93 protein-coding genes, 1 tRNA gene and 2 pseudogenes (2 of these 96 running past the window's edge) are annotated in these 115,343 nt (G+C 59.7%); 50 read left to right on the top strand and 46 right to left on the bottom strand.

Translation table 11 applies throughout. The annotated features are described in order from the left end of the window. A protein-coding gene (locus AB4N53_RS06225; RefSeq protein ID WP_460119056.1) for a dermonecrotic toxin domain-containing protein crosses the window boundary here: on the top strand, positions 1-2,268 show its 3' end. The gene continues 2,613 nt to the left of window position 1, outside the view; the window shows 2,268 of its 4,881 coding nt (coding positions 2,614-4,881); the start codon falls outside the window, past its left edge; the stop codon is at positions 2,266-2,268. 71 nt (positions 2,269-2,339) lie between these two features. On the opposite strand, the gene AB4N53_RS06220 is transcribed toward AB4N53_RS06225, so the two are convergent. After that, on the bottom strand, positions 2,340-2,609 hold the full coding sequence (locus AB4N53_RS06220; protein ID WP_426159407.1) for a PepSY domain-containing protein: 270 nt from the start codon (positions 2,607-2,609) through the stop codon (positions 2,340-2,342). A 153-nt stretch (positions 2,610-2,762) separates the two neighbouring features. Here AB4N53_RS06220 and AB4N53_RS06215 point away from each other — a divergent pair, with 153 nt between their 5' ends. After that, positions 2,763-3,764, top strand: a complete 1,002-nt coding sequence (locus AB4N53_RS06215; RefSeq protein WP_460119053.1) for a FecR family protein — start codon at positions 2,763-2,765, stop codon at positions 3,762-3,764. A 53-nt stretch (positions 3,765-3,817) separates the two neighbouring features. Here AB4N53_RS06215 and pvdQ read toward each other — a convergent pair whose 3' ends face one another. After that, positions 3,818-6,163, bottom strand: coding sequence for a bifunctional acylase PvdQ (gene pvdQ / locus AB4N53_RS06210; RefSeq protein ID WP_460119051.1), 2,346 nt, complete (start codon positions 6,161-6,163; stop codon positions 3,818-3,820). A 243-nt stretch (positions 6,164-6,406) separates the two neighbouring features. Here pvdQ and AB4N53_RS06205 point away from each other — a divergent pair, with 243 nt between their 5' ends. Continuing rightward, positions 6,407-6,784, top strand: a complete 378-nt coding sequence (locus AB4N53_RS06205) for a fe2+ zn2+ uptake regulation protein (protein ID WP_415762529.1) — start codon at positions 6,407-6,409, stop codon at positions 6,782-6,784. A gap of 18 nt (positions 6,785-6,802) precedes the next feature. Here AB4N53_RS06205 and AB4N53_RS06200 read toward each other — a convergent pair whose 3' ends face one another. Continuing rightward, on the bottom strand, positions 6,803-6,991 hold the full coding sequence (locus tag AB4N53_RS06200) for a hypothetical protein (protein WP_016770563.1): 189 nt from the start codon (positions 6,989-6,991) through the stop codon (positions 6,803-6,805). Between the two features lie 340 nt (positions 6,992-7,331). Between AB4N53_RS06200 and AB4N53_RS06195 the strand changes: the two genes are divergently transcribed. Genes AB4N53_RS06195 through AB4N53_RS06175 form a run of 5 tightly spaced genes read left to right on the top strand, consistent with a single transcriptional unit; the run spans position 7,332 to position 14,376 of the window. Further along, positions 7,332-8,579, top strand: coding sequence for an MFS transporter (locus tag AB4N53_RS06195; RefSeq protein ID WP_460119047.1), 1,248 nt, complete (start codon positions 7,332-7,334; stop codon positions 8,577-8,579). Positions 8,580-8,587: 8 nt separating this feature from the next. After that, positions 8,588-9,718, top strand: coding sequence for a LuxE/PaaK family acyltransferase (locus AB4N53_RS06190; protein ID WP_460119045.1), 1,131 nt, complete (start codon positions 8,588-8,590; stop codon positions 9,716-9,718). A gap of 1 nt (position 9,719) precedes the next feature. Continuing rightward, positions 9,720-12,122: an aldehyde dehydrogenase family protein gene (locus AB4N53_RS06185; protein ID WP_460119043.1), complete on the top strand. Its 2,403-nt coding sequence runs from the start codon at positions 9,720-9,722 to the stop codon at positions 12,120-12,122. A gap of 39 nt (positions 12,123-12,161) precedes the next feature. Then, positions 12,162-13,472 carry a phenylacetate--CoA ligase family protein gene (locus AB4N53_RS06180; RefSeq protein WP_460119040.1) on the top strand — a complete coding sequence of 437 codons (1,311 nt, stop codon included), beginning with the start codon at positions 12,162-12,164 and terminating at the stop codon, positions 13,470-13,472. After that, entirely contained in the window at positions 13,441-14,376 is a 936-nt protein-coding gene (locus tag AB4N53_RS06175) for a GNAT family N-acetyltransferase (RefSeq protein ID WP_460119038.1), read from the top strand. Before AB4N53_RS06180 ends, AB4N53_RS06175 begins: the two co-directional genes overlap by 32 nt. A 46-nt stretch (positions 14,377-14,422) precedes the next feature. Here the strand turns inward: AB4N53_RS06175 and AB4N53_RS06170 are convergent, their stop codons facing one another. Then, a complete protein-coding gene (locus AB4N53_RS06170) occupies positions 14,423-14,950 on the bottom strand; it encodes a hypothetical protein (RefSeq protein ID WP_460119036.1) in 528 nt (175 codons plus the stop codon). A gap of 365 nt (positions 14,951-15,315) precedes the next feature. Between AB4N53_RS06170 and AB4N53_RS06165 the strand changes: the two genes are divergently transcribed. The 18 genes from AB4N53_RS06165 to AB4N53_RS06080 all read left to right on the top strand — a co-directional run bounded on the left by AB4N53_RS06165 (position 15,316) and on the right by AB4N53_RS06080 (position 38,550). Next, on the top strand, positions 15,316-17,307 hold the full coding sequence (locus AB4N53_RS06165) for a methyl-accepting chemotaxis protein (protein ID WP_460119034.1): 1,992 nt from the start codon (positions 15,316-15,318) through the stop codon (positions 17,305-17,307). A 303-nt stretch (positions 17,308-17,610) separates the two neighbouring features. Further along, positions 17,611-18,057, top strand: a complete 447-nt coding sequence (locus tag AB4N53_RS06160; RefSeq protein WP_460119032.1) for a DUF411 domain-containing protein — start codon at positions 17,611-17,613, stop codon at positions 18,055-18,057. Beyond that, entirely contained in the window at positions 18,057-18,491 is a 435-nt protein-coding gene (locus AB4N53_RS06155; RefSeq protein WP_460119030.1) for a YqaA family protein, read from the top strand. Before AB4N53_RS06160 ends, AB4N53_RS06155 begins: the two co-directional genes overlap by 1 nt. Before the next feature lie 86 nt (positions 18,492-18,577). Further along, a complete protein-coding gene (locus AB4N53_RS06150; RefSeq protein WP_460119028.1) occupies positions 18,578-19,624 on the top strand; it encodes an alpha/beta fold hydrolase in 1,047 nt (348 codons plus the stop codon). A 12-nt stretch (positions 19,625-19,636) separates the two neighbouring features. Then, positions 19,637-20,590 (top strand): D-2-hydroxyacid dehydrogenase family protein, encoded by a 954-nt coding sequence (locus AB4N53_RS06145; protein ID WP_460119026.1) that lies wholly within the window; start codon positions 19,637-19,639, stop codon positions 20,588-20,590. A 590-nt stretch (positions 20,591-21,180) separates the two neighbouring features. Then, entirely contained in the window at positions 21,181-22,767 is a 1,587-nt protein-coding gene (gene glgA / locus AB4N53_RS06140; RefSeq protein ID WP_460119024.1) for a glycogen synthase GlgA, read from the top strand. 17 nt (positions 22,768-22,784) lie between these two features. Further along, a complete protein-coding gene (gene treZ, locus AB4N53_RS06135) occupies positions 22,785-24,587 on the top strand; it encodes a malto-oligosyltrehalose trehalohydrolase (RefSeq protein ID WP_460119022.1) in 1,803 nt (600 codons plus the stop codon). Further along, the gene (gene malQ, locus AB4N53_RS06130) at positions 24,584-26,662 is read left to right on the top strand and encodes a 4-alpha-glucanotransferase (protein WP_460119020.1); all 2,079 of its coding nucleotides are present in this window, start codon (positions 24,584-24,586) and stop codon (positions 26,660-26,662) included. Before treZ ends, malQ begins: the two co-directional genes overlap by 4 nt. After that, positions 26,659-29,433 (top strand): malto-oligosyltrehalose synthase, encoded by a 2,775-nt coding sequence (locus AB4N53_RS06125; protein WP_460119018.1) that lies wholly within the window; start codon positions 26,659-26,661, stop codon positions 29,431-29,433. Before malQ ends, AB4N53_RS06125 begins: the two co-directional genes overlap by 4 nt. A gap of 21 nt (positions 29,434-29,454) precedes the next feature. After that, entirely contained in the window at positions 29,455-29,793 is a 339-nt protein-coding gene (locus AB4N53_RS06120; protein WP_460119016.1) for a DUF2934 domain-containing protein, read from the top strand. 240 nt (positions 29,794-30,033) lie between these two features. After that, positions 30,034-32,193, top strand: a complete 2,160-nt coding sequence (glgX, locus tag AB4N53_RS06115; RefSeq protein WP_460119014.1) for a glycogen debranching protein GlgX — start codon at positions 30,034-30,036, stop codon at positions 32,191-32,193. Position 32,194: 1 nt separating this feature from the next. Continuing rightward, positions 32,195-33,193 (top strand): acyl-CoA dehydrogenase family protein, encoded by a 999-nt coding sequence (locus AB4N53_RS06110; protein WP_460119012.1) that lies wholly within the window; start codon positions 32,195-32,197, stop codon positions 33,191-33,193. Continuing rightward, complete coding sequence (locus AB4N53_RS06105; protein ID WP_460119010.1) at positions 33,190-33,948, top strand: PIG-L deacetylase family protein; 759 nt, start codon at positions 33,190-33,192, stop codon at positions 33,946-33,948. Before AB4N53_RS06110 ends, AB4N53_RS06105 begins: the two co-directional genes overlap by 4 nt. After that, entirely contained in the window at positions 33,945-34,544 is a 600-nt protein-coding gene (locus tag AB4N53_RS06100; RefSeq protein WP_460119008.1) for an SAM-dependent methyltransferase, read from the top strand. Before AB4N53_RS06105 ends, AB4N53_RS06100 begins: the two co-directional genes overlap by 4 nt. Next, the gene (locus AB4N53_RS06095) at positions 34,541-35,200 is read left to right on the top strand and encodes a glycosyltransferase family 2 protein (protein ID WP_460119006.1); all 660 of its coding nucleotides are present in this window, start codon (positions 34,541-34,543) and stop codon (positions 35,198-35,200) included. Before AB4N53_RS06100 ends, AB4N53_RS06095 begins: the two co-directional genes overlap by 4 nt. A 178-nt stretch (positions 35,201-35,378) precedes the next feature. Beyond that, on the top strand, positions 35,379-36,137 hold the full coding sequence (locus AB4N53_RS06090; protein ID WP_460119004.1) for a PIG-L deacetylase family protein: 759 nt from the start codon (positions 35,379-35,381) through the stop codon (positions 36,135-36,137). A gap of 198 nt (positions 36,138-36,335) precedes the next feature. Then, positions 36,336-37,118: an endonuclease/exonuclease/phosphatase family protein gene (locus tag AB4N53_RS06085; RefSeq protein ID WP_016774637.1), complete on the top strand. Its 783-nt coding sequence runs from the start codon at positions 36,336-36,338 to the stop codon at positions 37,116-37,118. A gap of 379 nt (positions 37,119-37,497) precedes the next feature. Next, a complete protein-coding gene (locus AB4N53_RS06080; RefSeq protein ID WP_460119002.1) occupies positions 37,498-38,550 on the top strand; it encodes an autotransporter domain-containing protein in 1,053 nt (350 codons plus the stop codon). Between the two features lie 245 nt (positions 38,551-38,795). Here AB4N53_RS06080 and glgB read toward each other — a convergent pair whose 3' ends face one another. The 3 genes from glgB to AB4N53_RS06065 form a co-directional block, all read right to left on the bottom strand. Then, entirely contained in the window at positions 38,796-41,027 is a 2,232-nt protein-coding gene (gene glgB / locus AB4N53_RS06075) for a 1,4-alpha-glucan branching protein GlgB (protein WP_460119001.1), read from the bottom strand. Positions 41,028-41,029: 2 nt separating this feature from the next. Next, a complete protein-coding gene (treS, locus tag AB4N53_RS06070; RefSeq protein ID WP_460118999.1) occupies positions 41,030-44,371 on the bottom strand; it encodes a maltose alpha-D-glucosyltransferase in 3,342 nt (1,113 codons plus the stop codon). Positions 44,372-44,540: 169 nt separating this feature from the next. Beyond that, a complete protein-coding gene (locus tag AB4N53_RS06065; RefSeq protein ID WP_460118997.1) occupies positions 44,541-46,538 on the bottom strand; it encodes an alpha-1,4-glucan--maltose-1-phosphate maltosyltransferase in 1,998 nt (665 codons plus the stop codon). Between the two features lie 215 nt (positions 46,539-46,753). Between AB4N53_RS06065 and AB4N53_RS06060 the strand changes: the two genes are divergently transcribed. Next, entirely contained in the window at positions 46,754-46,912 is a 159-nt protein-coding gene (locus AB4N53_RS06060) for a hypothetical protein (protein ID WP_016774632.1), read from the top strand. A 123-nt stretch (positions 46,913-47,035) separates the two neighbouring features. On the opposite strand, the gene AB4N53_RS06055 is transcribed toward AB4N53_RS06060, so the two are convergent. Next, positions 47,036-47,548: an MgtC/SapB family protein gene (locus AB4N53_RS06055; protein WP_460118994.1), complete on the bottom strand. Its 513-nt coding sequence runs from the start codon at positions 47,546-47,548 to the stop codon at positions 47,036-47,038. Positions 47,549-47,671: 123 nt separating this feature from the next. Here AB4N53_RS06055 and AB4N53_RS06050 point away from each other — a divergent pair, with 123 nt between their 5' ends. The 3 genes from AB4N53_RS06050 to mapR all read left to right on the top strand — a co-directional run bounded on the left by AB4N53_RS06050 (position 47,672) and on the right by mapR (position 51,086). Continuing rightward, positions 47,672-47,920 (top strand): DUF3203 family protein, encoded by a 249-nt coding sequence (locus tag AB4N53_RS06050; protein ID WP_460118992.1) that lies wholly within the window; start codon positions 47,672-47,674, stop codon positions 47,918-47,920. Positions 47,921-48,115: 195 nt separating this feature from the next. Beyond that, positions 48,116-49,546 (top strand): cytochrome c oxidase accessory protein CcoG, encoded by a 1,431-nt coding sequence (gene ccoG, locus AB4N53_RS06045; protein WP_460118990.1) that lies wholly within the window; start codon positions 48,116-48,118, stop codon positions 49,544-49,546. Between the two features lie 130 nt (positions 49,547-49,676). Continuing rightward, positions 49,677-51,086: a GntR family transcriptional regulator MpaR gene (gene mapR / locus AB4N53_RS06040; RefSeq protein WP_460118988.1), complete on the top strand. Its 1,410-nt coding sequence runs from the start codon at positions 49,677-49,679 to the stop codon at positions 51,084-51,086. 131 nt (positions 51,087-51,217) lie between these two features. Here the strand turns inward: mapR and AB4N53_RS06035 are convergent, their stop codons facing one another. The 10 genes from AB4N53_RS06035 to AB4N53_RS05990 all read right to left on the bottom strand — a co-directional run bounded on the left by AB4N53_RS06035 (position 51,218) and on the right by AB4N53_RS05990 (position 69,536). Beyond that, positions 51,218-51,964 (bottom strand): SDR family oxidoreductase, encoded by a 747-nt coding sequence (locus AB4N53_RS06035; protein WP_415762551.1) that lies wholly within the window; start codon positions 51,962-51,964, stop codon positions 51,218-51,220. Between the two features lie 138 nt (positions 51,965-52,102). Beyond that, complete coding sequence (locus AB4N53_RS06030) at positions 52,103-54,184, bottom strand: putative bifunctional diguanylate cyclase/phosphodiesterase (protein ID WP_460118986.1); 2,082 nt, start codon at positions 54,182-54,184, stop codon at positions 52,103-52,105. Positions 54,185-55,893: 1,709 nt separating this feature from the next. After that, positions 55,894-57,363, bottom strand: a complete 1,470-nt coding sequence (locus AB4N53_RS06025) for an efflux transporter outer membrane subunit (RefSeq protein WP_460118984.1) — start codon at positions 57,361-57,363, stop codon at positions 55,894-55,896. After that, positions 57,360-60,467, bottom strand: a complete 3,108-nt coding sequence (locus AB4N53_RS06020) for an efflux RND transporter permease subunit (RefSeq protein WP_460118982.1) — start codon at positions 60,465-60,467, stop codon at positions 57,360-57,362. The genes AB4N53_RS06025 and AB4N53_RS06020 overlap by 4 nt, the downstream gene beginning before the upstream one ends. Positions 60,468-60,606: 139 nt before the next feature. After that, positions 60,607-63,705 (bottom strand): MdtB/MuxB family multidrug efflux RND transporter permease subunit, encoded by a 3,099-nt coding sequence (locus tag AB4N53_RS06015; RefSeq protein WP_460118980.1) that lies wholly within the window; start codon positions 63,703-63,705, stop codon positions 60,607-60,609. After that, complete coding sequence (locus AB4N53_RS06010) at positions 63,702-65,006, bottom strand: MdtA/MuxA family multidrug efflux RND transporter periplasmic adaptor subunit (RefSeq protein ID WP_460118978.1); 1,305 nt, start codon at positions 65,004-65,006, stop codon at positions 63,702-63,704. The genes AB4N53_RS06015 and AB4N53_RS06010 overlap by 4 nt, the downstream gene beginning before the upstream one ends. Positions 65,007-65,180: 174 nt before the next feature. Then, positions 65,181-65,681, bottom strand: a complete 501-nt coding sequence (tpx, locus tag AB4N53_RS06005; RefSeq protein WP_460118976.1) for a thiol peroxidase — start codon at positions 65,679-65,681, stop codon at positions 65,181-65,183. 1,270 nt (positions 65,682-66,951) lie between these two features. After that, positions 66,952-67,629, bottom strand: a complete 678-nt coding sequence (locus AB4N53_RS06000) for a DUF3313 domain-containing protein (RefSeq protein WP_460118974.1) — start codon at positions 67,627-67,629, stop codon at positions 66,952-66,954. Positions 67,630-67,809: 180 nt separating this feature from the next. Further along, entirely contained in the window at positions 67,810-68,784 is a 975-nt protein-coding gene (locus tag AB4N53_RS05995; RefSeq protein WP_460118972.1) for a hypothetical protein, read from the bottom strand. A gap of 260 nt (positions 68,785-69,044) precedes the next feature. Continuing rightward, positions 69,045-69,536, bottom strand: a complete 492-nt coding sequence (locus AB4N53_RS05990) for a hypothetical protein (RefSeq protein WP_460118970.1) — start codon at positions 69,534-69,536, stop codon at positions 69,045-69,047. Positions 69,537-69,672: 136 nt separating this feature from the next. On the opposite strand from AB4N53_RS05990, the gene AB4N53_RS05985 reads away from it, so the two are divergent. Next, positions 69,673-70,365 carry an aspartate/glutamate racemase family protein gene (locus tag AB4N53_RS05985; protein ID WP_460118968.1) on the top strand — a complete coding sequence of 231 codons (693 nt, stop codon included), beginning with the start codon at positions 69,673-69,675 and terminating at the stop codon, positions 70,363-70,365. A 1-nt stretch (position 70,366) separates the two neighbouring features. Here AB4N53_RS05985 and AB4N53_RS05980 read toward each other — a convergent pair whose 3' ends face one another. After that, entirely contained in the window at positions 70,367-70,885 is a 519-nt protein-coding gene (locus AB4N53_RS05980; RefSeq protein ID WP_460118965.1) for a GNAT family N-acetyltransferase, read from the bottom strand. A 475-nt stretch (positions 70,886-71,360) separates the two neighbouring features. Between AB4N53_RS05980 and AB4N53_RS05975 the strand changes: the two are divergent. From AB4N53_RS05975 to AB4N53_RS05960, 4 genes and pseudogenes are all read left to right on the top strand, one after another. Beyond that, positions 71,361-71,576 (top strand): annotated as a pseudogene (locus AB4N53_RS05975) (DUF6124 family protein); the annotation flags it as partial. A gap of 246 nt (positions 71,577-71,822) precedes the next feature. Next, complete coding sequence (locus AB4N53_RS05970) at positions 71,823-75,434, top strand: Ig-like domain-containing protein (RefSeq protein ID WP_460118963.1); 3,612 nt, start codon at positions 71,823-71,825, stop codon at positions 75,432-75,434. 576 nt (positions 75,435-76,010) lie between these two features. Continuing rightward, positions 76,011-76,366 (top strand): annotated as a pseudogene (locus AB4N53_RS05965) (DUF6124 family protein). 703 nt (positions 76,367-77,069) lie between these two features. Further along, the gene (locus AB4N53_RS05960) at positions 77,070-77,477 is read left to right on the top strand and encodes a hypothetical protein (RefSeq protein WP_460118961.1); all 408 of its coding nucleotides are present in this window, start codon (positions 77,070-77,072) and stop codon (positions 77,475-77,477) included. Between the two features lie 239 nt (positions 77,478-77,716). Here the strand turns inward: AB4N53_RS05960 and AB4N53_RS05955 are convergent, their stop codons facing one another. The 10 genes from AB4N53_RS05955 to AB4N53_RS05910 all read right to left on the bottom strand — a co-directional run bounded on the left by AB4N53_RS05955 (position 77,717) and on the right by AB4N53_RS05910 (position 87,878). Further along, positions 77,717-78,691, bottom strand: coding sequence for a LysR family transcriptional regulator (locus AB4N53_RS05955; RefSeq protein ID WP_460118959.1), 975 nt, complete (start codon positions 78,689-78,691; stop codon positions 77,717-77,719). A gap of 151 nt (positions 78,692-78,842) precedes the next feature. Further along, complete coding sequence (locus tag AB4N53_RS05950) at positions 78,843-79,790, bottom strand: peptidylprolyl isomerase (protein WP_460118957.1); 948 nt, start codon at positions 79,788-79,790, stop codon at positions 78,843-78,845. Further along, positions 79,787-80,257, bottom strand: coding sequence for a YbjN domain-containing protein (locus AB4N53_RS05945; protein ID WP_460118955.1), 471 nt, complete (start codon positions 80,255-80,257; stop codon positions 79,787-79,789). Before AB4N53_RS05945 ends, AB4N53_RS05950 begins: the two co-directional genes overlap by 4 nt. Before the next feature lie 18 nt (positions 80,258-80,275). Beyond that, complete coding sequence (locus tag AB4N53_RS05940; protein WP_460118953.1) at positions 80,276-80,905, bottom strand: DNA repair protein; 630 nt, start codon at positions 80,903-80,905, stop codon at positions 80,276-80,278. A gap of 17 nt (positions 80,906-80,922) precedes the next feature. Then, positions 80,923-82,620, bottom strand: a complete 1,698-nt coding sequence (locus AB4N53_RS05935; protein ID WP_460118951.1) for a putative porin — start codon at positions 82,618-82,620, stop codon at positions 80,923-80,925. A gap of 39 nt (positions 82,621-82,659) precedes the next feature. Next, positions 82,660-83,364: an energy transducer TonB family protein gene (locus AB4N53_RS05930; RefSeq protein ID WP_460118949.1), complete on the bottom strand. Its 705-nt coding sequence runs from the start codon at positions 83,362-83,364 to the stop codon at positions 82,660-82,662. A 3-nt stretch (positions 83,365-83,367) separates the two neighbouring features. Beyond that, complete coding sequence (locus tag AB4N53_RS05925; RefSeq protein ID WP_003201710.1) at positions 83,368-83,793, bottom strand: ExbD/TolR family protein; 426 nt, start codon at positions 83,791-83,793, stop codon at positions 83,368-83,370. A gap of 11 nt (positions 83,794-83,804) precedes the next feature. Further along, positions 83,805-85,601 carry a DUF2341 domain-containing protein gene (locus AB4N53_RS05920; RefSeq protein ID WP_460118947.1) on the bottom strand — a complete coding sequence of 599 codons (1,797 nt, stop codon included), beginning with the start codon at positions 85,599-85,601 and terminating at the stop codon, positions 83,805-83,807. A 12-nt stretch (positions 85,602-85,613) separates the two neighbouring features. Next, entirely contained in the window at positions 85,614-87,212 is a 1,599-nt protein-coding gene (locus AB4N53_RS05915) for a ShlB/FhaC/HecB family hemolysin secretion/activation protein (RefSeq protein ID WP_122704462.1), read from the bottom strand. A gap of 54 nt (positions 87,213-87,266) precedes the next feature. Then, positions 87,267-87,878: a transposase gene (locus AB4N53_RS05910; RefSeq protein ID WP_434768851.1), complete on the bottom strand. Its 612-nt coding sequence runs from the start codon at positions 87,876-87,878 to the stop codon at positions 87,267-87,269. A gap of 375 nt (positions 87,879-88,253) precedes the next feature. Here AB4N53_RS05910 and AB4N53_RS05905 point away from each other — a divergent pair, with 375 nt between their 5' ends. The 4 genes from AB4N53_RS05905 to AB4N53_RS05890 all read left to right on the top strand — a co-directional run bounded on the left by AB4N53_RS05905 (position 88,254) and on the right by AB4N53_RS05890 (position 92,398). Continuing rightward, on the top strand, positions 88,254-89,879 hold the full coding sequence (locus AB4N53_RS05905) for an NADP-dependent glyceraldehyde-3-phosphate dehydrogenase (protein ID WP_460118944.1): 1,626 nt from the start codon (positions 88,254-88,256) through the stop codon (positions 89,877-89,879). A gap of 102 nt (positions 89,880-89,981) precedes the next feature. After that, on the top strand, positions 89,982-90,338 hold the full coding sequence (locus AB4N53_RS05900) for a DUF3302 domain-containing protein (RefSeq protein ID WP_460118942.1): 357 nt from the start codon (positions 89,982-89,984) through the stop codon (positions 90,336-90,338). A gap of 2 nt (positions 90,339-90,340) precedes the next feature. Next, a complete protein-coding gene (locus AB4N53_RS05895) occupies positions 90,341-91,300 on the top strand; it encodes an HlyD family secretion protein (RefSeq protein ID WP_016774598.1) in 960 nt (319 codons plus the stop codon). A 57-nt stretch (positions 91,301-91,357) separates the two neighbouring features. Continuing rightward, entirely contained in the window at positions 91,358-92,398 is a 1,041-nt protein-coding gene (locus AB4N53_RS05890; RefSeq protein WP_460125358.1) for an FUSC family protein, read from the top strand. Between the two features lie 3 nt (positions 92,399-92,401). Here AB4N53_RS05890 and AB4N53_RS05885 read toward each other — a convergent pair whose 3' ends face one another. Continuing rightward, the gene (locus tag AB4N53_RS05885) at positions 92,402-93,295 is read right to left on the bottom strand and encodes a DMT family transporter (protein WP_460118940.1); all 894 of its coding nucleotides are present in this window, start codon (positions 93,293-93,295) and stop codon (positions 92,402-92,404) included. Positions 93,296-93,443: 148 nt separating this feature from the next. Between AB4N53_RS05885 and AB4N53_RS05880 the strand changes: the two genes are divergently transcribed. Both AB4N53_RS05880 and AB4N53_RS05875 read left to right on the top strand, forming a co-directional pair. Further along, a complete protein-coding gene (locus AB4N53_RS05880) occupies positions 93,444-93,881 on the top strand; it encodes an Lrp/AsnC family transcriptional regulator (RefSeq protein ID WP_038368669.1) in 438 nt (145 codons plus the stop codon). Between the two features lie 58 nt (positions 93,882-93,939). Beyond that, positions 93,940-94,269 (top strand): YceK/YidQ family lipoprotein, encoded by a 330-nt coding sequence (locus tag AB4N53_RS05875; protein WP_460118937.1) that lies wholly within the window; start codon positions 93,940-93,942, stop codon positions 94,267-94,269. A gap of 65 nt (positions 94,270-94,334) precedes the next feature. Here AB4N53_RS05875 and AB4N53_RS05870 read toward each other — a convergent pair whose 3' ends face one another. Beyond that, positions 94,335-95,006: a Bax inhibitor-1/YccA family protein gene (locus AB4N53_RS05870; protein WP_008006561.1), complete on the bottom strand. Its 672-nt coding sequence runs from the start codon at positions 95,004-95,006 to the stop codon at positions 94,335-94,337. 123 nt (positions 95,007-95,129) lie between these two features. Here AB4N53_RS05870 and AB4N53_RS05865 point away from each other — a divergent pair. Beyond that, positions 95,130-95,217 (top strand) — tRNA-Ser (locus AB4N53_RS05865). Between the two features lie 348 nt (positions 95,218-95,565). Here the strand turns inward: AB4N53_RS05865 and AB4N53_RS05860 are convergent. The 3 genes from AB4N53_RS05860 to AB4N53_RS05850 form a co-directional block, all read right to left on the bottom strand. After that, positions 95,566-95,787 carry a putative quinol monooxygenase gene (locus AB4N53_RS05860; protein WP_460125355.1) on the bottom strand — a complete coding sequence of 74 codons (222 nt, stop codon included), beginning with the start codon at positions 95,785-95,787 and terminating at the stop codon, positions 95,566-95,568. Between the two features lie 182 nt (positions 95,788-95,969). Further along, the gene (locus AB4N53_RS05855) at positions 95,970-96,659 is read right to left on the bottom strand and encodes a carboxymuconolactone decarboxylase family protein (protein ID WP_460118935.1); all 690 of its coding nucleotides are present in this window, start codon (positions 96,657-96,659) and stop codon (positions 95,970-95,972) included. A gap of 86 nt (positions 96,660-96,745) precedes the next feature. Continuing rightward, positions 96,746-97,726 carry an aldo/keto reductase gene (locus AB4N53_RS05850; protein WP_460118933.1) on the bottom strand — a complete coding sequence of 327 codons (981 nt, stop codon included), beginning with the start codon at positions 97,724-97,726 and terminating at the stop codon, positions 96,746-96,748. A gap of 132 nt (positions 97,727-97,858) precedes the next feature. Between AB4N53_RS05850 and AB4N53_RS05845 the strand changes: the two genes are divergently transcribed. Further along, complete coding sequence (locus tag AB4N53_RS05845) at positions 97,859-98,752, top strand: LysR family transcriptional regulator (RefSeq protein WP_460118931.1); 894 nt, start codon at positions 97,859-97,861, stop codon at positions 98,750-98,752. 865 nt (positions 98,753-99,617) lie between these two features. Here the strand turns inward: AB4N53_RS05845 and AB4N53_RS05840 are convergent. From AB4N53_RS05840 to AB4N53_RS05830, 3 genes are all read right to left on the bottom strand, one after another. After that, positions 99,618-100,388 (bottom strand): molybdopterin-dependent oxidoreductase, encoded by a 771-nt coding sequence (locus tag AB4N53_RS05840; protein ID WP_460118929.1) that lies wholly within the window; start codon positions 100,386-100,388, stop codon positions 99,618-99,620. Then, a complete protein-coding gene (locus tag AB4N53_RS05835; RefSeq protein ID WP_460145132.1) occupies positions 100,385-100,942 on the bottom strand; it encodes a cytochrome b/b6 domain-containing protein in 558 nt (185 codons plus the stop codon). Before AB4N53_RS05835 ends, AB4N53_RS05840 begins: the two co-directional genes overlap by 4 nt. Positions 100,943-101,076: 134 nt before the next feature. Beyond that, positions 101,077-101,685: a hypothetical protein gene (locus tag AB4N53_RS05830; RefSeq protein ID WP_042609816.1), complete on the bottom strand. Its 609-nt coding sequence runs from the start codon at positions 101,683-101,685 to the stop codon at positions 101,077-101,079. A 215-nt stretch (positions 101,686-101,900) separates the two neighbouring features. On the opposite strand from AB4N53_RS05830, the gene AB4N53_RS05825 reads away from it, so the two are divergent. Together AB4N53_RS05825 and AB4N53_RS05820 are read left to right on the top strand one after the other, a co-directional pair. Next, complete coding sequence (locus tag AB4N53_RS05825; RefSeq protein WP_039760267.1) at positions 101,901-102,596, top strand: heavy metal response regulator transcription factor; 696 nt, start codon at positions 101,901-101,903, stop codon at positions 102,594-102,596. Then, positions 102,569-103,957, top strand: a complete 1,389-nt coding sequence (locus tag AB4N53_RS05820; RefSeq protein WP_460118928.1) for a heavy metal sensor histidine kinase — start codon at positions 102,569-102,571, stop codon at positions 103,955-103,957. The genes AB4N53_RS05825 and AB4N53_RS05820 overlap by 28 nt, the downstream gene beginning before the upstream one ends. Here the strand turns inward: AB4N53_RS05820 and AB4N53_RS05815 are convergent. Next, the gene (locus AB4N53_RS05815; RefSeq protein WP_116254814.1) at positions 103,929-104,435 is read right to left on the bottom strand and encodes a nuclear transport factor 2 family protein; all 507 of its coding nucleotides are present in this window, start codon (positions 104,433-104,435) and stop codon (positions 103,929-103,931) included. The two genes, AB4N53_RS05820 and AB4N53_RS05815, sit on opposite strands and share 29 nt — an antisense overlap. A gap of 79 nt (positions 104,436-104,514) precedes the next feature. Beyond that, the gene (locus AB4N53_RS05810) at positions 104,515-105,273 is read right to left on the bottom strand and encodes an SDR family oxidoreductase (protein ID WP_064361704.1); all 759 of its coding nucleotides are present in this window, start codon (positions 105,271-105,273) and stop codon (positions 104,515-104,517) included. 168 nt (positions 105,274-105,441) lie between these two features. Between AB4N53_RS05810 and AB4N53_RS05805 the strand changes: the two genes are divergently transcribed. Further along, a complete protein-coding gene (locus AB4N53_RS05805) occupies positions 105,442-106,953 on the top strand; it encodes an MFS transporter (protein WP_460118925.1) in 1,512 nt (503 codons plus the stop codon). A gap of 1 nt (position 106,954) precedes the next feature. Here the strand turns inward: AB4N53_RS05805 and AB4N53_RS05800 are convergent, their stop codons facing one another. Beyond that, the gene (locus AB4N53_RS05800; RefSeq protein WP_122704478.1) at positions 106,955-107,815 is read right to left on the bottom strand and encodes a LysR family transcriptional regulator; all 861 of its coding nucleotides are present in this window, start codon (positions 107,813-107,815) and stop codon (positions 106,955-106,957) included. 148 nt (positions 107,816-107,963) lie between these two features. Here AB4N53_RS05800 and AB4N53_RS05795 point away from each other — a divergent pair, with 148 nt between their 5' ends. From AB4N53_RS05795 to AB4N53_RS05780, 4 genes are all read left to right on the top strand, one after another. Continuing rightward, entirely contained in the window at positions 107,964-108,785 is an 822-nt protein-coding gene (locus tag AB4N53_RS05795) for an NAD(P)-dependent oxidoreductase (RefSeq protein WP_460118923.1), read from the top strand. Between the two features lie 34 nt (positions 108,786-108,819). After that, positions 108,820-109,131, top strand: a complete 312-nt coding sequence (locus tag AB4N53_RS05790) for a chorismate mutase (RefSeq protein ID WP_460118921.1) — start codon at positions 108,820-108,822, stop codon at positions 109,129-109,131. A 65-nt stretch (positions 109,132-109,196) separates the two neighbouring features. Then, the gene (locus AB4N53_RS05785) at positions 109,197-109,850 is read left to right on the top strand and encodes a hypothetical protein (RefSeq protein WP_460118919.1); all 654 of its coding nucleotides are present in this window, start codon (positions 109,197-109,199) and stop codon (positions 109,848-109,850) included. Positions 109,851-110,081: 231 nt separating this feature from the next. Beyond that, complete coding sequence (locus tag AB4N53_RS05780) at positions 110,082-110,474, top strand: RidA family protein (RefSeq protein ID WP_460118917.1); 393 nt, start codon at positions 110,082-110,084, stop codon at positions 110,472-110,474. A gap of 36 nt (positions 110,475-110,510) precedes the next feature. Here AB4N53_RS05780 and AB4N53_RS05775 read toward each other — a convergent pair whose 3' ends face one another. The 6 genes from AB4N53_RS05775 to pstS all read right to left on the bottom strand — a co-directional run. Continuing rightward, positions 110,511-111,152: a hypothetical protein gene (locus AB4N53_RS05775; protein WP_460118915.1), complete on the bottom strand. Its 642-nt coding sequence runs from the start codon at positions 111,150-111,152 to the stop codon at positions 110,511-110,513. After that, positions 111,149-111,850 (bottom strand): hypothetical protein, encoded by a 702-nt coding sequence (locus AB4N53_RS05770; RefSeq protein WP_460118913.1) that lies wholly within the window; start codon positions 111,848-111,850, stop codon positions 111,149-111,151. The genes AB4N53_RS05775 and AB4N53_RS05770 overlap by 4 nt, the downstream gene beginning before the upstream one ends. Before the next feature lie 93 nt (positions 111,851-111,943). Continuing rightward, positions 111,944-112,705: a phosphate ABC transporter ATP-binding protein PstB gene (gene pstB, locus AB4N53_RS05765; RefSeq protein ID WP_016774591.1), complete on the bottom strand. Its 762-nt coding sequence runs from the start codon at positions 112,703-112,705 to the stop codon at positions 111,944-111,946. 75 nt (positions 112,706-112,780) lie between these two features. Continuing rightward, complete coding sequence (gene pstA, locus AB4N53_RS05760; protein WP_016774590.1) at positions 112,781-113,692, bottom strand: phosphate ABC transporter permease PstA; 912 nt, start codon at positions 113,690-113,692, stop codon at positions 112,781-112,783. Beyond that, positions 113,692-114,657, bottom strand: coding sequence for a phosphate ABC transporter permease subunit PstC (pstC, locus tag AB4N53_RS05755; RefSeq protein ID WP_024012838.1), 966 nt, complete (start codon positions 114,655-114,657; stop codon positions 113,692-113,694). The genes pstA and pstC overlap by 1 nt, the downstream gene beginning before the upstream one ends. A gap of 74 nt (positions 114,658-114,731) precedes the next feature. Then, positions 114,732-115,343, bottom strand: partial view of a phosphate ABC transporter substrate-binding protein PstS gene (gene pstS / locus AB4N53_RS05750; protein ID WP_051600442.1) — the 3' portion only. 420 nt of this gene lie beyond the right edge of the window; the window shows 612 of its 1,032 coding nt (coding positions 421-1,032); its start codon lies off the right edge, out of view — the gene reads right to left on this strand; it ends in the stop codon at positions 114,732-114,734.

Raw genomic sequence — 115,343 nt, 5'->3', positions numbered from 1 at the left:
TTACCGGAAAAATTTGACCCGTCCGCCGTGCGCCAACTGCTGCAGTCGCTGGAGGTAGCCACGACCTACACGCGCAAAGTGACCGAAGCGCTGACGGCGGACAATGACGCTGCGCGCGCCCGTAAACAAAGGTTCTTCCGTCAGTTGCCCTGGCAGTTGATCCAGCACGCACATGCGTTGAAGTTGCAACAACAACTGTCAGATACCGGGTACGACTATGTGTGCCAGGTGCTCGATATGCCGGACGGGATTGCGCGTGCAATGGTCGAGGGTGCCGATGCGATTGTCAGTCCCCTGGCGTTGATCAAAACCGCGCACGCCGATCCCGTTGAGGCGCCAGGCATCTATGTCTTCGGCCCTGGCGCGGGAACAAGCGGCCCACGGGTGCTCTATGCGCCCTACTCCAGGTTCGTATTTCGCGAGTTCGAGAATCAGAGCCAATTGATCGATGCGCTGAACACGCCCGGGCATTTTCAGGATCTGGTTATCCGGCGTCTGCCGGTCTCCCAACAAAGTGTCTTCAAGAATCTGCTGAAAACCACCATCGGCCAAACCAGCGAAATTACCCTTCAGGACAACGCCATCCAGGGCAATGCACTGGAACAATTTCACAAAGACACCCTCAGCCTCTTGCCGCGACTGCTCAGTAGCCAGCCGCAGATCAATGCCCAATCCGATTGGGAGGCGGCCAAAGTTCTGTTCAGCCATGGGGTCCGTCTGGTTCCGCACTTGCTGCCTGGAAAACTGGCGTCGCTGTTTTTCCTCTGGAAAAGCTACCAGGACTTCAAGGAGTCGGCCGATGACCTTCAGGATCATCACTGGGCCAACGCTCTCAAGACTTTCATTGCCGGTGCGATTTCCATGCTGAGCCTGGGTCGCCTGGCCTGGGATTCGGAACCGGAACCGGAACCCGCAGTGTCCGGGTTTGCTGCTGAGCCAGAGCCAACCTCGTCGACGCCAGCCGAAACCCGCACAGATACGCCGGTGCAGGCTGTCTCGCGCTGGTCCAAGGTCCCGCCAGCGACGTCCTCTCGAGCCAACCTGCAGCGCTTCGAAACCGCCACGGCGCTGAAAGACCTGAAGCTTGAGAACAATAAGCTGGTGTATGCGGACGCCTCGAAATCGCACAAATACGCGGCAATTGCCGGCAAGGTCTATCCGGTGGTGCAATCGGACAACGTCTGGTTTCTGCGCGAACCGAATGGCGGCGAAGGGCCGGCGCTTGAACAGAAAAATTCCAGACTGGTTGTTGCACGCCCCGGCCATTCCATTCAGCGCTGCCGATCAAAACGCAGCAAGATGCAGCAAGAAGAAGTCGAGCGCAGTCGCTCAATCCTGATGTACGTTCAGGCACAGGGCATGACACAGATCCATCGGCTATATCCGGCCAGGGCCTTCGTCATACAGCAGGCAGTCGGCCGGGCGCGAACCTATGCCCTGAACTGCCTGCATAACTTCGTGGTGCATCGCGACAATCTGGGTGGCACTCGGGTAGAAACCGTGCTCAGGCAGTTCTTCGAAGTGCCGCAAGTGACTCCCTTCCTGCTGCGCAAGATCGAAAAGGTAATTCTGCCGATTTGTCGCGAGCTGACCGACCCCAAAGATGATCTGCTCTATACCGAGCGTTTTTTTGCCGGGCTCAATGCCTACTACGACGACGACACCGTGGCCTTTGTGTTCAAAGAGGACAAGCGACGGATTGTCCACCTGACCGAACATTTCTTTAATCCGGGAATGGATGCCTATACACCTGTGTTGCCTCCCAGGTTCAACGTTGACTCCCACGCACGTGCGGTCACGTTGATCCACGAGCTGTCGCATCTGATTTGCGACAGTGAAGACTTGGCCTCCGTCGAAGCGATTGCGCCTCACACGAATCTCATTGACACAACTTCATCGGACGGGAGGCTGCTCAAAGCCGATCTTGAAAGCCTGCGCAAATCCCTTTCGCGATCTACGGCGCCTTCGCGCCTGTTCAGTGAGAAAAAACCGAACGGCACACGCGTGGGGCTGGACCAGTTGCCGATGCGTATCAACGAATACAGGAAGATTCTCAAACTGACCAAAACCACGACGCTCGCCGATGCACGCAAAGCATTTCGCAATCCGCTAGAGACTGAGCCGCGCATCGAAGTGATTCTGGCCAACGCCGACTCGATCGCGTTGCTGATCAGCGAACTGGGGCAAGTCCTCGATCCGCTGCCGGCGCCAATCCCCTTACCGGCACCTGTAACCAGCGGAACGTCGTCTCCGCCGTCATCTTCATAAACGCTGTTACAAAAAATGCGCTGGCTCGACGCCAGCGCATTTCGTACATACAACAAAGGTGTAACGGTGCATTAGTCCTTCTGATCACGCAACACGTTACCCGACGCCCCATCGATGCGGAATTCATAAACGATGCCATCGGCCTTGCGCCCTTCGCCTTCCCAGTAACCGTCATTGTCGGCACCGATCTCATAGACCTCGACATAACCGGCCTTGGTCTTGGCGACTTCGATAGCTTTTTCGATGGTGATCCAGCCCGCGCCTGGCTTGTCCGCGAGGGCGGCACCGGCGCTGAGCAAACCGGCGGTGGCAATCAGGGCTGCGAATGTCTGTTTGATCATTTTTTCACTCCATTTATGGATAGTAGGCAGTTGCTTCCTGTTTTTTTGGGCGCCACAGGGAAAAATAAGTTCCACGTTGATGGGTAAATGCCATGACGGATGTTCTCGGCAGCCTGCCGGCGAGGTTAGAATGAGCGAAATCAGGACGAGTCAATGACCCAAGACACTCTCTCGGAAGCCGAATACGATGCGATCACCGATGCCGCCGCGCACTGGTGTATGCGTCTGCACGCCGCTGACTGCACGGACGAGGAGCGTCGCGCATTCCAGGAATGGCACGATGCACATCCCCTGCACGCCTTCGAATACGAAGCGATGCAGGAAATCTGGGAAGTCGCCGGGGACCTGCCTCGAACCGAGCCGGGGGAGCTGGCCGCACAACGCAAACCGTCACGCCCGTGGCGCAAGTTCGCGGTCATCGCTGGCGCCTGTGCCCTGGCCTTGCCACTGGCGGCCTATAGCGGCTGGAGTCTGGGCTGGTTGCCCGACAGTTATCAGCATTACGCCGCGACCGACAGTGTGCGTCAGATCACCCTGAGTGACGGCAGCCAGCTGGAACTCAACCTGAACACCGACCTGACCTTCAGCAATTACAAACATGAACGTCGCGTGATCCTGAACAACGGCGAGGCGTTTTTCCATGTCAGTCACGACACGGCGCATCCGTTCGTGGTGCGCGCCGGGGAAGGCAGGATTCGCGTCACCGGCACCCGATTCAACGTGTGGATGTATGAAGATCAGGTTCGCGTGAATCTGGTCGAAGGTTCGGTGCTGGTCAGCAGCAATCGTGACCTGCCGGGTGACGGTTTGCGCCTGACGCCTTCGATGCAGGCACGCTACCGGCATGGCGATTACGCACCGCAAATCAGCCAGACCTACCCTGGCGACACCTCGCTGGCATGGCGTAGCGGCCGATTGATACTCGATAACCTTGCCCTGCACGACGCCCTGCCGCTGATCAACCGATACCTCGACAAACCGTTGATGCTGGCCGACACCGCTACTGGCGCGATTCGGGTGGGCGGCGTCTACAACATCAAAGAGATGAACAACCTCGCCAACAGCCTGCCGAAAGTACTGCCGGTCTACCTGACCCGCAACAAGGAAGGCAACCCGGTGATCAATTCGATGCCGCAGCGCCCAACCAAAAGCTGAAGGCCGCATCCCTTGCGGGAGGCGGCCTTCGTTTGTTTCGGGCTATGCCTGGTTTACTGCGCGGCCACCTTCCCTGCCTGATTCTGTACCTGTTGGATGATCTGCACCTGATAGTGCGGGTCTGCCTGAATCTGCTGCTCGGTAAATGGCAGCACACTCCACTGTTTCTTCGAAAACGCTGCAGTCTGGTCCCGTGAATATATCGACATCGGGTCGCTGGACAGCGAGAACGCCAGCAGCCCTTGGGCATGTGGGCCTTTTTCGTCGAAGCTCACCACTTGCAGATAGCTGGTGCCGCTGACCACCTCAAGTTTGCCGTCATCACGGGGCACGCTCTGCATCGCGTTGTAGATGCCCAGTGTACCCGGCCCGCCATGAATAGGCGTTTGCTGCCCGCCGCTGCTGACCACCTGGATATCGCCCCAGCGCATGTCCGGCTTCAGGCCCATTTTTCCAACCTGCTCGACCGACGCCAGCATCGCCTCGCGCAGCGCTTTGGCAACCGCCGGTTGCTCGACCGCCAGACCACGCGGAGTGTTTTGCGCATCGGCGGGATTGAATGCCACGCGCCAGATATCCGGCGATTCGAGCAGCGCCTGCATGATGTTCTGGAAGTGCACCAGACCGAGCCCGGCATCCAGATTGGCGCGGCCGTCCCAGGCTTTGAGGCTGACGCAGGCAGATTTGAGCGTCTCGGCATCGCTGCCCAGATCGGCTGCGCAGAACCTCAGCAGATCCGGCATGACCTGCGAGGCCAGATAAACCTGATCGTCCATGACCATGTGCTGCAGATCCTTGATCGCCAGCGGGCCTTTTTTGTTCAGGTCAGCCAAACGATCAAGGGCGAATCGCGAGCGCAGGCCAAGCGGTTGGCCGTCCTGACTGATGAGCGGCGAATAACCGGTGAGCGGACGCGCGGGATTGGCCAGCCATGCGGAATCGTTGGAGTGCTGGACGAAATCCTTGCGCAGCAATTGCGGTAACTGGCTGGAAGCGAATATGCCCTTCTGCGCCGCTTGCGGATCGATATCCCAGGCGCAGCCGCTGTTGGAGCCGTCCAGGACAATCATGCGCAGACCGAGGCGTGGGTCGCTGCACTTGGCCAGTTTCTCCGCGCTGACGTTCGGCACCACCGACAGGTTCATGTACAGCGTCTGCCCCTTGTCATCCACTGCAAGGGTAGTGACCCACGGAATGCCCTGAATCTGCTGCACCGCGCCTTGCAGATCCTTGAGACTGCTGGCCTGGTTCATCGCATACCACTGTTTCAGCACACGATCATTTTCCAGGTTGGCATCGCGCAGGCTGTAGGCGTATTGCTTGTCCCAATCGAGCTTGCCCGGCCATTGCACGATCGGCCCGAATTGCGAACTGTAAATATCGCGGGCCACCGCCACGACCTGGCCGTCAGCCTGCTTGACCTGCACGGTGACCGTCTGTTTGCTCAGGGGCAGCGACTTGCCGTCGAGCAGGTAACGGGTCGGATCTTGCGGGTCGAGTTGCAGACGATACAACGTGAAGTGTTTCGACGAATCGACGGTGTGGGTCCAGGCCAGATGCTGGTTGAAACCGATGTTGATCATCGGCAACCCCGGCAAAGCGGCGCCCATGACATCAAGCTTGCCAGGAATGGTCAGGTGCATCTGATAGAAGCGCATGCCACCGACCCAAGGGAAATGCGGGTTGGCCAGCAACATGCCGCGGCCATTGAACGAGCGCTCGCTGCCAACTGCCACGGCGTTGCTGCCGCGATCCAGAGCGAAACGTCGCTGACGCGCGTCGGCCAACTGGAACGCCTCGGCGTCGTGCTTGACCTGCGCGGTCGCTTGCGGCGGCGTCGCGCCAGCAAGGGCTTCAGCGAACTGGCCCACACCGCCTTCAACCAGTAGGCGCCGCGTCAGCTTGACCAGATCCTCGGCGTGGATATCACGCACCCATTCACCCTGGCATTGCTGCGGCAACCCTTGCGGACGACGTTCAGCCAGATAACGGTTGTAACCGGCGGCGTAACCCTCGACCAGATCGCGCACCTGAGCCGGTTGCGCTTGCCAGAATGCTTTGACCGCCTCAGGTGTATTGAGCCAAGTGAAGAACACATCACTGACGCGGTTTTCCCGTTGCTCGACTGTGAACTGCTCGGGACCGAAATACCGCGAGCGCTGACCATTGACGGTCACGATCTCGTTAGCCAGCAGACACAGATTGTCCTGGGCGTAGGCGTAGCCGATGCCGAAACCCAGACCGCGTTCGTTCTCGGCGCGAATGTGCGGCACGCCAAACGTGGTGCGGCGAATGTCCGCGCGGGTGTCCGCAGCCGGACTCAGCGCGTGGGCCGACAGGCTCAGCCCGAATAAGGTGCCGGCAAGGGCCAGCCCGGTGAGTTGCCTGGAAATAATCACGCTCGCTCCTGATCGATAGGTCGATTGCCCCTGCGTCCACGCGCAATGAGCCTGTCGAAGAAACGAAGCTGAGGAAAAAAATTTAGCAGGCAATCCAATCAAGCAAGGCCGGCATCACAAGGCCGAGACGATTTTACGACGAAATTTCTACATCTTTTCTTTCATGATTTGTCGAGCTGAAACGTCTTGTTTAGAGAGCGCAACAAAACCTTTCCCGATCTGGCTCTGAAAAGGAGTAATCGCATGTACAACTCGCAACTACCATCGGACGGTAGCCAGACGCCACAGAGCGTTTCCATGAGTTCGCACACCGGCAATTTCACCCAGCGCGGCGAGCGTCCGGGCAATGAGCGTATCCGGGTTCTGCTGAAGAGTTTCGGCCTGCGCACCAGCCTGATTCGCTTGAAGGTCATCGACGCCCTGCTGGTGGCGGCGCAGAGCGATCGTCGCCTGGGCGTGCGAGGCGTGCATAGCCAGTTGCTCGACCTGGACGTGCCGTTGTCGTTTCTCAGCGTGCGCGAAGTACTTAAACGCTTGTGCGCCGAAGGCGTGATCACCTTCAACGCCGACAAGAGCTACAGCCTGCACCCGCAGGCTGCGGCGGTCCTCAATCACGATTGAGGACCCGGGTGCTCGCCGTCAGGGTTTGACCTTGCGGCGCATCACTCCGTTGATTACCACCACCACGACCGCCACGCCGATTGCCACGTACTGGAAAGTCTTCTCGGTGATCATGCCGGCGTTTTGCAGCCAGGACAGGCCCAGCATGATCGCCAATACGGACAGAGCGATCAGAATCGAGTAAATCAAGCGTTGCTTCTGGGTCATTGCGGTTTCCTGAAACGTTGGAATGTATACGCTTGCCGGATTTCGGTCTTGCCGGGATAAGCGGGGCCTCATGTTACCGCCACTGAAGGTTTTTCGCTGCATGGCCGGCCAACCCTGAGTTTCGGGCCGCTCTGCCGATTTGCTGCCGACAATGCCCGCACCGTCGCGGGCATTGTTGTTTCTGCGTGAGTGGCAGCCAGGTAAACATGTTTGCCACTGCGCCAAACGTTTAAACATTCCGTAAGTTTTTGAAATCTGCTGACGCAGCAAACGCCTAGGTGCTCCGTGCGTCTGCGCCTAGGCTCTGCGAACTTCCTACAACTCATAAACAGGGATGTTCATGCAGAGAACACTGATAAACATCGGCCCCAGACAGGTAGCAGGTTTCTGCCTGGCGTTGACCGCTTTCGAACTCCTCACCTACATGGCCAGCGACGTGATCATGCCAGCGATGCTCGACGTCACGAGCGAGCTCGAGGCGCACGCACGGCATGTTCCCAATGCCTTCAATCTCTATCTATTGGGTGGCGTCTGCCTGCAATGGCTACTGGGCCCCTTGTCCGATCAATTCGGGCGAAGGCCACTGTTATTGATCGGCAGCGCGCTCTTCGGCGTGTCGTGTGCGGCAGCCTTTTTCATTGGCAATATCGAAGTTTTCAACCTGTTGCGTCTGGTGCAGGGCATGGGGCTGGGGTTCGTTGTCGCGGTCAGCTATCCGGCATTGCAGGAGGTCTTCTGCGAAGCCGACGCGGTCAGACTTATGGCACTGCTCGGCAATGTTGCGTTGTTATCGCCTCTGCTCGGGCCGCTACTGGGAATCCTCTTGCTGGAATGGCTGAGCTGGCGGGAAATCTTTCTACTGCTTGGTCTTGCATCGGCGCTGGTCTGGCTCGGCCTGTTGTTGTGGATGCCGGAAACCGTCGGGGTCGAGCGCCGTGATGGTCAATGCACTCGCGCAGTGTCCTTCTCCTGGCGCCTGACTTCTCGGCGCTACGCAACGCTGTTCAGCAATCCACGTTTCCTCTGCGCCAGTCTGGCGCTAGGCCTGATGAGTCTGCCGTTGATCGCCTGGATCGGCCTGGCGCCGTTGTTGCTGGTGCGGGTTCTGCAGCTGCCGCCGCTGGAATATGGCCTGTGGCAGATTCCGGTGTTCACGGCGGTGATCGCCGGCAATCTGGTTCTCGACCGCTTGCTCAAGACCCGCTCGTTGCCGCAATTGATTCAACTGGCGCTTTGGCCCTTCTGTCTGGGCCTGCTGCTGCTGATCGTATGCGCATTGTTCGGGGCCGGACCTGGACCCGTGGTGGCTAGCCTTGCGTTGTACGCCATAGGGTTGGGCATGAGCAATGCGGCGGTGTATCGCCTAGCGCTGTTTTCCAGTGATGACAGCAAAGGTCTGGTATCGGCGCTGACCGGCATGCTCTCGATTGCCGTCATGGGGCTCGGCGGTTCGCTGATTGCTGCCATCGGTGGCGGCAGCCGTCTCGAGTATTTCGCTCTCTGGGCCGGACTCGGCGGACTGATGTGCCTGCCTTTGATCTACCGGCTCCTGCAAACCCCCACGCCGGATGTGGCCTCGCCTCAATAAGGAACAAGATGACTCATTTACCCTATGCCGACGCGTTGTGCGCGTTGCCGCAACCCTATTGCCTGAATTCCGCCCCGGCCGATCTGTTCGATCGGGCGATGGCTGAGATCAGCCGCTTTCACTGCGATCACACGCCGGGTTACCGCCATTGGCTCAACGCCCATGGATTGTCGCCGCAAGACCTCGACAGTCTCGATGACTGGTCACGACTGCCGCCGATTTTTGCCAGTTTCTTCAAGCAGCACCTGCTCCTCAGCAGCACTGGCACGGACGCCCTCGAACTGACTTCATCAGGCACCAGCGGACAGAAAAGCCGGATGCGTTACGACGAGCGCAGCCTGGCGCGGGCGCAATTCATGGTCGCGCAGATCTTCCGCCATTACGCTTGGGACACTCCGGATACGCCATGCAACTACCTGCTGCTGAGCTACGAACCCGAAGGCCGCATTACGCTCGGCACTTCGTTCACCGACCAGTTTCTGTGTCGGTTCGCCCCGACCAGCCGGGTGGTCTATGCCTTGCGCAACACCGGTAGCGGCCATCAGTTCGACGTGTTCGGGGTGATCGCCGCGTTGCAGTCATTCGCTGCAGAGGGATTGCCGGTGCGGATCTTCGGTTTCCCGGCGTTTTTGTGGCAGACCCTGCAACGCATGCAGGACACCGGTGTGCAAGATCTGCAAATGCCGGCCGGTTCGCTGGCCTTTTTTGGCGGAGGCTGGAAAACCCAGGCCGCGCAGGAAATCCCCAAACAGCAGCTCTACACCCACATCCACCGCCAGCTGGGCATCGAACCCGGCCGCTGCCGCGATGGTTACGGCGCCGTCGAGCACGCCGTGCCTTACATCGAATGCGCCCATCACCGCTTTCACGTGCCGGTGTATGCGCGGGTATTGATCCGCAACCCGGCGGAATTTTCCCTGCTCCCCTACGGCCAACAAGGCCTGCTCGGCTTCGTTTCGCCCTATATCACCTCCAGCCCCGCCCATGCCGTGGTCATGAGCGACCTGGCCACGCTGCACCCGGGCGCAAGCTGCGGCTGCGGATTGACCACCGACTGGTTTGAGCTGCAAGGCCGCGCCGGGACCACGGCGGGCAGAAGCTGTGCCATGGCCGCCGCCGAATTACTGGGAAATCACTGACATGTATCTGATCAATGGACAATTGCACGACATTTACAGCCTCGACCAAGCGCTGCAAGACCTGCAACAGGCGCTGCCGCACCGGTTGTCGACGGCACTCGAAAGCGGCACGGTCATCCAGGCCGCGAGGTGTTTTGTCCAGCAGCTGCGTAGCGCCCACACCGATTTGCCACTCGACAACGAACAACGGCAAGCCTTGATCGATTTCTGCCAACCCCAAGCGCTGAGGCACAAACGCCAGCGTGAACTTGGTACCGATGCCGATTCTCTGCGCCGAATCGACTATCGCCAGCCCCGCTTCGAAGCCTGGCGCCCGCTCGGGCTGGTGGTGCACATCACCCCCGCCAATGCGCCGCTGCTGGCGTTCTGTGCGGTGGTCGAAAGTCTGCTGGCCGGCAACGTCAACTGGTTGCGCCCCAGCCGCAGCGATCGAGGCCTGACGGCGCGACTGCTGAGCGCATTGGTGGCGTGCGATGCCAACGGGCAACTGGCTGGTTATGTAGCGGTGATTCCAGCCGACACCAGCCAGATTGGCCAACTGTGCAAGCACGCCAACGGTGTCGCGGCGTGGGGTGGCGAAGCGGCTCTGCAAGCCATCCGGCAGCAACTGGCGCCGGGTTGTCGCTGGATCGACTGGGGACATCGCATCAGCTTTGTGTATCTCTGTGCGGAAACTGCCACGCCCGAGGCGCTCGACGCTGTCGCCGACGAAGTCTGCAAACTGGATCAGCAAGCCTGCTCCAGCCCGCAATGGCTGCTGGTGGACAGCGATGATCCGCAGGTTTTACACGATATCGGTGAACGCTTGGCGCAAGCGCTGAAGCGCCGCGCCGCACAATGGCCGGCACTGGTGCCGACGCTCCAGGAAGCTTCACAAATTACCACGCATACGCAGATGGCCCGCCTCGGCCAGAGTTTTGCCGGAGACACCGGCCAAGTCTGGAACGGCTCAGGCTGGCGAGTGATCTGGCGCCATGATCGGCAACTCACACCTTCGCCGCTGTTTCGCAGCGTACTGCTGCACCCGGTGCCACAGGCCCTGCTCACCGCCACCCTGCTGCCATGGCGTAACGTGCTGCAAAGCTGTGCTTTGGTGTGCGCAGAATCGCGCATTGTCGAGCTGACCCATGCACTGATCGGCGCCGGGCTCACACGTATCGCACCGATCGGCAGCCTTCACGACGGTTACGAAGGCGAACCCCATGACGGCGTCTACGCGCTGCAACGTTTGAGTCGCCGGGTATCGGCGAGTCTGGCGGCGACGCAACTGCCGAATCAAGCCTCTCTCGATACAGCGTCATCACCAGCGAAGCCGTGCGCTGCGATCATGGACAAAGCGGCTTTCGTCGCCCAGCCCGTCAACGATCAGGCGCAGTTGTTTTTTCGTTCCGGAGGCAGCAGCGGCATCCCGGCGCTGGCCGGCTACAGCTATCGCGACTTTGATCGGCAGATGCGTGCAACCGCAGACGGCCTGTTCGCCGCCGGCCTTGATCCGGCGCGGGATCGGGTCATGAACCTGTTTTTCTGCGGCGGGCTGTACGGTGGTTTTCTCAGCTTCGGCAAAGCGCTGGAATTGCTCGAAGTGACGCACCTGCCCATGGCCGCGCCTGCTGATAACGACTATAGGGAAATTGCCCGATTGATCATCGATCAGCGGGTCAACGTGCTGGTCGGCATGCCCGCCACGCTGCATCGCCTGTTCCTCAACGAGCAGGAGCATTTGCGTGCTTATGGAGGGGTGGAAAAAGTCTTCCTTGGTGGCGAGCACCTGAGCGAACAGAACCGTGAATTGCTGCGCAGTTGTGGCGTCTCGACGATCCGCTCGGCGATTTACGGCAGCGTCGATGCCGGCCCGCTTGGCCATGCCTGCCAGGTTTCAGCGGACGGAGTTTTCCATTTGATGAGCGATATCCAGCAACTGGAAATCGTTGCGCTGGATGAAGATGTCACGGTTGTAGACGACCAGGTGGGTCGGCTGCTGGTGACTTCGCTTGCCCGTGAAGGTGGCCAGCGCGTGCAGCGTTACGAGATCGGCGACACCGGGCGCTGGTTGCCGGGTGCCTGCGCCTGCGGACTGCAGTCGCCACGCTTTGAACTGCTGCAACGCCACGGCACGCTGCTGCGTATCGGCACCGACTTCATCTCGGCAAGCGAGCTTTCGACAAGGCTGCAGGTGCCATTTCAGTTGCACCTGGACCACACCGCCGAGGGCATCGAGCACCTGCAGGTGCACTGCGAACTTGCAACTGACGTGGTTCAAGCCCGGCTCGCCGATTATCCGACCCTGATGACCGTCATCGACAGCGGATTGCTGGTCATGCAGGCCCAACAATGCTCGCCCGCAGATTTCATTCAAAACAAACACAGCGGCAAGACGCCACTGGTCATTGACTCGCGCCGCTGACGTTTGAGCGCAAGTCAGATCATTCAGGAAGAACACCTTGTGAAAATAACTCAACCGATTCGCGAACTGATGAGTTTTGCCCGTCAGCATTCACGCTACTACAAGAACTGTCTCGCTGATGTTCCCGAGGCAATGAACTCACTGACCGAACTGCCTCTGCTTGATCCAGCGAGTTTCTGGATTGGCAGCGAGCGCCTCGAGCAATGGCCGGTACTGACCGCGCCGATCGGCTCGGCGGTGGTTTTCAAGACCGGCGGAACCACCGGCGGCGGCAGGCTCTCGGTCTACACCCGTGCCGAATGGCAAGCCACTGTAGCGAATTTCGGTCGCAGTCTGAATCGACAATTCAGCCCGGGCGACCGGGTCGCCAATCTGTTCTTCGCCGGCGACCTCTATGCCAGTTTTTTGTTTATCCACGATTCACTGGCCCATGTTGATACGCCAATCACCGAGTTCCCGTTCAGTGGTGAAGTCGACCCGCCGAAGCTGGCCGATGCCATCGCGCAACACCGGATCAACGTGCTGGCTGGCGTGCCCGCGCAATTATTGACCTTCGCCAGTTGGCTGAGGCAACGCAACCTCGCATTGCCTTTGGTTGATACCGTGCTTTACGGCGGGGAAAGCCTGTTCGCCTCGCAGCGCCAACTCCTTGCGCAAGCGCTGCCCAACGCACGCATCGCCTCCATCGGCTACGCCAGCGTCGACGCTGGATTTATCGGCGCCAGTCATCATGACTGCATGGAAGGTGAACATCGCACGCCTGACGGCCACGTCCTGCTGGAGATCATCGACCAGCACACGGGCAAGCCGATCGAGGCCTGCGATCAAAAAGGCGTGCTCGTATTGACCAACCTTCATCGGCGCTTGATGCCCCTGCTCCGCTATCCCGTGGGAGATCTGGCGTGCTGGCGCGAACCGGTCGGTACGCCGCAACGCAAATTCGCCCTCAAGGGCCGCAGCGGCAACAGCCAGCGCGTGCGCGTCGGCATCCTGTCGCTGATGACGGATGAAATCAGCGAAACCGTAAGGAGCACTGCTGGCAGCGACGACTGGCAATTGTTGATTGAACAGGCCGATGGCACCGATGTATTGACGTTGAAATATGCAGTCGATGAGCGATCAACACACATCGATAAGAACCTTGAGGCCCGCTTGATCGAACGCTACCCGCAGATCACCCAACTGCGAGGCGCTGGATTACTGCAGGTACGCATCCAGAGCTGCCGCTTCGAGGATCTCGCGCGCCATCCTCGCGCCGGCAAAAGCCTGCGGATCGTCGATTTACGCTGCTATGACCAACATGACAGGGAGGTGCGTGATGGAAGCGTTGATCCTGCGCAATTACCGTGAGAGCGACGCCGCCGCCGTCAGCGAACTGTTTCGCCAGGTTTACGGCGACCATTACGTACAAAGTGACGTGTACCTGCCGTGCCTGATCAGTCAGAACCATGCAGAAAAACGCTGGCACTCATTGGTAGCGGTCGAGGGAGAACGGATTCGTGGTCATGCCACCTTGTACAGGCAAAGCAAGGCATCGCACGACGCTGAACTGGCTTTGAGTGCCGTTCATCCTGACACCCGTGGGCAGAACATCGCCACGCGCCTGGGCGAGCAATTGCTGACTCACGCACAGGCATTGGGTTGTCGCAGCGTTTCGATCAAGCAGGTCACCCACCACCCTTACACCCAACGCATGGCGATCAGCCTCGGGTTCCATAACACCGGACTGCTACCGGACTATGTCCGCTCGCCTTTTGGCTGCAAAAAGCCGGAGTCGATCGTTTTGGGCGTTCGCGCGATCGATGGCTATCGGCGGCCGTTGCCCGAGCAGGACTGGCCAGCCAGTTGTCGGCCCTTGATGGAGCGTCTGACAAGCGTGTTCGGCATTGGAACCAGTGCGGGACGCTGGCGTGGGGCCTCGGTTCAGGTTGAACAACACGGCGATCGCCATGAAATGCTTCTGGAGAAACTCGATCCGGAACTGCTGAACCAATTGCGCACGCTGCCCGGGCATTGGCTGATTTCGATTCGCCTGCAACTGTCGGGACAATTTGCAGTGGATCTGCACAGTCTCGACGCCATTGGTTTTGTCTTCACCGGTCTAGCGCCGGCGCCAGACAATCAGGGCGGCTGGCTGGCGTTGTTCCATCGCGGTTTCCGCCCGCGCAGACTGGCCTTGCATTGCCCGTACATGCAAGACCTGCAGGCTCGGACGCAACGGCAAATCGCGCGCCGTGATCTGCAGACGCTTTGATCGGCTACCCGTAATAAAGCATAAGCCCGCTCGCTGAGGCGCGGACTTATGCCTTGGCTTTGAGGCCCTGGTCTGACGGCACAGCGGCATTGCCTTCGCCGTAAGTCTTGAGGTTTTGCAGGACGTAAATGGCTTTCTTGAATTCGGGAATCAGGCTTTTGCCGTAGTAGTTGCCATTGAGACTGTTGGTCTGGATGGCATCGAGCTGCGTGGCAAAATATTCCAGCGCGTTGAACTTCGCCTCCGGGTCTTTCTGCACACCGAAGCGGTCGAACTTGTCGCCGGCATTGAGCAAGGTGATCGAGGTGATTTCAGAAATCAGCCCACGCCCGCGCAGAAACTCGCTGAGGTTGCCCAATTGCTTGACGGAAACGTTGGCCGGGTCGAAGCCCTTGATCTGCTTGCGCAGCCCCTGCTTATCCATCTCGGCGACGTTCAGCGCGTTCGGATCGTTGCCGACCAGCGTGAGCATCTGCTGCACCTTGACGCTCTGCGAAACCTGTTTCTTCGCGCCGGTATCACGGACCATTACGCCCGCCTTGCTTTCCCAGGCGCCGGTATAACCGATCGTCATGCGAGGATTCCTTGTGCCATGAGCATGAAATGTCCTTGTTCCAACAAACTGAATGGGCGCAAGTATCGGCCGCCTCGTTTGATCGCACCAACCTTTTTGTGCGCTTTTTTACAACTTTCGTACATTCACGATACAAAGCGCATCCCCTGCAAACATTGCGCTAGAGCCGTCATCACCATGTAACGAAGGCGCCTGTCGCGCAGTAACGGTCGCGAACGTATCAATTGCGATACCAACCGGTCATCGCCAGCCGTTTCTTTCGGCACGCCAGTACCTAAAGCTTCGGCCCGAAACGACGATACGCTGTGATACCCGCCCTGTTTTATTCCCGCCCTCAAACAAAAACGCCGCTCAAGGATCAGTTCATGCCCGCACTGCGCACTATTCAGGCTCGCTACACGCTGTTTCTGGTTCTGTTTATCCTGCTGTTGTCAGTGCTGACCGTGGTCGGCATCAGCCAGTTGGTCGCGCCAACCCTGCGCGATACCGAAGAGAAGGTCGTGCTCAACCGCATCGCCGAAGTGGCCGTGCAGATTCAGGGCGAACTGAACAAGGTGCAGGCGCAGCAACGCAGCATCACCCAGACCATTCCACTGCTCGACAGCGCCGCCATCGACGTGGTGCTGCCAGGGCTGGTGGATCAGTACGGCGAACTGAAAGTCTTCGGCGGCGGCATCTGGCCGTTGCCGGGCCAGCGTGAAGCCGGGCGCAACAAGTTCAGCACGTTCTGGCATCGCGACGCCTCGGGTCAGCTCAAGGTCAACACCTTCTGGAACAGCGACGCCGCACCGAACTACTACGACCAGAGCTGGCACAAGGGCGGCATGGCCACTCCGCGCGGCCAGTGCGCGTGGGCCGCTGCCTATAAGGACGACGCCAGTGCCGAGCCGCGCACCAACTGCGCCATGGCGATCTACAAGAACGGTAGCGCCTGGGGCGTGTCGACCATCGACGTGACCCTGGGCTTCTTCAATGACCTGGTGGCCCGCAAGGAAAAAGACCTCAACGCCGAAATGCTCATCGTCGAGGCTGACGGCAAGATCATCAGCAACAGCTCGCGCATCAGCGGCCCGATCGTGCTGAAGAACATCAGCGAACTGGCGGCCAGCTCGACCTTCATCAATCAGATCAAGACAGGCCTGCAGAACCGCGATAAAGCGCAACGTGTCGAGTTCGACAACAACGGTGAAGACGCCACCTTCTTCATGCGCCCTATCGAGGGTACACCGTGGTTCCTCGCCACCGCCCTGCCGACCAAAATGCTCACCGCACAGCGCGACGACGTGCTCAACAGCCTGAGTCTGATCCAGATTCCGCTGGTGATCCTGTTGGTGCTGTTGCAGGTCTACGCGATTCGTAAACTGGTGCTGCGCATGAAAGCGCTGAAGGCCAACATTGATTCGCTGTCCAGCGGTGACGCCGACCTGACCCGCCGCATCACCATTCGCGCCGAAGACGAACTGGGCGCCATCGGTCACTCGGTCAACACCTTCATCGCCTATCTGCAGAACATGATCGGCGAAGTCACCCATGCCACCGGCGCCATGGCTTCGAGCCTCGATAATCTGCAACGCACCTCGGCGCATACCAGCCAGATTCTGCTGCGTCATGCCTCGGAAACCGACCAGACTGTCACCGCGATTACTGAAATGAGCTCCACCGCCGAAAGCGTTGCGCAGAATGCGGCTGAGACCGCAGCGTTCACCCAGCGCGCCAATGAAAACGCCGATCGCTCGCGCGTCGTGGTCGGGGAAGCGACCAACAGCGTGGTCGCGCTGATCGACGAAGTGGCGAGCGCTACACACAAAGTTGAAAACATGCAGCAGGACGCCCAGCGCATCACCGAAATCCTCGGCGTCATCGGCGCGATTGCCGGGCAGACCAACCTGCTCGCCCTTAACGCCGCGATTGAAGCGGCGCGTGCCGGGGAACAGGGGCGCGGCTTTGCGGTGGTGGCGGATGAAGTCCGCGCCCTCGCCGCACGAACCCAGGCCAGCACCTCGGAAATCAACGAGATGTTGACCCGTCTGACCCAAGGCGTGAGTTCGTCGGTCAGCGCCATGGAAAATACCCAGGCCAGTTGCCAGTCCGCAGCTGACGCCACCGCCCGAGTCAACTCGGGGCTCGACGAAATGGCCGGTTCAGTCAGCCACATCAACAGCCTCAGCACCCAGATCGCCACTGCCGCCGAACAGCAAAGCGCGGTGACCGAAGAGATCAACCGCAGCATGGTGCAGATCCGTCACATGGTCGATGAACTGGTGCAAAGCGGCCAGGCCAGCGAGCTGAATACCCGCCAGCTGCTCGAAGCTAACAGCCGCGTGAGCGCGATCATGGGACGCTTCAAGGTCAGTTGACTCTTCACTCCCACACTGGATTGCCTGATGGCAGACAATCCAGTGGGGGAGCGGGCTTGCTCGCGAAGCCGTTGTGTCTGGCAATTGAGTCTTTACTGACGCGCCGCGTTCGCGAACAAGCCCGCTCCCACAGGGATTACTTCGCATGGCATACCTTACTGACAACCTTGTTACCTCTCCCTCATCTCTCAGCCCTCTGCCCGCCCGTCTTGTAGCAACTGGAAACACTCAGTTGATGCCGGGACGGAAAAACCGGTCAAAATGCGCTCTTTCTGACCTTCACCGAGTCGAGAGCCCATTCCCATGCGAACCCCATTGCGTCTGCTCGCCCTGAGCGCCCTGTTCATCTCCTCCCTGGCGCAAGCCGCCGAACTGATCCCGATCGAAGTGCACCGCGATGCCAATTGCGGTTGCTGCAAAAAGTGGATCAGTCATCTCGAGGCCAATGGCTTCAAAGTCGAAGACCACGTCGAAAGCGACATGAGCAGCTTTAAACAGCAGCACGGCGTGCCACCGCGTCTGGCGTCCTGCCACACGGCGATCATCAATGGCAAATTCGTCGAAGGCCATGTGCCGGCCGATCAGGTGCTCGCGTTGAGCAAGCGCGACGATCTGCTTGGCGTGGCCGCACCGGGCATGCCGATGGGTTCGCCGGGCATGGAAATGGACGGCATGAGCGACGCGTATCAGGTCATCGGCCTGAAAAAGGACGGCGCTGACGTAGTGGTGGCGGACTACCCGGCCCGTTGATGGGGGCGGCTTATTTCGGTCTGTTCTTTGCTGCGTTTGGCGCGGCGACGTTGTTGCCGCTGCAATCCGAGGCGCTGCTGGTCGGTCTGATCGTCAGCGAGCATTACTGGTTGTGGGGGCTGCTCGCGGTGGCGACGCTTGGCAACGTACTCGGCTCGCTGGTCAACTGGTGGCTGGGCCGTGGCATCGATAGGTTTCAGGATCGACGCTGGTTCCCGGTCAGCCCTCGGCATATGGCCACGGCGCGCAAGCACTACGAGCGTTATGGGCATTGGTCGCTGCTGCTCAGTTGGCTGCCGGTGATCGGAGATCCGCTGACCTTGATAGCAGGCGTCATGCGCGAACCGCTCGGGCGCTTTCTGTTGATCGTGACGCTGGCCAAAGGCGCGCGCTATGGCGTGCTGGCCTTGCTGACCCTCGGCTGGCTCGGTTGAACCAACCTTCGCTGCGATTGCCTTTGTTTAACGTCGGCGTAATCCCGGCCTTCCAGAGTCGGCCAATTTTCAAGGAGTTTGTGCTTATGTCTGTCACGCTTTCCCGCTGGCTGCCCGGCCTCGTCCTCAGCGCTGCCCTGCCATTAATGGCGCACGCGGCCACTGAAACCGCTCCCGCCGAAGGGCCTGCCTACGGCCCGGAGCTGCAAGGCTTCCAATATCCCTACACGCTTAAACACTTCGCCTTCGAATCTCAAGGCCAGAAACTGCAAATGGGCTACATGGACGTCGCCGCCAATGGCAAGGCCAACGGCCGCACCGTGGTGCTGATGCACGGCAAGAATTTCTGCGCGGCGACCTGGGACAGTTCGATCAAGGCCTTGAGCGATGCCGGCTACCGCGTGATTGCGCCGGACCAGATCGGCTTCTGTACGTCCAGCAAACCTGCGCACTATCAATACAGCTTCCAGCAACTGGCGACCAACACCCAGCAATTGCTCAAGGCGCTGGGCATTCAGAAAGCCACTGTGCTCGGGCACTCCACCGGCGGCATGCTCGCCACCCGCTATGCGTTGCTGTTCCCTGAACAGGTCGATCAACTGGCGATGGTCAACCCGATCGGTCTGGAAGACTGGAAAGCCCTCGGTGTTCCGTATCGCACCGTCGATCAGTGGTATCAGCGTGAATTGAAGGTCACGGCCAAGGGCATCCGCGACTATGAGCGCACCACCTATTACGATGGCCGCTGGAAGCCGGAATTCGATCGTTGGGTCGACATGCTCGCCGGCCTGAGCAAAGGTCCGGGCAAGACCCAGGTCGCGTGGAACTCGGCGCTGATCTACGACATGATCTTCACCCAGCCGGTCTACTACGAATTCAAAGACCTGAAGATGCCGACCCTGCTGTTGATCGGCACCTCCGACACCACCGCCATCGGCAAGGACCTTGCACCACCTGAAGTGAAAGCGAAAATCGGTCATTACGAGGTGCTCGGCAAGCAAGTCGCCAAGCTGATTCCGCAGTCGACGCTGATTGAATTCCCGGGCATGGGCCATGCGCCGCAAATGGAAGAACCGGAGAAATTCCACCAGGCACTGCTCGGCTGGCTGGGCAAGACTCCTTCCGTTCCTTGATGAGGTAAGGCGATGACAGTGCAGATTGCAGTGATCGACGACTGGCAGGACGTGGCCCGCGACGTGGTCGACTGGTCCGTGCTCGAGGGCATCGGTGAAGTAACCTTTGTGCATGATTACCCGGCCGACAACGCGACACTGGCCGAGCGCCTCGGCAAGTATGAGGTGATCTGCGTCATGCGCGAACGCACGCGTTTCGACGCCGATTTGCTCGGGCGCCTGCCCAATCTGAAGTTGCTGGCCACCGGCGGCATGCGCAATGCCGCGCTGGACATGCCGGCCGCTGCAGCCCTGGGCATCAAGGTCTGCGGCACCGACAGCTACAAACACGCCGCGCCAGAGCTGACCTGGGCGCTGATCATGGCGGCGACCCGGAATCTGGTTAACGAGGCCAATGCTCTGCGCGCCGGCCACTGGCAGCAGGGGTTGGGCGGTGATCTGCACGGCAAGACGCTGGGGATTCTCGGTTTGGGCAGTATCGGCCAGCGGGTCGCGCAGTTCGGTCAGGTGTTCGGCATGCGGGTGATCGCCTGGAGCGAAAATCTCACGGCCGAACGCGCTGAACAGGCCGGCGTGACGTATGTCAGCAAGCAGCAATTGTTCGAGCAGGCCGACGTACTGTCGGTGCATCTGGTGCTCAGCGAGCGCAGTCGCGGTCTGGTCGATGCCCAGGCGCTGGAGTGGATGAAACCGACTGCGCTGCTGGTCAACACCGCACGCGGGCCGATCGTCGATGAAGCGGCGTTGATCAAGGCACTACAGAAACGGCGAATTGCCGGGGCGGCGCTGGACGTGTTCGAGCAAGAGCCTTTGCCGGCCCTGCACCCGTTTCGCACGCTGGACAATGTCCTCGCCACGCCGCATTTGGGGTATGTCAGTCGGCAGAACTATGAGCAGTTCTTCCGGCAGATGATCGAGGATATTCAGGGATGGGCAGCTGGGCAGCCGGTGCGTCTGTTGAATTGAATCCATCACTTTAAAGTTGTGTTGCTTCAACCGCCCTCTTCGCGAGCAGGCTCGCTCCCACAGGTTGTACGCGCTCCAATGTGGGAGCGAGCCTGCTCGCGAATAGTCCATCACTGACACCACGCCCAAATGCCTTTGCACCAAATCGGTGCCCTGACCCCATCCCCTAGCACAAAATCGTGACTACCCAGTCACCGTTTTGGCCCACTCCAGACGAAAAACATGCCCTTCGTCGGAGCGTTCCCCCTCCTGAACCCTAGATTACACCCCGACACAACCGATTGTCGAACAATTTACCCATTTGCCCTGACCCGCTCTAGGATCTGGCCTAGACTCATTTTTCAGTGGCCAAACCACTCGGTCATACCGACGAAAAAAAGTCGAAACTTTTGCTTCACGCCACAGGTCATCAGAACAACTGGGCGAAAGCGACTGGTGTAATCCTTGCAACGGCCTCACCACCCATTCTGCTTGCGCGTGTTGGGTCAGCGTTTGCTCACCGATGCGTGGCGCCTTTGCGCCCGGCCACAGGACTTGGCCATGAAACAGCTTGTTCGAGACAAGAATCAGATCAAACACGGGAGATACATATGATCAGTGCGGCATTGGATATTCAGGGAGAGCGTGCTCACCAGTCGCTTGGAGAATCGAGCACCATCAGTGTTCCCGGCAGCCGACAGATCAACGTACCCGGCACCAAGACGCTTGCTCCGGTAGCAAGCCAGAATCCCAACAAGAAAAAAGTGTTGTTCGTGACTTCGGAAATCGCCGATCTGGTCAAGACCGGTGGTCTGGGTGACGTCTCCGCCGCCCTGCCCCGGGCCATGGCCCATCTGCATGACGTGCGGGTGTTGATTCCCGGTTACCCGCAAGTGGTGCACAGCGAAAACCCGATTCACATCATCGGTGAGCTGGGTGGCCACGCCGCGCTGCCACCTTGCAAGATTGGGCGCATGGACATGCCCGATGGCCTGGTGATCTACGTGTTGATCTGCCCTGAACTCTACGAGCGTGAGGGCGGCCCGTACGGCGCCAACAACGGTCGCGACTGGCCGGACAACCATATCCGCTTCGCCCGTCTCGGCCTGGCTGCTGCCGACATCGCCGCCAACCTCGCGCAAATCCATTGGCGCCCGGATCTGGTGCACGCCCATGACTGGCCGGCTGGCCTCGCGCCCGCTTACATGCACTGGCGCGGGCAGCGCACGCCAACGCTGTTCACCATTCACAACCTTGCCTACCAAGGCGTGACCAGCCTCGCTTCCTGCCCCGAGCTTGGGATTCCCACCCATGCCCTGCAACAGGAAGGCATGGAGTTCTACGGCAAGATGTCGTTCCTCAAGGCCGGCATGGCCTATTCGAGCCACATCACCACCGTCAGCGCCACTTACGCGCAGGAAATCACCACGCCCGACTTTGGCTGTGGCCTCGACGGCTTCCTTGCCGCCAAAACCCAGCAAGGCCTGCTCAGCGGCATCCCCAACGGCATCGATGAAAGCTGGGATTCCGCAACCGATCCGCACCTGTTCGCCCCTTTCGCCATTGGCGACTGGGAAGGCAAAGCGGTGAATGCCGCCCACGTCCGTGAGCTGTTCGGCCTGAATGATTCCACCGGCCCGCTGTTCGCCGTGGTTTCGCGACTGGTCTATCAGAAAGGTCTCGACCTGACCGAAGCGGTGTCCGAGTTCATCGTGCAGAACGGTGGTCAGATCGCGATCATCGGTCGCGGCGAGCCGGAAGAAGAGCAAGCCATGCGCGAGCTGGCCCTGCGCTTCCCTGGGCAGATCGGCGTGCGCATCGGCTTCAACGAGACCGATGCACGGCGCATGTTCGCTGGCAGCGATTTCCTGCTGATGCCGTCGCGTTACGAGCCATGCGGCCTGAGCCAGATGTACGCCCAGCGTTTCGGCTCCTTGCCGGTCGCGCGCAACACCGGGGGTCTGGCCGACACCATCGAAAACGGCGTCACCGGTTTCCTCTTCGATGAATCCACTGTCGAGAGCTACAAGGAAGCCCTGAGCCGCGCGTTCAAGGTCTTCGCCTTTCCGGAACTGCTCAATGCCATGCGTTGCCGGGCCATGGCCGCACCGTTCAACTGGAGCAAAGCGGTTGAACCCTATGCCGAACTTTACGAACAACTGGTCGCCAAGGCGTTGGGTAAAGCCAGCCACAAATAACCAGGGAGTTACAGAAAATGCCGTCAAGGACCCAAGAAACCTGGCCCCACGGCGCGATCATGCTGGATGCCGAGCACACGCAATTTGCGTTGTGGGCGCCTGACGCGTTCTACGTCAGTGTGGAACTGGATGATGGAAAATCGTTGCCCATGCTGCCCCAGGGCGACGGTTGGTTTGTGATCAAGGCCAACTGCCCGGCGGGCAGCCGCTACCGTTACTGCATCGATGGCGAACTGGAGGTGCCGGACCCGGCCTCCAGGGCGCAGGATGGTGACCTCGACCGCCACAGTGTGGTGGTCGATCCGCATGCCTACCAATGGCGGCACACCACATGGAATGGTCGGCCGTGGAGCGAAGCAGTGATCTACGAGTTGCACGTTGGTGCGCTCGGTGGATTTGCCGAAGTCGAACAACATCTGGCGCGGCTGGTGGCGCTGGGCATCACCGCCATCGAACTGATGCCGCTGGCGCAATTCCCCGGTGATCGCAACTGGGGCTACGACGGGGTCCTGCCCTACGCACCTCAGGCTTCCTACGGCACACCGGAACAACTCAAACACCTGATCGACACTGCCCACGGCCATGGCCTGGCGGTGATTCTCGACGTCGTCTACAACCACTTCGGCCCTGACGGCAACTATCTGCATCGTTACGCCAAAGGCTTTTTCCGCGAGGACAAGCACACGCCCTGGGGCGCGGCGATCGACTTCCGCCGTCCGGAAGTGCGCGAGTTCTTCATTGAAAACGCGCTGATGTGGCTGCTCGAATACCGTTTCGACGGCTTGCGTCTGGATGCGGTGCATGCGATTGAAGACCCGGATTTCCTCAGCGATCTGGCCCGGCGCATTCGCCAGCAGATCGACCCGACGCGGCACGTCTGGCTGACCGTCGAAAACGAGCTGAACCAGTCGAGTCTGCTGGAGAATGATTACGACGCGCAGTGGAACGACGACGGTCATAACGCATTGCACGTGCTGCTGACCGGCGAAACCGACGCCTATTACGCTGACTATGCTGCGCAGCCCACCGAGCAACTGGTGCGCTGCCTGAGTCAGGGCTTCGTTTTCCAGGGCCACATCACTCGCCATGGCGAACCTCGCGGCGAGCCGAGCGAGCATCTGCCCTCCACCGCTTTCGTACTGTTCCTGCAGAACCATGACCAAATCGGCAACCGCGCCTTTGGCGAGCGTCTGCATCAGCTCGCCGACCCGCGCGCGGTGCAAGCGGCGACGGTGCTATTGCTGCTGTCGCCGATGATTCCGCTGATGTTCATGGGCGATGAGTTTGCCGCCGAGCAACCATTCCTGTTTTTCACCAGCCACCACGGTGAACTGGCGGAACTGGTGCGTGAAGGTCGGCGTAATGAGTTTGCCGCATTCAGCGCGTTTGCCGATCCGCACAAGCGCGAGCAGATTCCCGATCCAAATGCCGCAAGCACCTTTCACGCTTCGCAGCCGAGACTGGTAGGCAGCGGCACGCCATTGCAACAGCAGACCCAGGAGCTTTACCGGCAACTGCTGAAATTGCGTCACCAGTACATCATTCCCAACCTCTCCGGAACCCAGGCTCTGGGCGCGCAGATGCTCGGCTATGGCGCGGTCAGCGCACGCTGGCGGCTGGGCAATGGCAGTGAGCTGCGAATTGACCTGAACCTCAGTGATACGGCAGTGGTCAACCCTGCACAGACCAATACCGAGTGGCTGTTTCAACAGCCGCCGGCCCTTGATCTGTCGGACCCGGATCAACTGCCGGCGTACACCGCGCTCGTCAGCCTCACGGCCGCACCCCTTTTGCACCCCCTGGATGGAGAGCGCCTATGAGCGATGCGCAACTGGAAATACTCGCCAGCCGAGCCGGCCTTGCCGTCGACTGGATCGACGCCAACGGGCGTCAGCAAAAAGTCGCTCCTGCTGTGCTGCGCAATGTCCTGATCGGACTCGGCCACCCCGCCAGCACCGCGCAAGAAATCGATGCCAGCCTGCTGGAACTGCAAGAAGTCCAGCAAGACCGCCACTTGCCGCCCCTGCTGACCTGCGACGTGGGCGTTGCCCTCGACCTGAGTCGCTACTTTTCACCGGAAACGCCTTGCGAAATTCATCTTGAAGACGGCTCGCAGATGAATCTCAAGCTGGACAACGAAGCGATGTTGCCTGGCTTGATTCCGGTCGGTTACCAGCAAGTGCACATTGGCGATCAGTATTTCACTTTGGCCGTGGCGCCCGAGCGTTGCTTCAGCGTCGGCGATGCGGTCGATAGCCCGATCCCGCGCGCCTGGGGCCTGAGTGCACAGTTATATGCGCTGCGCCGTCCCGGTGACGGTGGCTTCGGCGACACCCAGGCGCTGGAAGAACTGGTCCGCGTGGCTGGCGAACGTGGCGCCGATGCGCTTGCGATCAGCCCGATGCACGCGATGTTCAGCGCCGACAATGGCCGATACAGCCCTTATTCGCCGTCCAGCCGCTTGTTTCTCAATTCACTCTACGCAGCGCCGGGCGCGATTCTTGGCGAACGCGCGTTGCGTGACGCGATTGATGCCAGCGGTCTGGCCACGCAGTTCGAGCAACTGGAAAATCTCAAGCTGATCGACTGGCCGACCGCCGCCGAAGCCAAGCAAAAACTGTTGCAAGCCTTGTACGACGGCTTTGTCGCTGGCGAGCACCCGCTGCACGCCGACTTCGCCAGTTTCCGCCACTCCGGTGGCGAAGCGCTGGAGAACCATTGCCGCTTTGAAGCCATTCAGGAAATGCGCGCCGCCCGTGGCGAAAGCCTCGACTGGCGCGAATGGCCGGAGCACTGGCATGACCCGCGCGGCGCAGCACTCAGTGCTTTTGCCGAGGAATACGCCGAGCGCATCGGTTATTTCGCCTTCTGCCAGTGGCTGATCCATCGCTGCCTCGAGCGCGCACAAACTGCCGCGCGCAGCGCTGGCATGGGCATCGGTCTGATCGCCGACCTCGCCGTCGGTGCTGATGGCGCTGGCAGTCAGGCCTGGAGCTTTCAGGATGAACTGCTCGCCTCGCTGACCGTGGGCGCGCCGCCGGACATCCTCAATCGCAGCGGTCAGGGTTGGGGCATTTCCGCGTTCTCGCCCGAAGGGCTGATCCGCAACGGTTTCCGCGCCTTCATTGACATGCTGCGCGCCAACTTCGCCCACGCCGGTGGCCTGCGCATCGACCATGTCATGGGCCTCCAACGCCTGTGGGTGATTCCCAACGGCGCCGCGCCGGCCGATGGCGCCTATCTGTATTACCCGTTCGACGACATGCTGCGCCTGCTGACCCTGGAATCGCATCGGCACCAGGCCATCGTCCTCGGCGAAGACCTCGGCACGGTACCGGAAGGCCTGCGTGAAAAACTCGCAGCGCGTTCGATTCTGGGCATGCGCGTGCTGTTGTTCGAACAGGACAACACCCGCTTCAAACCGATTCTCGACTGGCCGGATGACGCGCTGGCCACCACCAGCACCCATGACCTGCCGACACTCAACGGTTGGTGGCATGGCCGCGATATCGACTGGAACGCGCGCCTCGGCCTGGTCGATGCCAACGGCGAAATCGACTGGCGCCGGCATCGCGAGCGTGAACGCGAAGGCCTGCGCGACGCGCTGCGCCAGGATCCGCAGAATTTCCGTGAAGAGTCCCACGAAGCCGATCAAGTGGTCGACGCCAGTGTGCGCTTCCTCGGCCATACCCGTGCGCCCCTGGTGCTACTGCCGCTGGAAGATGCCTTGGGTATCGACGAGCAGGCGAATCTGCCCGGCACTATCGATTCACATCCGAACTGGTCGCGACGTCTGCCCGGTCCCAGCGAAGCGTTGCTGGACGGCCCCGATGCCGCCCGCCGCCTGGAACTGCTGGCCTGCGCGCGCCTTCAAGCCTCTGAGCGTGACCAATGAATCAACAGCAAATCCAGCCACTGCGCGCCACGTTGCGCCTGCAATTTCATAAAGGTTTTACCCTCGAACAAGCGGTGCCACTGGTGCCGTACTTTGCCCGACTCGGCATCAGCCATATCTACGCCTCGCCCCTGCTGGCGGCGCGGGCAGGTTCCATGCACGGTTACGACGTGGTCGACCCGACCCAGGTCAACCCGGAACTCGGTGGTGAGCCAGCACTGCGCCGACTGGTCAGCACCCTGCGTGAACACAACATGGGGCTGATCCTCGACATCGTTTCCAACCACATGGCCGTGGGCGGCAATGACAATCCGTGGTGGCTCGACCTGCTCGAATGGGGACGCCTGAGTCCGTACGGCGAGTTCTTCGACATTCAGTGGCACTCCCCTGATCCGCTGATGGAAGGCCAGTTGCTCTTGCCGTTCCTTGGCAGCGATTACGGTGTGGCGTTGCAAGAAGGCACACTCAAGCTCAAGTTCAACGCGCAGACCGGGACTTTTTACGTCGAGCACTACGACCACCACTTCCCGATCTGCCCGAGCAATTACGGCGAACTGCTGAAATCAGCCGACACGCTCAAGTCCCTGGCCGATCGCTTCAGCACACTCAGCTACCAGACCGACGCCCATTCGCTGGCGATCCCGCTGAAGCATGAGTTGCGAGAGCTGGCGAGCGATCCGCGTATTCTGGCGACTGTCGAAGGCAACCTCGCAGAATACGATTCCACCACCGAGGAAGGCTTTCACAAACTTCACGAACTGCTGGAACGGCAAAGCTATCGCCTGGCCAGCTGGCGCACGGCGGCGGACGACATCAACTGGCGGCGCTTCTTCGACATCAATGAGCTTGGCGGCCTGCGTGTCGAGCGTCCGGCAGTTTTCGAAGCGACCCACGGCAAGATCTTCCAGTTGATTGAAGAAGGCTTGGTCGATGGCCTGCGCATCGACCACATCGACGGCCTCGCCGACCCGCGTGGCTACTGCCGAAAACTGCGCCGGCGTCTTGATCACCTTGCACCGGGGCGTCACCTGCCGATCTATGTCGAGAAGATCCTCGGCGAGGGCGAAACCCTGCGCCGCGACTGGAGCGTCGACGGCACCACCGGTTATGAGTTCATGAATCAGCTGTCGCTGCTGCAACACGACCCGGACGGCGAACATGTGCTCGGCGAACTCTGGCAGCGCCGCACCGAGCGCCCGGCAGCATTTATTGAGGAAGCGCAACTGGCCCGTCAGCAGATCCTCAACGGCTCGCTGGCCAGCGATTTCGAAAGTGTCGCGCAGGCCCTGCACCAGGTTGCGCGGGATGACTTGATGACTCGCGACCTGACCCTGGGCGCGATTCGCCGCGTGCTGCACGCGCTGATCGTGCACTTCCCGGTTTATCGCACCTACATCAGCGCCATGGGTCGCTCGGAGCAGGACGAAGCGATTTTCCAGCACGCCATGGACGGTGCGCGGCAAACCCTCAGCGAGGCTGATTGGCCGGTGCTCGACTCGGTCGCCAGCTGGCTCGGCGGCACGCCATGGCGCCGCAAACCGCGCGGGCGTTCGCGCAAGATCCTCAAGCATGCCTGCGTGCGTTTCCAGCAATTGACCTCGCCGGCGGCCGCCAAAGCCGTGGAAGATACCGCGCTCTATCGTTCGGCGGTGCTGCTGTCGCGCAATGATGTCGGTTACAACACCGAGCAATTCAGCGCGCCGATCAGTGAGTTTCACGAAGTCAATCAACAGCGCATGGCGGAGTTTCCTGACAACCTGCTCGCGACCGCCACCCATGATCACAAGCGCGGCGAAGACACTCGCGCCCGGTTGGCCGTACTCAGCGAGCGCAGCCATTGGTACGCCGACCAGGTCGAACTGTGGCGCGCCCTCGCCCGCCCGGTGCGCATCGAAGATGACGCACCGTCTGCCGGCGACGAACTGATCCTCTATCAGGCACTGCTCGGCAGTTGGCCGCTGGATCTGCGGGACGACGACAAGGCCGGTTTCGCCGACTACGCCAAGCGCATCTGGCAATGGCAGCAGAAAGCCCTGCGTGAAGCCAAGTTGCAAAGCAGCTGGAGCGCGCCAAACGAAACCTATGAACGCGCGTCGCAGGCCTTCACGGAAAAACTCCTGACCGGCGAAGAAGGCGAATTATTGCGTGCGGCGCTGAGCAAGACCGTCAACAGCATCGCCGCTGCCGGCGCGCTCAACGGGCTGGCGCAAACCTTGCTGCGCATGACCGTGCCGGGAGTGCCGGATCTGTACCAGGGCAACGAGTACTGGGACTTCAGTCTGGTCGATCCGGATAACCGCCGGCCGGTGGATTACGCCGCCCGCGAGCAATCGTTGCAGGCCTCCGCGCCGAGTGCAGAACTGCTCAAGGACTGGCGCGACGGTCGCATCAAGCAGGCGCTGATCAGCGAGGTGCTGAACCTGCGCAAGGAGCACGGCGAGTTGTTCCGCCATGGCGATTACCAGCCGTTGGAAGTGCTGGGCAGTCAGGCGCACAACGTGCTGGCATTCGCACGCGAACACGACGGTGTGCGGGCCATTGTCGTGGTGCCGGTACGCTGCGCAACGTTGCTGGAAAACAGTGCCGTTGCGCAGGTCGATGCGCTGCGCTGGGGCGATACGCGGGTGGTTTTACCGTCCGCCGCTTCGGATGCAAACCTGAAGGGACTTTTTGCCAGCAGCGTAGTCACACAAAACAGGGAGCTGAATGTCAGCGAAGCGCTGGGGGATGTCCCGGTCAATCTCTTTATCCAACACTCGACACAAGCATGAGTTCAGTTCAGGAGCATTGCGATGAGCACCGACGATAAACGCATTCGCGAATTCGCCTATCAGATCTGGGAGTCGGAAGGGAAACCTGAAGGCCACGAAGAACGTCATTGGGAGATGGCGCGCAAGCTGGCCGAGGCCGAAGCGCTGGCGCCGAAGAAGCCACCGAAAGCGGCTGGCAGCAAAGCGGCTGGCAAGACTACAGCGACAGCAGCGAAGAGCACTGACGCCAAGACACCGGCCGCAGCCAAAGCCAAACCAGCGGCGAAAGCCAAGCCTGCGGCTACGGCCAAAGTAGTCCCGCCGGGCGAAAAGGCTGCCGAGAAAAAGCCGCGAGCAGCGAAGAAGCCCCCGGCGAACTGAACCGATCCATATTTGAACTGAATGACTGTGTGGCGAGCGTGCTCGCCACAGGGGTTTTTTGCGCCCCGAAGAAAGCCCCTTCCTGGGGGCAAACACACAGCCTTGTGGAACCGAGCCCGCTCGCGAAAGCGCTGGGTCAGTTGGTGAAGATGTCGGATGTACCGACGCTTTCGCGAGCAGGCTCGCTCCCACCGGGAAACCTCATTGCCTGAACTGTCCCGTTTTTTTGCAGGAGCAATCATGACCCGTCCAAAGAAAGTCGAACCCGCTGCGCACGTCGAGCCGTCGAAAATTCGTGAAGGTCTGCCCTTCCCGCTCGGTGCGACCTGGGATGGTCTGGGGGTGAACTTTGCTCTGTTTTCCGCCAACGCCACCAAGGTCGAGCTGTGCATTTTCGACGACAGCGGCGAAGTCGAACTCGAGCGCATCGAACTGCCCGAATACACCGATGAGATCTACCACGGCTACCTTCCGGATGCGCATCCGGGCCTGATCTACGGCTACCGCGTTTATGGTCCATATGACCCGGCCAATGGTCACCGTTTCAACCACAACAAATTGCTGATCGACCCGTACGCCAAGCAATTGGTCGGCGAGCTGAAATGGTCGGAAGCTCTGTTCGGCTACACCATCGGTCACCCCGACGCCGACCTCAGTTTCGACGAACGTGACAGCGCGCCATTCGTGCCCAAGTGCAAAGTCATCGACCCGGCGCACACCTGGGGCAATGACCATCGCGTCAGCGTGCCGTGGGACAAGACCATCATTTATGAAACCCACGTGCGCGGCATCAGCATGCGTCACCCTTCGGTGCCGGAAAACCTGCGTGGCACCTTCGGCGGTTTGATGGTCGACGACGTGCTCGATCACATTCGCAAACTCGGTGTTTCGTCTGTCGAACTGTTGCCGATTCACGCCTTCGTCAACGATCAGCATCTGCTGCAAAAAGGCATGACCAACTACTGGGGCTACAACAGCATTGCGTTCTTCGCCCCGGATCCGCGTTATCTGGCCAGTGGCAAGATTGCCGAATTCAAGGAAATGGTCGCGCACCTGCACGATGCCAACCTCGAAGTGATTCTCGACGTGGTCTACAACCACACCGCCGAGGGCAACGAGCAGGGCCCGACCCTGTCGATGCGCGGTATCGACAACGCCTCGTACTACCGCTTGATGCCCGACGACAAGCGCTACTACATCAACGATTCCGGCACCGGCAACACGCTGGACCTGAGTCACCCGTGCGTCCTGCAAATGGTCACCGACTCTCTGCGCTACTGGGCCAGTGAGATGCATGTCGACGGTTTCCGCTTCGACCTGGCAACCATTCTCGGCCGTTACCACGATGGTTTCGACGAGCGCCACAGCTTCCTCGTCGCCTGCCGTCAGGACCCGGTGCTGCGGCAGGTGAAAATGATCGCCGAACCATGGGACTGCGGCCCCGGCGGCTATCAGGTGGGTAACTTCCCGCCGGGCTGGGTCGAATGGAACGACAAATTCCGCGACACCGTGCGTGCGTTCTGGAAAGGCGACGACGCCCAGCTCGCCGATTTCGCCAGCCGCATGACCGCCTCCGGGGAGATGTTCAACCAGCGTGGGCGTCGGCCGTATTCGTCGGTGAACTTCATCACCGCCCACGACGGTTTTACCCTCAATGATCTGGTGTCGTACAACGACAAGCACAACGAAGCCAACGACGAGAACAATCAGGACGGCAGCAACAACAACCTGTCGTGGAACCACGGTGTCGAAGGCCCGACCGACGATCCGGAAATCAATGCACTGCGTCATCGGCAGATGCGCAATTTCTTCGCCACCCTGCTGTTGGCCCAAGGTACGCCGATGATCGTTGCCGGTGACGAGTTCGCCCGTACTCAGGACGGCAACAACAACGCCTATTGCCAGGACAGCGAAATCGGTTGGGTCAACTGGGATCTGAGCGAGGACGGCAAGGCGCTGCTGAAATTCGTCAAGCGCCTGATCAAATTGCGTCTGACTTATCCGATCCTGCGTCGCGGGCGCTTCCTGGTCGGCGAATACAACGAGGACATCGGCGTCAAGGACGTGACCTGGCTGGCACCGGACGCCACCGAGATGACCACCGAGCACTGGCACGACGCGCATAATCGCTGCCTCGGCATGCTGCTCGACGGTCGCGCACAGGAAACCGGGATTCGCCGCAAGGGCGCTGATGCGACGCTACTGCTGGTGGTCAATGCGCACCACGACATCGTCAACTTCACCCTGCCGGAAGTACCGGACGGTGGCTTCTGGACCTGCATGATCGACACCAATCAACCGTCGATTCGCGGCCAGGAACGCTTCGACTTTGGCCATGAATATTCGGTGACCGGGCGCTCGTTGCTGTTGTTCGAACTGCAACGTGACGAAGAAGATTGATATGGACTTTCAACACTATCTGGCCCGCCGTCCGCCAGATTACGCCGACACCAACGCCCTCGGCCGTTGCCTGCGGGCAATGGTCGAGGCCGGACTCGATCGCTTGCCAATGCCCGGTAGCGGTCACACGCTGGAGCGCTTTCAGCGTCTTTCGGAAGTCGGAGGACATGATTTAGGCCTGTGCAAACTCTATGAAGGCCACACGGATGCGCTGGCGATCATTGAGCAATTGGGCGGTACGCCAACCCCGGGCAGCACGTGGGGCATGTGGGCCGCCGAACCGCCGCAGGCACGGGTGAAAGTCACGCCTTCGGGGCACATGGTGACGCTCAACGGGCGCAAGGCCTGGTGTTCTGGCGCTGCGGTGCTCAGCCACGCTTTACTCACTGCGTGGGACGCTGATGACCAGCAGCAATTGGTGGCGGTCGCACTTGATCAACCTGGCGTGACCATCACTGATCAGGGCTGGCAAGCCGTGGGCATGGCCGCCACCGGTAGCGTCGAAGTGCTGTTCGACAACGCCGAAGCCCAGGCCATTGGCAACCCCGGTGATTACCTGAATCGGCCGGGCTTCTGGCAAGGCGGGATCGGTATCGCGGCGTGCTGGTACGGCGCTTCGCGGCGAATTGCCGAAGGGCTGCGTCAGCACTGCACGCAACGCGATGAACCGCACGCCCTCGCCCACCTCGGCGCGACTGACACCGCACTGCAAGCGGCGGCTGATGTGCTGCGCTTCAGTGCATTGCAAATCGATGCGCAGCCCGAAGCTGACGCTGAACTGCTGGCGCGACGCGCCCGTGCCGTGGTCGAGCAGTCTGCCGAACAAGTCATGCGTGAAGTCGGTCGTGCGTTGGGCGCAGGGCCGTTTTGTCAGGATCGGCATTTCGCGCGGTTGAGTGCCGACTTGCCAGTGTTTCTGCGCCAGAGTCACGCCGAACGCGACCTTGCTGCACTGGGCCAGCAGATTGCTGGTCAGTCTTGCGAGGTATGGGCACTATGAAGGCTAACCCGATCGTCGGCCAGGGCACCTCGCTGCAGCAGTGGCAGAGTTCGCGGCGCCTGGCCGAACTGCCGACAATCGACGTTCTTGACTTGGTACCGCTGGGTTCGCGAGCGGTGATCATCGCACCGCATCCGGATGACGAAGTGCTCGGTTGCGGCGGCATGATGCAGTTGCTGGCGGCAGCCGGACGCCCGTTGCAGTTGATCTCGGTCACCGATGGCAGTGCCAGTCACCCCGGCTCGCAGCGCTGGACTGTCGAACGTTTGAGTGTAGTGCGTCCGCAGGAATCCGCCGAAGCCCTGCGGCGCCTCGGCTTGCCGATGCACAGCCTGAAATGGCTGCGCGGTGGTTTTACCGATACGCAAGTGGCGGCTGAAGAAACCGGGTTGAGCGAATTCATTGCCAGTTACCTGCACGCCAATGACGTGGTCTTCACTACCTGGCGCGAGGATGGCCACAGTGATCACGAGGCCGTCGGCCGCGCCAGTGTCGAAGCGGCGCGACGCGTCGGCGCGACCTGTCACGAGCTTCCGGTCTGGACCTGGCACTGGGCGACCCCGGAAGATGCCACAGTGCCATGGGAGCGGGCGCGCAAGATTCTCTTGTCACCCACGCACATCGCGCGCAAACGCCACGCGGCCCACGCGTTCGCCAGCCAGTTGGAAGGCGACCGCGACGTCGGCCTCGGGCCAGTACTCGCACCCTATGTGCTCGATCGTTTGTTGCAACCTTTTGAAGTGGTGTTCCTGTGAGCGTCGATGACCGCTATTTCGACGGCCTGTTTGCCGGCAATGACGACCCCTGGGCGTTCCGCCAGCGCTGGTACGAGCAGCGCAAACGCGCGATCACCCTCGCCGCCCTGCCCCGTCCGCGCTACCGGTCAGTCTTCGAGCCGGGCTGCGCCAATGGCGAGTTGAGTGCGGAACTCGCTCCGCGCTGCGAGCGCCTGCTGTGTTGCGATACCGCTAGCGCGGCGGTAAAGCTTGCACGTACTCGTTTGAGCGTGTTCGAGCATGCCGAAGTGCGCCAGGGGCGCCTCCCGGCTGACTGGCCGGAGGAAAAATTCGACCTGATTGTATTCAGCGAAATCGGCTACTACCTCGACGAGCAAGATCTGACAGCAGTGCTCCGCCGCATCAGCGAATCGCTGACCGCCGACGGCCAATTGCTGGCCTGCCACTGGCGCCCGCCGATTGAGGGCTGTCCGCTAAATGCCCGTCAGGTACATGATCAGATTCACGATCAATTGGCTTTGCCGCGTCTGGTGCTGCATCAGGAAGCGGATTTCATTCTCGAACTGTGGAGCCGCGAGCCACGCTCGGTGGCGGCCCTGGAGGGCTTGCGTTGATCGGTATCGTGATTCCCGCGCACAACGAAGAGGCGCTGCTTGATGAATGTCTGCGTGCAGCGTTGCGCGCCAGCCAGCATGGGCAACTGGCCGGCGAGCCGGTGGAAATACTGGTGGTGCTCGACAGTTGCAGCGATGGCTCGGCGCAGATCGTCAGCGCTTATCCGGTAATGAGCCTGCAGATCGATGCGCGCAACGTTGGCGAAGCCCGCGCCGCCGGTGCGCGCCTGTTGCTTGAGCGCGGTGCCCGCTGGATCGCCTGCACCGATGCCGACAGCCGCGTCGCCGATGACTGGCTAGCCGCGCAATTGGGCCTGGGAGCAGACGCCGTGTGCGGCACGGTGACCGTCGAGCACTGGCACGAATCCATCGATGAAGCGGCGCAGATTCGCTATCACCGTCACTATCAGGCCCGCGATGGCCATCGGCATATTCATGGCGCCAACCTCGGCGTCAGCGCCGAGGCCTATCGCCTGGCCGGCGGCTTCAGACCGCTGACCTGTGACGAGGACGTGCAACTGGTGCGTGCGCTGGAGCGCAGCGGCGCCAACATCGCCTGGAGTCACCGCCCGCAAGTGCATACCAGCGCCCGTCTGGACAGTCGGGCCAAGGGCGGATTCGGTGACTTTCTGCGTAATCTGGCACAGCTGGAATAAAAAAATACGTATCAGACTGATCTGTAACGCGACGAATGCCGAGTCTTGAGCAATACTCTGCCTCGCAGTAATCCAAGGGTTGGAGCACTGCACCGTTGCTATTCATTTGCCTTCACGGGCCGCGATCAGCTTTGGCTGCTCACGACTGAGGGCAAGACACCACAAGGACGTCGCACTCATGAAACCGTCATTGCTCAACGAACACGGCCTGCCAGCACAGATCTGGAACAGCGCGCCGCAACTCGACAATATTCCCGTCATCAACACCCACAGTCTGGTTCCCGCCGGCGCCCGCGCCGTGGTCATCGCCCCGCATCCGGGCGATGAAGTCGTCACCTGCGGCGGCTTGCTGCAATTGCTTTCCAGCCTTGGCCATCCACTGCAATTGCTGTCGATCACTGACGGCAGCGCCAGCCACCCCGGCTCGCGGCAATGGTCGGAACAACGCCTGAGCGTGTTCCGCCCGCAGGAAAGCGTCGAAGCCCTGCGCCGCCTCGGCCTGCCCATGCACAGCCTGAAGTGGGTGCGCGGCGGCTTTACCGACAACGCACTGAGTGATCAGCAAAGCCAACTGACCGAATTCATCGGCCGTTACCTGCGCCCGGGCGATGTGGTGTTCAGCACCTGGCGCAAGGATGGTCCAGCGGATCATGAAGTGGTTGGCCGCGCCAGTTTCGACGCGGCGCAAAAGGCCGGTGCGACCTATCACGAAGTGCCGGTATGGGCCTGGCACTGGCCTGAGCGCGAGCAGCGCATGATTCCGTGGGAACGCGCGCGCAAGCTGCGTCTCGACACCTGGACCGTTGCGCGCAAAAGCCACGCCACCCACGCTTACGCCAGCCAGCTCAAAGGCGAACCGGCCATCGGCATCGCCCCGCTGCTGCCCCCGGTGCTGCTCGAGCGGATGCGTTTGCCGTATGAAATCGTCTTTGTCTAAACGGCGGAAGCTCACAATACCTGTGGGAGCGAGCCTGCTCGCGAAAGCGGTGTGTCATGTGTCAGATGTATTGAATGTGATGAAGTCTTCGCGAGCAGGCTCGCTCCCACATTGGCCCAGCAGTGAATCATCGGAAGGAACTGCCACCCCCTCAAACCAGTCGCATGAACAGGCATGGCCCAATTCAGAGGAGTGAACGTGTCCAGCGATCCCAAGCGTCAAGCGGTCGACGCGCCAGTCATTCATCGCCTGCGGGTACTCACGGTCAACACCCACAAGGGCTTCACCGCGCTGAATCGGCGCTTCGTCCTCCCGGAGCTGCGCGAAGCAATGCGCAGTACCTCGGCCGATCTGGTGTTTCTGCAGGAAGTGGTGGGTGAACACGAACGGCATTCGAGTCGCTACAACGATTGGCCGCAGACCTCGCAATACGAATTCCTCGCCGACAGTATGTGGAGCGATTTTGCCTACGGGCGCAACGCCGTTTATCCCGATGGCCACCACGGCAACGCGCTATTGTCGAAATACCCGATCCGCGAATACCGCAACCTCGACGTGTCGATCACCGGCCCTGAACGGCGCGGACTGTTGCACTGCATCCTCGATGTGCCCGGGCATGCCGAAGTGCATGCGATCTGTGTGCATTTGAGTCTGCTGGAAAGTCATCGGCAGTTGCAGTTGCAGCTGCTCTGCCAGTTGCTGGAGTCGCTGCCCGACGACGCGCCGGTGATCATCGCCGGCGATTTTAACGACTGGCAGCTGCAAGGTAACGCTGCCCTCGCCCGACGCGATTATTTGCACGAAGCCTTTGAGCGCCATCATGGGCGCCCGGCGAAAACCTATCCCGCGCGGTTTCCCTTGCTCAGGCTTGACCGGATTTATCTGCGCAATGCCAGCAGCCATGATCCACGCATTCTTGGCAACAAGCCGTGGACGCATCTTTCCGATCACTTGCCGTTAGCAGTTGAAGTACACCTGTAGCTGCGTTTTTGACAGCAATCAAATGACAGGCCTTCCCGGCAACTAACGCTCGGAAGGACCTTTCGTCGGCGGCAAAAAACCGTCAGCCGCCCGCTTCGCAAGCGTTCTTCCATGCAAACAGACACTTAGTTATGTGCAGAAAAACAAACGCTTGCGAGGGCCGATTTAAGCGCACCATTCATCGTGCATTTTCTTGACGCGCAGGCGTCGCTCTTCTTATCTCTACCTTACTACCCCCGGAATCACTACTGGGGCTGACCCTCCGGCACTCGCGCAATCGAGCAGCCGCGGTTCGCCCCGCTCTATTCGGTCGCCCCTCATTCGGGGTAGGAGAGACGCCAAACACGAGATGACGCATGCGCTTGCAAGGTAGACCTCCATGAAAACTTCACTGACCCCACACGATTTGAAAATCACCCTTTGCACAGTGTCAGGTTCGCTGCTGCTGTGCTCGTCCATGGAGGCGCATGCGGAATCGGCGGCGGATGAGTCCACCTGGTATCGCGCCGATGTGCCCGTGGTGACCTTGCCGGTGACCGTGATAACGCCCGGACCGCTGCCGCTGAGTCAGCAGAGTTCGCGGCTGATTACCGAGGATCTGGCGCCCTCCGCTTGGGACGAGCTGTATGGCAGAAGCGCCCGACGCGCACAGACCGATGCGCTGTCTTCCAGTTACGTGACGGCCGGCGGCGAGTTCAGAGGCCCGCCAGTGGTCACGGTGAAAAGCGGCAATGGCGCCACCCAGACGCTTGGCCTGATCAGTGGCGACAGTCAGATACAGATGAGTGCCGATGGCGCACTGACCCGACGCACCCTCTCCGCCCCGAACACTGACAGCCTGAATCTCCAAGGCCAGAGCCTGGGCGCCTATTACAGCCTGGTGGGCGCGCAGGGCTGGCACGTAGACGTCTCGGCCAGCGGCGGTCGGGTCAGCGGTTTCAGTCGCACTGCCCAAGGTAATCGTCAGGCCAGCGAAGGCAGTGCGATGACGTTTTCGGTCGAAGGCGGCTATCCGATCGGCTTAAGTGAGAATTGGGTCGTTGAACCTCAGGCGCAATTGATCAACCAACGCATCAGCCTCGATGCACCCTACGCCAGCTCGGGCAATGCCTCTTCGACCGACCTGACCGCGTGGAGCGGCCGCGTCGGCGCGCGGTTGAAAGGCAGTTATGACTTGAACGGATTACCCGTCGAGCCTTACGTTCGCACCAACCTTTGGCACACGGTCTATACCGGGAGCACGGTGACGCTTGATCAGGTCGACAAGATCAGCAGCAGCCGCAAGTCTTCAACAGTGGAATTGGGTTTGGGACTGGTAGCGCGGGTCACGCCGGCAGTGAGCCTGTACATGAGCGCCGATTACAGCAGCGATGTGGATGACAATGATCTGAACGGCATCATCGGCAGCCTCGGGGTGCGGATGCGCTGGTGACTTCAAGGGCGCTGTACTACCAGTGGGAGCGAGCCTGCTCGCGAAAGCGGTGGGTCAGCTCCCCCTCTGTTGGATCTGCCGGCCCTTTCGCGAGCAGGCTCGCTCCCACTGGTGGTTCGTGGTTCATCCGGGGGAACATTGGTTGGTTGGAATGACGTCATCGCGAGCAGGCTCACTCCTTCAGTTGGGAATGCGTTCTCTTGTAGGAGTTAGCCTGCCCGCGATGGCAGCGACTCGGTTGCGGATCAGCCCTGCGGCTTGAGAATCAACACCGCCAACGGCGGAAGATTCAGTTCCAGCGACAAGGATTGACCATGACTTGGCACTTCGTCCGTCAACGCTCCGCCGCCATTGCCATAGTTGGAGCCGGCATAGATGTCGGCGTCGCTGTTGAACAACTCGGTCCAGCGCCCGGCAAACGGCACGCCGACGCGATACGACTGGCGCGGTACCGGCGTGAAGTTGGCAACCACCAGTACTGGCGAGCCATCCTTGCTCCAGCGCAGCCACGCATAAACGCTGTTGATCGCATCGTCGCCAATCAACCACTGGAAGCCTTGCGGCGCATCGTCCTGATCATGCAGCGCGGGCTCTTCGCGATACAGGCGGTTGAGATCGCCAACCAGTTTCTGCACGCCTTTGTGCTCGGAATACTGCAGCAGATACCAGTCCAGCTGTTGATCGTGGTTCCACTCGCGCCATTGGCCAAACTCACAGCCCATGAACAGCAGTTTTTTGCCTGGATGAGTCCACATGAAGCTCAGGTAAGCACGCAGGTTGGCAAACTTCTGCCAGCGGTCGCCGGGCATCTTGTCGATCAGCGAGTGCTTGCCGTGCACCACTTCGTCGTGGGAGATCGGCAGTATGAAGCGCTCCGACCAGGCGTAGACCAGACCAAAACTCAGCTCATTGTGGTGATGGGCGCGGTACACCGGATCCTGCTGGATGTAGTGCAGCGAGTCGTGCATCCAGCCCATGTTCCATTTGTAGGCAAAACCGAGGCCGCCCTGCTGGGTGCTCTGACTGACGCCCGGCCATGCGGTGGATTCTTCGGCAATCACCAGCGCACCCGGTGCTTCCAGCTCAACCACGTCATTCAAATGGCGCAGGAAGTCGATGGCTTCCAGGTTCTCGCGACCACCGTGGCGGTTCGGCACCCATTCGCCCGCCTTGCGCGAATAGTCGCGGTACAGCATCGAGGCCACGGCATCGACACGCAGGCCGTCGATATGGAAGTGTTTCAGCCAGTGCAGCGCCGAGGCCAGCATGTAGCCGTGCACTTCAGTGCGGCCGAGATTGTAGATCAGCGTGTCCCAATCCTGGTGAAAACCTTCCAGCGGATTGCCGTATTCGTACAGCGCGGTGCCGTCAAACTGCGCCAGACCATGGGTATCGGTCGGGAAATGCGCCGGTACCCAGTCGAGGATCACGCCAATATCGGCCTGGTGACAGGCATTGACGAACGCGGCGAACTGATCCGGCGTGCCGTAACGCGCGCTCGGCGCGAACTGCGAGAGCAACTGATAGCCCCAGGAACCGCCGAACGGGTGCTCCATGATCGGCATCAGTTCAATGTGGGTGAAACCCAGCTCTTTGACATATGGAATCAGCCGCTCGGCCAACTCCGGCCAGGTGTACTGCCGCGCAACTTCACCGAGATCATCCAACTCGCACTGCCAGGAACCAGCGTGCAACTCGTAGATCGACAAAGGCTTGGAGCGCTGCTGGCGTTCCTGACGGGCATTCATCCAGTCGTGATCCTGCCAGTCGATCTGCAATGGCGAGGCAACTTTCGAGGCGGTGTCCGGCGGCAGGCTGGTGGCCAGCGCCATCGGGTCAGCCTTGAGCGGCAGAATGCCGTGGGCGCCGAGGATTTCGTATTTGTACAACTCCCCCGCTTGCAGGCGCGGGATGAACAACTCCCAAACCCCGGAAGGATGACGCAGGCGCATCGGGTGACGACGACCGTCCCAGACGTTGAAATCACCTACCACCGACACACGACGGGCATTCGGCGCCCACACGGCAAAGCGCACACCGTCGACGCCATCAACGGTTTTCAGCTGTGCACCGAGGCAGGCGCTGAGGTCGCGGTGGTTGCCTTCGGCGAACAGATACAAATCCATTTCGCCGAGCAACTGGCCAAAGCTGTACGGATCTTCGGCAACCTGCTCGCCACCGGCCCAGCGCGTGCGCAACAGATACGGTCGCGCCTGATCGAAATGGCCGACAAACAGCCCCGGCGTCTCGGTCATCTCCAGCGGGCCAAGCTCTTCGCCGCTGTCCTTGTCCAGCACCGCCACACTCAGCGCGCCGGGCAGATAGGCGCGGATGAACTGCCCGCCAGCGCCATCGCCGTGCGGGCCGAGAATGGAAAACGGGTCGTGATGTTCAGCGCGCACCAAGGCATCAATGTCGCGTGCCGAGGGTAACAATGCTTCCTTTACCACACCCTGTTCCTTGTTCGAGAAACTCATGACTACTCTCCACCAAGATCGGAAAAGGGTTTAAGCCCAGTCAATAATCCATACAAGCCGTGCAACGGCACGGGCAGCCACGTTGGGCGGTTCTCCGCCTCGTAGGCCACTTCATAAGCGGCTTTTTCCAGGCCGAACAACGCCAGCGCGGCGTCGGCGCCTTGAGGATCCTGCCAGGCATGCTCAAGACTAGCTGCTGCCTCGCGGTATGCCTGGACAAATGCCTCGCGTGCTTCGCGCAGATAACGCTCGGCGACTCGTTTGCGCGCTGTTTCAGCTTCAGTGCTGTTATCAACGTTGTGCACGTTGATAGTCATCGCGGCTGCGTAATCGAACGAGCGCAGTACACCGCTGACGTCCTTGTACGGGCTGTGCTTGCCGCGACGCTCGCTCAACGGCCGCGCCGGTTCGCCCTCGAAGTCGATCAGGTAGGCATCGCCCTTGATCACCAGCACCTGACCCAAATGCAAGTCGCCATGCACCCGAATGCGCAAACCGCCAGTGGCTTTCTTCGCCAGCTCCTGCACATGGGCCAGGATGGTTTTCTTCTCGTCGAGCAAACGCTTGACCAGTTTCTGGTCCGCCGCGTTCAACTCGCCTTGATGCTGCTTGAGCAGTTTCAAGGCGTGTTCGACCTGGGCGGTGACGTCCTTGGACGTCGCGGCCATGTCCTTGCTCGACGACACCTGCGGAGCGAAGTCGGCGTTGTCGGTTGGCGCAGCGAGCACCTGGTGCATCTCGCCCAGACGCTGACCGAGCATGCCGGCGAAGTCCTTCAGCTCGCCCAAGGCGTTGTAATGCTGTTCCTGCTCGGACATGGCGTCGGCCAGTTCATCGCGCAGCGCCCGTTCGAGGTTGTTCTGCGTCCATTCCCACGCGTCGCCCTGATTGCTCACATAGCCTTGGGCGATCATCAGCAAGTTATCTTCGCCCTGCGCATCACGGCGAATCACCGAACCGAGCAGTGGAGAGATATTGGCAAACCCGGCCTCGGTCAGGTAAGCGCTCATCTCCAGTTCGGGGTGTACGCCAGAAGCGACTTTGCGTATCAGCTTTAGTACCAGACTGTTGCCGATCACCACGGAGCTGTTCGATTGCTCGGCCGACAGGTAGCGCACATCCGACTCGGCGCCGAGGCCGAGTTTTTCCAGATGATCTGTTTGTTCGAAGCGGATTTCGCCTTCGATCGACTCCAGTACGGTGTTGTTCTGCATGCCTTGCAGCACGGCGCGAACAAAGGTTTCCAGGCTGAACGCATCGGTGATCAAACCGACCTGACGCACACGGCGTACACGCGACAGCGCCAATTGCTGCGGCAGCGGCGGACCGACATGGTCTTCGGCGATGAAGCCGAACGGCAGTTGGTAACGGTTGGTCTGGCCGCCGCTGGTGACTTCGATTTCGCTGAGCAGCACTGGGTGCTGGGCATCGCCGAAGCGCACGCCGTACGCCAGATTGACCTTCTCGATTGCCGCGTCCTTGCCGGCGAACCAGCGTCGGTTCTGCAGCCAGCTCGGCAGAATGCTTTGCTCCAGCGTCGTGCGCGACGGTGCCTCGAGCAGTTCTTCCATGCGTTTTTTCAACACCAGCGTGGTGAAGTCCGGCAGGCTCTGCGCCGGCTCGACGTGCCAGCTCGGCATCTGGTTTTCTGTCGCGAGGGCAAACCAATAGAAGCCATAAGGCGCAAGGGTCAGGAGGAAATTCAACTGGCCGATCGGCGGGAACGCGTTACCACCAAGCATTTCCACCGGCACCATGCCGACGTACGCCGACAGATCCAGTTCCACTGCTTGCGCACTGCGCGAGACGTTGGCCACACAGAGAATGATTTCGTGCTTGCCATCGGCATCGGTGTATTCACGGGTGTAAGCCAGTACGCGACGGTTGGTCGGCGAGAGCATTTTCAAAGTGCCACGGCCGAAGGCTTTCGATTGCTTGCGCACTGCAAGCAGGCGCCGCGTCCAGTTCAACAGCGAATGCGGATCCCCGGACTGAGTTTCGACGTTAACCGACTGATAGCCGTACTGCGGGTCCATGATCGGCGGCAGCACCAGACTGGCCGGATCGGCGCGGGAGAACCCGCCGTTGCGGTCGATCGACCACTGCATCGGCGTACGCACACCATCACGGTCGCCGAGGTAGATGTTGTCGCCCATACCGATTTCGTCGCCGTAATACAGAGTCGGCGTGCCGGGCATCGACAGCAGCAGGCTGTTGAGCAGTTCGATGCGGCGGCGGTCGCGCTCCATCAGCGGTGCGAGACGGCGGCGAATGCCGAGGTTGATCCGTGCGCGACGGTCGGCCGCGTAGTAATTCCACAGGTAATCGCGCTCGCGGTCGGTGACCATTTCCAGGGTCAGCTCATCGTGGTTGCGCAGGAAGATCGCCCACTGGCAGTTGGCCGGAATTTCCGGGGTCTGGCGGAGAATGTCGGTAATCGGGAAACGGTCTTCCTGGGCCAGCGCCATGTACATGCGCGGCATCAGCGGGAAGTGGAACGCCATGTGGCATTCGTCGCCATTCACCCCAGCGGCATCGGTATCGCCGAAATACAGCTGGGTGTCTTCCGGCCACTGATTGGCCTCGGCCAGCAGCATGCGGTCGGGATAGTTGGCGTCGATCTCGGCACGGATCTGCTTGAGGACGTCGTGGGTCTCGGGCAGGTTTTCGTTGTTGGTGCCGTCGCGCTCGATCAGGTAAGGAATCGCGTCAAGGCGCAGGCCGTCGATGCCCATGTCCAGCCAGTAACGCATCACCGACAACACGGCTTTCATCACTTGCGGGTTGTCAAAGTTCAGATCCGGCTGGTGCGAATAAAAACGGTGCCAGAAGTACTGACCTGCGACCGGGTCCCAAGTCCAGTTGGACTTTTCGGTGTCGAGGAAGATGATCCGCGTGCCGTCGTATTTCTGGTCGTCATCGGACCAGACGTAGAAATCCCGCGCCGCCGAGCCGGGCTTGGCCTTGCGCGCACGCTGGAACCACGGGTGCTGGTCGGACGTGTGGTTGATGACCAGCTCGGTGATCACCCGCAGCCCGCGCTTGTGCGCCTCAGCGATAAAGCGCTTGGCGTCGGCCATGGTCCCGTAGTCGCTGTGCACGCCACGGTATTCGGCGATGTCGTAACCGTCGTCGCGACGTGGCGAGGGATAGAACGGCAGCAGCCAGATGGTGTTCACGCCGAGGTCGGCAATGTAATCGAGTTTGGCGATAAGCCCGGGAAAGTCGCCGATCCCGTCATTGTTGGAGTCGAAAAACGATTTGACGTGAACCTGATAGATCACCGCGTCCTTGTACCAGAGCGGGTCTTTGATGAAGGCGGCTGCCTTGGGTTTCTTCGCCATGTGGAACTCCTGTTGAATACTAGAAAAACCGTGAGCCGATCACTTGACTCAGAAGCGCTGCATAACCTGTGGGAGCGAGCCTGCTCGCGAATGCGGACTGACATTCAGCAAAATGTCGTCTGCCAGATTGCTTTCGCGAGCAGGCTCGCTCCCACAGGTGCGCCATGTATTACGTGGCGCTGATCCGCCAAATCCCGAACGGCTGATACGCCGGGTCGATGCGCATGAACTGATATTTGCCGTGCCAGTCCCAGCGATGGCCGTTCATCAAATCTTCGCCATGGGTAGTCGCGTCGTCCGGCAGGCCCATTTCCCACAGCGGCAGTTCGAAGTTCGCTTCCTGCACGTTGTGCGGATCGAGGCTGACCGCTACGAGGATGAAGTTGCTGCCATCGGCGCTGCGCTTGCCGAAGTACAGAATGTTGTCGTTCCACGCGTTGTAGATCTTCAGGCCCAGATGCGTGTGCAGCGCCGGGTTCTGCCGACGGATGCGGTTGAGCTGGGCGATTTCGGCAATGATGTTGCCGGGCGCGGTGAAGTCGCGAACGCGGATTTCGTATTTCTCCGAATCCAGATATTCCTCTTTGCCCGGCACCGGGGCCGATTCGCACAGCTCGAAGCCGGAATACATGCCCCACAGACCCGAGCCCATGGTTGCCAATGCAGCACGGATGAGGAAACCGGGACGCCCCGATTCATGCAAAAACGCCGGGTTGATGTCCGGGGTATTGACGAAGAAATTCGGCCGGTAGCATTCGCGCCACGGTGACTGGTTCAGTTCGGTGAAATATTCCGCCAGCTCGGCCTTGGTATTGCGCCAGGTGAAATAGGTGTAGCTCTGCGAGTAACCGACCTTGCCCAGACGCGCCATCATCGCCGGCGTGGTGAAGGCCTCGGCGAGGAAGATCACTTCCGGATACAGCGTGCGCACATCGGCAATCAGCCATTGCCAGAACGGCAGCGGCTTGGTGTGCGGGTTGTCGACGCGGAAGATTTTCACGCCTTCCTTGACCCAGCCGACGACGATGTCGCGCAACTCGACCCACAGGCTCGGGATCGCGTCCGGCGCATAGAAGTCGACGTTGACGATGTCCTGGTATTTCTTCGGCGGGTTCTCGGCGTATTTGATCGTGCCGTCCGGGCGCCAGTTGAACCAGCCCGGATGCTCCTTGAGCCATGGGTGGTCCTGGGAACACTGGATGGCGAAGTCGAGAGCGATTTCCAGGCCATGGTCGGCGGCGGCAGCCACCAGGCGGCGAAAATCTTCACGGGTACCGAGCTGCGAGTGAATCGCCTCGTGACCACCCTCCTCGCTGCCGATAGCGTACGGGCTGCCGGGATCGTCCGGGCCGGCAGTCAGGGAATTGTTGCGGCCCTTGCGGTGAGCGCGGCCGATCGGGTGAATCGGCGTGAAGTACAACACGTCGAAACCCATGTCCTGAATCATTGGCAGACGCGAGTGCACGTCGTTAAAAGTACCGTGACGCTGGGGGTCGTCGGTGATCGAGCGCGGAAACAGCTCATACCAACTGGCGAACTCGGCGAGTTCACGCTCGACGTCCATGGGGAATTCGGCGCTGATGCTCAGATAGGCACGGTGATCGGCCTGGGCCATCAGCTCTGCACTGCGCGAGTGCAGAAACAACGCGACCTGCTCGGTTTCGAGCAGCCCGGACAATTCGTGGTGCAGCGCCGCAAGCTGCTCGCTGAGCTGGCCTTCGCTGCGTTCGGCGGCCTGCTGCACCATCGTCCGGCCTTCCTGCAATTCCAGCGAAACCGGCACAGCCGCGTTGTGCTTCTTGTCGAGCTCGTACTGGAAGCTGGCGAAATGGTCGATCCACGCTTCGATGCAATACAGATAGCGGCCGTGCTCTTCGGGGCGGAACTGGCCTTGCCAGGTGTTGTTGCCCTGATCGGACATGACCTCGGTCTGCCAGGTTTCCTGGCCCTCTTCGCGCCAGCGGATGCGTACGGCGAGCTTGTCATGGCCGTCGGCAAAGACTTTGCTGGTCACCACCACTTCGCGCCCGGCAATCGATTTGACGGCAAACTGGCCGCCATCCAGGGTCGGCATGGTGTTTTCGATGACGATACGCGGCAGCAACAGTGCCTGCGACAACGGCATGTGCGGGTTGTAACTCAGCTCTGAAGGTCTTTCAGCAGTCATTGAGCATCTCTCCTTAACGCCCCAAGGACGCTCTTGTGCCAGAACAGTATTCGCGACAAAGCGCCTGCCCTGTCATGAACTCACTTAGGTTCCGAGCAACCGGCGCGGGGAAAAGTTCAGATGAAATTATCGAGACGCGCCATGGATCGAATCAGTCGTGACCGGGTCAACTCACTTAAGCACGTCCCACGCCATGTGCCATACGGAGGTACCTGATGAGCATCCCGATCCCGGCGGAAACGCCCGATCCGAACATCGACAAACCCACCCTGCCCGAAACCGAGCCGCCGCCAGTCCCTGAGCAAGAGCCGCCCGGCACCACGCCACCACCGAAAGAAGAGCCGCCGAGTACGATGCCGCCAGTGATCGTCTGAAATTTCCATGTCTGTGTGCCATCCCTGTAGGAGCTGCCGAAGGCTGCGATCTTTTCGCCACGCTGCAATGCGGATCAAAAGATCGCAGCCTTCGGCAGCTCCTACACGGGACCGAGTGATTAGCTAGAGGTGGTCGTTCTTGTCGACATCCTTCTCGAACACTCTCACCACGTAGGGCATCACGCTGAAAATCGCCAGCGCCAGAACGGTACTGAGCAATGCCGTCGCTTCCTTCCCCAGCCCCGCCGCCACGCCGATCGCCGCCGTCATCCATAAACCTGCAGCTGTGGTCAGGCCTTTGACATGGGCCTCGTCGCCCTGCTGATTTTTCAGAATGGTCCCGGCGCCGAGGAAGCCGATCCCGGCTATCACACCCTGCAGCACGCGACTCATGGCGTCGGATTCCGCACCCGAGGTCTGCGGCACCAATACAAACAACGCCGCGCCCAACGCCACCAGCATGTGCGTGCGAACACCTGCTGCCTTGCCTTTATGTTCACGCTCGAAACCAAGGATCCCACCGAGGATCGCCGCCATCACCAGACGTACGGTGATTCGGGTCATTTGCGAGGCATCACCGATATCGGCGAACTCGGCTTGCATCGTTGCCCACACTTCATCCCACCAGTCTTCCATCGTGCCTCCCTTGTTATTGGCTTGATAAGCGATGGACAACAGCGACCATTAATCGGTTGCGCAGAACGATCAGCGCGCTGCGCGTCCTAATGTGCAGACCTAACTGGAACAAGGACTGCCGCCATGCCCGTTCGAATCGATGAATCCAACCCCGAGCAGAAAGTGTGTTTTTTTACCGTCGAACATGGCGAGGAAATCCGCATTTGCGACACGCTCGAAGTCATGACCGATAGCGAAAAAGCCATGTCGTTCGTGGAAATCGAAGGCAAACGCGCCTACATCACCGAAGCAGAAGCCGATGCCCTGACCGTGGCCGGGGCCAAAGACGGGCGCAAGCACTTGAAAGCCGATGACGGTGATTCGGTGGTTTGACTGATCTCGCTCAACACGCTGCGCAAACGTCTGCGATAGGCGTTTGCGCCGTGTCCGCCCTGATGCTTCAAGTTGTCGCAGACATTACGCCAAAGCTCATCTGATCTGCTTTTTATTGCCAGACCTGAGTCTGTTCTGCAAACAGATCGGCGCTCATAGTGCATCGGCCTGATGGAGGCTGATGAGCGAACGACCATGAGCGAACAAATCCCCGTCCGAACCGTAGAAGCGTCGCCCACTATAAAAAGCGTCCCCGCCCGCCCGATGAAGGCGACGCTCCGTTCCACCGACAAGCAGATCCACACTCGCAGTTTTACCGGCCTGTTCCGCAACCTGCGCATGAGCGGCGCCGGAGTTCTGTTTGTGCTGTTCTTCGGCACCGTGTGGCTTAACTGGGGCGGTCGGCAGGCGGTGCTGTGGGATCTGGCGGAAAGCAAGTTCCATATCTTCGGGGCGACGTTCTGGCCGCAGGATTTCATTCTGCTCTCGGCGCTGCTGATCATTGCTGCGTTCGGCCTCTTCGCCATCACCGTGTTTGCCGGGAGGGTCTGGTGTGGTTACACCTGTCCGCAGAGTTCATGGACGTGGATCTTCATGTGGTGCGAAAAGATCACCGAAGGCGAGCGCAACCAGCGCATCAAACTGCAAGCCGCCCCCTGGAGCCTGAACAAGCTGGCGCGGCGTGCCGCCAAGCACACGTTGTGGCTGGCAATCAGCGTGATCACCGGCCTGACCTTCGTCGGCTACTTCACACCGATCCGGCCGCTGGCTGAAGAGCTACTGACCCTGCAGATCGGTGGGGTCAGTTTGTTCTGGGTGCTGTTCTTCGCTGCCGCCACCTACATCAACGCCGGTTGGCTGCGCGAAGCGGTGTGCATGCACATGTGCCCGTATGCGCGGTTCCAGAGCGTGATGTTCGACAAGGACACGCTGACCATCGCTTACGACGCCGCGCGCGGCGAAAACCGCGGCCCGCGCAAGCGTGATGTGCGCCCCGTGGAAGCGGGCCTGGGCGATTGCATCGACTGCCAGCTGTGCGTGCAGGTCTGCCCGACCGGCATCGACATCCGCGATGGCTTGCAAATGGAATGCATCGGCTGCGCAGCGTGCATCGATGCCTGCGATTCGATCATGGACAAAATGCATTACCCACGCGGCCTGATCCGCTACAGTTCCGAGCGCGAATTGCAGGGCGGCAAGACCCATCTGCTGCGCCCGCGCCTGATTGGCTACACGGCGGTGCTGCTGGTGATGATCGGCGCGTTGGCGCTGGCGTTGATCGAACGGCCGATGGTGTCGCTGGACGTGACCAAGGATCGCGGGCTGTTTCGTGAGAACGCTCAGGGGCAGATCGAGAATATTTATTCGCTGAAGGTGATCAACAAGACTCAGCAACGGCAGGATTACCGGTTGAGTCTGGTTGATGGCGACGGGTTTGAATTGCAGGGCAAAACGGCATTGAGCCTGGCGCCGGGAGAGATTGTCGATGTGCCAGTGTCGGTGGCGATGACCACCGAGCGCCCGGCGAGCAGTTCGCAGACGTTGAGTTTCAGGATTGAAGACAGTGACCAGCCGCAGATATACAGCGTGGCGAAGAGCCGGTTTGTGGCGCCGATGAATCGCTGATTGCCGTTAGACTGCGGTGCTTTCAATCGCGAGCAGGCTCGCTCCCACAGGAAATAGGGGTCGTTGTGGGAGCGAGCCTGCTCGCGAATGGAGGCGACGCGATTCCTTATAGACCCCATTCGGATCCACCATGAAACGCTACGAAAAATTCGCCGACGACATCGCTGAACTGATCCGCTCCGGCGTCCTCGGCCCTGGCCAGCGGGTGCCGTCGGTGCGCTACGCCAGCCAGACTTATGGGGTCAGTCCGTCGACGGTGTTCCAGGCCTATTACCTGCTCGAACGTCGTGGCCTGATCCGCGCGCGGCCGCGCTCCGGCTACTTCGTCAACGCCCACACGCCGAGCGCATTCTCCGAGCCGGTCATCAGCAGCCAGGTCAACGAATCCACCGAAGTCGACGTCAGCGAACTGGTGTTCTCGGTGCTCGATTCGATCAAAGACCCGAACACCGTGCCGTTCGGATCCGCCTTCCCCAGCCCGACACTGTTCCCCCTGCAACGCCTGTCGCGTTCCTTGGCCAGCGCCGCGCGGGAGATGGATCCGCGCATGGTCGTCACCGATATGTCGCCGGGCAACCCGCAACTGCGTCGGCAGATTGCCCTGCGCTACATGGTCGGCGGGCTGATGCTGCCGATGGAAGAATTGCTCATCACCAACGGCGCTCTCGAAGCGCTGAACCTGTGCCTGCAAGCGGTGACCGAGCCAGGCGATCTGGTGGCCATCGAGGCCCCGGCGTTTTATGCCTGCCTGCAAGTGCTTGAGCGCCTGAAACTGAAAGCCGTGGAAATCCCCGTGCATCCACGCGATGGCATCGACCTCGGCGTGCTCGCGCAAACCCTGGACCGTCATCCGATCAAGGCCTGCTGGTGCATGACCAGTTTCCAGAACCCGATGGGCGCAACCGTGCCCGAGGCGAAGAAACAGGAATTGGTCGAACTGCTGCGTCAGCATCAGGTGCCGCTGATCGAGGACGACGTCTACGCCGAACTCTATTACGGCCAACAGGCGCCAAAACCGGCCAAGGCTTTTGATACTGAAGGCTTGGTCATGCATTGCGGCTCGTTCGCCAAAAGCCTCGCCCCCGGTTATCGCATCGGCTGGGTCGCGGCCGGGCGTTTCGCGCAGAAAATCGAACGGCTGAAGCTGATGACCTCGCTGTGCGCTTCGATGCCGGCGCAAGCGGCGATTGCCGATTATCTGCAACACGGCGGCTACGATCGGCACCTGCGCAAACTGCGTTATGCCCTGGAAGAACAGCAGAGCGCGATGCTCGCGGCGATTGCCCGCTACTTTCCGGCGCAGACCCGCGTCAGCCAACCGGCGGGCGGTTATTTTCTGTGGCTGGAATTGCCAGAGCAGATGGATTCACTGAAGTTGTTTCAGATGGCGTTGGCGCAAGGCATCAGCATCGCGCCGGGGCCGATTTTCTCGCCGACCCAGCGTTTCAGAAACTGCATTCGCTTGAATTACGGCAGCCCATGGACCGAAGAATCGGAGAAGGCCATGGAGACGTTGGGGCGGATTGTGCGGTCGTTCTGATGGATCGACGTTGTCTGGGCTGGCGCCTTCGCGAGCAGGCTCGCTCCCACATTGGTTCCGCATTCACAAACCAACTGTGGGAGCGAGCCTGCTCGCGAAGAGGCCGGCTTTAATACTGCAAATCCACCGGTTTAACGCCCACCCCCCAAATCAACAAACGTCCCGGTCGCATACGAAGCCTTGTCCGACAGCAACCAGACAATCGCCTCCGCCACTTCATCCGGCCGCCCGCCCCGTGCCATGGGAATAGCCGATTCGAGCTTGCTGACCCGATCAGGGTCGCCGCTCAGGGCATGGAAGTCGGTATAAATATAGCCCGGACGCACGGCATTCACGCGAATGCCCTCGCCTGCCACCTCTTTCGACAGGCCGATGGTGAACGTATCGAGCGCCCCTTTGGACGCTGCGTAATCAACGTACTCGTTCGGCGAACCGAGGCGAGCCGCGACCGAGGACACGTTGACGATGCTGCCGCCCTGCCCGCCATGTTTTGGCGACATGCGCAGGATTGCGTGTTTGGCGCAGAGGATCGGCGCCAGTACGTTGGTCTTCATGATTTTGAGGATGCGGAATTCGGACATTTCATCGACTCGCGATTTCTGCCCGACGGTGCCGGCATTGTTGACCAGCGCGGTAACCCGGCCCAGTTCATTGTCGACGCGCTGAAACATCGCGATCACTTCGTCTTCGATACTGACATCGGCGCGCACCGCGATAGCCTGGGCACCCAACGCTCTGACTTGCTCAAGCACGCTGTGTGCGGCCTGTTCATCCGACTGATAGTTGATGCAGATCCGGTAGCCCTGTCCGGCTGCCAACAATGCCGTAGCCGCGCCGATTCCGCGCCCGCCACCGGTGATGACAATGACTTTATCCATGCTGGCCTTCCCCCACGTGCACACGTAACAGTCGGGGCCAAGAATAACTGCCATTCATGGCTTTTGCATGAGTTCAATGGTGTTGCGGCAATCCCCTGTGGGAGCGAGCCTGCTCGCGAAGAACGATGACTCGGCCTCTCAGACCACCGCCAGCCGTTGCCCACGCACGATGTCCTGCATGAAGCGCTCCGCCGGCATCGGGTGGCCGAGCAGATAGCCCTGCAACGAATCACAGCCCAGTTTGGTGAGGAAATCCTGCTGCGCGCCGGTCTCGACACCTTCGGCGACAATCCGCAGATCCAGCGCCTGCCCCAGCGCCACAATCGCCGAGACGATCGCGGCGTCATCGCTGTCATGTTCCAGATCACGGACGAAACCGCGATCGATCTTCAGCTCATTGGCCGGCAGGCGCTTGAGGTACATCAGGCTGGAATAGCCGGTGCCGAAGTCGTCGATCGATAGGTCGACGCCCATGTCCGACAACTCCTGGAGCACAGTCATGCTCGCATCAGCGTCGCTCATCGCCGTGGTTTCGGTGATTTCGAGCGTCAGGCTGTTGGCCGGCAAATGATGAGTCGCCAAAGCCTTGGCCACGCTTTGTACCAGCCCGGCGTGGCAGAACTGCAAGGCTGAAAGGTTTACGGCAATGCGCCAGTCGGTATAGCCGAGCACGTACCACTCGCGCATCTGCCGGCAGGCTTCGTTGAGCACCCATTCGCCCATCGGAATGATCAGCCCGGTTTTCTCCGCCAGATCGATGAATTTGTCCGGCATCAACATGCCGTGCAGCGGATGCTTCCAACGCAGCAGCGCTTCGGCACCGACCGGACGGCCATTGGCGGCGTCGAATTTAGGCTGGTAATGCAGGCAGAACTGGTTGTGCTCGATGGCCGCGCGCAGGTCCTGCAACAGTTGCAGTTGTTTGCGCGCGTTGGTGTTCATCGATGCGTCGAAGAAGCTGTAGCCGTTCTTGCCGCCGCCCTTGGCGTGGTACATCGCAGCATCGGCGTTCATCAGCAGTTCCTGGGCGTTGTCGCCGTTGCCCGGGTACAGGGCAATGCCGACGCTGGCGGAAATCTGCAGATCATGTTCGGCGACGCGAAACGTGCGGCCGATCAAGCTGACCTGACGCGCGGCCAGGCTCAAAGCGTCATTGGGCTCGCTCAAACGCACCAGCAGAACGAATTCATCGCCGCCGATTCGTGCGAGTGTGTCCTGGCTGCGCAAGTCTTCGCGCAGACGAATACCGACCTCGCGCAACAATTGGTCGCCCATGTGATGGCCGAACGCATCGTTGACTGGTTTGAAACCGTCGAGGTCGATGAACATCAAGGCGAAGCAACCGCCCTGCTCCTCAACTTTCTTGATCGCCTGATTGATGCGGTCATCGAGCAACATGCGATTGGGCAGACTGGTCAGCGGATCGTGCAAGGCCAGTTGGGTGAGTTCGCGATTGGCCACAGTCAGCGAGTGCGCCAGATCGGCGGTGCGCGCTTCGAGGCGGGCGTCGAGAATCGAGGTCAACAACGCGATCGACAGCACCGCCAGCGTGGTCACTACTACCAGACTATCGAGGCCGTTGCCCTTCAAGCCATTGAGCGTCGCGCCGCAGAAACTGCCGTCAGGAAACTGCGCGGCGGCCATGCCGGTGTAGTGCATGCCGACAATCGCCATGCCCATGATCACCGCCGCGCCGGCGCGAATCAGCCGCACATAGGGCGATTGCTGGCGTAAACGAAACGCGATCCACAATGCCGCCGCCGAGGCGCCGACGGCAATCAGCAAGGAGGCACTGAACAGCGTTGGGTCGTAATCGATACCCGGGGTCATGCGCAGAGCGGCCATGCCGGTGTAATGCATGGCGCTGATGCCCGCCCCCATTATCAGCGCGCCAAAGGCCAGTTGCGCCAGTGGCAGCTTTGGTTGGCTGACCAGCCACAAGGCAAAACCGCAGGAAAGCACCGCGATCAGCAATGACAACGCAGTGAGGGCGAAGTCATAGCCCAGATCGATCGGCAATTTGAAGGCGAGCATGCCGATGAAGTGCATTGACCAGACGCCAACACCCATCGCCAACGCCCCGCCCGCCGTCCAGAAATGCACGGCCCGGCCTTTTGCCGTGGCGATGCGCCCGGTGAGGTCGAGCGCCGTGTAGGAAGCGAGGATCGCCACGCACAACGATATGAAAACCAGGGTGAAGGAGTAGCTGCCGATGAGCATGGAGGTTCTCGTGACAAGCCGAAACCGTACTGCTTCCATTCTCGGTCGGGCAAATGCGGCGATTGTACTGATTGCGCGGAAGAACGCACTGACAAAGTAACCAAATTGCCATCAAGCCGATGAAACGCTCGTTCGATCGTCCTACAACGCTCTGCGGTGGGCTTTAAGCACACCTTGTAGAAGCGATCTCACGCCAGACACAAATCCCTGTGGGAGCGGGCTTGCTCGCGAAGGCGTCGGCACATCCACCATCTCCCTCGACTGACCCACCGCGTTCGCGAGCAGGCTCGCTCCCACAATTTTCAGCGTGCAGCCACCCTTCATCATTCGAACGCGAATCCCTGTGGGAGCGGGCTCGCTCGCGAAGGCGTTGGCACAGCCAACATCTCGCTCGACTGACCCACCGCGTTCGCGAGCAGGCTCGCTCCCACAATTTTCAGCGTCCAACCACCCTTCATCATTCGAACGCGAATCCCTGTGGGAGCGGGCTTGCTCGCGAAGGCGTCGGCACAGCCAACATCTCGCTCGACTGACCCACCGCGTTCGCGAGCAGGCTCGCTCCCACAAATTTCAGCGTCCAGCCACCCTTCATCATTCGAACCCGAATCCCTGTGGGAGCGGGCTTGCTCGCGAAGGCGTCGGCACAGCCAACATCTCGCTCGACTGACCCACCGCGTTCGCGAGCAGGCTCGCTCCCACAATTTTCAGCGTCCAACCACCCTTCATCATTCGAACGCGAGTCCCTGTGGGAGCGGGCTTGCTCGCGAAGGCGTCGGTACAGCCAACATCTCGCTCGACTGACCTACCGCGTTCGCGAGCAGGCTCGTTTCCACAATTTCCAGCGCCCAACCACCCTTCATCATTCGAACGCGAATTCCTGTGGGAGCGGGCTTGATCGCGAAGGCGTCGGCACATCCAGCATCTCGCTCGACTGACCCACCGCGTTCGCGAGCAGGCTCGCTCCCACAATTTTCAGCGCCCGACCGCCCTTCATCATTCGAACGCGAGTCCCTGTGGGAGCGGGCTTGCTCGCGAAGGTGTCGGCACATCCAGCATCTCGCTCGACTGACCCACCGCGTTCGCGAGCAGGCTCGCTCCCACAATTTTCAGCGTCCAACCACCCTTCATCATTCGAACGCGAGTCCCTGTGGGAGCGGGCTTGCTCGCGAAGGCGTCGGCACATCCAGCATCTCGCTCGACTGACCCACCGCGTTCGCGAGCAGGCTCGCTTCCACAATTTCCAGCGCCCAACCACCCTTCATCATTCGAACGCGAATCCCTGTGGGAGCGGGCTTGATCGCGAAGGCGTCGGCACATCCAGCATCTCGCTCGACTGACCCACCGCGTTCGCGAGCAGGCTCGCTCCCACAATTTTCAGCGTCCAACCACCCTTCATCATTCGAACGCGAATCCCTGTGGGAGCGGGCTTGCTCGCGAAGGCGTCGGCACAGCCAACATTTCGCTCGACTGACCTACCGCGTTCGCGAGCAGGCTCGTTTCCACAATTTCCAGCGCCCAAACACCCTTCATCATTCGAACGCGAATTCCTGTGGGAGCGGGCTTGCTCGCGAAGGCGTCGGTACAGCCAACATCTCGCTCGACTGACCCACCGCGTTCGCGAGCAGGCTCGCTCCCACAATTTCCAGCGCCCGACCACCCTTCATCATTCGAACGCGAGTCCCTGTGGGAGCAGGCTCGCGCCCTCAGGCTCAGCGGTTGTCGCTGACGTCGAGTTGGCCGTCCCAGCCGCCGCCCAGTGCGGCGATCAGTTGCACGCTGGCAATCAATCGACTCTGCAAAATGTTCAGCACGCTGCGCTCATTGCTCAGCGCCGTGGCCTGCACCACAACCACATCGATATAAGCGATCAGCCCGGCCTTGTACTGGTTCTCCGTCAGACGCAAGGAATCGCGGGCGGCATCCAGCGCTTCCTGGCGCACCGCCGCTTCGTCTTCATACACCTTGAGCTGGACCAGGTAGTTTTCCACTTCGCGGAAACCATCGAGCACGGTCTGGCGGTAGCGGGCGACGGTTTCGTCATAGGCCGCTTCACTGCGGTCGACCTCGGCCGAACGAATGCCACCGTCGAACAGCGGCAACGACAGTTGCGGGCCGACCGACCAGAAACGGTTCGGCAGGCTGATCAGATTTTTCGAGGTACTGCTGCTGTAACCGCCGCTCAGACTCAGGGTCAGGTCCGGGTAATACGCGGCCTTCGCCACCCCGACATTGGCATTGGCGGCGATCACCGAGCGCTCGGCCGACGCGATGTCGGGACGACGCTCCAGCAATTGTGAAGGCAATGTCAACGGCACCTGCGGCAGCTTCGGGATGCTCTGGCTTTCGGCGATGCTGAAGTTGGCCGGGGCTTCGCCAGTGAGCACGGCAATGGCGTTTTCAAACTGTGCACGCTGCCAGATCAGGTCGACCAGATCGGCCTGAGTGCTTTTCAACTGGGTTTGCGCCTGCGCCACCGCGTCGCGCCCGGAAACTCCGGCGCGGTACTGGTTCTGCGTCATCTTCAGTGAACGCTCGTAAGCGGCAACGGTGGCTTCAAGCAAACGCTTCTGCTGATCGATGACCCGCAGTTGCAGGTAGTTCTGCACCAGCTCCGATTGCTGACTCAGACGCATCGCTGCCAGATCGGCAAAACTCGCCTGGGCGTTGGCCTCATCCGCTTCCAGCCCACGGCGCAGCTTGCCCCAGACATCGGCTTCCCAACTGACGCCCAGTTGCGCGGTGTAGGTATCACGAATACCACTTGAGGAGCTGCTCAGGCTCGAACTGCTGCTGCCGGTGCCCTGACTGGAGCGATTCTTGCCCAGACTCAAGTCGACACTGGGATAAAACGCCCCGCGCGCACTGCGCACCAGGGCCTGCGCCTGACGGAACTGCGCTTCGGACTGGGCAACGGTCTGGTTGGAGCTGTTGAGTTTTTCGATCAAGGCGTTGAGCTGCCGGTCGCCGTACAACTCCCACCAGGCGCCCCGGGCCAGCGAGTCGCTGGGGTTGGCCTGACGCCAGCCTTCGGCTTCCTTGAACTGAGCGATTGCGGCAGTTTGCGGACGCTGGTAGTCCGGGCCGACGGCGCAGGCGCTGAGCAGCGCCACGCACAACGACAGGCTCAACAGGCGCGAGCCGCGCACGGTGGCCAATTGGATAAGCGAACGGTCAGTCATAGCGGAGTTTCCAGAGCGGCGTCAGTGCGCACGCCACGCCATTTATTGAAACGATGGCGCAGCTTGTCGAGATAGAGGTAAACCACGGGTGTGGTGTAAAGGGTCAGGACCTGGCTGAACACCAGGCCGCCAATGATGGTCAGGCCCAGCGGCTGGCGCATTTCCGCACCCTCGGCGCGGCCGAGCAGCAGCGGCAAGGCGCCGAGGATCGCCGCCAGCGTCGTCATCAGAATCGGTCGCAGGCGTTGCAGACAGGCGCTGCGAATCGACTCCAGCGGTGACAGCCCCTCATGCCGCTCCAATTGCAGCGCAAGATCGATCATCAGAATGGCGTTCTTTTTCACCACGCCGATCAGCAGGAATATTCCCAGCAGGGAAATCAGGCTGAACTCGCCGCCGAGTGCATAGATCGACAGCAACGCGCCGACGCCGGCTGAAGGCAAGGTCGAGAGAATGGTCAGCGGGTGGATGTAGCTTTCATACAGCACACCCAGCACCAGATACACGGCGAGCAACGCACCGAGGATCATGAACGGCTGGCTCTTCTGCGTGGCCGCGAAGGCGTCAGCGGTGCCGGCCATTTTCGCAATCACATCCTCCGGCAGGCCGACCTTGGCGATCGCCCGTTCGATGGCGGCGCTGCCCTGCTCCACGGTCACGCCTTCGGCCATGTCAAAGGAAATGCTTTCGGATGCGAACTGACCTTCATGGCTGACCCGATCGTTTTCCAGGCTGTTTTCGTAATGGGCGAACGTCGACAGCGGCACCCGCGCACCGTCAGCGGTAATCACCTCGACCTGCTTGAGCGTCACCGGATCCTGGGCGTATTTCGGATTGACCTCCATCACCACCTGGTACTGGTTGAGACTGTCGTAGATCGTCGAAATCTGCCGCTGGCTGTAAGCGTTGTTGAGCACGGCGGTGACCATGTTCATGTCGACCCCCAGGCGTTTGGCCTGATCCCGGTCGACGATCAGTGTCACCTGCTGTGCCCCGGCACCCTCGCGGGCATCAATGGCGGTCAGCTCGGGCAAGGCACGCAACGCGGTGACCACTTTCGGGAACCACTTGCGCAGCTCGGCGAGGTCGCCGCTTTGCAGGATGTAGGTGTACTGCGAACTGGTCTGTTCGCGGCCACCGCCGAACTGCAGATCCTGATCGGCCATCAGCATCAGCTGCGCACCGGGCACCTTGGGCATTTCCTTGCGCAGGCGCTCAATGACTTTCTGCGCCGACAGCTGGCGTTCCTTGATCGGTTTCAGGCGCACGATCATGAAGGCGTTATTGGTGCCGTTGTTACCACCAATGAACCCGGCGACGCTTTCCACCGCTTCGTCCTTGAGCACGGCGCGGCGGAAGGTTTCCATTTTCGGCTGCATGACGTTGAACGACAGACCGTCATCGCCACGTACGAAACCGATCAATTGCCCGGTGTCCTGCTGCGGCAGGAAAGTTTTCGGCACCACCACGTAGAGCGCAACGTTGACGCCGACGGTGAGCAGCAGACTGAGCAAGGTCAGACGTCGATGACGCAATACCCAGTCGAGGCTGGTGGCGTATTTGCCGACCATCCAGTCGTTGGTCTTCTGGCTCCAGCGTTGCAGGCGGTTCTCCTGCCCCGGCGTGTGTGGTTTGAGCCAGCGCGCGCAGAGCATTGGCGTCAGCGTCAGGGAAACCACCAGCGACACCACGATCGCCGCCGCCAGAGTGATGGAAAACTCGCGGAACAGGCTTTCGACCAGCCCGCCCATGAACAGGATCGACAGGAACACTGCCACCAGCGAGACGTTCATCGACAACAGGGTAAAGCCGACTTCCTTGGCCCCGAGGTACGCCGCCTGCATCGGTTTGACGCCTTCGTCGATATGCCGGGAAATGTTCTCCAGCACCACGATGGCGTCGTCCACCACCAGACCGGTGGCGAGAATCAGCGCCATCAGCGACAGGTTGTTCAGCGAGAACCCATACAGGTACATCACCGCAAACGTGCCGACCAGCGACACCGGCACCGCCAGCGTCGGGATCAGCGAAGCGCGGAAGTTACCGAGAAACAGGTACACCACCAGCACCACCAGAGCGACGGCGATCAGCAAGGTCATCTCGGCTTCATGCAGCGTGGCCTTGATTACCGGCGATCGGTCCATGGCCAGATTGAGTTTGACGCTGGCTGGCAGCACCGCTTGCAGCGCCGGCAACTGCGCCTTGATCTCGTTGACCGTCTCGATGATGTTGGCGCCGGCCTGACGGTTGATCACCAGCAGCACCGCCGCGTCGTCGTTGAAGAAACCGCTGTTGTAACGGTCTTCGACGCCATCGCTGACTTTCGCCACGTCCTTGAGACGCAACGCGGCGCCGTCGGCATAGTGAATGATCAGCGACTCGTAATCCTTGGCTTTCTCGAGCTGGTCGTTGGCCTGGATCTGCCACAAGCGCTCGCCATCCTCGACCGAACCCTTGGGCCGGCGCACGTTGGCGTCGGCGATAGTCTTGCGCACATCGTCGAGGGCCACGCCGTACTGGTTCAGTGCCTGCGGTTCGAGCTCGATGCGCACCGCCGGCAGCGAACTGCCACCGATCTGCACTTCACCGACGCCCTGCACCTGCGACAGGCTTTGCGAAAGTATGGTCGAGGCCAAATCGTAGAGTTGGCCTTTTTCCAGCACGTCCGAAGTCAGCGACAGCACCATGATCGGCGCCTGCGACGGGTTGACCTTTTTATAGGTCGGCATGCTGCGCATCCCGCTCGGCAGTAGGTTGCGCGAGGCGTTGATCGCCGCCTGCACTTCCCGCGCCGCGCCGTTGATGTCGCGGTCGAGGTCAAATTGCAGAATGACCCGCGTCGAACCCTGACTGGAGCGGCTGCTCATGGTATTGACGCCGGCAATCGCACCGAACGAACGCTCCAGCGGCGTCGCCACCGTCGAAGCCATCACCTCGGGACTTGCGCCCGGCAGACTGGCCTGGACGACGATGACCGGGAAGTCCATCTGCGGCAATGGCGATACCGGCAGCAGACCGAAGCTGACACCGCCAAGCAACATGATTGCCAGCGAGAGCAGCATGGTTGCCACGGGGCGTTTGATGAAAGGGCCTGAAAGATTCATTCGCGCCAGTCCCTACCGCTTAACCCTGTGGGAGCGGGCTTGCTCGCGAAGACGCCGGCGCATCCAACATATGTAGCGGCTGACACAGCGCTTTCGCGAGCAAGCCCGCTCCCACAGGAGATATGTGGTGGTTGCGAGGTCATACCGCGACCTCTTCATCGGCTTTGGATTTACCAAAGCGCCGGCCCAGGCGGTCGAAGTACAGGTAAATCACCGGCGTCGTGAACAGCGTCAACACCTGGCTCACCAACAAGCCACCGACCATCACCAGACCCAACGGCTGACGCAGTTCCGCGCCAGACCCCGTGGCCAGCATCAGCGGCACCGCGCCGAACAACGCTGCCAGTGTGGTCATCAGAATTGGCCGGAAGCGCAGCAGCGCCGCTTGATAGATCGCCTCTGCCGGGGCCATGCCCTGGGTGCGTTCGGCGTCGAGGGCGAAGTCGATCATCATGATCGCGTTCTTCTTGACGATACCTATCAGCAGAATGATGCCGATGATCGCGATCATCCCCAGGTCGTTGCCACTGAGCAGCAACGCCAGCAAGGCGCCAACCGCGGCGGACGGCAAGGTCGAGAGGATGGTGATCGGGTGGATGTAGCTCTCGTAGAGCACGCCCAGCACGATATACATGGTCACCACCGCCGCCAGAATCAGCAGCAAGGTGCTCGACAGCGAAGCCTGGAACGCCTGCGCCGCGCCCTGGAACTGAGTCTGCACGCCGACCGGCATGCCGATGTTCTGCTGCACTTGCTCTATGATGTCCACCGCATGCCCCAACGCCACACCCGGCGCGAGGTTGAACGACATCATCACCGCCGGGAACTGGCCGATGTGAGTGATCGCCAACTGCGCCTGACGCTCTTCGACATGCGCCAGGCTCGACAGGCGCACCTGCGCGCCGTCGGTGGTCTTGACGTGAATCTGGTCCAGCGCCTGTGGGCCGATCTTCTCCCCGGCCTGGGCTTGCAGCACCACGCGGTACTGGCTGGCCTGGGTGTAAATAGTCGAAATCTGCCGCTGGCCGAACGCGTCATACAGTGCATCAGTAATGTTTGCCACCGACACGCCGAGGCGCGAAGCAGCATCACGGTCGATCACCAGATAGACCTGCAAGCCTTTGTCCTGCAAATCACTGGCAACGTCGGTCAACTCGGGACGCTGCGCCAAGGCTTCGACCAGACGTCCGCTCCACTGGCTGAGCAATTCCGAGTCCGGCGACGACATACTGAACTGGTACTGGGTGCGACTGACCCGATCCTCGATGGTTAGATCCTGCACGGGCTGCATGAACAGCCGAATGCCGACCAGTTTGTCCAGTTGCGGTTGCAGGCGTGCGATCACTTCGCTGGCCGTCAGATCGCGCTCGCCGTGGGGCTTGAGGTTGATCAGCAAGCGGCCGCTGTTGAGCGTGGCGTTGTCGCCGTCGACGCCGATGTACGACGACAGGCTCTGCACCGCCGGATCTTCCAGGATGATCTTCGCCAGTTCCTGCTGCCGCTCGCCCATCGCCGCGAAGGAAATCGACTGCGGCGCTTCGGAAATGCCCTGGATCACCCCGGTGTCCTGCACCGGAAAGAAGCCCTTCGGCACGATCACGTAAAGGAACACGGTCAACGCCAGTGTGCCGATGGCGACCAGCAAGGTCAGCGGCTGATGCTTGAGGACCCAGCGCAGCATCCGCCCGTATTCCTTGATCATCCAGTCGATGAACGCACCGCTGGCGCGATAGAAACGGCCTTGCTCATGTTCTTGCGGTTCACGCTTGAGCAGTCGCGCGCACATCATCGGCGTCAGGGTCAGCGATACGACCAGGGAAATCAGGATCGCCACCGCCAGGGTAATGGCGAATTCACGAAACAGGCGCCCCACGACATCGGCCATGAAAAGCAGCGGAATCAGTACTGCGATCAGCGACAGGGTCAGGGAAATCAGGGTGAAGCCGATCTGTTTCGCGCCCTTGAGCGCGGCCTGCATCGGACTATCGCCTTCCTCAATGAAGCGCGAGATGTTCTCGAGCATGACGATGGCGTCGTCGACCACGAAACCGGTGGCAATGGTCAGCGCCATCAGGGTCAGGTTGTTCACCGAGAACCCGGCCAGGTACATCACGCCGAAGGTGCCGATCAGCGACAGCGGTACAGCCACGGAAGGGATGATCGTCGCACTGGCGCGGCGTAGAAACAGGAAAGTGACCATGACCACCAGCGCGATGGCGATCAGCAGTTCATGTTGCACGTCGGTGACCGAGGCGCGGATGGTCTGCGTGCGATCCGTCAGCACAGTGACCTCGAGGCCGGCCGGCAGGTTGTCGGTGATGCTCGGCAGCAAGGCCTTGATGCGGTCGACCACTTCGATGACGTTGGCACCGGGCTGACGCTGGATGTTCAGCAGTACTGCCTGATTCTGATTGGCCCATGCAGCCAGACGCTCGTTCTCGGCGCCATCGACGATCTCGGCGACGTCCTTGAGCCGCAGCGGTGCGCCGTTCTTGTAGGTCAGGATGAGGTTGGCGTAGTCCTCAGGCGAGGTCAGCTGGTCGTTGGCATCGAGCATCGACACCCGGGTCGGGCCATCGAAGTTGCCTTTCGGCTGGTTGACGTTGGAGGCGCCGATCAGCGTGCGCACGTCCGACAGATTGAGGCTGTTGGCCGCCAGCGCTTCGGGGTTGACCTTGATCCGCACGGCCTGACGCTGGCCGCCGGCGATGCTGACCATGCCGACGCCGCTGATCTGGGCGATTTTCTGCGCCATGCGCGTATCGACCAGATCATTGAGCTTGGGCAGCAGCATGGTTTTCGAGGTGATGGCCAGGGTCAGCACCGGGGTGTCCGCCGGGTTGACCTTGTTGTACACAGGCGGCGCTGGCAGATCGGTAGGCAGCAGATTGGTCGCAGCGTTGATCGCGGCCTGCACCTGCTGCTCGGCAACGTCCATGTTGATATCGAGGCTGAAACGCAGGGTCAGCACCGAAGCACCGCCCGAGCTGGTCGAGGCCATTTGCGTGAGGCCCGGCATCTGCCCGAACTGGCGTTCGAGTGGCGCGGTGACGGCGCTGGTCATCACGTCCGGACTGGCGCCCGGATACAGAGTCATGACGCGAATGGTCGGGTAGTCGACCTGCGGCAACGCTGACACCGGCAGCAAGCGATAAGCGATCAGGCCGGCCAGAACAATGGCCAGCATGCTCAAGGTTGTGGCTACCGGACGGAGTATGAACAGCCGCGAAATGTTCATGCGCCCTTCTTGGCCTTATCGGCTGTGGTCGCATCAGGATTGGCGGCGGATTTGCCTTGCAGGTGTTCGGTTGGCGAGGTCGGCACTTCACTGCTTTCATTGACCACTTCGACTTCGCTGCCTTCCTTCAGGCGATCGGTACCTTCGAGCACCACGCGATCACCTGCGGCGAGGCCTTCGGTGACCACGGTGTTGTCACCGTCGCTGGCACCGATTTTCAGTTGGCGAATGGTGACTTTCTTGTCGCCGTCCAGCGCATAGACAAAGGTGCCATTGGTGCCGAACTGAATCGCTGCCGACGGTGCCAGCACTACACCTTTGAGCGTGTCGGCCAGCAAATGAACGTTGACGAACTGGTTGGGAAATAGCGACTGGTCGCGGTTATCGTAACGGGCCTTGAACTTGAGGGTGCCGGTAGCGACGTCGATCTGGTTGTCGAGGCTTTGCAGCACACCGGTAGCCTGCAGTTTGGTGTCGCCGCGGTCCCACGCCTCGGCAGGCAGTTTGGCGCCGCTGCGGTAACGCGCCAGCACGGTGTCGAGGCTGTTTTCCGGCAAGGTGAAGGCCACGCTGATCGGCTGCGTCTGGGTGATCACCGCGAGGAACGTGGTGTCGTTGGCGGCGACGAGGTTGCCGACGTCGACCTGACGCAGACCGACGCGGCCGGCAATCGGCGCGCGGATCTTGGTGAATTCAAGATTGAGCTTGGCGTCGTTGACCGCGGCCTGATTGGTCTTGACCGTGCCCAGGTATTGGCCGACCAGCGCTTCGGCGGTGTCGAGGGTCTGTTTGGCGATGCTGTCTTCTTTGTACAGACCGCGATAACGCTCGACGTCGACCTGGGCGTTTTTCAACTGCGCCTGATTCTGCAGCAAGGTGCCTTCGGCCTGAAGTAAAGCATTCTGGTAAGGACGCGGATCAATCTCGGCCAGCAGGTCGCCCGCCTTGACCATCTGCCCTTCTTCGAAATGAATCTTGACCAGTTCGCCGCCCACCCGGCTGCGGACGTTGATGGTATTGAGCGCGGTGACCGTTCCCAGCGCCTTGTAATACAGCGGGAAGTCGCCCTTCACCGCCGGCGCTACGCGCACCGGAATCGGCCCGGTACCGCCGCCAAAGCCCGGCCGCATCATCCCCGAGCGCCCGGTGTGCCCGGCGGCCGCTTTGTCGCCGCCTGCCTTGTCAGCAGAGCCGGCGGGCCAGAATTTCCAGCACAGGACAGCGATGACCAACAGGACAAGCAGGCTGATCAGCCAGCGACGGGATTTGCGGGGGGACGATTGCATGGAGTTATTGACCATTGGGCGCGTGGGCTTCTATTACGGGAGGCTGAACGATAAGCACTGAGTGGATTTAAGCAAAGCAGCTTTACCGGCAATTTACCTTCCACTTACGTTTCAAGGTGTAAGGCAAAACCCTGATACACAAATGAAAACGGCCTGGACAGGGCCAGGCCGTTAACAATTGTAAAAGCCTTACTTGAGAACGGACAGTGCCGCTTCGTAGTCAGGCTCTTCGGCGATTTCCTTGACCAGTTCGCTGTGCAGGACGTTGTCGTTTTCGTCCAGAACCACCACGGCGCGTGCGGTCAGGCCCTTCAGCGGGCCGTCAGCAATGGCCACGCCGTAGTTTTCGATGAACTCGCTGCCGCGCAGGGTCGACAGGTTCTGTACGTTTTCCAGACCTTCGGCGCCGCAGAAGCGCGCCTGGGCGAACGGCAGGTCAGCGGAGATGCACAGCACCACGGTGTTGCTGATGTCGTTGGCCTGGGCGTTGAACTTGCGCACGGAGGTGGCGCAGGTCGGGGTGTCGACGCTTGGGAAAATGTTCAGGACTTTGCGCTTGCCGGCGAAGTCTTGCAGGGTGACGTCGGACAGATTGCCGGCTACCAGGGAAAAGGCTGGCGCCTTGGAACCGGCTTGTGGCAACTGGCCGTTGACTTGAACCGGATTGCCTTTGAGGGTGACTTGGGCCATGACTTGAGTCCTTCTGTTTTTTGATTGGAAAGCATGCAAGAGGCGGAAGTTAACCACGAAATCCGCTGACGACCTATTCCCTGTTTGAAATTGTTGGGCGCTGGGTCGTGCGATTGTATACAACCCGCACAAATCCACCGATAGGAGTGAGCCCGCTCGGGATGGCGGCGGTACATTCAGTATCTTGATTGCCTGAGCTGACGCCTTCGCGAGCAAGCCCGCTCCCACAGGGGAATCTGTGGTGTTGGAAGATTTTGCGCCTGGCGCCAGTTGAATGTGGGAGTGGGCTTGCCCACGAAGGCGGCAGCACATCCAACATCGCAGTCGCCTGACCTGACGCTTTCGCGAGCAAGCCCGCTCCCACAGGGGAATCTGCAGTGTTGGGAGATTTTGCGTCTGGCGCCAGTTGAATGTGGGAGTGGGCTTCCCACGAAGGCGGCAGCACATCCAACATCGCAGTCGCCTGACCTGACGCTTTCGCGAGCAAGCCCGCTCCCACAGGGGAATCGATGGATGTGGAAGATTTTGCGCCTGGCGCCAGTTGAATGTGGGAGTGGGCTTGCCCACGAAGACGGCAGCACATCCAGCATCGCAGTCGCCTGACCCGACGCTTTCGCGAGCAAGCCCGCTCCCACAGGGGAATCTGCAGTGTTGGAAGATTTTGCGCCTGGCGCCAGTTGAATGTGGGAGTGGGCTTGCCCACGAAGGCGGCAGCACATCCAGCATCGCAGTCGCCCGACCCGACGCTTTCGCGAGCAAGCCCGCTCCCACAGGGGAATCTGTGGTGTTGGAAGATTTTGCGCCTGGCACTACTTGAGTGTGGGAGTGGGCTTGCTCACGAAGGCGGCAGCACATCCAGCATCGCAGTCGCCTGACCTGACGCTTTCGCGAGCAAGCCCGCTCCCACAGGGGAATCTGTGGTGTTGGAAGATTTTGCGCCTGGCGCCAGTTGAATGTGGGAGTGGGCTTGCCCACGAAGGCGGCAGCACATCCAGCATCGCAGTCGCCTGACCCGACGCTTTCGCGAGCAAGCCCGCTCCCACAGGGGAATCTGCAGTGTTGGGAGATTTTGCGTCCGGCGGCAGTTGAATGTGGGAGTGGGCTTGCTCACGAAGGCGGCAGCACATCCAGCATCGCAGTCGCCTGACCTGACGCTTTCGCGAGCAAGCCCGCTCCCACAGTGGTCGGTGTCGTAGCGGCAATCTTGGCCCCGGCACGAATCCCTGTGGGAGTGAGCTTGCTAACGCAGAGGCAAATCAGCCCCGCGGCATCATTTGGCTTCCGACTTCAGTTTCAAATAGGACTGATGCAGATCGCTCGCCCAACCATCGATCACCGCTTTCATATCAGCGGCTTTCATCACTTGGGAAGAGTTTTCCAGCGGTTTGCCGGTACCTTTGCGCACCACCTGCGCGATGACATGATTGGTCGCGCCGTCCATGAATACCGCTTCGGTGGCCAGCGTGGTTTCCTGATCGCGGATACCGCTGGCCGTGCTCACCGCTGCGGCGACCAGTGCAATCGGAATCACCTCATAGACATGCAGGCCTTCAGTCTTGCTGCTGACTGCGGTAATCGCCGGACGCACCACAATTACGCCGGGCCCCGGGCCTGCGGCCAACGGCAGCGATTTGCCGAGTTCGCGCTTGAGCGCCTGATCGTAATAACTGGTGATGCCATTGAGAGTCTGCTGGGGGATTTTCTCGGTGGCTTGCGGCTTTGGATACAGCTGGCTCGGTTCCACGTAAACGCTGGTGAATTTATTGATGTCGAGTTTCGGGTCCATCCAGCGCATCACCTCGGCACCAGAAGGTGACTTGGCCTCCTTCAGCTGGCTGTAGTCCTTGAGAAAGCCGGAATATTGGTCAGGCTCGACGGTTTTGCTGGAACAACCCACCACGCCAAGGGTGGCAATGCACAGCGTGCCCATCATGACGGCTAGCTTCATGCTGTAATTCCTTTGAGAGGCCAAGACATTTTGCATAGGGGAGATACAGGTATAGCCAAAACCCCGGCAAATGCGATGGTCGATGTCAAAGTTCATCGCCGATGGCACGTTGGCCGAGCCCACCGCTTTCGCGAGCAGGCCCGCTCCCACACAGACACCACTGTTCTAGAGCGCCTTGTTTTACCAGGACGATGTCTCTCCACTCCGCAACGCCATCTCCCGCCGGCTATTGGCGCGCATCGCCTTGATCAGCGACACCGTTCCCACCAGCAGAATCGCCGCACCAAACAAAAAGTCGATGTTGTACAGCTGGAAATCCTCCACCGGCCCGATGAGCAATGTGCGCACAACCGCAATCCCCACCAGCGTCGCGAGAAAGTCGATTCCCGGCTCATCGCGGTAAAACACCAGCATCAGCGGCAGGCACAGCACCAGCAAAAGCAACAACACCACAACCTTGAACGAGCCTTTGCGCTCGACGCTGAACGCGCACTCATGTGCACCGTACGGCTTGTAGTCCTCGTCTCGGATCATCGAGTTTTTCTCGTTGATGTAGTCGGCGCGGTTGTATTTCTGGATCGGCGTGAAGGTGTTGGACATCTCCATTAACGTGGTGATGTTCTTAAAGCGCAGGTCGACGCGCTCGCTGCCCTTGAGGTAATACAGCACCGGTTTGTAGCCGTAGCGGTAGGTGTCGAACGGGAACGCGGCGGTCTGGGCGTGCACGCCGATCGGCCGTGGTTCGAGTTCAGCGAAGGCGCTTTTGTTGGTCGACGAGAGGTTGCGGCTCAGCGGCTGCACCTTGACCTGCTCGAGGAAGATCGGCGTCACGCCGAACGACCACTGCAGCGGTTCCAGACGCAGGCGCAGTTCGTTGCGGCCCAGGTCGTAGCGGTTGAAAGTGCGTTCGGAAACCACCAGCGAACCGCCGACCATGAACTCGCCGCGCAAGTTGTTGGTGACGCGCAAGGTCAGTTGATCCTTGCCCAGCAACGCCGCTTCCGTGGTCGGTGGCGTGCCGCACCACGCGGTGCTTTCGCCGACACCGCCAAGCTGGCCGTCGCGGTTTTCCTTGAATACATAAAAGTAACTGGCCCACAGCGTCAGCAGCAAAAGCGACGCCGTGAGACCGAGGATTTTTTTGCCCGGACTCACTGATCAGACTCCCTTCTTCGGTTCCATCGTCCAGCCGAAAACCCGCTGGCGACGGCGACTCTACCAAAAGGCCATCAGTCACCCAAGGGAAAATGCCGGATCGACAGCGAACCTAAGGGTTTCCCCGGTGCGCGTCTCAACCCCTGTAGGAGTGAGCCTGCTCGCGATAGCGGTCTGTCAGGTTTGATTGTTCCCACGCTCTGAGTGGTCTGCGTCTTAATGGAACACGTGAGGCACGATCGCCGGGTGGATTTTGCAATCTAGGTGCGATCGCGAGGAATCAGGCTCTGCAGTTGCTGGGCAAGAAAATTGGCGTCGAAGGTAAACGTATCCGGATCCTTCAACCCATTGGTCTTGCGCCACTGCCACGCGCCATCCGCCAGCCCGACCAACGAAATGCTCCCATACCGCGCCGCCGTCAGCCCCATCACCGCCAGGGATATCTGCCCGCCGCTGCCCATCACATCCGGCACGAACTCCACCGGCTTACCGGCTATCACGATGCTCAGCTTTTCGGTCATGAAGGTCGACGTTTCTACCGGCACGCTCGGCCCGGACGCAACGTAAATCTCCCGACTCACTTCCAGCAGATTCGGTGCCTTGACCGGTGCGAGCCATTGCTCGATCTCATCGAACAACGCGCTGATCCGTGTGGCCCACGCGGCCGATTGCGTAGTGAACAGTTGCTTCTTGTGCGCTTCGCTATCGGCATAGTGGCGAAGCATTTCGCCCAGTTGCTGTACGTCGTTCATGGCGGTGTTCCTTGAAGAGTGCTGCGGACACCGAGCATGGCAGATGCGTGGCAACGGCAGGGGTAAATTTTTGATGGATCAAATTCCCGATCCAAACGACACTCACCGCAAAGCCCCATCCACACAGGAGCACCGCATGCGCACCATCGGCCTTATCGGCGGCATGAGCTGGGAGTCCAGCGCCGAATACTACCGTCTGATCAACCAGCAGGTCCGCGACCGCCTCGGCCCGTTGCGGTCGGCGCAGTTGCTGATGTACAGCGTCGACTTCGGCCCCGTCGAACAGGCACAGCATGCCGGGCGCTGGGACGAGGCGGCGGCGATTCTGCTGGATGCCGCACGCAGGCTCGAAGCCGGCGGCGCCGATTGCGTGGTGTTGTGTACCAATACCATGCACAAGGTCGCTGAGCAGATTCAGGCCGCGATCAGTATTCCGTTTTTGCACATTGCCGAACCCGCCGCGCAGGCAGCGCTGGAAATGGATGCACGAACGGTCGGATTGCTCGGCACGGCGTTCACCATGGAACAGGATTTCCTCAAGCAACGGCTGATCGATCAAGGCCTGACCGTGCTGGTACCGGACCAAGCCGAGCGCAAAGACGTGCACCGGATCATCTATGACGAGCTCTGCGTCGGCGTGATCAGCGAAGCATCACGACAAACCTACCAACGAGTGATCGAATCCCTGACCGCACGTGGCGCCCAGGCGATCATCCTCGGCTGCACCGAAATCGGCCTGCTGATCAAACCCGAACACAGCGCCCTGCCCTTGCTCGACACCACCGAACTGCATGCACAGTCGGCGGTGGCATTCGCGCTGGACGACTGATTCAGGGTTTTGATGAACCGCGCAGACGAGCCATGCTCAGGGAGTCGACCCACTGCCCGTCGCGCACAGCGTAATCACGCAATAGCCCTTCGGCCTCGAAACCGAACTTGCGGTAAAGGCCGATGGCCGCCTCGTTGTCGGCGTAAACCTTGAGTTCGACGCGGTGCAGGTTCATCCAGTTGTCAGCAACCTCCAGCGCCGCTGCCAACAACATCGAACCGACGCCCTTGCCCTGCCACGCTACCGCAACCGCCATGCCGAAACTGCCGGCGTGGGCGCGGCGTATTCTTGAGTAGGCCTCCAGGCCAAGATTGCCGATCACAACACCCTGGTGCAGCGCCACCAGTTTCAGCGCACGTTCGTTGTCGGTCTGCAATCGCAGCCGCCAGACTTCGCTGGACTGGAATGGCATCTGCAACACCTGCCGAGCGATGGCGGGATCGTTGTAGAGCGCGGTGATGCCTTCCAGATGGGATTCGCTGGAGCGTTCGAGGTGGATGGTGGGGGTTGGGTCTGGCATGGGGATCTGTCCGTGATCAGAGATTGGCTGCTCACTCTAAACCGCGGATCTTGAAACTGGCGAGGTTAAATTGTGGGAGCGAGCCTGCTCGCGAAAGGGCCATCAAGTCCGATGCAATTATTAGATTTAAACGAAGGTGTTTAAAGACACCTCCAGACACGCCTTCCAGGCTACAAATTCTTGCGCCATTGCCTACAGCTACGCCAGAATCCGCCGGATTGTGCGCCTTGGGGGTGGTTCTATTGCGGTCCGGTCGCTGACGAATCAGCGATCGGGTCTCGCAGCCCGTCGATCTCTGGACGCACAACACCCGCTATTTATGGCGGCTGTACGTGGGAGACCTTTGGGTCTGCCGGTTCTAGAGTCCCGGTCTGCGACCCGCGTATAGCTGCCACCTCCTTTTCGTATCGCAGCAAAATTTGGCGGCTCCGTCGACTCTAGGAGCTTCAAAATGATCAAACCAACACCCTACAGCCCCCGTGCGATGTACGCCGTCACCGCCGACACGAAAAACGAAGACCTGCTGGCCAATGCCTGCGAAACCCTCGCCTCCGCCAAAACCATCGCCCACGAATTCGCCGGGCTGGTGAAGCCGTCGCAACGGCGGACGCTGATGGGGATTGCGCAGTTGATCATGCTCGGGGAACTGGCGGTGAATCGGGTGCTGGATAATCTGGAGATGCCGCAGTAGCGGGCCTCGCTAAAAAGCTGTGACGAAGGCGTCGGCGCTGCCGACGCCTTCGCGGGCAGGCCCGCTACCACAGGGTTTTCTGTCGTTCACACGGCTGCGGTTACACCGCCAAATTTGTGGGAGCGAGCCCGCTCGCGAGGGCGACCGCCCGTCGGATATCACTCCAAACCTGTCAACTCTGACAGGTGTGCAATCGCGCCAATGCGCGTTAACTCACTCCGTCCCTTCCCGCACGGAGTCAGCGCCATGTCCAGCCCCAATGAACCCCTCGCCCTGGCGGAATTGAACATCCCCGGTCGCACCGGCCCGATGTGGAATGACCCGAAAGTCTTTGGCATCAACATCGCCGCCGCACTCGGCAACTTTCCGCTTAATGGCCTGCTGTGTCAGGCCGGCCCGTGGGGAAACATGGCCATTGGCGACAAGTTGACCATCTACTGGGGCATCGGGCAGAACGTCTGGGTTGAAACCGTCGACCAAAACGAGGTCAACACACAACTGCGCATGTTCGTGCCTTCCCGGCACATGGTCGATGGCCGCTTTGCGGTGTCCTATGTGGTCAAACCCTTGGGCGGCACGGATCAGCCCTCCGAAGTCATGCAAGTGCTGGTCAAGCTCACGCGCCCGGGCGGGCACGATGACAACGGCGACGGTGGGCATTCCAAGCTGATCATGACGATTCCCAAGGAGATTGCCGAGGGCGGCATCGACCAGGAAAACGTAGCCGATGGCGTGCCGATCACCATCGGCAACAACGATGGCACGTCGCCCTATCCGTTCGCCGCGGCCGGCGATGTTTGTCGCATCAGTTGGGGCGGCATCTTTGTCCACAGCGATCCGCTGACCGAGGATCAGGCTGAAGGCACAACGCCGATCATCGTGAAAATTGAAGAAGCCGTCATCCGCGAGGCCGGTGATGCGGACTCTCCCGGCGTGGCCGTGGTGTTCGAGGTGTACGACTGCGTGCTGAACCGCACCGAGGACTGGAGCGCCGAGCAGCGCGTCGTGGTGGCGGTGGATGCGACTCGGGCGGACGCGCCGTTGCTCAAGGAAACCGTGAACAACGTACTGGACGTCGACAAGCTGGGCGACGCCAATGGCACCGTGCAGATTATCGCCATGGACAAGAACAAATTCCAGGTCGGTGACATTGTATTCATCAGAATCAAGGGCACGCCCGTCGAAGGACCGCCGACTGATTGGGAACCATCAGCAGGCGTGAAGTTGGAAAGTGTGCCGAGCGTTATGGAGATCATGGCGTCCAACGCCGTGCTGCGCCAGTTGGCCAAGTCGCAGATCACCTTGTCGTATCGCGTGGAAAAAGCCGACGGCTCCGCTGATTTACGTTCCAAAAGCCAGTTCATCCGCGCCATCGGTGAAGTCCAGCGCCTCGCCGCACCGATCATGCTGGATGCCGTGTCCGGGGCCCTGGACCCTGATCTCAAACAGGTGCGCTGCGAGATCCCCTTCGACAAATCCTTCGTCGTAGGCCAGGTCCTCAAGATATTCATGCTCGGCACCACGCCAGGCCTCGACCCTTACCTGCCTGAGCTGCCTCTTCGGCCCATCACCCACAACGACATAATTGAGGCGAAACCGCTGTTGTACAACATCGACGGCAAGCATCTGGCCCCGGTCAACGGCGGCACGGCGGAGTTCTATTATCAGCAACTGATTGCCGATGCGGTGCTCGCCACGCTGCACCCGTTCGAGGCCACCCGTGCCATTCGCGAGTCGATTCACACGGACATCCTGCAAGTCGGCGAACCGCGCCTGGAACTGCCCGAACCGCACGTCGCCGGCGTGGTGGACGGCGTCCTGCCAGCCGACACCGCCGGCACCACCCTGACCGTGCCGTACACCGAAACGGTCAAAGGCGATGAAGTCTTCATGTTCTGGATCGGTTCGATCACCGGTGAGTACCCCGACTCGATCAAGCTGAACGAATTCACCGCCGGCAAGCAAGTGCCGTTCACCATCCCGGCCGCGATGATCAAGGGCAATGAAGGCGGAACGGTGATCGCCAAATACCACATCAAACGCGCGGATGGGCGGACGAGTCATGCCGAGCCGTTGGAGTTCAGTGTCGGGGTGGCGCTGGAAAATCCTTTGCCGCTGCCACAAATGCCACAAGCCACAGGCACCGGCGCCAGTGTCACCCTGGCACCCCTCGATGCCCAAACGGGTGCCCGAGTAGTCGTGGCTTACACCGGCATGAATGAAAAACACAGCATCAAACTCACCGTCCTCGGCACGCCCGGCGCCGGCTCACCGGACATCCCGGCGAAACCCGGTGTGACCAGCGGCAGCGTCGAATTCCTGATCCCCGCCGAAGCGGTTGCCGCCAACATCGGCAACAGCGCCAAAAGCTTCACCCTTCAATACGAAGTGACCTCGGGCTCAAGTAAAACCCCATCTCAAACGCTGACCGTCACCGTCATGCCGCTGCCGGCTGCGGAACTGGCCAAGCTCAGCATCGTGCAGGCCGAATGTGATGAACTGGATCTGAGCAAAGTAACAGCGGGCGCGACGTTCCGCGCCGGGGTCTGGGCATTCATGAAACATGGCCAGCCTGTGTGGGCCGAACTGAAAGGCAAAACAGCTCAGGGAGCAGCGCATAATCACGTGATATGGCGAGTGCCAGGCGCTGCGGTCAACCAGACCTGGATCAACGCCGGCAAATATGAACAGGCCGTGCCTTACAGCTATCTGAAGGATTTAGGTCATGACAGCGATCTGGAAATCCATTTCAAAGCGGCATTGACCCTGAGTCAGGTTGAGGCAGATGCCATTGTCGGGCCGGTGAAGCGTTATCGGGTGAAGGCCGTTGAGGATGTGGCGCCTACCATCACCTCGGTCAAAGACTCAAAAGGCCAGGACATCACCAACGGCGGCACCACCGTCGATACGACCGTGACACTGTCCGGTGTCGCCGCCAAGGGCCAGAAGGTAGAAGTGTTCGACGGCCCGACGTTGAAAGGCTCTGATACCGCCGACGCAACCAGCGGCGCCTGGATCGTGCCGGCCACCGGCCTGGGCGCGGGCGCCCACAGCTTCACCGCCAAAGCCAACGACAAGACTTCTGCGGCGTGGACCCTGACCGTGACCGCAGACACGGCGCCGAGCATTACTTCGGTTAAGGACACTGAAAACACAGAGATCGGGAATGGGGGCTATACGTTTGAGACTACTGTGAACCTTACCGGTAATGCGGCGAAGGGACAGAGAGTAGAGATCTTTGATTATAATAAATCGAAGGGACCTGCAACTGTGAGTTCAGAAACTGGTTTTTGGACTAGTATGATTTCAGAACTGGAATTCGGAATGCACAGCTTGACGGTCAAGGCATTGTATGGAAGTGAACAAATATCGACTCCACCTCGCACTTTCCAGATACCGGACGACGATATTATCATCAATCACTTCGGTCCCGACCGATACTTGGACAACCAGGGATTTGATGCGGGAAACGTAATAATTACATATAAAAACAATGGCGCAACCAGCTCCTCAATGCAGGGCGGTGAAAAGCTTTGGCTTACTACATATAATGGAGAAGTCAATAAAGCCATCATTGATTTGAAGGGTCAGCAACGACGAACGATTTTACTGGAATACAATTGTTATGGCAACGCCGAAATTCCTGTCGGACAACAAATCGGCAGCATAAATATTATAAACTCTCAAGGAAGCATAGTTTCTGCCAAGCCAATACTACGCACAAATAGTTTAGAAAAATACAATTTCGAATACACATTGCCTGACGGACAACTTTTCAGAAAATTTGAAATAGCAAAACAAATACCTCGGCAATATTTTATGTTCCTGCACATTTATAAGATAACGTGCAAAATCTAACTGGCTCGAATAGCGCTGGCGAGCCAATGGGGTCGATCCAACAGAGACCAAAATCCGCGCACTTTATTCGGTGATATTGATGTACGAGAGTGAGCGGGTTCAGACTACGCTGCCGCATAAGAGATCAATTGCGATAAAAGGAAACGGATTTATTTAAACAGCTAACCAGAGAAGTAACCAGCGGAGTTTATTCAAGGCTTTGTGCTGACCGCGAAAGAGCCGTCAGGGTTAGCGAAGTTCTTTGATTTAAACGAAGGCGTTTAAAAACACGTACCATCACGGTTTCTAGGCTACAAATTCTTGCGCCATTGCCTACAGCTACGCCAGAATCCGCCGGCTTGTGCGCCTTGGGGGCGGGTTCTATTGTGGTGCGGTCGCTGAATGTTCAGTGATCGGGTTTAGCAGCTCGGCAAATTCTCAAGGCACGCTGGGTCCGCCTCTTTTTATGGCGGCTTGCGTGGGGCACTTCGGTGCGCCGGGATCCTTGAGCCTGGTCTGCTAACCCGCGTAAAGCCGCCATCCTCTTCGTTTAGCAGCGATGGCGGACGGCTCCCTCTCTCAAGGAGCTTGACCACGATCAAACCCACACCCAACCCGACCGAAACCGACCCCACCTCCCCCTACGAATCCCTCGACTCAAAGAAACTCACCAAGCCGCCGACCGCGCCCTCGACCACTACCTCTACTCACCTGGCTCCACCCCACCGCCCTTCAGCCCTCGCGCTATGTACGCCGTCACTGCCGACACCAAAAACGAAGACTTGCTGGCCAACGCCTGCGAAACCCTCGCCTCCGCCAAAACGATCGCCCAGGAATTCGCCGGTCTGGTTAAGCCATCGCAACGCCGGACGCTGATGGGGATTGCACAACTGATCATGCTCGGCGAACTGGCGGTAAATCGGGTGCTGGATGATCTGGAGTTGCCGCAGTAGCGGGTCTTGCGACTGGCTCTGAATAAGGCGCTGGGCAGTGCTGACGCCTTCGCGAGCAAGCCCGCTCCCACAGGGGTTTGTGTCGCTCACACGGCTGCGGTTATAGCGCCGAATTTGTGGGAGCGAGCCTGCTCGCGAAAGTGGTTTGTCAGTAACTGAAGCTTCGACTGGCAGATTGCATGCGAGGGCGAGCCCGCACAGGGATTTGTGTCGCTCACACGGCTGCGGTTATAGCGCCGAATTTGTGGGAGCGAGCCTGCTCGCGAAAGTGGTTTGTCAGTAACTGAAGCTTCGACTGGCAGATTGCATGCGCAAGCAGGCTCGCTTCTACATGGCATCGCGTGAGAGCTGGCGATGCGCAGGGCACTATCGACCGTCCGTCCGGAAACCGCGCGCACCTGTCAGGTCTGACAGGTGCGCAATTTGTTTTCAATCACTCCGTCACTTCCCGCCAAGTGGTTCAAACCCATGTCCGCCAAAGACCAGCCCGCCACGCCTGGAGGATCCTCAATGAAATCAGGATCTCCAGCCGTACGAGATCTGGTGCTGGTCGAGCTCACCCGCTCCAGTGGCGAGGACCACAGAGAAGAGCCGGGGATCCGGATCTGGTCATCACCCTTCACGAGTAGATTTTAAGGGCGGTATCGCCGAGAAGAAACTCACCACCGGCATTCCGAAAACCACAATTGAAGAGGTTCGACAAATGTCATCCAACGCCCCAAACGAGCCTTATACAGAAGAAAATTTTGATCAATTGCCAGCCAAAGTTCTGGTGGACAATGGCGATATAATCGACACCCCTACAATGATCATCGTAAGAACTTTCCCGACTGGTGATGCGAGCCAGCAAATAGGGATCAAGCCTTCAGACATTTCCGCCCCTGAAGAGATGAGCGGCAACGTCTTCTTCGTACACACAAGCAGTCGCGCCGTACCTATCGTAACGTTCCATACCAAGGATGATTATAGAAGAATCAGTTTCTGGATCAGGAGTTTTACCAAAAACTTTCCAGTTGCGATATTGCAATTTATGAAAGAGTCAAAAGTGATAAAACCACAACTGTGTCCGCTGATATTACGCAAGGTGCCGTTTTCTGTGAAATTCATATAACGGGTGAGCTTGATAAAATAAAGCTGATTTCGGCAAACGCTCCAACCCATGACTTTCAGATTGATAATATTCGATTATACAAATAACCATGCCCGCATAACTTTTGCGATTCGTGAATGTGAGCATCACTGACCGCTGTGAGAGTCAGCCTGCCAGCAATGACTCGGTTCATTTGATATGGATGAGCGGCCAGACCGCTTTCGCGAGCAAGCTCGCTCCCACAGGAAAATGCGTCAGGGCTAAAACCATTCCCGGCGTTCGTTGAAGGTGTGGTGGATGAGGTCCGTAAGGGTCTGCACGTCGGCCACATTCTGCGATTCAGTGTTTACGGCCAGCCATGCCTGCAATTGCATGGGTTCTTCGAACAGCCCCGGCAGTGCGGACAGGCCACGGTCAAAGCGGCTCATGTATGAGGGCAGCAAGCCGATGCACGCGCTGCACCGAATCATCTCCAGCATCAACTCATAAGACTGCACCTGCACCACCCCGGCCAGACGTTGCTCCACCAACTCATTCCACGGTCGAAAACTCTCAACCCGCCGATCATGCTGCCATTGCACCAGCATGAAGTCTGCCAGTTCACCCGGCGTTTCCGGGCGCGCAGTCACCCGCGAATAGCGCTTGGCGATATGCGGTAGATACTCAATCCGCGCGAGACACTGCGGTTCGCTGGTGGCGAACGCTGGGCCGGGGTGTGGGGTTTCGCCGGGGGCGAGCCATAGGACAATGTCGGCACTGACCGCACGCAGGGCCAGCTCGCTGTCCAGTGCGATGATTTCCAGACGCAGGCTAGCATTGCGGCGCAGCAGTGCGATGAGGTCGCGGCCAAGGATGTCGTGGAGGATGGATTCGGCGATGGCGAGGCGGATCAATGGTTGTTCGATGACCGGGAGTTTGCGTTCGTGGGCCAGGGTGATGAGTCGGGCCTGCAACTGTTGGCCTTCGCGGGTCAGGCTGAGGTTGCTGCCCTGGAAAGTGAACAGGCTGTGTTGCAGTTGCTGTTCGAGTTGCGCGAGTTGTTTGCGCAGCAGGGTCGAGCGCACGTTGAGGCTGCGCGCGGCTTGCATGAAGCAGCCGCAGCGGGCGCTGACGAGGAAGTATCGGGCGACTTCGCTGTCGATGGTGGCGGCAAGGTTGAGCCAGGATTCGGGTCTGGATGTGAGCGATTGGTAATCAGCGGGGACCGGGCGTCCTGCGGGTTCGGTGAATGACATTGATGACTCCCTGTCGATCTAATGTGGTTGCTCTGGATGCAGCGGATTCTCACTGTGGGAGCGAGCCTGCTCGCGAAAGCGTCGGCACATTCGACATCTTCGCTGACTGACCCAGCGCATTCGCGAGCAGGCTCGCTCCCACAGGGTGAGGTCAGTGTTTTTCCTCGAGAATTCTATTGAGTTCAGCACCGTCGATGCTCAGGGTCGCAGTGTTGAGCATGCCGTCCAGATAAGCCTGGGCGATCTGTTCCTGGCGTTGCGCGCGCAGGGCCTGGGTCAGTTGGTCGCGCAGTTCCTCCATCGTCGCGGTGCGGGGCGGTTGTTGTTCGGTTAGTTTGATCACGTGGAAGCCGGCGGCGCTTTGCACCGGATCAGACACGGCGCCCACCTTGAGCCGCGCCACGGCGCCACGCACTTCCGGCACCAGCTGTTGCAACGGTTGCAGGCCGGTATCACCGCCCCGCTCTGCCGTGACGCGATCCTGCGAATATTGCGTAGCGAGCGCCGCAAAATCGGCCGGTGCTGACTGCGCCTTCTTGCTCAATTCAGCGGCTTGTTTGCGCACGGTTTCCAACGAAGCGGAATCACTGACAGGCAGGAAAATCTGACTGACCCGATACAGCGCCGGCGTCTGCCAATTGGCCTTGCCGGCGTCATACGCCTGCTGCAACTCAGCCGCGCTTGGATACTGCGCCGGTACCTGACTCACCGAGCGCAAATAATCACGAAACACGATTTGCTCAGTCGCCGCACGGGTTTGCCGGGCGACGTCCGGTCGCTGCGCCCAGCCCTGCGCATCGGCCTGTTCCAGCACGGCTTTCTCGGCCAGTCGCGAACGAATCCAGCGTTCCAGCGCCTCACGGTTGCCGCGCAGTTGTTCGCGGGTTTGCGCCGGGACGGTGGCCATCAGCGCCTGCAATTCCTCTGACGAAACCTGCTGATTACCCAACCGCGCGACCGCTGGCCCGGTTGCAACCGCCATCACCGCCGACGGCTGCTGGGCGGCGACCGGATCACTGCCCGGCCGCAGCACAAGTGCCACGGCCACCACCAACAGCGCCATCGCTCCGGCGCCGATCACCACGGCAGGCTTCTTCACAGCGCAACTTCCTCTTGTTCGGCGACAGCGGATTTAGCGGTTTGCGAAGCTGCGGTCTGGCTGAAATCTCGCAGGTAAACGATGAACTCCTGCAACAGGCGATCCCACAACTCCAGGTTGCCACGCAGGTGCTCGTTGCTCACGCCTGCAGCCACGACCACGTCCATCTCCATGACCAGAAACTCACCCTGCAACGACAACCGTGCAAAACGTCGAGTCGCATTCCACCGCTCTGCAACTCCCTCAGGCAACTCACCCTGCACACGTAGCGCACAGCTGAAAGTGAAATCAACGAACCCGCCCTGCTCCACCGCCGGATTGCCAAAACGCACGGCGTAGCCGATACCCTGGCTGGCGCTGAGCAACTGGACGATACCGTTCTGTTCACTCGGATTGACGCGGTAACCGGCGGCTTGCAATACGTCGGTCAGCGATTGCGCAGAAACGTGGGTGATCAATTGAGTCATGCCTTTCTTCCTTGTCTATCAATGTGCGATCGCCGCTTGCGGCGCGTCGAATTGGGTTTTGTAGAGCTCGTCGCCAAAGCCCTGCGCCAGTTCATCGAACTTGACCCGGGCGCTGCCGGCGAAGGGCTGGCGGATTTTCATCACCTCGGCGACATCGATGTTTTCGTAGGCCGTGAGGATCTGTTTGGCGACGCCGTACATTTGCTGATTCTTGGCTGAACATTGCTGCACTTGTGTGTCACGTTCCGTCAGTTGCGCTTGCAGCTTCGCGCGTTCGGCTTCTTTGCCGCGCGCGAGGATCAGCAATTCGTCATAGGCCTTTTTGAATTTTCCGGTCTGCTCGGCGCTGGCCGCCACTTGCGCCTGAGCCTGGCTGTGCAGGCTCTGCTGTTGCCCGGCCAGTTGCTCGGCCAATCCCTTGGATTTGGCCAGTTCGGCAGTCAATTGCTTGATTTGCGCCTGTGCAGCCTTGGCCTCGTTCTGCGCCGCCAGTTGCGCGGCGCTGGCCTGGGCCTGTTGGCTTTGCAGGGCCTGCAATTGCTGGGTGGTGCTGCGCAATTGCGTGCGCAGGCGTTCTTCCATGCCTTCGCCGTTCGCCCCGGTGGCAATCAACAAGCCAAGGCCCAGCGCGAGAAAACGCGTGTTCATAAAGCTCTCCCGGCGCCTTAGAAGCGCGTATTGATCTCAAGCTGCAAGACGTCGATGTCGAACGGCGCGCCATACACCGCTTCGGTGCTCATCCAGCGGCCGGTGGCGGAAACGTTTTTCGCCAGACCGTAGTTGCCGCCCATGAAATAACCCTTGGCGTTGGTGCCGCCGAGGTGGAACGACGAGTCGTTGAAGCCGTCCGGCAAGGCGTCAGGCTGGATGTACTTGTAGCCGGCGAACAGGTTCCAGTCGCCCTTGCGCTTGAGGTCCAGTGCGTTGCCGAGAGTGAACTGCACCATCCACGCATTGGCGCCGCTTTCGATCTCGCCATTGCTGTCGAGGTTGTTGACGATCTGCCCGGCGGACCGCTTGCGCATGTCGCCTTCGTCGTAACTGAGGTTGTGGATGTAGTTACCCTGGCTGCGCAGTTTGAAGTCCTGCGGCAGGTCGGCGTCCCACACGACGTTGAGATCGAGCAGGTTGAATTCGGACGCAAGCCCGACGAATTGCGGCTGCGGCGTGGTGTTCGGGTTGAGCGGGTTCGGCGTGATGTCGCGCAGCAGGAACACGCTGTTGCCCTTCTGCATGAACGCCGCGCGCGTGCCGTCGCTGTCGCAACCCGGTGCGCCGGCCCACGGTTCGCAAGGGCTGGAGCGCTGGCCCTGAATATCGTCGAAGCGGTAATAGGCCAGCGCACCTTTGAGGCGGTTGTTGCTGTTGATCGCCCATTTTGCGCCGAACTGAGCGCCGTACAGCCACTTGTTGTCGCTCTCTTCCTTGTCGAAACCATTACTGCTGGAGGTGTCGTTGGTGTAGTCCACTGGGAAAGCGCCGACGGTGCCGAACACACCCCAGTCGCGGTTGAGCTTGTGATCGAAGATCGCCGCAACACCGTCGAAATTCAGGTCATTGGAATAGAGCATGTCGGTGGACATGAACGGGTTGGCGAAGCGTCCGCCGGTCAGAGTCAGTTCGTCCATTGGCTTCCAGGTCAGATAGCCCTGATCGAGCCAGATATCTTTCTTGGCGAAGCCGCCGCCGAGGTTCTGCGTGGTCGAAACCGGGTTGTTGTCCGAACCGGTGCCGATGCGAATGCCGGCGGTCCATTCCTCCGAGATCACCGCTTTCATGCCCAGCCGTGCGCGCAGGCGAAAGAGGTTTTCGCGGTCTTCGCGGGTGTTGAGCAACGGCGGCAGGCTGGTGCTGCTGTTGGGGTTTACATCGTACGGGCCGTTATTGTTGAGCTTGGCGAAGTCGACGATTTCATTGCTGTTGTTGCCCGAGTAATAACGCGACTCGTCACGCAGGCGAATGTCGCCGTCGAAGCTGATGCGCGAGGCCCAGTCCGGGAAGGTATTCGGTGCTGCCCAGTTTTCCTGTTTGGCGGTGGCCATGACTTCGGCTTTGACCTGATCGCGGATCTGGTCACGCACCGCTGCCGGCACGTACTGCACGCGCACATCGCCCGGCGCGGCGACCGGCCCGGCCGCGACTGCGGTGGACGCTGCGGCCTGTTTCGCCTGCGCCGCTTCGTTCTGCGCCTGGGCGATCAGCGCGTCGGCCTTGTCCTGTTTGAGAATGCCCTGCTCGACCAGCAAGCGGATCAGATTGATCGTGGCGTTCTCCGAGGGCGCAGGCGCTGCCACGGCCTGACCGATCAGGGTCGCAATGACCATGCCGACCGCCAGGGACAATCGATTCACGTTGGAAATCATCTGCACACAACTCCTTTTGCCGAAGCTTGAATAAGTGAATTAGCCCGGGCGCCGCCCTTGCAGGGACAAGCGCACAGGCAAAGTGATAGAGGCCGGAGGCCGTTCGCTGAGGGCTGGCGCACCACGTAAAGCGGCCAGCACCTGGGTATCGATTTGCGGGTTGCCGCTGGACTTGATCAGCTCGACGCGGGTGATCTCGCCGACGCTGCTCAGCCACACATCGGCCTGCAGCGAGAACGCGAGGTTGCGCAGTTCGGGGTTCTCGCGCAGCAAGCGCTGAAAAGTGAACGCAAGAAACTGGCTGTACGTCCCCGTGCCCAAACGCCCGCCGCCGGCCCCGGCCATGCCGCCGCCCTTGCCGGCGCCAATGTTGAAAGCATCGCTGCCAGCCTGAGCATCGCCGTCCATTTGCATCGGGTTGGCCAGATCGTCCGCTGGCGATGGCGGCGCCTCTTCTTCAGGCTTGACCTCCTCCGGCTCCGGGGTTGGCTCGGGCTCGACGACTTTTTCTTCCACCGGCGTTTCCGGCTCCGGCGGTTTCTCAGGCGGCGGTGGTGGCGGTGGCGGCAACGGAATGATCGTCGGCACCTTCGGCGCTTCGCGACGTACACCGGCCATGTCGTTGGCCCACTGCCAGAGGAACCACGCGGCGAGCGCGCCGACCAGTAGTCCGGTGCCCCACTTCACATAGCGCAACGGTGACTTTTTCACGGGCGGCGGTTCGATCGGGAGTTGTGCGGTCATGACTCAGCCCTGACTCGGTTTGCCGGTGACGAGACCGACCTGGGACAGTTCGAGCCGGCGCAGCAGGTCCAGCACTTCGATGACTTTCTGGTACTGCACCGTCGCATCGCCACGCACGATCACCGGGAAATCCGGGCTCTGCGCTTTCTCGATGCGCAGGCGCTCTTCCAGCTCGGCCAGCGTCACCGGGTAAGCATCGAGAAACACCTGGCCGCCGTCGTTGACCGAAATCGCCTTGGTCTTGGCCTCCGACAACGACACCGAAGCGCTGGCCTTGGGCAGGTTGATCTGGATCCCGGAGACCTGCGCGGTAGCAGTAAGGATGAACATCACCAGCACCACCATCAGCACATCGACCAGCGGAGTGATGTTGATGCTGTCCACTGCGGCATCGTCATCATCGTCGTGGGAGGCATTTACGGACGCCATGGCAGTGCTCCTCAGGCCGGTACGGAGTGGTTGGCGTGATGGCCGCGATGCGCCGCCTCACTGAACTGGCTCTCGCCGTGCATCTCCGCCAGACGGGTGATGAACTCGTCGACGAACACGCGCATGTCGGCGCTGACTTCCTTGTTGCGGGTAATCAGCCGGTTGTAGCCAAAGAGTGCGGGGATCGCGACGAACAGGCCCATCGCCGTGGCCAACAACGCGGCAGCCATGCCCGGTGCGATGGCATTGATGTTGACGTCGCCGGCCATTGCCGTGCCGAGAAACACCACCATGATTCCCAGCACCGTGCCGAGGAGGCCGATGTAGGGGCCGCCGGCGATGGCGTTGGACAGGGTCGAGAGTTTCGAACTCAGCTGCTGGTTTTCGCGGGTGCGCACGCCGTCCATGGAGCAGCGGATGGCTTCAATGGTCGCGGCAGAAACCGATGAGGTATCGGCGCCCTGCTCGCGGCGGGTGCGAATCTCTTTGACCGCCACCAGATACAGGCGCCACAGCGACGAATGCTGCAGACGCTGGGCCAGTTGCGCGTCGTCGGCGAACATTTCCAGACGCGTGCCGACCTTGGCGAATTGCACGCGGAAGTCTTCGTTGGCAGCGGTGACGCGGCTGAGGCTGCGGTTCTTGCGCAGCATGATGATCCACGACTGGAACATCATCAGCACCAGCACAGCAATGATCACCCAAGCGTCAATTGGCACCGCATTGAGCAGGAAGCCGAGGCTGCCGAAACCGAATCCGGACTGTTCTTCGTCGACGCCGTAAGCCACCAGTTTCGACTCGGCACCTTGCGAGGTGGCATCGGCCAGCAGCAGCGCGGCCGGACGGGCGACTTTCGACAGGCGCAACTCGTCGATGGCGCCAACGAATGGCTGGAACGCGCCTTCATGCAGATCTGCACCGATGGCCATGGCTGAGTTGAATGCCGGCATCGCCTGAGCCAGTGCAGCGCTTTCGCGACCGTTGATGTACAGGGTGACTTTCGAACCCTCGGCGGTTAGCGCAACGTGTTGCCATTGCGCCGGAGCCAGCGCTTGGGTAGCAGCGGCGCGTTGGCCGTCGATCTCTACGAATGGCAGGCCTTGGCTGACGCCGATCAGCAGACTTTGCGTGCCTTCGCGTCGAGCCAGGATCAGTTGCTCGCCAGTGGCCTGATCCAGACGCAGCCAGGCACTGAAGGTGAACGCGCTGCCCGCGTTGTGTTGCAGCGACGGACTGGCTGGCAGGAGCAATGGCTGGCCACTGAACTGCAAGGCACGCCCGACGACGCCATCAATCGCCGCACCCGTGGCGCTTTGCGCGGTGTTGCCGTACGCCGTGGTGTCTTTCGCCGGGGTGCCGGTGGCGCCGTCGAAGTGATACAGCGCGGTGTAATTCGGATCGAAGGTCAACTGGCCGTTGCCGGTGGCCGGGGCTTTCTGGTTGCCGTAATACATCCAGATATCCTGGCGCTGACCGCCCTCGACATTCGGCACATCGACCCAGATCAGCGCCATGCCCATCAGCGCATCGAAACTTTCGATCTGGTGATTGAGCACGGTCTTGTCGTCGGCCGCGACGAAGCGCAGATCCGAGCCGTCCTCCTTCACGCCGTCGAAGGTGAAGTTGCCGGTGTGCAGGCGCACCAGCAGAGCAGTACGGCCGAGGGCCTGATTGATCGCCGCGCCTTGGGGCGTGGTGTCGACGGCGATCTGTTTGCGGTAATGCCAGTCGTCCTGCCACCAGGCCTGGGCCGTGGCCGGGAGCACGAAGCCCAGGCAGATCAACAACGAAAGGAAAAGGCGTTGCATGGACGTGCTCCGTTAGAAAGTGGCTTGAAGGTTGAAGTGCAGGCGCGATTCCTGCTTTGAGGTGTTCGGCCCTTCGAGTAGCGGGTAGCCCCAGTCGAGGCTGCCGGACAGCCATTTGCTCAGGCTGGCGCGGGTGCCAAGGCCGACGCTGGCCAGGGCGTAATTGGCGTCCTGATCCGGCAGTTCGTCACGCAGATACAGCTGCGCACCTTCGGCGAAGGCGTAGAAGCGCCAGTCCTGCATCCACGTGCCGGCGAATTTCGCCAGCGACGGTGTGCGCAGTTCCTGGCTGAGCAAATACCCGTCATCAGCTGTGCGTTCGGCGGCCAGATAGCCGCGCACCGAGGTGGCGCCGCCGGCGGAAAACTGTTCGTTGGAAACCAGCGGCCCCGAGGCGAGTTGGAACGCGGCTTTGCTCGCGCTCTGCCAGTCGCTGTCGAAGGTCCAGGTGTAGTTGGTGTCGCCCTTGAGCACGGCGAAACTCGGTTTGGCGCGATAGCGTTTGTAGTCGAAATCTTCGTCGTCGCTGCCGTAGCCGAATACGCTGCGGGTGGCGGCAACCAGGCTCAGGCCGAGGCCGAGCTGGCTCTTTTCGCTGTAGCGATAGCCGTTATAGGCGAAGGTGAATGGCGCGTATTTCAGCGGCACCTTGTCGCTTTCACCGGACAGGCTCAGGCGCTCATCGAAGTCCTTGAAATCGATGCCGGCCGACAGCGAGTTCGACCAGTTGCCGCTCGAGGGCAGCGTGTAAATCGCCGCAACACCGTAAGAATGACCCTTGCCGAGGACGTTGCTGCCGCCGATGGTGGCGACATTGCTGTCGGACTGGTAACCGGAGAACTGCACGCTCCAGCGCTCGCTCAGCGGCGCGGTATAGGAGCCGGACCAGACCTTGGCGTTGTCGGTTTCCTGCGGCGCGGTAAAAAACGTCAGATTGACGCTGTGGCCCAACTGCCAGAGGTTGTTGTAGCCGAGACTGGTGACGCTGCGCAGCTTCTCGGTGTCGGCGCTGTAATCGTTATTGAGGCCGACGCTGGCCGTCCATGGGTTCTGGTCTTCGACCTGCAGATCGACGTCCATGGTGCCGGGGCGTTGGCCTTCGCGCACCAGTGGCATGACCTGTCGACCTGGCGTTTTATTGAGCTGCGCGAGTTCGCCCTGGACCTTGGCGAAGTCCGGCACCTCGCCTTCTTTCAGCGCCGGGACGTTGTCGCGGATGTCCAGCGGCGAATAGTGTTTGGCGCCAACCACGCGCACCCGGCCGACTTTGGTTTCGCTGACTTGCAGATAGACGATGCCATCAGCCACGGCCTGCTCGGGCAGCTCGACAAACACCGACTGGTAGCCGCGTTCCTGATAGGCCTTCTGCAACGCATCGCGGGCGCCTTCGATGTCGCTCAAGGCTTTCTGCGGGCCGAGGAACGGGTATACCGCTTCTTCGATCGCCCGCGCATCGAGCACGGTATTGCCGCGCACGAAGTATTCGTTGACGTCGACCAGCCGCTGCGCGGCGGGCGCTTCTGTGCCCTCCTCGGCCAGCGCTGGCTGCGCGCCCGCCGTCACCAGCAGCCAGCCCCACAGCGCCAGCCGTGACGTGAAAATCCGTTCCACACTACCCCCTGAAATTCGCGATGAACTGTGGGCGTTAGCGCCCGGTGTGATGCGTCAATTGCTGATCGTTGTGGCGCAGGCGTGCTTGCCCAGCCAGGTGTGCAACAGCGCGAAGTTCAGCGAGAACTCGGGCATTTGCAGCAAGGCGCCGCAGAACACTTCGCCGATGATTTTCTGAATCAGCAGCACCGCGCGCGGCTCGTTGAGCAACGTGGCGATGTCACGGCTGAGGGCGGTGAAACTCCAGACCTTCTGGTTCAGGCCGAGGCCAACGAACCAGCGGAACAGCAGGTTGTAATTCAGCTGCTCATAGAGCTGCTGTTCGCTGGGGACCGAATAGAGCAATTGCAGGAGCAGGATGTGCATGACCGTCTGCGCGGGAATGAGCATGCCGGGCACGGCATTGAGGTCGCGCAGCAGGTCCTGGTGGGCGTCGAGCAGATCGTCGATCTGCGGGCGCAGCAACACCAGCGAATGGCCCGGCGGAATGTAGCTGGAGACTTCTTTCAAAGCGCCCTGCCAGTCATCCTGCGAGACAATCCAGACCCACGGCGCGCCGTAGCGATACACCGAAACCGGCTTCTTGCGCGCGGCTTCGACGATCTTCGACAGGCGTTGATCGAGCTCCTGCATGCCCACTTTCGAATAGCGTTCCATAGTCCCCATTGCCTCACTCCCGGCGTCCCGCCCGACTCGCAAACTGCGCCCCTAAAGGCTCCTCAAGCGCGTTACACAGGCATGACCGGACTGGCTATGTGCTACCGAACTTTTGTCATAAAAGCTTCATTACCGAAGACAGACTGACTGATTTAAACGATCGACGGTGGGAGCGAGCCTGCTCGCGAAAGCGCTGTATCAGGCAATGAGGATGTTGGATGTGCCGCCGCTTTCGCGAGCAGGCTCGCTCCCACAGGGTGGACTGCCGTTGCACGGGTGCGTGACATTCGCATGACATTCACAGGGTTAAATCCCGGCCCATTCAGGCGTATAACCTTCACAAGACTTTCAATCGGCACGCCGACTTCAACACAGGGTAGTGACATGACCACAGCAAACATCCTTGGCAACCTGTTCCCTTCGGTCAGCGACATCCCGGAAAAATATCGCCTCGACGCTCAGGTCGAGCAGCGTGAATATCTGGTCGATGGCCAATTGCGCCGCTGGGACGGCCCGCTCGCCACCGTGCGCAGCCCGGTTTATCTGAAAGGCGAAAACGGTGAAGAACAGGTCATCCTCGGCAGCACGCCGCTGCTGGATGCCGACACCGCGCTCACCGCCCTCGACGCTGCCGTTCGCGCTTACGATCGCGGCCAAGGCCTGTGGCCAACCATGCGCGTGGCCGAGCGCATCCAGCACGTCGAAGCATTCCTTGGTCGTATGCGCGAGCAGCGCGAAGCCGTGGTCAAGCTGCTGATGTGGGAGATCGGCAAGAACCTCAAGGACTCGGAAAAAGAGTTCGATCGCACCTGCGACTACATCGTCGACACCATCAATGCCCTGAAAGAACTCGACCGCCGCTCCAGCCGCTTTGAGCTGGAACAGGACACCCTCGGCCAGATCCGCCGCGTACCGCTCGGCGTCGCTTTGTGCATGGGGCCTTACAACTATCCGCTGAACGAAACCTTCACCACGCTGATTCCGGCGCTGATCATGGGCAACACCGTGGTGTTCAAACCGGCCAAGCTCGGCGTGCTGCTGATCCGTCCGTTGCTTGAAGCCTTCCGCGACAGCTTCCCGAGCGGCGTGATCAACGTCATCTACGGCAGTGGCCGCGAGACTGTCAGTGCACTGATGGCCAGCGGCAAGATCGACATTTTCGCTTTCATCGGCACCAACAAGGCCGCCAGCGACCTGAAGAAACTGCACCCGAAACCCCACCGTTTGCGCGCCGCTCTCGGTCTGGATGCGAAGAACCCCGGCATCGTTCTACCCGAAGTCGATCTCGACAATGCCGTCAGCGAAGCGGTCACCGGCTCGCTGTCGTTCAACGGCCAGCGTTGCACCGCGCTGAAAATTCTCTTCGTGCATGAAGACGTGGTCGACAGCTTCATCGAGAAATTCAATGCCAAGCTGGCCACACTCAAACCGGGCATGCCGTGGGACAGCGGCGTGGCGCTGACACCGCTGCCAGAGTCGGGCAAGGTCGATTATCTGCACGGGCTGGTCGCTGATGCGCAAAGCAAAGGCGCACAGGTGGTCAACCCGAATGGCGGCGAATCCCATGCCTCGTTCTTCTACCCCGCAGTGCTGTATCCGGTGAACCCGCAGATGCGCGTGTATCAGGAAGAACAGTTCGGCCCGGTCGTGCCCATCGTGCCGTACCGCCACCTCGATACCGTCATCGATTACGTACTGGAATCCGACTTCGGCCAGCAGTTGAGCATCTTCGGCACCAACCCGGTGGCGGTCGGTCGCCTGGTCGACACCTTTGCCAATCAGGTCGGGCGGATCAACCTCAACGCCCAGTGCCAGCGCGGCCCGGACACGTATCCGTTCAACGGTCGCAAGAACTCCGCCGAAGGCACGCTATCGGTACACGATGCATTGCGGGTGTTTTCGATCCGCACGCTGGTGGCGACCAAATTCCAGGAGAGCAACAAGGATCTGATCAGCGAAATCATTCGCGGGCGTGATTCAAGTTTCCTGACCACCGACTACATCTTTTGACGGATGATCGGCGGGATTGAATGATCCCGCCGATCCGTCAGCTCCCCGGTGATTCAGTGACTACACTGAGCCCAGCATTGCTGGATGCCTGGGAGGCTGACCATGCTCGATTACTTCGCATTGGGTCTGTTGGTTTTTGTCGGTCTCGTGCTGTTTTACGGGATCATCGTGCTGCATGACATTCCGTACGAGATCGCCGTTCACCGCAACCACCCGCACCAGGACGCGATCCATGCCACGGGCTGGGTCAGCCTGTTCACCTTGCATGCACTCTGGCCGTTTCTGTGGATCTGGGCGATGGCTTATCGCGAGGATCGCGGTTGGGGTTTTGGCGATGGCAAACCCATCCAGAATCACGTCAATCAACTGGAGCAGCAGGTCGTCGAGTTGCAAGCCAGGATAGAGCGGCTCGAAGCGCAGTCGCCGGATGCGTCGCAATCTGACAGCCGGGGGAACTGAGCATGGATCTGTTGCTCATCCTCACGTACGCCGCACTCTGCGTCGCCATCTTCAAGATCTTCCGCATTCCGCTGAACAAATGGACGGTGCCCACCGCTGTCCTGGGTGGCGTGTTGATCATCGGCGCGCTGATTTTCACCATGAACTACAACCATCCCTATTCCGAGGTGGCACGCTCATACTTTGTCTCGGTGCCGGTCATTCCGATCATCAGTGGCCAGGTGATCGACGTACCGGTAAAGGGCAACGAACCCCTGGAAAAAGGCGACGTGCTGTTCCGCATCGATCCCACGCCTTTCCAGAACCGCTTGAAATCGCTCAAGGCGCAACTGGTTGCAGCGAAGGGCGACCGCTACCGCATCACCGAACTGATCCGCCGCAACTTCGGCACCCAGCGTGAACTGGACGCGGCCATCGCCCGCACCGACGATCTGCAGGCGCAACTGGACAATGCGCAGTTCGAGCTGGACAACACCGTGGTTCGAGCACCGAGCAAAGGCTTCGTCACCCACGTTTCGCTGCGCCCGGGGATGATGGCGAGCAAGCTGCCGCTGCGCCCGTCAATGGTGTTTATTCCGCAGGAAGGTCAGTATTTTGCAGCGTGGATGCGTCAGAACAGCCTGCTGCGCCTGACCGTGGGCGATGAGGCCGAAGTCGCCTTCGATGGCATTCCCGGCAAGGTCTTCGCCGGTAGGGTGAAAAGTGTGATCGGGGTGATCGCCGAGGGCCAGGTGCAACCTTCCGGCACGCTGATCAGCTACACCGGTTCGCCACCGGCCGGACGGGTGCCGGTGATCATTGAAATCACTGACCCGGCGTTCGCCGAATACAGCGCGCTCATGCCGGGCGGCGCCTATGGGCAAGCGGCGCTGTACAGTCAGCACTTTCATCACATCGGCGCGATGCGCAAAATCCTGCTGCGCATGTCCGCCTGGATGAATTACATTTTCCCCTTCCATTGATTTGACTGACTCACGAGGTTCGCACTGACTACTTACAGCTCCCACCGCCTGCCACCGCTGTTGCGCCGTATCCTGCGTCCGTTACTGGACCCGTATCGGCGCTACCGTCACGCCCGACTGATCCATTCCGTGCGGGTGGCGCTGGGGTTGCTGGCGACGATTCTGCTGACCACCGGCATCAATCTGCCCCACGGCGAATGGGCGTCAGTGACCATGCTGGTGGTGATCGGCGGTTTGCAGCATCACGGCAATATCGGCAAAAAAGCCGCCGAGCGCGCCATTGGTACCTTGATCGGTGCAGGGGTCGGGTTGGCACTGGTGGCGCAACATGCGTGGCTGGGCCTGCCGTGGCTGACCTACTTTTCCATGGCCGTGGTCTGTGGCTTTTTCTCGTATCACGCGATTGGCAAGGGTGGCTACACCGCCCTGCTCTCGGCGATCACCGTGTTCATCGTTGCCGGGCATGGCGATAACCCGATCACCGATGGTCTGTGGCGCGGCGTCGACATCCTGATCGGCATCGCCCTCGCCCTGGCGTTTTCCTTCGCTCTGCCGCTGTACGCGGTCTACTCGTGGCGTTACAACCTCGCCGATGCCTTGCGCGATTGCGCCACGGTGTACGGGCGCATCATCAACGGTGAAGCGGTCAGCGCCGACGAACACGTGCGGCTGATGAGCAAGGTGGGTGCGGTGATGGTGCAGTTGCGCTCGCTGATGCCGTCGGTATCCAAGGAAGTGAAAATCTCCATGACCGAACTCGACGCGATTCAGCGCAACCTGCGCATGTGCATCAGCACGCTGGAAATTCTCGGCAATATCCGCCCCAACGTCAGCGATCCACAGGCCACGGCACATCTGCAAACGGCGCTGAAGGCTGAGCACCGGCAGATTCGCGTGCAACTGATCGGCATGGCCCGCGCGTTGAAAACCGGCGCTTCGCAGCGGCTGGAGCGACCGATGGAGCTGCCAGCAGCGGACCTTGATGCGCCGGTCGTCAATACGCTCGACGGCTACCGCATGCTGACCCGACAACTGGCGGCCAATATCAGCGAGATGCGACAGCGTCTGGCGGCCACTGCGCCGCGCTGGAACATCTGAACGTTACTGCGCCGCCAGCCGCCCGGCTTTCCAGCCCCACCCCTGCTGCATGCCGGCGGCAGCCAGCAGGATCGCCGCGACGCCGATCCACTGCAGCAATTCCAGGCGATGGCCGAAGGCGTACCAGTCAACGAAAATCGCCGCAATCGGATAGATGAACGACAGCGCGCCGGTCAGCGCGGTCGGCAGTTTTTGAATCGCGCCGTACAACAAGACGTACATCAAACCGGTATGCACAATGCCCAGCGTCACCAGACTCGCCCAGGCATCGGCGCCTTGTGGCAACGCATCGAAATGCGCGAACGGCGCGAGCAACAGCACACCGGTGCAGACTTGAATCAGCGCGATCAGGTGCGGCGGCGTGCCGGTCAGGCGCTTGATGATCAGTGCAGCAATCGCATACAGAAACGCCGCGCCCAACGCCAGCGCAATCCCCATCAAGTAGTCGTTACCCTCCTCGCCTTGCGTGCGATGGGCGCTGACGATCGCCAGCATGCCCATGAACGAAATCGCCAGCCAGAACAGCTTCTGCAAGGTCAGCTTTTCGCCAAGGAACAACGCCGCCAGTCCGACCAGCATGAACGGCTGCACGTTATAGACCGCCGTACCAATGGCTATCGAGGCGCGTGAATAGGACGCGAACAGCAGCACCCAATTGCCGACAATCGCCATTCCACTGAGCACCGCCAGCAGAAACGTAGTGCGGGTCAGAATCCCCGGGCGCAGAAAGCCGAACGCGGCGCAGATCAACAGCAAGGTGCCGGCGCCGAACACGCAGCGCCAGAACACCACGTCCAGTACCGGTTGCCCGGACACCAGCACGAACCAGCCGATCGTTCCGGATATCAGCATGGCGGCGGTCATTTCCAGCGAGCCGCGGCGGATTGCGTTGTCCATTATTGTTCTCCTGAGGCTGTGAGCGAAGCATGGCAAAAGTATGCCAAGCGCGCCTCGCGCTGCTCCAGCGCATAAAGCAGGCTAAACTTGGTTTTTACCTTTTTTATCGAGGGTGATTTGCGCCCTTTGCCTAATTCGGAATTTGCCTGTGACTGACGATATCGATCAGATCCTCATCAGCGCGCTGATGGAAGACTCGCGGCGCTCGCTCAAAGCGCTGGCGCAGATCAGCGGCCTGTCATCGCCCAGCGTGGCCGAACGGTTGCGGCGTCTGGAAGAACGCGGCGTGCTCAAGGGCTACACGGTGGAGATTGATCCGAAATGCTTCGGCTATCAGTTGCAGGCGATCGTCCGTGTGCGGCCGCTGCCAGGGCAATTGCAGGAGGTGGAACGGCAGATCATGTCGATCCCTGAGTTCACCGAGTGTGACAAGGTCACCGGTGAGGACTGCTTTATCGCGCGTCTGCATGTGCGCTCGATGGAGCAACTCGATACCCTGCTCGACCGACTGAATACGCTGGCTGAAACCAATACGGCGATCGTCAAGAAGACCCCGGTGAAACGACGCCTGCCACCGATGGCGTAGGTGCCTTTTGCCTTTGATCGGCGTAGATTGTGGCTTTTCGCGGCTAAGGAATGGCGCTATGAAAATTCAGGCAATGCTGCTGGCGGCCCTGCTGCTCGGCGGTTGTGGCACGATTCAAACGGTAGCGCGCAACGATCAGGCTGCCGTTGACGGACTCAAGCAACAGAAAAGTTATTGCGGCGCGGTACCGAGAATCTACAGCGGCATCGCCTATGACTTCTGTTCCTTGAATGCGCCGCTGTCCTCGGGTGTTGATGCCGATAATCACCGCAACACTGCGATCCCGGGGCTGTTGGTTGATGCCGTGGTCTCCGGTGCCCTCGATACGCTGCTGCTGCCGTACACGATCTACCGTCAGCAAGTGGACGGTAGCATCGTCATCAACTGAGCAGACACTTTTCTCCAGACGATAAAAAACCCGCCGAAGCGGGTTTTTTATTGCAGCCATTACGATCAGTCGTCGCGGCTCATGATGCCGAACAGTTGCAGCAGGCTGACGAACAGGTTGTAGATCGATACATACAGGCTGATGGTCGCCATGATGTAGTTGCGCTCGCCGCCGTGGATGATCGCGCTGGTCTGGAACAGAATGCAGACCGAGGAGAACAGCACGAAGCCGGCGCTGATCGCCAGTTGCAGGCCGCTGATCTGGAAGAAGAAGCTCGCCAGCGTAGCGCCCAGCAGGACAAAGAAACCTGCTGTGATAAAGCCGCCGAGGAAGCTCATGTCCTTGCGGGTGATCAGCACGTAGGCCGACAGACCACCGAACACCAGCGCGGTCATGGCGAACGCCGAGCTGACCACTTCAGCGCCGCCCTGCATGCCCAGGTAACGGTTGAGGATCGGGCCGAGCAGGAAACCCATGAAACCGGTCAACGCGAAGGCGGACACCAGGCCCCACGCGGAATCACGGAGTTTGTTGGTAAGGAAGAACAGCCCGTAGAAGCCGATCAGCACCACGAAAATGTTCGGGTAGCCGACACGCATCTGCTGGGCTACGAAGGCCATCACGCCGCTGAATGCGAGGGTCAGAGCCAAGAGACCATAAGTGTTGCGCAGGACGCGGCTAACCTCTAGCTGCTCAGCCTGCACGCTGTTATTAACTGCGTAATCCTGTTCGCGCATGGCGACACTCCTGTTGGTTTGAAACGTTCAGTCGCAAAGATCATAACAGACGCTCTGTAACAAGCCATGCAGAGAGTTTGACAGTGTGTTTCATTCAGGTATTATGGCGCCCGCAACGCAAACGGAGGTGTGGCCGAGTGGTTTAAGGCAACGGTCTTGAAAACCGTCGACTGTAACAGGTCCATGAGTTCGAATCCCATCGCCTCCGCCATATTTTGTACCGACAAAGCCCTGATTATTCAGGGCTTTGTCGTTTCTGGCATTCAGGAAATTTGCTCCTCTCTCTTTGGATCGTTTCCGCATCTTTTCGGGCATTTCCGCAACCCTACCCTTCTGACACCGTTAAGTGCTCAACAAAACTAAGCACAGCGCGACGGTAGCATTGAATGCTCAGTAGACCGCTTTCGTCCATTAGCTGCCGCTCACGAACACCTGCTTTCGGCCATTAGCAGCCATTCGTAAACGTCCGTTTACGAACTTAGCGGACAATATTCAATGACGGTTATGGGGCACATACCGTTAGCGCTATCCATAAGTACAAACACCCGGATGACCTGAATTACTTACACGAGTATTGAGGGTAATAGCGGGGCCGAAAGTGAGCAGTGGACGTAGCTCTTTCCATAACGCTGGCGACATGCTGATTGCCGGCGTGCTCTTCGACCGCCTGCTGGTTTGTCCAGCCATCGAGAATATAAAACGTATTGGGTGCTTCGAAACTCTGATAGAGGTCGTAACAGCCGCAACCGGGTTCCGCTCTTGCCGGCTCAACAAATTGCAGAGTAAAGGCTTTAACCCACTCGGAGTTGTAATCATCGCAGCGAAGCTCGCAGATGATGTGCCGCTCTTCGGATTTGATGTTATGCGTATTTTTACCCTGGATTTAGACGAAACCATAGCTGAGGCGAAATGACCGATTCATGTCCGGTCATTCGACGTACAGCGCCACATTTGCCAAGTGATTTACTCGGAGCGCTTTTCGAATATTCCTTTGGCGATGTCTGCCGCCGACATTGCGTTCGGCCAACCGGCGTAGAAGGCCAGATGCGTAATGACTTCGGCAGCCTGAATTTGGGTCAGACCGTTATCCATGGCTTTGTTCACATGAAAAGGGATTTGAGCGGCTTGCCCCACTGCAACCAGAGCCGCGACCGTGACCAGGCTACGATCACGGGGAGTCAGTGCCGGGCGCAGCCACAGGTCATGGAACAGTACCGAAGTTGTATAGTCTGCGAGCGCGTCGAATGCAGGGCCGATCATCTGTTCTACCGCCGCCACGCGCATCTGCTCAAAGCCTTCATCGATTGGGAGCAGGTTGTCCTTTACATCCGCCAATGCGCTTGGTGCGATACCGCGAGTCTCAAAGATGTCTTTGGCGATGGATGCCGCCAATGTCGCATTGCCCCAGCCTGAATAGAATGCCAAATGAGTGATGACTTCACCCAGTTCGGTGGGCGTAACGCCATTTTCCAACGCCAAGTTGAATTGGCGAGCCATTTCGTCTGACTGATGCCGCGCAATCAAGGCGGCAACAGTCACGATGCTGCGATCCCGGGGCAGCAGTTGCGGGCGCTGCCATATCTCCTCTAGAAGCACGTCATGGGTATAGCGCGCAAATGCCGGTACGGCGAAGTTAGCTTCGTCTGACTTCATAGTGATCGCTTGCTCGTGCAGGTGGATAGCGGGAAACGAGGGTGTGACGATGCCCCGAAGAAACACCGTCAGGCGCTGAAGAACGATTAACGGTTGATGGTTTTCATCATCTGCGCGGTGTAACGCTCACCTTGTACAGGCACCTTGGCCAGAACCTCACCAAGTTCGCGAAGGTCTGCTACGGTCAATTCCACGGTTGCTCCGCCTACGTTCTCTTCAAGGCGATGCAGCTTGGTTGTGCCTGGTATAGGCGCAATCCACGGCTTTTGTGCCAGCAGCCAGGCCAGCGCAATCTGGGCGGGGGTGGCTTGCTTGCGTTGGGCGATTTCACCGATCAGGGTGACGAGATGGTGGTTGGCCTCGCGGGCACCGTCAGCAAAACGAGGCAGATTGTTCCGGACATCACCGTTGGAGAAGGTCGTGCCGGCATCAATTTTCCCGGTCAAAAAACCCTTGCCCAATGGACTGAAGGGAATGAAGCCAATCCCGAGCGCTTCGAGGGTTGGAATAATTTCCTGTTCAGGCTCACGGGTGAACATCGAATACTCACTTTGAAGTGCGGACAGCGGCTGCACCGCATGGGCGCGACGGATAGCGTCTACGCCGGCTTCACACATGCCAAAGTATTTGACCTTGCCTTCGGTGATGAGGTCGCGCACGGCCCCGGCAACATCTTCCATAGGAACATTTGGATCGACGCGATGTTGGTAAAACAGGTCAATGCAGTCGGTCTTCAGGCGCTTGAGTGATTCTTCCGCCACCTGGCGGATGCGCTCAGGTCGACTGTCCAGCCCTGCGGCGGGACTGCCGTCCTTAAAACCGAATTTTGTCGCGATGATGATCTGCTCGCGAAATGGTTGAACGGCTTCGCCAACCATTTCTTCGTTGACTTGGCCATAGGCTTCTGCCGAATCGAAGTGGGTGACGCCACGCTCAAAGGCCGCCCGGATGAGTTTGATTGCGTCCGCTTTGTCAGTGGTGGTGCCATAGCCGAATGTCAGGCCCATGCAGCCCAAGCCAATCGCTGAAACTTCGAGGCCGTTGCTGCCGATTTTGCGCTTATACATCATCCATCTCCTTTGCGGGTATTGGTAACCAACCCACAAACTGTTTGGTTATTGGGGATGGAGCTACTTTATAAACATCTGGCCCATTCAAGAAGTGGCATACTGCGATAACCGGTATGAGGTTAATTCATAATGCCACAGAGCGATTTCAACAGCCTTGCGGTGTTCATCACCGTTGCGCGCGAGCGCAGTTTCACCAGAGCTGCGGCCCATTTGGGTGTGTCCCAATCAGCTATTAGCCATAGCATCCGCAGTCTTGAGGAACGTCTTGGTATCCGCTTGCTGGCCCGCACCACACGCGGCGCGTCGCCGACCGAAGCCGGCGAGCGATTGCTTGTGAGCCTTGTGCCTTACTACGAGGGGATAGAAGCCGAAATTGCGGCGTTGGGAGAGCTGCGTGACAAGCCGGGCGGAACTATCCGGATCACCTCGCCCGACCATGCGGCATCTACCATTCTCTGGCCGAAACTCTCTAGGTTGCTGCCGGAATATCCCGATCTGACTCTAGAGATCAACATCGGCTACAAGTTAGTCGATATCGTCGCTGAACGCTTCGACGCCGGTGTGCGTATAGGCGATCAAGTGGCAAAGGACATGATCGCAGTCAGGATTTCCCCTGACTTTCGAATGGCTGTGGTGGGAGCGCCGAGTTACTTTGCTCATCGTGTAAAACCACAGACTCCCCAAGATCTGACAACTCATAACTGCGTGAACCTGCGTTTGCCCACTCATGGTGGTTTGTATGCCTGGGAGTTTTCCAAGGCCGGCAAGGCGCTACATGTTCAGGTGTCTGGCCAGATGATCTTTAGCACCTCACCCCAAATAATGACCGCCGCTCTGGAAGGATGCGGGTTGGTATACGCACCGGAGGATCTTGTCCAGGCACATGTCAAGGATGGTCGGTTAATCCGTGTTCTTGAAGACTGGTCACCAACTTTTCCCGGATATCACCTCTACTACCCGAGCCGGAGGCAGTCCTTGCCAGCCTTTGCATTGGTAGTCAATGCTCTCCGCTGCAAGAGTTAGGGGACTCTGCGGTCAATCTAGTATTGGTTGCGATTTTTTCATTGGTGGCCGACAACCTCCAGCAGCTGATCTACACCATTATCAATGTCTGCTTTTGGCCGAAAGCAGCCGTTCACGAACGACTACCTTCGGCCAAAAGTAGCCCTGATGGCGGGCTATAACTCTCTGATGCTCAGAATAAACGGGGGATGACAGCGGGGTGGAAAAATAGGCTGTAAGTCGACGCTGCCTCATAACACCACCCACGATAGAGAAGCCATCGGGCTTTCTACTTTAGGCGACCGAAAGACCATTCAACGCTACAGGTGAGAATTGGCGGTATCTGCTTCTCCCTTAATAATACTGGCCTAAGGCGAGCAAGCTTTCGAGGCCCGTCTAATCGTAACCCCTATCCTCCGAATTTGACCGGTTGACGAAGGAGCTCTCGGCTGAAGAGGGATTGCGACGGCGAAAAGTCCGTATTCCAGGCGAACGCAGTGGCGCTCGAACAATCTCGGTCGGTACCCAGGTGACGGTTAGCGGCGAGAGAGCCACTGCAATGGCGAACGCATTCAGTCCCCCTGTGCCGATAACATCAAAGCAGATAGCCCTTTTTTCGCCATTGAAGGTACATGCGGCAAGATTATCAAAGAGCATCCGAGTGCGAGCTTTATCCGACTGTTGTAAAGGTGGACTGGACTGAGCCTGCAAGAGAGATTGGAAATCTGCTCCATCACCAGTTGCCCGCATCCTGGGTTCTGATGTCGGCAAGACGGATGGTGCTGGCGGTACTGCAGAAATACCGGTCATCGGCATGCCTCATATCACGCTTGGTGTCATAAATCTCGCCAGTGTTCCTGGCGTGACAGTTCCGTTCTTTGCTTCATCAGATCCCGCTGAACCAGTTGTAGCCCTGGTCTTCCCAATACCCGCCCGGGTTGTCGTTGCTGACGAAAATCTCGACAACATGCTTGGGGTTTTTGAAGCCCAGTTTGGTGGGGACCCGAACCCTCAGCGGATAGCCGTACTCGGGCGGCAGCGCCACGTTAGCGTAATCCAGTGCCAACAGCGTCTGCGGGTGCAAGGCAGTCGGCATGTCCAGACTGGAGTAGTAACGATCGGCACATTTGAAACCGACAAATTTCGCTGTGGTGTCGGCGCCGATGTTTTCCAGGAAGGTTTTCAGCGGTACACCTCCCCATTGCCCGATCGCGCTCCAGCCCTCAACACAGATCAGCCGAGTGATATCGCTGCGTTGCGGTAGCTTGCGCAAGCTTTCGAGTGTCCACGGCGCCTTGTCCCTGATCCGGCCGGAGACGGCGAGCGAGTAACTGGTCAGGTCTACTTCAGGGATATCGTCCTGACCATAGAAAGCGTTGAACGGAAACGGCTTTGTGATCTGCGCGCGGGCGAAGGTCGGCGCCAGTTTCCGTCCACTGAACAGCCACGCCTGGACCCGGTCGTTCCAACGCGACATGGCCCAAAGCACTTTGTCGACCTGATCGCCGTCCTGCAGGTTGCAACCGGTCAGCATCGACATCGCGCCCACCGTGAGGCCGGCCCGAAGAAAATTCCGGCGCTGAATGTTTTCCAGTTCAAGCTGTTGCGCAGGTTCAATCCTGACGCGCTGACGCATTATTTTTGTAAATTCAGTCATGACCCATTTTTCTCGTTATCAGGCGTCCGCACTCCACCCGTGATCATTGGCAACAGGGTTTTTGGTACCAGAATCACCAAGACCAGGTGAATCACCACAAACGCTGCAATCATCGCCATGGCCGCAAAATGTACGTAACGAGCAACGTCATAGCCGCCCAGTAACTCGACCAGCTCTTGAAGTTGAACCGGTTTCCAGATCGCTACACCCGAGATCACGATCAGTACACCTGCCGCCAGCACGATCCAGTACATCAGGCGCTGTACTGCGTTATAGACACCCTTTTCATGCACCAGCCGAAAGCGCAAGGCATCGGTCAGATCATGCTTCAATGCGGCAATGCCGATGGGCAGCAGTTCACGTTTGAAATGGCGACTGGCCAACCCGTACAGCACATAGATTGCGCCGTTGATCAGCAGCAGCCACATGAATGCGAAGTGCCAGGCCAGCGCCCCGCCCAGCCATCCGCCCACGGTCAGCGCCGCCGCAAATCTGAAGCCGAACAGTGGCGAGGCGTTGTAAATGGCCCAGCCGCTCATGAACATGCAGACCATGCAGGCAGCGTTGAGCCAGTGGGTGAGGCGAACCGGCCAGGGATGCAGCTTTTTCTGTCTCACGTGTTTCCCCTTGCAAGCCTTCCGTTTAGCGGAGCGTTGCCAGACGGCAACGCTCAAGCTTTCTCAGATGATTACATCGGTGGCTGGAAGCCATCCTTGCCGACTGCAATGCCGCGTGCGGTGCCATCTGCAGCGGGGAACACGACGATTTTCGTTCCTTTAACCAGCTCATCGGCTTTGCCTGGCTCGACGTAGGCGATAGGCACGTCATCCGGCACGACGATTTGTTTCTCGCCGCCCTGGTAGTTGACGGTCAACGTGCGGCCGTCGGTTTTGGACAGTTTGCCCACGGTGCCGTTGGTCATGGTGCCAGTGCTACCGTCTGCGTTCTGCCAACCGTAATGACCTTCGCCGCTGCCCTTGAGCCTGGCATCGAATACCGTGACCTCAAGCGCCTTCAAGGTTCCGTTGGCCTGCGGGATGGCCGCCGAGCCGATGAAGCTGTCGGATTTGATCGAGTCGATATTGGCCTTCGATACCCGGCTGATACCGGTCTTGTCAGTCAGTCCGATCGTCTGCTGGGCGCCAGAGCGGACAGTGAAGGTCAGCGTGTTGTTGCTGACGCTTTCCACCGTACCGCGCAGTGGTTTGATGACCGGCATGTCGGCGGCGGTGGCAATGACGGCAGCGCTGAGCATCACCAAACCGAACGTGGTAGACAGGGCGTTTTTGAGTTGCATGGCGACGATTCCTCATGGGTTGATGTGTCGCCATCCTCAACCGCAGACCGGGACGTCACGATGACCGTCGAATGACATTTTTGTCATTCGCCAACCCTGACCATGAATGACAGAAATGTAACCGACTGCGCCCGCTCATCCCGTTACACTGCACAGCCGAGATACCGATGTCGCGGACTGAATCCCGTCATGAAGAAACCCGAGCGCGCCTGACGATGCATATCCTGCTGATCGAAGATGACACCAAAACAGGTGAGTACCTGAAAAAGGGGCTCGGTGAGTCCGGTTACAACGTCGACTGGACCCAGCATGGCGCCGACGGCCTGCACATGGCCTTGCATACGACCTATGACCTGATCGTGCTGGACGTGATGTTGCCCGGGATTGACGGGTTTCAGATCATCGAGCTGTTGCGCGCCAGACAAGACGTACCCGTGCTGTTCCTTACCGCGCGCGACCAGTTGCAAGACCGCATTCGCGGTCTGGAACTGGGCGCCGATGATTACCTGATCAAACCTTTTTCGTTTACCGAACTGCTGTTGCGCATCCGCACTATTCTGCGCCGCGGTGTCGTGCGCGAAGCCGACCATTTCCACCTTGCCGATCTCGAACTGGATCTGGTCCGGCGCCGCGTGACCCGCCAACAACAGGTGATCGTGCTGACCAACAAGGAGTTCGCCCTGCTCCATCTGTTTCTGCGTCGAGCCGGCGATGTGTTGTCAAGGACACAAATCGCTTCGGAAGTCTGGGACATGAATTTCGACAGCGATACCAACGTGGTGGACGTCGCTGTCAAGCGCCTGCGCAACAAGGTCGACCAGCCCTACCCGATCAAGCTGATCCATACCATTCGCGGTATCGGCTATGTCTGCGAGGTGAGGCCATGCGGTCCCGACGCCAACCCTCGCTGACGCTGCGATCGACCGTGGCGTTTGCCATGGTCGCGATGCTGGCCGTGGCCGGCGCGGGCTTCTATCTGTATCAGACGATGAAAGCCTCGGTATTGATCTACAGCGATCACGCGGTGATGGGCCGTCTGGAGCATTTTCGCAAGCTCCTGCATTACGAACTCGCCATCGAAAAGCTGCGCGACAGCCCGCAGATTTTCAAGAACATGCTCGACAGCGAAGACGACATCTTCATCATTGAAGAGCCGGGGCAGCCACCGGTCATCCAGGTCAATCCACTCAACGTCACGTTGCCTGAACTGCCGGTGATCGGCCAGGACACAAAGCTGAGCGTCAGTGATCTGCGCAGCGGCGTGACCGACTCGGGAACAAGGCTGCGCGCCGCCTCCGTAGTCACGACGTCGGGTGGCCGTGTAGTCCGACTGACGGCCGCACACCTTATGGGCAAGGAAATGGCGATGCTTGCAGCGTATCGCGAGCGCATCTACCTGGCCGTGGCCCTTGCCTTTCTGGCAACCGCGTTGCTGGGTTATCTGTCATTGCGTCGCGGGCTGCGTCCGCTGCGCAAAATGGCCGCCCATGCCGCAGCCATAACGCCTGAGCGTCTGCACAGCCGCATGGACAGCGCCGATACGCCGGTTGAATTGCAACAGCTGAGTGACGCCTATAACGCGATGCTTGATCGTCTTGCTCAGGGTTATCAGCGACTGACGCAATTTTCCGCCGACCTTGCCCATGAAATCCGCACGCCGGTCGGGTCGTTGATGGGACATTGTCAGGTTGCCCTACGCCAACGCCGTAGCGAGGACGAATATCAAGCGCTGATCGCTTCGAACCTTGAAGAACTCGAACGGATCTCGCGCATCGTCGAAAGCATTCTGTTTCTGGCGCGCGCCGATGAAGCGCAAGCCGTAGTGGAGCGCCAGCAACTGTCGCTGCATGACGAATCACAGCGCATCGCTGAGTATTTTGAGGGCTTGGCTGAAGAGCGGCGAATGAGCTTCCAAATAACGGGCGATGGTATCGTGCTCGCTGACCCCTTGCTGCTGCGCAGAGCGTTGAGCAACCTGGTGGCGAACGCTGTTCGCTACGCTTACGAGGGCACCGAGATTCTGATACGGGTATTGGAAACCCACGGAGGTGCCCGGATTGAAGTGGAGAACCAAGGGCCGGTGCTGGGCGACGAAACCCTGGGCAAACTCTTCGACCGCTTTTACCGTGGCGATGCGTCTCGGCACCAGAATTCCGACTCCTACGGGCTTGGCCTCGCCATTGTCGTGGCCATCATGCAACTGCATGGCGGCCACGTGGGTGTCGAACAGCCAAGGGCCGGGACTATTCGTTTTTCGCTGTCGTTCCCTTGAGCTGCTCGACCGCTGCAAACTGTTCTTCGCCCGCTGCGGGTACCCAATCTTTTAACGGCGTCAGGAAGTGCAGTTCAAAACGACGTGACAGGAACGCCCACTTTCCGTCCCGCCGTTCAAACCTGTCGTGGTAAAGACCGCTGACTTGCACCGGGCCTTTTTCAATGTCATGAAACAGGCAATCCGCAGCTACCGTGCCCACTGCGCTGTCACCCTCGATTTCAATCAGCGGGTTGGCCATCCAGTGGTGCATATGGGGCATCTGGCGCCAGCTGTTTTGCGCCATCGCCAGGATTTCGTCACGGTTTCCAGCCTGGCCAAAACCCGGTAGATCCAGTGTCGACTCTTCGTGCCAGATTGAGCTAAGAAGCGAGGCGTCGATGCGGTCGAAAGCATTGGCGTAGGCGCTGATCAGCGACTCGATGGCGGCGCGACTTTCCAGGGCGTCCAGTCGGGCTGTCAGTTGTTCATTGTTCATGATGAGGTTTCCTGCAGGGGCTGCGCATAAGCGAGGAAGGCAGCCCTGCGCGAGGGCTGCGCTACGGTTGAGCACGTGGTCAGATCTGCGACAGGCCGCCGTCGACCATCAACTCCACACCGTTGACATATTTCGCATCGGCAGACGCAAGAAACAGCGCCGACGAGGCGATTTCCTCAGGCTCGGCCATGTACCCCAATGGCGTGATCTGCTCGACGTGCTGACGCAGCGCGGCGACGTCGCTTTCGCTCATCTTCAAGCCGTTATCCATCAGCGGTGTGCGGGTGAAGCCAGGGCTCAGGACATTCGCTCTGATCTTGCGACCTTTGAGTTCGTTGGCCCACGTCCTGGCAAAGGAACGTACCGCGGCTTTGGAGGCGTTGTAGAGGCTCAGTCCTTCCATGCCATTGCTGGAACAGATAGAGGCCGTCAGTACGATCGAAGCGCCATTTTTCAACAATGGCATCAACGTCTGTACAGTAAAAAAGACTCCCTTTACGTTGATGTCGAACATGTTGAAATAGGCGGCCTCGGTGGTCTCGCCCAGCGGGTTCTTTTCACAAATACCCGCATTGGCAAACACTGAGTCCAGTTGATCGTCGTGCGCCTCAATCGTCGCCTTGAGCTCGTCCAGATCAACCTGGCGCGCGACATCGGAAATGACCGCGACCGCCCTGTCGCCAAGCTTGGCCACCGCAGCCTCCAGCGTGGCTGCAGAACGCCCGGTGATGTAAACGCGCCTGGCGCCCTCGGCAATCAAACCCTGTGCAATCGCAAATCCGATCCCGGTGGACGCGCCGGTGACGACTGCGACCTGATCAGCGAATTTACCTGACATAACTGACTCCTCGATTTCGGTTGTGTGGCTCGACTGGAACCACAGTGCGGCCATTTTGCGAGGAGGCAGGGGCGCAGCGGCACTGCCATAAATGAACATTGGACGTTCATTTATGTGAGGCGTCAGCCAGGGTTTGATCGTTTAGATTGAACTCAGCTTATTCAAAGCATGACTCGCAATCGAAAATATTCTGGAGCCGAAGGGTTTCAGAAAGGAGACCTTATGCCTGAGAAAATAGTAGCCCTTCCGGAACAGCGGCGCTGGCTGATGTTCGCCATCCTGTTGGTCGGTGCATTCTTGCCGCCGCTGGATTTCTTCATCGTGAACGTAGCGCTGCCTTCGATTCAGCAATCGCTGGGCACGGCCTCCTCTGCCGAACAGTTGATCATCTCTTCTTACGCGGCGCTGTATGCCGTGACACTGATCACCGGCGGAAGGCTTGGCGACATCTTTGGCCGCATGAGAATGTTCTTCGTTGGCCTGATTGGCTTTGCCGTCGCCTCACTGATCTGCGGTGTCGCCGAGTCACCCTGGGTGTTGATCGCCGGACGCTCGCTGCAAGGCGTGACGGCCGCTGTCATGGCGCCGCAGGCACTCGCTTCAGTGCAGGCGATATTCCCTGAGTCGGAAAAACCCTTGGCGTTGAGCCTGTACGGTGCGGTGTTTGGTTTGGCGTCGGTAGTCGGCCAGGCACTTGGCGGGATTCTGATCTCGCTCAACCTGATGAACCTGGGCTGGCGGTCGATATTTCTGGTGAATCTACCGATTGCGTTGCTGGTCATTCTGATCGCCATCCCCGTGGTCAAGGAAACCCGCGCACCCCAGACCAGCAAGCTGGATCTGGGTGGAACGCTGTTGTCGATGGTGACGCTTGCGGCGCTGATCGTTCCACTGATCGAGGGACGTGAAGCGGGCTGGCCGTGGTGGGCCTGGCTGTCGCTGGCGGCGGTGCCACTGCTGGCCTGGCTGTTCTGGCGCTACGAAGCCCGCTTGTATCAAGCGCAAGGCGCGCCGTTGCTGAACCCTGCTGCACTGCGTGCGCCCGGGCTGGGCCGGGCATTGCTGGTGGCGCTGACTTTTTACGCGATCGGCGTGTTCTTCCTGCTGTTTTCCATCTATTTACAGGGAGCGCTGCATACGAGCCCGCTCAGTGCAGGTCTGGTCTTTCTGCCATTCGGCGCTGGTTTCTTGCTGGGGCCGCTCGCCACCCATCTATTCCGGCGTTTGCTGGGGTCTTATGTGAATCCCTTCGGAATGGCACTCGAAGTGCTGGGGTTCGTGCTATTGGCCTGGCTCGTGGCGCACACACCGACGGCCGTCACGCCCACTGCGCTGTCCCTTGCCGTGATTCTCTTTCTGATCGGCTTCGGACAAGGACTTGCCCTTCCGACATTGATGCGCATGATCACTGGACGCGTGGCACCGGCGTATTCCGGCATGATTGCGGGCATCACCAGTTCCACCCTGCAAATCAGCACGGCACTGAGCGTGGCGATCATCGGTGGCATTTTTTACACGCTTCTGGGCAAGGACACGGACGCGGCGGCCATCACCCACGCCTTCACCGTCGCCATACTGTGCATCGCTGCCTGTCTGGCCGTAGGCGCAGGACTGAGCCTGAGTCTGGCGCGCCAATCTGCTGCAGAGCTGCAAACGGCGGCCATGCAGCCGGCAGAGTGAATCAACCGCCTGCCTGAGTGCCAATCATGACGGAGGCCAGGTCGGCAAGCGCGCGCAGACTGTCCATCTGGCGCATGTCCTGGTGGTAGCCCATCCAAATGTCGCGGCCTGGTGGCGGTTCATCTGAATCGATCAGACGCAGCGCCGTCAACTGGTCGCCCAAAGCGCGGGGCAATACCGCGACGCCCTGCCCCTGCGCACACATTTGCGCCTGGACTGTGCGGCTGCTACTGGTAAACACGGTACGCGCCAGAGGGTAACGCTGCTGCAGCCACTGCACATCGGGATAATGAGACTGGGCAACACTCATGGTGATCAGACCCAGCCCGGCGCCCTGTGGCTCAGGGTCAGCAGATCCAACGGCTGCGTATAACCCGTAAGTCAGGGAGATCAGCTTGCGGTGCACGATATCGGGTTCGGTGAACGGAACGATTCGAAACGCGATGTCGGCGTCGCGGCGAGCCAGATCAAACAATCGATGCCCGGCAATGACCTCGGGCACGATCAATGGATAACGCCGGCCCAGTTCACTCAGCACCGGGGCCAGGACATAACAGGCGAACCAGTCAGCGCAGGAAATGCGCAGCACACCTTCGGGCTGTGCGCTGTCCCCCGCGAGGCGCCTTTCGATGGCCAACGCACTTTGCTCCATTTCCTGCGCGAGGCTGAGGAGCTTCTCCCCGCTGTCGGTCAACACGAGACCTTGGTTGGTACGCAGGAAAACGGGTTGGCCACTGAACTGTTCCAGCACCTGCAAGCGCCGCCCCACGGTCGGATGGCTGACCCCCAACAGTTTGGCGGCAGCCCCCAATGACCCGCTGCGGGCAATCGCGAGAAAGACCCGCACATCACTCCAGTCCATGCTCTGCCCCCGTACAAAAATGAACAGTGAGAGTGCAGCAATGGCAGTGCCGTAGCAATCCCGTGCCCGACATACTTGTCTGCATTCACCGTCGTCGAATACCAACCGGAGACTGCAAATGAAGATTGGTTTTATCGGAGTGGGAAGCATGGGCAGAGCGATCATTCCACTGCTCGTCCGCGCTGGCCATCACGTCTCGGCATGGAACCGCAGTCACGCGGCGTTCAAGGATCTCGAAGGCATCAGCGTTATCGAAACGCCGGCCTCGGCGTTCCAGCAAGAGGTAGTCATCACTCTTCTGGCCGATGATGCCGCCGTCAGGCAAGTGCTGCTCTCCAGCGCTGTTCTGGAAACTGCAGACAAAGCTTGCGTGCATGTCGTGATGTCGACCTTGTCGCCTTCGCTGATGTTGGAGTTGCAGCGAGAACATGAAGCCGTCGGCATGCCATTGATCGCGGCGCCGGTTTTCGGCGTGCCCGCCGTGGCGGCCAAGGGCGAGTTGAATATCCTGGCGGCCGGATCGCAGGCCGCTGTCTCGACCGTCCAACCGCTGCTCGACCTGCTCGGGAAAAAAACCTGGTATCTGGGCGATCAACCTGAACAGGCCTGTATCGCGAAAATCGCCGGCAACATGATGATCACCCAAGCCATCCAGTCTCTGGGCGAAGCCAGCGGACTCGTTCAACGCCACGGACTGAGCCCTTCGATTTTCATCAAGCTCATGACCCAGACCCTGTTCGCCTGCCCCAGTTATCAACGTTATGGGCAGAACATCGTCAGCAGCAATTTTGAACCGGGATTCAAACTGTCGCTAGGCCTCAAGGATATGAATCTGGCGATCGATGCGGGTCGCCTCAAAGGGCTGGAGTTGCCAGCGGCGGATGCCGTTCGATTGAAAATGAAGTCGGCGGTAGCCAGGGGGGATGGCGACAAGGACTGGTCGGTTTTCGCTCAGCAGACGAATCATTGAGAAGCTCTTTCGAACACCTGTCACGAGGTCATTCATGGAAAACTCCGACATCGCGCGTCAACTCTCAACATTCAGGAAAACCATCGACAATATCGACGCCGCGCTCATCCATCTGCTCGCGGAACGGTTTCGCTGTACCGATGAGGTCGGATTGCTCAAAGCCCGATATCAGTTGCCTGCGGTAGACGAGGCCAGAGAGCAGCAGCAATACCAGCGTCTGGCAGCACTTGCTCAGGAGGCTGAGCTGGATACGGCCATCGTGCAGAGGCTGATGCAGTTGGTCATTGGCGAAGTGGTCGAGCGCCACAGGCAGATCGCCGCCAGGCATGCCCCGACACCCCAATAACTTTACCCCTCGGGCCTGACCCCGGCGCCACTAATCGAAGCAATCAGACAAACGAGCAGAACCGCATGAAATGGCCAACGATCGAGCAAATTCGCAGCTTCACCGAGTTACCCTATGGCTACAGTTGGGATTACCTGAAACGTGAGGAGATCAATGTCGCGACAGATTTTTTCCGGACATGGTTTCCCTCCATTTCGGTGGGGATGGCAAGCCCGTTTCTGGACCAGCAGTACTACGCAGACAACGTGGTGCTCGAAGACGATCCGGATCGAGGCATATTCGCTACCGTCGTCCGCCAGAACGATGAGATTGTCGCTATCGCCACGTGGGAAAAAATTGACGGTGCTGACGTTATTTTCGGGCGGGTCGGCGCGGTGGCCAAACCGCACAGACAAGCCAGACTGGCCGTTGCGGCCCAGGACCTGGGAGAAAAAATCGGCACGTTCATGGGCGCGGGGCTGATCTATGGCATGGCAACAACCCGCACGCCGTATATGCAACAAGCACTGGAGCAAGCCGGTTACAAAGCGGTAGGGATAATGCCTGGCCTGGACCGGGAAGAAACAGCACCTGGAATCGTGCGCAGGGTTTACGAAGTCATCTACGTAAAACGGCTCGCACCACACGCCGACTTTCTCATTCCTACCGGTCATAACCTTACCCCTACAGTCGCGCGACTTTACGCAGATATATTTCAAGGTGATGACGACACGAACTGACGAGCCAGCCTAGTAGCGAACCAACCATCGAAATGCTTCTGATCAGTAACGCCCCCGGCTCGCGCCTTTTGCATCGATCGAGGTAGCCACATTAGGTAATGAGTTCAAAAAGACTCAGCAGCGGCTAAAAGCACCTGTGGGTTGATTAATAGATGAGAAGTGAACTGAGTGGACGCGGCTCTGGCCCCTGAGTTAGCTTTCGTAACCGTTCTAACTTGGGGCTGCGCAACCATGACTGATCGTCTGATAATTGTTCCAGATGGCATGAGATTGATCTACGAGCGTGCTGGTTATGCACCAGCAGTAAAGGTCGGAAAAACTCTCTACTGCGCGGGTCAGGTAGGCAGGACGCCGGAATTATCCGTCATTGAAGAACCTGAGCAGCAGTTTTTAGCAGCATGGGACAATCTCCGGGTCGTCTTGGAGGCAGGTGGCTGTAAATTTGAAGATGTCGTGGAAATGACGACTTATCACGTCGATATGCACCGCCACATGCCAATTTTCAGACGTGTGAAGGATAAAGTCTTTCCGAGAAGCACTTGCACGTGGACCTGCATTGGTGTCAGTGAGTTAGCTCGACCTGGCCTTCTCGTGGAGATCAAATGCGTCGCCGTAGAGCGATAACAAGCGCTGCTGTCCAGATAGCCAATGCGTACTCGCTCAGCCAAGCGACTCAAAGACAACCTCCGCACGCTGTTGCACCGGCGCCTGAGGTCTGCGCATTTGCTGCCAAGCGAGCTGCGCCTGGACCTTGGCCACCGAATCCAGCACTTTCTGCGCCCAGCGATCATCCTCGGGATGCACCACGACTACCCGGAAGCCATGATCCTTGCCTTCAATCTGCACACCCTCCGAATCATCGACATGCAAGTCGATGTCGAATGCTGGCGGATACTTGGAAGGCGCATTCGACATCCCGTGCGCCGTCAGGGCACGGTTGTGCAGCACGCTGTTGACCACGCCGTCGACGCGGATACCGTACAGCGCCAACCAGCGCCTGATATAGGACGGCGTACGCCCGGATGAGGTGTAGACCCAGACACTGCAATCCTGGCGACGTAGCTCTCGGATCAGCGATCGTGTGCCCATCCGCAACGGCTCACCCAACCAGCGATGGATACAGGCCGGTAGTCGACTGCTCTCGACTGCGCAGTGGTGGAGCTGGCAAGCGAGCGTGTCATCGATATCGAACGAAATCCGTATACGCTGACGTTCGAACAACTGCGGCAAAGCGCAGCGGATAGCCTGTCCTGCCCGGCTGCCGAAGGTTTTCAGTCTGGCAAATGCTGGAGCCCAGCTCATCGATGGCCACCCTGAGAGACAGGCAAAGGCTTGCCTTTGAGAAAGAACTTCATTGGATCGGGCGCCTGATCTTCTAAAAATGCTGCATATTTTTTCTTGATCTTGGGCAATTCGTACAACGCCTTGACGCCATGCTTGGCGGAGTTGCGGATGACCGAGGACGGGTTGAAATAGCCCTCGGCGTTTTCCAGGGTCAACACGAATGGAGGCAGCCCTGCCCGCATGAGCAAGTAGCTGACAATCAGCGAGCCACTGCGGTTATTGCCTTCAATAAACAGCTGCGGCTTGCTCAGAATGCGCACATAGACACCCGCTGCACGCTTCCAGACTGACTCACTGCGATACGCGCAATACCAGTTGTACAAGTCCTTGATGCCGCCCTCGACGTTGTTGAAGAAATGCGCCTCGGTGGCTGCCAGATGCTGGGCGTATTCCAGCCGGCGCGCCGGATCCCGGCCACAAAGCACCGTGGCATTGATCTCCAGCATCAGGTTCACTTGCTGCAGATCGAACAGGTCAACGCCGCGGGCAACATATTCGTCAACCAACGCATAGCCTTCAAGCACGTTGTGCAGCACTTCATCAGTCAACGGGTCTCGGGCCTCGGTGAAGTGTCGGCTGAGCTCGGCGAAACGGCTCTGCACTTCCCGCAGTGCACGTTCAATCGCAGGCAAATCAAGACGATGCTTGGCAGGCATTGGAGCTCCTTGGAAACGCTTGGTAAATGTCCACCGGTGCCCGCCAAATCCATTTGGCTCGTGCAGGTAGGCGGCCGTGACCGGTGCTGTGACTTAGCTGAACTTGCCGCTGATGTAATCGCCGGTCATCTGTTCACGCGGGTTGTCGAAGATCTGCGCCGTCGGGCCCATCTCGACCAGATAGCCGGTGCGTGTGCCCTGGGAAATATCCACCGAGAAAAACGCCGTGGTGTCAGCAACACGGATGGCTTGCTGCATGTTGTGGGTCACCAGTGCGATGGTGTAGTCCTTCTTCAACTCGACCATCAATTCTTCGACGCGTCGGGTGGCGATCGGGTCCAGTGCCGAACAAGGCTCATCCAGCAGCAGGACTTCCGGCTCAGTGGCGATTGCCCGGGCGATACACAGGCGTTGTTGCTGGCCACCGGAGAGCGACAGGCCGCTGACCTTGAGCTTGTCCTTGACTTCGTCCCACAGCGCGGCGCCTTGCAGCGCATGCTTGACGCGGTCGCCGATATCGCCCTTGTACCGATTGAGGCGAAGACCAAACGCCACGTTGTCGAAGATGCTCATCGAGAACGGGTTGGGCTGTTGAAACACCATGCCGATGTAGCGGCGTACGACCACCGGATCGACACCCTTGCCGTAGACGTCCTGCCCGAGGAAATGCACATGGCCCTCGAAACGAAAGCCCTTCACCAGATCGTTCATTCGGTTGAGGCTGCGCAGCACGGTGCTTTTGCCGCAGCCTGAGGGACCGATGAATCCGGTGATCTTGTTTTTCTCGATGGGCACGTGACTGTCACGTACTGCCATGAAGTTGCCGTAGAAAATCTTGTCCAGTTTGCAGTCCATGACTACAGGCGCCTGGGTGACAAACGGAGCGGCTATTTGCGCAGTGGATACGTTCAAAATCAGATGCTCCCGTTCTTAATACTTGGGCTTGCCGAAAATCCGGCTGATGATGTTCACGAACAGCACGATCATCACCAGCACCAACGAGGCCGCCCATGCGAGCTCGAGCTGGTTATCGAATGGCATGCCGGAGAAGTTGTAGATCAGCACCGCCAGCGAGGCAGTCGGGTTCATGACGTCGAGATTGCCCTGGTGGTAGATCCAGTAGTTGCTGAAGAGCGCGGTAAACAACAACGGTGCCGTCTCGCCTGCGGCACGCGCCACGGCGAGCATCACGCCAGTCAGGATCGCCGGCATGCCGGTCGGCAAGATGATTTTCCAGATGACCTGCGAGCGGGTGCAGCCCATGCCATAAGCAGCATCTTTCATGATCTTGGGCACCATCCGCATCGACTCTTCGGCGGTCAGCACCACGATAGGCAGCATCAGGACGGCGAGCGCCACGCCACCTGCCGGTGCCGAATAGGTGCCGGTGGTCATTACTACCAAAGCGTAGGCAAACACCCCCGCCAGGATCGACGGCAGGCCCGTGAGCATCTTGGCGGCAAAACGCGCGGCGTTGCCCAGCTTGCTGTCCGGCCCCAGTTCAGCCAGGAAAATGGCCGCCATGATCCCGACCGGCACCGCGATCGCCGCCGCGATACCGACCATTACGAAAGTACCTGCCATCGCATTGCCGAAACCGCCGCCCATCTCGAAGCCAGTCGGCGGCAGTTCGGTAAAGACTTCCAGGTTCAGGCGCGCGCCACCACGAGTGATCAGCATGTAGAGCACGGAAATCAGCGGCACGCTGGCCAGCAAAGCACCTGCCCAGACCAGGGTGGTCAGGATCAGGCTGCGCAGCGCGCGGCCTTCGAACCTGCGTTGCAAGCTGGGCATCGCACCGGTTGGCGCCGTCAGGTCTGTTGCTGCGGTCAGATCAGTCATCACTTGTTACCCCGTTGGGCGTACATCATGATCATCGAGCCGAAAATGTTCACGATCAGCGTAATCAACATCAGCACGAGGGCGGCATACATCAACACCTCGATCTCGTTCGGCCCGGCTTCGGGGAAGTTCAGCGCCAGCAGAGCGGCAAGCGTGTTGGCCGGTGCAAACAGCGAGAGGGAAATGTTGTTGGCATTGCCGACCAGCATGGCCAGCGCCATCGTTTCACCCAGCGCGCGCCCCAGGCCCAGCACCAGCGAGCCGAAAATGCCGGTGGCAGCCGAAGGCACCATCACTTTGAGAATCGCTTCCCAATGGGTAGTGCCCATGCCGTACGCGGCCTGTTTGGTTTTCATCGGCACAGCCGTCAGCGCGTCCTGCGACACGGCGGCAATGGTCGGCAGAATCATGATCGCCAGTACCAGCGCTGCGGGCAGCAAGCCTGGGCCGCTCAGGGACGTGCCGAAAAAGGGTATCCAGCCCAGTTCGCTGTTCAACCAGGTCGTCAGCGGCCGAATCGCCGGGATCACCACATAGATCCCCCACAGGCCATAGACCACGCTGGGAATGGCCGCGAGCAGTTCGACGATGGTACGAAACAGCGCAGCGAGCTTGGTCGGCAGGAAATCCTGGGTGAGGAAAATCGCCATGCTCACGCCAAAAACACCGGCGATCAGCAACGCGATGAAGGCGCTGTAGAGCGTGCCCCAGATGGCCGGCAGGATGCCGTATTTGCCTTGGTTGACGTCCCACACGCTGCCCAAAAGGACATCGAAGCCGTGCTTCTCCATACCGGGAAGCGCCTTGCGTCCGACTTCGAACACCAGTGCAAATACCAGCGCCAGAATCAGTACCACACCGATGCGCGCCAGCGCGCGGAAGGTGCGATCAACCAGGAAATCCTTCGTCGAGGGTGGCTGGCAGGCAGAGTCGGGATTAACCGGTACGACAAAAGGTTTGTTCATGGGCTAAGTCCGGAACAGGGGGAAAACTCCCCCGGCGTGGCGCAGACGCACACGCCGAGAGAGACCTCACGGCGTTACTGAATGTTGGCGGACGCTTTGCGAACCTGTTCGACGACCGATTGCGGCAACGGGATGTAACCCATCGAATCGGCAATCTTCTGCCCCTCGGTCAGGCTGTATTCGACCATTTCACGCATGGCCTTGGCCTTGGCCGGGTTGCCATTGTCCTTGCGGAAAATCATCCAGGTATAAGAGGTGATCGGATAGGACTTGGCACCGTCCGGATCAGGCAGCCAGGCCACCAGGTTTTCCGGCATTTTCACCGCCGCCAGGGCCTCGGCACCGCTTTCGGCGTTTGGCACGACGTAATTGCCTGCCTTGTTCTGCAACTGGGCAAAGTCGACCTTGGCCAGCTTGGCGAAGCCATATTCGATGTAACCAATCGCTCCAGGGGTCTGGCGCACGGTCGCCGTTACGCCATCGTTTTTCGGCGACTTGATGAACTTGTCACTGGCCGGCCAGTTGACGGTGTTGCCCTCACCCAACGCCTGCTTGAACTCGGCGTTGACGGTTGCCAGATGCTTGGTGAATACCGCGGTCGTACCGCTGGAATCTGCACGTACGACAACGGTGATTGGCGTATCGGAGAGTTTCAGGTCCGGGTTGGCTGCGACGATCTGCGGATC

The organism is Pseudomonas sp. H3_E04, assembly GCF_054668915.1.
The sequence above is the reverse complement of the archived record's forward strand: the minus strand, read 5'-3'. Positions and strand labels throughout refer to the sequence as shown.

Bases quoted from the DNA above. Each gene is read 5' to 3' on its own strand.
- AB4N53_RS06220 (WP_426159407.1), bottom strand. From the start codon at position 2,609: ATGATCAAACAGACATTCGCAGCCCTGATTGCCACCGCCGGTTTGCTC.
- AB4N53_RS06215 (WP_460119053.1), top strand. From the start codon at position 2,763: ATGACCCAAGACACTCTCTCGGAAGCCGAATACGATGCGATCACCGAT.
- AB4N53_RS06205 (WP_415762529.1), top strand. From the start codon at position 6,407: ATGTACAACTCGCAACTACCATCGGACGGTAGCCAGACGCCACAGAGC.
- AB4N53_RS06200 (WP_016770563.1), bottom strand. From the start codon at position 6,991: ATGACCCAGAAGCAACGCTTGATTTACTCGATTCTGATCGCTCTGTCC.
- AB4N53_RS06195 (WP_460119047.1), top strand. From the start codon at position 7,332: ATGCAGAGAACACTGATAAACATCGGCCCCAGACAGGTAGCAGGTTTC.
- AB4N53_RS06190 (WP_460119045.1), top strand. From the start codon at position 8,588: ATGACTCATTTACCCTATGCCGACGCGTTGTGCGCGTTGCCGCAACCC.
- AB4N53_RS06185 (WP_460119043.1), top strand. From the start codon at position 9,720: ATGTATCTGATCAATGGACAATTGCACGACATTTACAGCCTCGACCAA.
- AB4N53_RS06175 (WP_460119038.1), top strand. From the start codon at position 13,441: ATGGAAGCGTTGATCCTGCGCAATTACCGTGAGAGCGACGCCGCCGCC.
- AB4N53_RS06170 (WP_460119036.1), bottom strand. From the start codon at position 14,950: ATGACGATCGGTTATACCGGCGCCTGGGAAAGCAAGGCGGGCGTAATG.
- AB4N53_RS06165 (WP_460119034.1), top strand. From the start codon at position 15,316: ATGCCCGCACTGCGCACTATTCAGGCTCGCTACACGCTGTTTCTGGTT.
- AB4N53_RS06160 (WP_460119032.1), top strand. From the start codon at position 17,611: ATGCGAACCCCATTGCGTCTGCTCGCCCTGAGCGCCCTGTTCATCTCC.
- AB4N53_RS06155 (WP_460119030.1), top strand. From the start codon at position 18,057: ATGGGGGCGGCTTATTTCGGTCTGTTCTTTGCTGCGTTTGGCGCGGCG.
- AB4N53_RS06150 (WP_460119028.1), top strand. From the start codon at position 18,578: ATGTCTGTCACGCTTTCCCGCTGGCTGCCCGGCCTCGTCCTCAGCGCT.
- AB4N53_RS06145 (WP_460119026.1), top strand. From the start codon at position 19,637: ATGACAGTGCAGATTGCAGTGATCGACGACTGGCAGGACGTGGCCCGC.
- glgA (WP_460119024.1), top strand. From the start codon at position 21,181: ATGATCAGTGCGGCATTGGATATTCAGGGAGAGCGTGCTCACCAGTCG.
- treZ (WP_460119022.1), top strand. From the start codon at position 22,785: ATGCCGTCAAGGACCCAAGAAACCTGGCCCCACGGCGCGATCATGCTG.
- malQ (WP_460119020.1), top strand. From the start codon at position 24,584: ATGAGCGATGCGCAACTGGAAATACTCGCCAGCCGAGCCGGCCTTGCC.
- AB4N53_RS06125 (WP_460119018.1), top strand. From the start codon at position 26,659: ATGAATCAACAGCAAATCCAGCCACTGCGCGCCACGTTGCGCCTGCAA.
- AB4N53_RS06120 (WP_460119016.1), top strand. From the start codon at position 29,455: ATGAGCACCGACGATAAACGCATTCGCGAATTCGCCTATCAGATCTGG.
- glgX (WP_460119014.1), top strand. From the start codon at position 30,034: ATGACCCGTCCAAAGAAAGTCGAACCCGCTGCGCACGTCGAGCCGTCG.
- AB4N53_RS06110 (WP_460119012.1), top strand. From the start codon at position 32,195: ATGGACTTTCAACACTATCTGGCCCGCCGTCCGCCAGATTACGCCGAC.
- AB4N53_RS06105 (WP_460119010.1), top strand. From the start codon at position 33,190: ATGAAGGCTAACCCGATCGTCGGCCAGGGCACCTCGCTGCAGCAGTGG.
- AB4N53_RS06090 (WP_460119004.1), top strand. From the start codon at position 35,379: ATGAAACCGTCATTGCTCAACGAACACGGCCTGCCAGCACAGATCTGG.
- AB4N53_RS06080 (WP_460119002.1), top strand. From the start codon at position 37,498: ATGAAAACTTCACTGACCCCACACGATTTGAAAATCACCCTTTGCACA.
- glgB (WP_460119001.1), bottom strand. From the start codon at position 41,027: ATGAGTTTCTCGAACAAGGAACAGGGTGTGGTAAAGGAAGCATTGTTA.
- treS (WP_460118999.1), bottom strand. From the start codon at position 44,371: ATGGCGAAGAAACCCAAGGCAGCCGCCTTCATCAAAGACCCGCTCTGG.
- AB4N53_RS06065 (WP_460118997.1), bottom strand. From the start codon at position 46,538: ATGACTGCTGAAAGACCTTCAGAGCTGAGTTACAACCCGCACATGCCG.
- AB4N53_RS06060 (WP_016774632.1), top strand. From the start codon at position 46,754: ATGAGCATCCCGATCCCGGCGGAAACGCCCGATCCGAACATCGACAAA.
- AB4N53_RS06055 (WP_460118994.1), bottom strand. From the start codon at position 47,548: ATGGAAGACTGGTGGGATGAAGTGTGGGCAACGATGCAAGCCGAGTTC.
- AB4N53_RS06050 (WP_460118992.1), top strand. From the start codon at position 47,672: ATGCCCGTTCGAATCGATGAATCCAACCCCGAGCAGAAAGTGTGTTTT.
- ccoG (WP_460118990.1), top strand. From the start codon at position 48,116: ATGAGCGAACAAATCCCCGTCCGAACCGTAGAAGCGTCGCCCACTATA.
- mapR (WP_460118988.1), top strand. From the start codon at position 49,677: ATGAAACGCTACGAAAAATTCGCCGACGACATCGCTGAACTGATCCGC.
- AB4N53_RS06035 (WP_415762551.1), bottom strand. From the start codon at position 51,964: ATGGATAAAGTCATTGTCATCACCGGTGGCGGGCGCGGAATCGGCGCG.
- AB4N53_RS06030 (WP_460118986.1), bottom strand. From the start codon at position 54,184: ATGCTCATCGGCAGCTACTCCTTCACCCTGGTTTTCATATCGTTGTGC.
- AB4N53_RS06025 (WP_460118984.1), bottom strand. From the start codon at position 57,363: ATGACTGACCGTTCGCTTATCCAATTGGCCACCGTGCGCGGCTCGCGC.
- AB4N53_RS06020 (WP_460118982.1), bottom strand. From the start codon at position 60,467: ATGAATCTTTCAGGCCCTTTCATCAAACGCCCCGTGGCAACCATGCTG.
- AB4N53_RS06015 (WP_460118980.1), bottom strand. From the start codon at position 63,705: ATGAACATTTCGCGGCTGTTCATACTCCGTCCGGTAGCCACAACCTTG.
- AB4N53_RS06010 (WP_460118978.1), bottom strand. From the start codon at position 65,006: ATGGTCAATAACTCCATGCAATCGTCCCCCCGCAAATCCCGTCGCTGG.
- tpx (WP_460118976.1), bottom strand. From the start codon at position 65,681: ATGGCCCAAGTCACCCTCAAAGGCAATCCGGTTCAAGTCAACGGCCAG.
- AB4N53_RS06000 (WP_460118974.1), bottom strand. From the start codon at position 67,629: ATGAAGCTAGCCGTCATGATGGGCACGCTGTGCATTGCCACCCTTGGC.
- AB4N53_RS05990 (WP_460118970.1), bottom strand. From the start codon at position 69,536: ATGAACGACGTACAGCAACTGGGCGAAATGCTTCGCCACTATGCCGAT.
- AB4N53_RS05985 (WP_460118968.1), top strand. From the start codon at position 69,673: ATGCGCACCATCGGCCTTATCGGCGGCATGAGCTGGGAGTCCAGCGCC.
- AB4N53_RS05980 (WP_460118965.1), bottom strand. From the start codon at position 70,885: ATGCCAGACCCAACCCCCACCATCCACCTCGAACGCTCCAGCGAATCC.
- AB4N53_RS05970 (WP_460118963.1), top strand. From the start codon at position 71,823: ATGTCCAGCCCCAATGAACCCCTCGCCCTGGCGGAATTGAACATCCCC.
- AB4N53_RS05960 (WP_460118961.1), top strand. From the start codon at position 77,070: ATGTCATCCAACGCCCCAAACGAGCCTTATACAGAAGAAAATTTTGAT.
- AB4N53_RS05955 (WP_460118959.1), bottom strand. From the start codon at position 78,691: ATGTCATTCACCGAACCCGCAGGACGCCCGGTCCCCGCTGATTACCAA.
- AB4N53_RS05945 (WP_460118955.1), bottom strand. From the start codon at position 80,257: ATGACTCAATTGATCACCCACGTTTCTGCGCAATCGCTGACCGACGTA.
- AB4N53_RS05940 (WP_460118953.1), bottom strand. From the start codon at position 80,905: ATGAACACGCGTTTTCTCGCGCTGGGCCTTGGCTTGTTGATTGCCACC.
- AB4N53_RS05935 (WP_460118951.1), bottom strand. From the start codon at position 82,620: ATGATTTCCAACGTGAATCGATTGTCCCTGGCGGTCGGCATGGTCATT.
- AB4N53_RS05930 (WP_460118949.1), bottom strand. From the start codon at position 83,364: ATGACCGCACAACTCCCGATCGAACCGCCGCCCGTGAAAAAGTCACCG.
- AB4N53_RS05925 (WP_003201710.1), bottom strand. From the start codon at position 83,793: ATGGCGTCCGTAAATGCCTCCCACGACGATGATGACGATGCCGCAGTG.
- AB4N53_RS05920 (WP_460118947.1), bottom strand. From the start codon at position 85,601: ATGCAACGCCTTTTCCTTTCGTTGTTGATCTGCCTGGGCTTCGTGCTC.
- AB4N53_RS05910 (WP_434768851.1), bottom strand. From the start codon at position 87,878: ATGGGGACTATGGAACGCTATTCGAAAGTGGGCATGCAGGAGCTCGAT.
- AB4N53_RS05905 (WP_460118944.1), top strand. From the start codon at position 88,254: ATGACCACAGCAAACATCCTTGGCAACCTGTTCCCTTCGGTCAGCGAC.
- AB4N53_RS05900 (WP_460118942.1), top strand. From the start codon at position 89,982: ATGCTCGATTACTTCGCATTGGGTCTGTTGGTTTTTGTCGGTCTCGTG.
- AB4N53_RS05895 (WP_016774598.1), top strand. From the start codon at position 90,341: ATGGATCTGTTGCTCATCCTCACGTACGCCGCACTCTGCGTCGCCATC.
- AB4N53_RS05885 (WP_460118940.1), bottom strand. From the start codon at position 93,295: ATGGACAACGCAATCCGCCGCGGCTCGCTGGAAATGACCGCCGCCATG.
- AB4N53_RS05875 (WP_460118937.1), top strand. From the start codon at position 93,940: ATGAAAATTCAGGCAATGCTGCTGGCGGCCCTGCTGCTCGGCGGTTGT.
- AB4N53_RS05870 (WP_008006561.1), bottom strand. From the start codon at position 95,006: ATGCGCGAACAGGATTACGCAGTTAATAACAGCGTGCAGGCTGAGCAG.
- AB4N53_RS05855 (WP_460118935.1), bottom strand. From the start codon at position 96,659: ATGAAGTCAGACGAAGCTAACTTCGCCGTACCGGCATTTGCGCGCTAT.
- AB4N53_RS05850 (WP_460118933.1), bottom strand. From the start codon at position 97,726: ATGTATAAGCGCAAAATCGGCAGCAACGGCCTCGAAGTTTCAGCGATT.
- AB4N53_RS05845 (WP_460118931.1), top strand. From the start codon at position 97,859: ATGCCACAGAGCGATTTCAACAGCCTTGCGGTGTTCATCACCGTTGCG.
- AB4N53_RS05840 (WP_460118929.1), bottom strand. From the start codon at position 100,388: ATGACTGAATTTACAAAAATAATGCGTCAGCGCGTCAGGATTGAACCT.
- AB4N53_RS05835 (WP_460145132.1), bottom strand. From the start codon at position 100,942: ATGGTCTGCATGTTCATGAGCGGCTGGGCCATTTACAACGCCTCGCCA.
- AB4N53_RS05830 (WP_042609816.1), bottom strand. From the start codon at position 101,685: ATGCAACTCAAAAACGCCCTGTCTACCACGTTCGGTTTGGTGATGCTC.
- AB4N53_RS05825 (WP_039760267.1), top strand. From the start codon at position 101,901: ATGCATATCCTGCTGATCGAAGATGACACCAAAACAGGTGAGTACCTG.
- AB4N53_RS05820 (WP_460118928.1), top strand. From the start codon at position 102,569: ATGCGGTCCCGACGCCAACCCTCGCTGACGCTGCGATCGACCGTGGCG.
- AB4N53_RS05815 (WP_116254814.1), bottom strand. From the start codon at position 104,435: ATGAACAATGAACAACTGACAGCCCGACTGGACGCCCTGGAAAGTCGC.
- AB4N53_RS05810 (WP_064361704.1), bottom strand. From the start codon at position 105,273: ATGTCAGGTAAATTCGCTGATCAGGTCGCAGTCGTCACCGGCGCGTCC.
- AB4N53_RS05805 (WP_460118925.1), top strand. From the start codon at position 105,442: ATGACTCGCAATCGAAAATATTCTGGAGCCGAAGGGTTTCAGAAAGGA.
- AB4N53_RS05800 (WP_122704478.1), bottom strand. From the start codon at position 107,815: ATGGACTGGAGTGATGTGCGGGTCTTTCTCGCGATTGCCCGCAGCGGG.
- AB4N53_RS05795 (WP_460118923.1), top strand. From the start codon at position 107,964: ATGGGCAGAGCGATCATTCCACTGCTCGTCCGCGCTGGCCATCACGTC.
- AB4N53_RS05790 (WP_460118921.1), top strand. From the start codon at position 108,820: ATGGAAAACTCCGACATCGCGCGTCAACTCTCAACATTCAGGAAAACC.
- AB4N53_RS05785 (WP_460118919.1), top strand. From the start codon at position 109,197: ATGAAATGGCCAACGATCGAGCAAATTCGCAGCTTCACCGAGTTACCC.
- AB4N53_RS05780 (WP_460118917.1), top strand. From the start codon at position 110,082: ATGACTGATCGTCTGATAATTGTTCCAGATGGCATGAGATTGATCTAC.
- AB4N53_RS05775 (WP_460118915.1), bottom strand. From the start codon at position 111,152: ATGAGCTGGGCTCCAGCATTTGCCAGACTGAAAACCTTCGGCAGCCGG.
- AB4N53_RS05770 (WP_460118913.1), bottom strand. From the start codon at position 111,850: ATGCCTGCCAAGCATCGTCTTGATTTGCCTGCGATTGAACGTGCACTG.
- pstB (WP_016774591.1), bottom strand. From the start codon at position 112,705: ATGGACTGCAAACTGGACAAGATTTTCTACGGCAACTTCATGGCAGTA.
- pstA (WP_016774590.1), bottom strand. From the start codon at position 113,692: ATGACTGATCTGACCGCAGCAACAGACCTGACGGCGCCAACCGGTGCG.
- pstC (WP_024012838.1), bottom strand. From the start codon at position 114,657: ATGAACAAACCTTTTGTCGTACCGGTTAATCCCGACTCTGCCTGCCAG.